Genomic DNA, 103,863 nt, shown 5'->3' on the forward strand with positions numbered 1-103,863 from the left:
GGTGGCGTGGCGAACGGCCGCGCGAATATATCCCGGCCTCCGCGACCCGCTGTCGGCGGCCACCGTTAGGGTTCTGCCAGCGGGGCGCCGACACCCGAGGGGGAGCCACGATGTCCGCCGAAGCGGCCGAACAGGCCTGGGACCGCATCGACTTCTGGCTGGGCGCCCACGCCCCGGCGACGTTCGCCATGCTCCACCCGCCGGCGCCGCGGGAGGAGATCGCCGCGGTGCAGCGGCGCATGGGCGTCACCTTCCCGCCGGACCTGGTGGCCACGCTGCGCCGGCACGACGGGGCGGACGAGGACTTCCTCCTGCCGACGCACGACGGTCTGCTGGGGACCCACGGATGCGAGGAGCGGTCCGGTTTCCTGCGCGGCATGCTGGCCGAGGTCCTCGACGAGGACGAGTTGGCGGAGAACGACGGCGCCTACTGGCACCACCGCTTCGTGCAGTTCGCCTCCTACGCCATCACCGCGGACGGCCTGACCGTGGATTGCCGCCCCGGCGCGTCCTTCGGCGCGGTCGGCCGCTTCTTCGACGGGGCCGGCACCGACTTCGGCCACGCCCCGTCGCTGGGCGCGTACCTGGGCGACGTCGCCGACAGCCTGGAGCGCGGGCTGCCCTTCCAGGGCGGCCGGACCTGGCCCGTCGTCAGCGACGGCGTCCTGGAGTGGGACGACTCCGAGCGCGCCCACCCCGAGTGGGGCGATCCCTCGGACCCGCTGCCCTCCCCCGACGACGCCTCGCTGCCGCCGCTGCCGCCGCGCGGCTCCGAGGAGCCGCTGCGCGCCGTCCACGTGCGCAAGCTGGGCGGTCTCGGCGCACTCGTGGCCACGCTCCCCCGCACGACGGTCGCCACCGCCGCGGCCCGGCAGATGCGCCGGCTCGCCGAAGAGTCCGGCCTGGCAAGGTACCCCGAGGTCGCCGCCGCCCTGGACACCCTCGACGGCGGCCGCACCGTCGGGCTCACCGGCACCGGTCCGCTCGGGCTCAGGCTGCGCCAGGTCCGCCGCGAGGCGTCCGCCCACCACGACGGCGTCCGCACACAGGCCGTCATGTGCTTCGTGCTGCTGCTCACCGACCTGCCCCACCGGGCGCTGGTGAGGACCGCCGACGTCCGCTCCCGGATCTCCCCCGGCTGGCGCGCCGCGCTCCACACCGACCTCGGCTCCCCTCCGTTGCCGCCGGAGCCGGACGCCGCCTTCTGGACGACGCTGGACAACCCGGCGATCGAAGCGGGCCGTCAGGGGGCGGGCGCATGACGACACGACGGACGGTGCTGGCCGCGGGTGCGGCGGTGCTCGCGGCCGGGTGCGGCTCGTGGCGTCCGGAGGCGGAGCGGCGCGAGGCCGCGGAGGGCCCGGTACGGACGGACACCGCCCCGCTGGAGCGGCGTTTCCCGCAGCTGGGTCGGCTCCACGGCGCCCACTGGCTGGGGTACGACCTGGTCGCGGGCAACGACGGCAGGTCGGTCCCCGGTCCTTCGGACGTACGGGTGGTCGGCGTCGCCGCCCTCACGGACGGCCGGGTCGCCGCGCTCACCGCGCACCACGACTTCCGCCCGGCGAGCCTGCCCGTGCTCCCGGGCCGGCTGGCCGGCTTCCTCCCGGCGGACGCACGGTGGCTGCGGAGCGGGTCCTTCGACGCCGAGATCACCGCGGACGCCTACAGCGGCTCGTTCCTGCTGTCGCAGGCCCTGGGCCTGGTCTGCTTCGACAGCATCAACCCGGTGGCCGCCGCCCCGTCCCCGTAGACCGGGTCGGGGCGGGGCGGCTCAGGACGTGCAGAGCGTCTGCTCCAGCACCTCGTTGACGGCCTTGGCCTGTTCCTCGGTGAGCTGGTGGCCGGCGCTGCCGAAGCGCGACTGCGCGGCGGCGACCGCGTTGCCGCCGCCGGTGATGGTGGCGCACTGCTGACGCGCGTTGGCGACGGCCTTGTCCGCGTCGGCCGCCAGGGCCGGGTCGACGGCCTTGAGCGCGGCGAGCAGCGCCGCGCGCCGGGCCCCGGTCGGCTCCTCGGGGATGCCCTCGCTGATGTCCGGCACCTTCGAACCGGACGCCGCGACGGACGGCGTGCCACCGGCGTCGGGCTTGCTGCCGGAGTCGGTGCCGGAGCTGCAGGCGGGGACCGCGAGGAGCACGGCCGCGAGGAGCACTCCGGTGCTGAGGCGTGTACGCATGCCCGCCATGGTGGCCCGCGGCACCCGCCGGCACCCCCCGGTGCACGGTTTCCGTCGCCGTGCTGTGACCTGCGGGAGGGCGGTCAGCCGCCCGTCACCTTGCGCAGCAGCCGCCGCACCCGGGACGGCGCGGGGGCGGCCTCCTGGTCGAGGGCGCGCTGGAGCTGGGCGAAGTGGTCGGCGCGGGTCTCCGAGAGGTACGGGTCCTTCAGCAGCGGCTTGGCGATCTTCCAGGCGCGCTGGTGGTCGCCCGCGTAGTGGCACACGTACGCCTTGGCCAGCTCCAGGACCTGCTTGAAGGGGACCCGTCCGGTGTGGTCGAGGTCGACCTGGTCCTGCACCGCGGTGATCAGGGCCAGCTTCTCGTCCACCGTGTGGTCGTCCTTGGCGATGCGTTCCAGCAGCTCGGCCGGGACCGGCCGGACGACCTCGAAGGCGAGGGTGGAACGGATCGGCGCACCGGCGATCTCGATGTACGGGAGCAGGGCGCCGGTGCTGTGGTGCAGCCACGGCAGGCGGGGGCTCGCGAAGTCCTGGTGCAGCACGACCGCACCGGGCTCCAGGCGCGGGAGGAAACGTTCCGCCACGCACCGGAACACCCGCGCCGTCTTGGCGATGTCGACGTGCAGGAACTCGATGGGGCTCTTGTCCTCCGGGTCGGAGGTGGTCCATATGTCGCCGGCGTGGACCTCGATGAACCCCATGAACGGGGCCAGCGCCGCCTCGAAGTCCTCCCGGAAGGAGCTGTCGCCCTCCGGCGCCTTGCCCGCCTTGAAGAACCGCTGCGTGGCGAAGGTTCCCTTGCCCACGCGGAAGAAGTCGAAGGCGTGCAGCCGGCCCTTCTGCTCGTCGAACGCGGGGTTCTCCCGCAGCCCCTTGGCGATGGCGTAGGTGGAGCCGCCGCCGCCCGAGCCCAGCTCGACGAGGGCGCCGGTGCCGTTCACGTGGTGACGCGCCACCAGGTAGAGGAACCTCTGCTCCCAGACGCTCATCTGGGCGTACGGGATCTCCTCCGGGAGTACCACGTCGTCGAACATCGAGTAGAGCCTGCCGAGGGACGCCATCGTTTCCTCACATCTCGGAGCCGGGATGCGCCGATTCCACCCCGCGTCCCACACATCCCAAAAGGACCTGCACACACTGTGCATCCCCGCGACCGAAACGATTCACCATCCGGCGGCCTCCCGTACATCCGCCGACCATCGCCTGGCATGTACGCGCGAAACGACGAAGGGCCGGACCCCGGGGGGCCCGGCCCGTGACACCGGAGGGAACGGCAGGTCAGACGTTGAAGCGGAACTCCACGACGTCGCCGTCCTGCATGACGTAGTCCTTGCCCTCCATGCGGGCCTTGCCCTTGGCGCGGGCCTCGGGGATGGAGCCGGCCTCCACCAGGTCACCGAAGGAGACGATCTCCGCCTTGATGAAGCCCTTCTGGAAGTCGGTGTGGATGACACCGGCGGCCTCGGGGGCGGTGGCGCCCTTCTTGATCGTCCAGGCGCGGGCCTCCTTGGGGCCCGCGGTCAGGTACGTCTGCAGGCCGAGGGTGTCGAAGCCGACCCGGGCGAGGGTCGCCAGGCCCGGCTCCTCCTGGCCCATGGACTGCAGCAGTTCCAGGGCCTCGTCGTCCTCGAGCTCGATGAGCTCGGACTCGATCTTGGCGTTGAGGAAGATCGCCTCGGCCGGGGCGACCAGGGCGCGCTGCTCGGCCTTGAAGGCCTCGTCGGTCAGCTCGTCCTCGTCGACGTTGAAGACGTACAGGAAGGGCTTGGTGGTCATCAGGTGCAGCTCGTGCAGCAGCCGGCCCTTCTCCGTGCCGGCGGTGATGCCGGCGGAGAACAGGGTGCGGCCGTCCTCGAGGATCTGCTGGGCCTCCTGGACGGCGGCGAGCACCGGCGCCTTCTCCTTCTGGAGGCGGACCTCCTTGGCCAGCCGCGGCACGACCTTCTCGATGGTCTGCAGGTCGGCGAGGATCAGCTCGGTGTTGATCGTCTCGATGTCGTCCTTGGGGGACACCTTGCCGTCGACGTGGACCACGTCCGGGTCGACGAAGGCCCGGATGACCTGGCAGATCGCGTCGGACTCGCGGATGTTCGCGAGGAACTTGTTGCCCAGGCCCGCGCCCTCGCTGGCGCCGCGGACGATGCCGGCGATGTCCACGAAGTCCACGGTCGCCGGGAGCTTGCGCTGCGAGGCGAAGATCTCGGCGAGCTTGTCCAGACGGGGGTCGGGGACACCGACGACGCCCACGTTGGGCTCGATCGTGGCGAACGGGTAGTTGGCCGCCAGCACGTCGTTCTTGGTCAGGGCGTTGAACAGGGTCGACTTGCCGACGTTCGGCAGGCCGACGATTCCGATCGTGAGCGACACGTGACGACTTCCCGTAGCGAGAGGTGGGTGGGATGGGCCGCCACGCCCGGGCGGGCGACCGGCGGACCGATCCACCAGTCTACGGAACGCACCGGCTCCGGGACGGGCCGCGCCCCCAGTGGCCCCCTGCGGCGGTGAAAAGTCGTGTCCTGCCCCCGTTTCCCCCCTCCTCGGCGCCTACGTTGGGTGCGTGGAGCAACACAGTGCGCGCACACCCCACAAGAACAGCGGTGCACCCACCGCCGCCTCCCCGCTGCCGCGGCCGGTCCGCCCGCAGCGTCGCCCGCAGGGCGCGACCGCCGTCCGGGGCGGTCTGCCCCGGGGGCCGCTGCTGCTACGGGTGGCGCGGCTGCGCCGGACGGAGCCCCGGCTGACCGGACTGGGCACGGGCGTCTTCATCACGCTGACCGCGCTCGCCGGCGGGGCCGCGGACTCGCTGATCACGGGCGAGCCCGGCACCCTCTTCGGGGTCGTCTTCCTGCTGGCCTGCCTCGCCGCCGGGGCGTTCGTACGGCCGTACGACCTGTCGGCGGCGCCGGTCAGCGCGCCCATCGCCTTCACCATCGCGCTGGCCGTGACGGCCGGCGGCGACGGCGGGGGCTTCACGGGCCACCTGATGGGCCTGCTGACCGGGCTCGCCACCCAGACGGGCTGGTTGTACGGGGGCACGGTCGGTGCCGCGGTGATCGCGGCCGCGCGGAAGGTGGCCTATGTGATGCGCGAACGGCGCCGCTAGGCGCCGCCCTCCACCGGCCGCCTCCCGCCGGCCGCCGCGGTCAGGAGCGGACGGCGGCCGCCGCCATGCCCGCGCCGACGATGCCCGCGTTGTTCTGCAGCGCGGCCGGCACGATCTCGGCCCTGATGCCGGTCAGGAGCGGCAGGAACCTGTCGGCCTTGCGGCTGACCCCGCCGCCGAGGATGAACAGCTCGGGCGAGAAGAGCATCTCGACGTGGGTGAGGTACTTGTGCAGGCGCTTCGCCCAGTGCTCCCAGGTGAGGCCCTCGTCGTCCTTGGCCTTGGTGGAGGCCTTCGTCTCGGCGTCGTGGCCGTGCAGTTCGAGGTGGCCCAGTTCGGTGTTGGGCAGCAGGTTGCCGTCGACGAAGACGGCGCTGCCGATGCCGGTGCCGAGGGTGAGCACGATGACCGTGCCCTTGCGGCCACGGCCTGCCCCGTACTCCATCTCGGCCATGCCCGCGGCGTCCGCGTCGTTGAGCAGGGTCACCGCGCAGCCGACCTTCTGGGACAGGAGCCCGGCGGCGTCCATGTCGATCCAGCCCTTGTCGACGTTCGCCGCCGTGCGTGTCATGCCGTGCGTGACCACTCCGGGGAAGGTGGCCCCGACGGGGCCCGTCCACCCGAAGTGGTCGACGACCTGCTTCACGCACTCCGCGACGGCGTCGGGGGTCGCGGGATGGGGAGTGAGCACTTTGAAGCGCTCCTCCGCCAAGTCACCACGCCCGAGGTCGACCGGGGCACCCTTGATGCCCGATCCGCCGATGTCCACACCGAAAACGCTCATGCCCCAACGCTACGACGTGGCACGGTCGGTCACCCCTCGGAGGTGCCGCCCCGCATCAGTTCGGCGGCCTCGGCGCGCAGGTCCCGGCGGAGCTCCTTGGGCAGCGAGAAGGTGATCGACTCCTCGGCGGCCTTGACGATCTCCACGTCCTCGAAGCCGCGGGCGGCCAGCCACTCCAGCACCTGCTCGACGAGCACCTCGGGCACGGAGGCGCCGGAGGTGACACCGACGGTGGACACGCCGTCCAGCCACGCCTCGTCGATCTCGTCGGCAAAGTCCACCAGGTACGAGGCCCGGGCCCCGGCCAGCTTGGCGACCTCGACCAGGCGCACGGAGTTGGAGGAGTTGCGCGAGCCGACGACGATGACCAGTTCGGCCTCGGCGCCCATCTGCTTCACGGCGAGCTGACGGTTCTGCGTGGCGTAGCAGATGTCGTCGCTCGGCGGCGAGATCAGCAGCGGGAACTTCTCCTTGAGCGCGTCGACGGTCTCCATCGTCTCGTCCACGGAGAGCGTGGTCTGGGATAGCCAGACGACCTTGGACGGGTCGCGGACCTCGACCTTCCCGACGTCGCCGGGGCCGTCGACCAGGGTGATGTGGTCGGGGGCCTCGCCGGAGGTGCCGATGACCTCCTCGTGGCCCTCGTGGCCGATCAGGAGGATGTCGTAGTCCTCGCCTGCGAACCGCACGGCCTCCTTGTGGACCTTGGTGACCAGCGGGCAGGTCGCGTCGATCGTGGCGAGCCGCCCCTTGGCGGCCTCCTCGTGGACGACCGGGGCGACGCCGTGGGCGGAGAACATGACGATCGACCCGGGCGGCACCTCCTCCGTCTGCTCGACGAAGATCGCGCCCTTCCGCTCCAGGGTCTGCACGACGTACTTGTTGTGGACGATCTCGTGGCGGACGTACACGGGGGCCCCGTACTGCTCCAGGGCCTTCTCGACGGCGATCACGGCACGGTCCACACCCGCGCAGTAGCCTCGCGGGGCGGCGAGCAGGACGCGGCGGGAAGTCGTAGCGGTCATGTGCCCATCGTACGGGGCCCGGACGCGGCCCCATCGCTGCCCCGGGTGGTCCGGACGGGGGTGCGGAGGCGGTGCCGGAGCGCCGCGGGGCGCACGCGCGGACGGCACGGGAGCGGGCACGGACCGGGCACGGCGCTCAGCGGCAGCCCCGCGGGCCCCGGGCGGCACGGCGGGCGGCGAGCGCCCACCCGGTCGCGAGGGCGGCGCCCGCCAGGGGAAGGCAGCTGAAACAGCCGCAGCCGGGGCCGTAGCGGCCCACGCGGAGCCCGGCGTGGACGCGCGGCGGGCGTTCGGACGGGGTCCAGCCGTACCGGCCGGGTCGGCGCATGGGAACTCCCGGGACCTGTCGGTGACGCCGGCGTCACCGACGTCAGCGGTTTACCGGGTTGCCCCCAGCCTGCGCGGCGGCCGGGCGGGGGGACAGCGGGGCGTGCCATTCGGGTCGGACGGGAGGGGCGTCACTGTCCGTGGCGGGGGCTAGTCTCGGCGTATGGCTGTGAACACGTCCGCGGAGGCGCCGATCCCTGTCGGCGAGGTGTCCCGGCTGATCGGCGGCTGGGTCGACCGGCTCGGCCCGGTGTGGGTCGAGGGGCAGATCACCCAGTTGTCACGGCGCCCGGGCGCGGGCGTGGTGTTCCTGACGCTGCGCGACCCGTCGCACGACATCTCGCTCAGCGTCACCTGCCGCCGGGCGGTCTTCGACGCCTTCGACGGGGCGGTCGGCGAGGGCGCCCGGGTCGTGGTGCACGCCAAGCCGGAGTGGTACGCGCCGCGCGGTCAGCTGTCGCTGCGCGCGGCGGAGATCCGCCCGATAGGCGTCGGCGACCTGCTGCTGCGGCTGGAGCAGCTGAAGAAGCGGCTGGCGGGCGAGGGCCTGTTCGCACGGGAGCGCAAGCGGCCGCTGCCGTTCCTGCCGCAGCTGATCGGGCTGGTCTGCGGCCGGGCGTCGGCCGCCGAGCGGGACGTGCTGGAGAACGCGCGGCTGCGCTGGCCCGCGGTCCGCTTCGAGGTGCGCAACGTGCCCGTCCAGGGCGCGTACGCGGTGCCCCAGGTGATCGAGGCGGTGCGCGGGCTGGACGCGCACCCCGAGGTCGACGTGATCATCGTGGCGCGGGGCGGCGGCAGCGTGGAGGACCTGCTGCCGTTCTCGGACGAGCGGCTGGTGCGGACGGTCGCGGAGTGCCGTACGCCCGTGGTGTCGGCGATCGGGCACGAGCCGGACACCCCGCTGCTGGACCTGGTGGCCGATCTCCGCGCCTCGACGCCGACCGACGCGGCCAAGCGGGTCGTGCCGGACGTGGGCGAGGAGCTGGCCCGGGTCGAGCAGCTGCGGCAACGGTCGCTGCGGGTGATGCGCGGGCTGCTGGACCGGGAGGAGCGGGGGCTGGCCGCGGCGGTGAGCCGGCCGTGCATGGCACGGCCCCATCTGATGGTGGACGAGCGCGCCGAGCAGGTCACGGCGCTGCTGGAGCGCTCCCGCCGCCATCTGCGGCACCGGCTGGACCGGGCGGAGGACGAGCTGGCGCACACCCGGGCCCGGGTCGTGGCGCTCTCCCCCGCCGCCACGCTGCAGCGCGGGTACGCGGTGCTGCAGCGCGAGGACGGGCAGGTCGTGCGCGCCGCGGACGAGGTGGCCGAGGAGGAGAAGCTGCGCGCCCGGGTGGCCGAGGGCGAGTTCACCGTCCGCGTCACGCGCTGACCGCCGGCGCGCCGTTCCCGGGCCGGCCGCCGCGCGCCCGGCCGCCGTGTCGGAGGGCGGCCCTAGGCTGGTGCCATGGCAGATCAGGACACGCTGGGGTACGAGCAGGCCCGCGACGAGCTCGTCGACGTCGTTCGCCGTCTGGAGGCCGGCGGCTCCACGCTCGAGGAGTCCCTCGCCCTGTGGGAACGGGGGGAGCAGCTCGCCAAGGTGTGCCGCGACTGGCTGGAGGGCGCCCGCGCCCGGCTGGACGCGGCCCTGGCGGAGGAGTCCGGCGGCGGCGCCGGGCAGGGGCCGGAGGCCGTGGAGGAGGAGTGACCGGGTGAGCGGGGTGCGGGCGGCGTGAGCCGCTTCACGTCCGAATAGTTGAAAGTTTAGTTGAAATTTCATCTATGCTGAGGGGAGTGTTCCGGCGCGCCCCTCCCCAGGGCGCGGTTCCGCATCCCCACAGAGGTACCGATGACGCTCCAGCTCGACACCGCCGCCCAGAACCTCCTCTTCCTCGAAGCGCGCACCGCCAACGCCTTCACCGACGAACCCGTGACCGACGAGCAGGTCCAGGCCGTGTACGACCTGGTCAAGTACGCCCCGACCGCCTACAACCAGCAGCCGCTGCGCGTCGTGCTGGTGCGCTCCCCCGAGGCCCGCGAGCGTCTGGTGGGCCACATGAACGAGGGCAACCGCGCGAAGACCGCCACGGCGCCGCTGGTCGCGGTCCTGGCCGCCGACAACGAGTTCCACGAGGAGCTGCCGGCCCAGTTCCCGTCCTTCCCGCAGGCCAAGGAGGTGCTCTTCGCCGAGCGCCCGGTGCGTGAGGCGTCCGCCGGCTTCAACGCCGCCCTGCAGGTCGGCTACTTCATCCTGGGCGTGCGCGCCGCGGGCCTGGCCGCCGGACCGATGACCGGCTACGACGCCGACGCCATCGACAAGGACTTCTTCCCCGACGGCGACCACTCCGTGCTGGCCGTGGTCAACATCGGCAAGCCGGGCGAGAACGCCTGGCGCGAGCGCGGCCCGCGCCTGGCGTACGACGAGGTCGTCACCACCGTCTGACGACGACCGTCACCGCCACCGGCCCTGCCGGTGGCGGTGACGTGGTTCAGGGTTCGGGGTTCAGCCCTGCCGGCCGCCCCGCTCTTCGAGCGCGGCGGCCAGTTCCGCGAGCCGGGCCATCGGGGCCGTGCCGGTGACCATCGTGGTCACCCCGCCCTCCTCGCGCACCAGCGCGTCGTACTTGTGGCCCTCGTAGCGCTGCCAGGTCTCACCGCCGACGCTGCGGGTACCCACCCGCTTCGCCTCGTGGCTCTTCAGCGCGACGAACTTCTCCGCGGCCTCGTTGCTCTGCTCGACGGCCGCGTACTCGTTCTTCGGGTCGGCGAAGCCCAGGTGCCACCGCACCGCCCCCGGGTCGGTGGACTCGTACGTCACCGAGGTCGCCCGCCAGTCCTCGCCGAGCCCCACCGGGGCCGCCACCTGGTACGGGGCGTCGCGCCGTGCCTGGTCGAGCTCGACCCGGTAGCCGACCACCTTGACGGGGTCGTGGTTCTCGTCGTGCGGGATGAAGAGCCAGATGCCCCCGGCGACGACGCCGATCGCCGCCATCGAGAGCACCATGTCCCGCAGTGTTTCCGTGCCGCGCTTCTTTGCCACGCCCCCTATGGTCCCCCATGCCCCGGACCGTCCGTCCGCCCGGGGTCGCACCCGGCGGAAATCCGCTCATGTGACAGGTGGCCTGCTCATCCTGGCGGGGTCCGGATAAGGTCGTAACACCCTCTTATCCCGGCCGTCCTCGTACAGAAAGGTGCGCTGTGATGACCGAGCAGCACGAAAACCACAACCTGCCGCCGCAACTCGAGGTGAATCCCGAGGCCCCCGACCGCAACCTCGCCCTGGAACTCGTCCGGGTCACCGAGGCCGCCGCCATGGCGGCCGGCCGCTGGGTCGGGCGCGGCGACAAGAACGGCGCGGACGGCGCCGCCGTCAAGGCCATGCGCACCCTCGTCTCCACCGTGTCGATGAACGGCGTCGTCGTCATCGGCGAGGGAGAGAAGGACGAGGCCCCGATGCTCTTCAACGGGGAGCGCATCGGCGACGGGACCGGCGCGGAGTGCGACATCGCCGTGGACCCGATCGACGGCACCACCCTGACCGCCAAGGGCATGCCCAACGCCATCGCGGTGCTCGCCGCCGCCGACCGCGGCGCGATGTACGACCCCTCGGCCGTCTTCTACATGGACAAACTGGTCACCGGCCCCGAGGCCGCCGACTACGTCGACATCACCGCCCCGCCCTCGGTCAACATCCGCCGGGTCGCCAAGGCGAAGGGCAGCGCCCCCGAGGACGTCACGGTGGTCATCCTCGACCGCCCCCGCCACGAGGGCATCGTCAAGGAGATCCGGGAGACCGGCGCGCGGATCAAGTTCATCTCCGACGGCGACGTGGCCGGTGCGATCATGGCCGTCCGCGAGGGCACCGGCGTCGACATGCTCATGGGCGTCGGCGGCACGCCCGAGGGCATCATCGCGGCCTGCGCGATCAAGTGCCTGGGCGGCACCATCCAGGGCCGGCTGTGGCCGAAGGACGAGGCGGAGAAGCAGCGCGCCCTGGACGCGGGCCACGACCTGGAGCGGATCCTGCACACGGACGACCTGGTCGAGGGCGACAACGTCTTCTTCGTCGCCACCGGCATCACCGACGGCGAGCTGCTGCGCGGAGTGCGGTACCGCGCCGAGACCGCGATCACCCAGTCGCTGGTCATGCGCTCGAAGTCCGGCACGATCCGCCAGATCGACTCCACCCACCGGCTGTCGAAGCTGCGCGCCTACAGCACCATCGACTTCGACCGCGCGCGCTGAGCCTCCGCGGCAGCCGCCGCGCACCGGCACACGAGAACCGGGACCCCGCCGTGGCGACGGGGTCCCGGCCCTTCCGTCGTTCAGCCGGCCGCGGCGATCCGCGTCCCGGGCCGCTGCAGCTCCGCCTCACGGCGGCGGCGCCGGGCCAGTACGACCCTGCGCTCCGCGGCGGTCATCCCGCCCCACACGCCGTAGGGCTCCGGCTGGAGCAGCGCGTGTTCGCGGCACTCCAGCATCACCGGGCAGCGCGCGCACACCCGCTTGGCGGCCTCCTCCCGGGACAGCCGCGCCGCGGTCGGCTCCTTCGAAGGCGCGAAGAACAGACCCGCCTCGTCACTGCGGCACGCCGCCTCCGAGTGCCATGGGCCGCCCAGGTCCCGGGGGTGACTCAGGGAGGACCTGGAGGCTGCCGGGGGCTCGATCGGTTGAAGCACGGGATACTCCTGACGACGGCTCGGCTTGGTGTCACCCTTGCCCGTCGCTGCGGTGCCGGTGCGTCTCCACGGGTCTGTCGGCGTGAGGAGGGCTGCGGCGAGCGACGTGTCCCCTTGCCCTACCCGCTGTGCGCGCGTTCATGCGCACCGTGCCCGGGCCGCCGCCCGGGCCACGCCTCCGCGGCACCGGCATCACACCCCGCCGACCCCCTTGCGCGGCACGGGAGTTGACCCGCGCCGCGGTCAGCCGTCGAGTTCTGCGGGGCCGAGCCCCTTCTTCTTGACACGCTTGCCCCGGCGCGGCTTGGCCTCGACGCCGCCCCAGAAGGCGAAGCCCTGCACCTTGATGACCGGGGCGTGCGGGTCGGGCGACTCGTACGCCTTGACGTCGGAGCCGCCCATGATGCCCACGACGCCGCCGCCGTGCAGGGTCACGTTCTCCGGGACCCTGATCTCGATGCCGCCCATGATGGCCGTGCAGTTGATGACGAGCTCGGGGCTGGTGAAGGTGGCCTCGGTGAGGTCGATGACGACGCCGCCCATGATGGCGACGGCGTTGATCTTCGAGCCGACCCGCCAGCGCCCCTTGCGCTCGGCACCGCCGAGGATGCCGATCAGGTTGGGGTTCTCCCCGGAGCCGTCCGGCACCCAGTGGTGCGCCCCGGGCGACGGGGCGGGTGCGCTCGTGGTGCGTCCCGCGGGAAGGTCGCGGACGTAGGGCTCCAGTTCGCCGACGGTCTTGGCCGCGTAGACCCCGTCGAGCCGCTCGGAGTGCTCCTCGGTGGTCAGACGGCCCTCCGCGAGGGCATCGCGAAGGATGTCGGCCACCCGGTCGCGGTCCGCGTCGGACGCACGGATATCGGCTTCGGCGACGGGGCGCACGGGGTGCTGTTCACGCTTCTGGAGCGACGACTCATCCACCCGACTACCGTACACAAACGCGATAGATCGCGACTAGGGCCGGTGAGGGTCACCTCACACATCCGGTACCCCGCGCACGTTCTACGCTTGTTGGGCTTCTATGACGCAGCGCCAGTGAGGATGTCCCTTATGCCCGAGTTTGCCTATACCGACTTGCTCCCCCTCGGTGAGGACACCACTCCGTACCGTCTGGTCACCTCCGAGGGCGTCAGCACCTTCGAGGCCGACGGCCGGACCTTCCTCAAGGTGGAGCCGGAGGCGCTGCGCAAGCTCGCCGCCGAGGCGATGCACGACATCTCCCACTACCTGCGTCCGGCGCACCTCGCCCAACTGCGCCGGATCCTTGACGACCCCGAGGCCTCCCCCAACGACCGCTTCGTCGCCCTGGACCTGCTGAAGAACGCCAACATCGCCGCGGCCGGCGTCCTGCCGATGTGCCAGGACACCGGCACCGCGATCGTGATGGGCAAGCGCGGCCAGAACGTGCTCACGCAGGGCGGCGACGAGGCGGCCCTCTCGCACGGCATCTTCGACGCCTACACCAAGCTCAACCTGCGCTACTCCCAGATGGCCCCGCTGACCATGTGGGAGGAGAAGAACACCGGCTCGAACCTGCCCGCGCAGATCGAGCTGTACGCGACCGACGGCGGCGCGTACAAGTTCCTCTTCATGGCCAAGGGCGGCGGCTCGGCCAACAAGTCCTTCCTCTACCAGGAGACCAAGGCGGTCCTGAACGAGGCCTCCATGATGAAGTTCCTGGAGGAGAAGATCCGTTCGCTCGGCACGGCCGCGTGCCCGCCGTACCACCTGGCGATCGTGGTCGGCGGCACCTCCGCGGAGTTCGCGCTGAAGACCGCGAAGTACGCCTCCGCGCACTACCTGGACGAGCTGCCGGCCGAGGGTTCGCCGACCGGCCACGGTTTCCGGGACAAGGAGCTGGAGGAGAAGGTCTTCGAGCTCACCCAGAAGATCGGCATCGGCGCGCAGTTCGGCGGCAAGTACTTCTGCCACGACGTGCGCGTGGTGCGGCTGCCCCGCCACGGCGCCTCCCTGCCGGTCGCCATCGCCGTCTCCTGCTCCGCCGACCGCCAGGCCGTCGCGAAGATCACCGCCGAGGGCGTCTTCCTGGAGCAGCTGGAGACCGACCCCGCGAAGTACCTGCCGGAGACCACCGACGAGCACCTGTCGGACGAGGACGTCGTGCGCGTCGACCTCAACCGGCCGATGGACGAGGTGCTGGCGGAGCTCTCCAAGTACCCGGTCAAGACCCGGCTGTCGCTGACCGGCCCGCTGGTCGTCGCCCGCGACATCGCGCACGCCAAGATCAAGGAGCGGCTGGACGCGGGCGAGGAGATGCCGCAGTACCTGCGCGACCACCCGGTCTACTACGCGGGCCCGGCCAAGACCCCGCAGGGCTACGCCTCCGGTTCCTTCGGCCCGACCACGGCCGGCCGCATGGACTCCTACGTCGAGCAGTTCCAGGCGGCGGGCGGCTCCAAGGTCATGCTCGCCAAGGGCAACCGCTCGAAGCAGGTCACCGACGCGTGCGCCGCGCACGGCGGCTTCTACCTGGGCTCGATCGGCGGCCCGGCGGCGCGCCTGGCCCAGGACTGCATCAAGAAGGTCGAGGTCGTCGAGTACGCCGAGCTCGGCATGGAGGCGGTCTGGAAGATCGAGGTCGAGGACTTCCCGGCCTTCATCGTCGTCGACGACAAGGGCAACGACTTCTTCACGGACCCGGCGCCCGCGCCGACGTTCACCAGCATCCCGGTGCGCCCGGGGGCGTGACCCGTCCGAGGCGGCCCGGCACCGCGTGCGCGGTGCCGGGCCGCCTGGTTCCCCGGTCCGTTCCGGCCGCCTTCCGGGCGGCCACCGGGGGGAATGAAACGTCCCGCGCCGCTGTCCTACCGAGGGGTCGGGGTTCTACTGGGAAGTACCCGGTACGCCCGACGATGTCCGCGATGGAAGGAATTCCGGCCATGCCCGAGCAGGACGCAGAGGACGAGCGCGAGTACCGCGTCGAGCACGACTCGATGGGCGAGGTGCGCGTCCCGGCCCACGCCAAGTGGCGCGCGCAGACCCAGCGCGCGGTGGAGAACTTCCCCATCAGCGGACGCGGGCTGGAGCGGTCCCACATCGAGGCGCTCGCCCGGATCAAGGCGGCCGCGGCCAAGGTCAACGCGGAGCTGGGCGTCCTGGACAAGGACGTGTCGGAGGCGATCCAGGAGGCCGCCGCGGAGGTGGCCGGGGGGCGCTGGGACGGGCACTTCCCGATCGACGTCTTCCAGACCGGTTCCGGCACCTCGTCCAACATGAACGCCAACGAGGTCATCGCGACCCTGGCGAGCGAGCGGCTCGGCCGCGACGTGCACCCCAACGACCACGTCAACGCCAGCCAGTCCTCCAACGACGTCTTCCCCTCCTCCCTGCACATCGCCGCGACCGCCGCGGTGACCGGCGACCTGGTCCCGGCGCTGGAGCACCTGGCTGCGTCGCTGGAGCGCAAGGCCGCGGAGTTCGCGGACGTCGTGAAGTCCGGCCGCACGCATCTGATGGACGCCACGCCGGTGACCCTGGGCCAGGAGTTCGGCGGCTACGCGGCGCAGGTCCGGTACGGGGTGGAGCGGCTGCGGGCCTCGCTGCCCCGGCTGGCGGAGCTGCCGCTGGGCGGCACCGCGGTCGGCACGGGGATCAACACCCCGCCCGGCTTCTCGGCGGCGGTGATCGCCGAGGTGGCGCGGACGACCGGGCTGCCGCTGACCGAGGCGCGGGACCACTTCGAGGCACAGGGCGCCCGCGACGGCGTCGTGGAGACCTCCGGACAGCTGCGCACGATCGCCGTGGGCCTGACCAAGATCGCGAACGACCTGCGCTGGATGGGCTCCGGCCCCCGCACCGGTCTCGCCGAGATCGCCCTGCCGGACCTGCAGCCCGGTTCGTCGATCATGCCGGGCAAGGTGAACCCGGTGATCCCCGAGGCGGTGCTGATGGTGGCCGCGCAGGTCATCGGCAACGACGTGACGATCACCACGGCCGGCGCCGCGGGCAACTTCGAGCTGAACGTGATGCTCCCGGTGATCGCCAGGAACGTCCTGGAGTCGGTGCGGCTGCTCGCCAACGTCTCCCGGCTGCTGGCCGACCGCACGGTGGACGGGATCACGGCGAACGTGGAGCGCGCCCGTGAGTACGCGGAGTCCTCGCCGTCGGTCGTGACCCCGCTCAACAAGTACATCGGCTACGAGGAGGCGGCCAAGGTCGCCAAGCGGTCGCTGGCCGAGCGGAAGACCATCCGCGAGGTGGTCCTGGAGTCCGGCTACGTCGAGCGCGGGCTGCTCACCCTGGAGCAGCTGGACGAGGCGCTGGACGTGCTGCGGATGACCCGGCCCTGACGGCGCGCCGTGCCGTCGTCCCGGCGCTCCCCGGTGCCCGGCGTGACGAACGCTCGGCTCAAGGGTGACGCCCCCGTAACACGGGGTCCGTAAGATCCGTTCATGACAGCGGACATCCTTCTTCCCCGTGGGGCGGGCCAGGACGGCGGCGCGGGCCACTGGGCGCCCGGCGAGCAGGTGCTGTGGCGCTACCGCGGCAACGGCAGCGACGCGGTGCACATCTGCCGTCCGGTGACCGTGGTGCGCGACGACCCGGAACTGCTGGCGGTGTGGATGGCGCCGGGCACCGAGTGCGTCAAGCCGGTCCTGGCGGACGGCTCGCCGATCCACCACGAGCCGCTGGAGACCCGCTACCTCAAGCCGCGCACGACGTGCGTCGACCGCTGGTGGGGTGCGGGCGTGCTGAAGCTGGCGCGCCCGGACGAGCCCTGGTCGGTGTGGCTGTTCTGGGAGCAGGGCTGGCGCTTCAAGAACTGGTACGTGAACCTGGAGGAGCCGCGGCACCGCTGGCCGGGCGGGGTCGACTCGGAGGACCACTTCCTCGACATCCACGTCACCCCGGACCGGGGCTGGCAGTGGCGGGACGAGGACGAGTTCGCGCAGGCCCAGGCCGCCGGCCTGATGACGGCGGTCACGGCGGAGCGGGTACGGGAGGCCGGCCGCCGGGCGGTCGAGGTGATCGACGCCTGGGGGCATCCCTTCCGGGACGGCTGGGAGCACTGGCGTCCGGATCCGGCGTGGCCGGTACCGGCCCTTCCGGTTGACTGGGATCGTCCGGCAAGGTGACCGCGTGAGCGGCTTGCCGGGGACCCCTGCCCCAATCGTAAGATCGTGGCCCATAGTGCTGCACAAAACACAGGCTCACACTAGAGTTTGACGCTATGTCACCAAGGTCATACGGGAGGCCCGGGCTGTGGGAGTCGGCGGCTACGAGGACATACAGCTGGACCGCACCGGCCAGGCCGAGGGGTTCGACGCCATAGGTGACCGCTACGACGAGGCCTTCCCGCACAAGGAGGGCCAGGTCGCCGCGGGCGAGTGGCTCCTGGCGCAGCTCCCGGCGGGCTCCCGCGTCCTGGACCTCGGCTGCGGCACGGGACTGCCGACCTGCCGTCAGCTGGTCGAGGCCGGGCACGAGGTGACGGGTGTGGACCTCTCCGCGGGGATGCTCTCGCTCGCCCGCCGGCACGTGCCCCGGGCGACCTTCCTCCAGGCCGACATCGCCGACCTGCGGACCGGCGGCCGTCACGGACCCGACGGCCCGGGGGACCCGGGCCGCTTCGACGCCGCCGTGGCCTTCTTCTCGCTGCTGATGCTGCCTCGGGCGGAGATCCCGCTGGCCCTGCGCAGCGTCCACGACCTCCTCCTCCCGGGCGGAATGTTCACCCTTTCGATGGTGGAAGCCGACGTGGACGACTTCGCGATTCCGTTCCTTGGTAACACCATCCGGGTATCGGGTTATCTACGGGATGAATTGCGCCAGGTGGTGGCCGACGCGGGATTCACGGTCCTTAAGGAGGATTCGTACGCGTACGCGCCGCACACGACCGAAGTGCCGCCGGAGGAGCAGCTCTTCCTGCACTGCCGACGACCCGCCTGACGCGGCCGCCCCGCCACGTGCCCGGCACGTGACGCACCCGACCGGATGGAACGACCAGCGTGAGCACGGAGCGCATTTCTGAGCAGGCCGCCGTCCAGGGGACGACGGCCGGACCGGCACGTCCGGGTGACACCGAACCGGTACCGGATCCGCGGGCCGGCTTCCTGCTGCCCGCGGACCCCGCGCCGGGCGGCGGGTCGGGCGCGTCCACGGCCGGGGCGCCGGCCTCCGGGCGATCCACGGACCCGTCCGCGGCGGGCGACCGCCCGCGCCGGGGCCGCCGGAGCGGCGGCGCCAAGCGCGGCGCGGCCGCCGGCGATCCCGGCGGCACGGCCATGCCGCCGGCGGAACGTCAGACCCCCTCCGATCCCCTCGTGTCGACCCCCGCCCCCGCCAAGCCCGGCCGCGGCGGCCGGCGTGCGCGCGGCGGACGCACCGCGCGGCAGTCCTCCGAGGTGCGGGACCGTCAGGCCGCCCGGGTGGTCGCCGGCGAGGGGCTCACCACCGTCCAGCACATGGCCGCCGCCCCCGCGGACGGCGCCCGCGGACGGCAGACCGTACGGCTGCGCTCCACCGACGCCCCCGGCGGCGCCCCGGGCACCGGTCCGTCCTTCGACGGCTCCGCGGGCCGGGACCGGCGGGCCGCCACCGCCATGGCCGCTCCCGTGGAGCCCGGCCGCCGGGCCACGGCGGGCGGCGGGACCCCGGGCGTCCCGGGCGTCCCCGGTCCGACGCAGCCGGAGGGCGGCGAGCCGCGCACCCGGCAGCGGACCCCCGACACGACGCTGCCCACGTCCCGGACGACGGGCCGGCAGGGCGGCCGCGGGGGCCACGCGGGCGGGCACCCCGTCGACGAGGACTCCACCGGCGGCCAGCCGCTGAAGAAGATCGGCCCGCAGAACCGCGGCCGGGCGGGGCAGGCGGAGACCGAGCGGCTGCGCTACGTCGGCGCGGCCACCCGCCGCATCGCCCGCGGCCTGGACCTGGACGAGATCGTGCTGGGTCTGTGCCGCTCCGCTGTGCCCGCCTTCGCCGACGCGATCCTGGTCTACCTGCGCGACCCGCTGCCGGTGGGCGACGAGCGCCCCTCCGGCCCGCTGGTCCTGCGGCTGCGGCGCACCGACCGGGTTCCGGACGAGAACGCCCCGGAGCCGGTGGAGGGCCTGCTCATGCCGGTCGTCCCCTCCACGGAGGGCGCGTACGGCGCTGCCGCCGAGGTCGTGACCGTCCCCATGGACGGCCCGCTGGCCGAGGTGCTGCGCGGGGTGCGCCCGGTGTTCTCCGACAACGCGCAGGCCACGGCGGCGCTCCACGAGCTGGTCGGGGGCTGCCGGCAGGCGGAGTTCGGCGAGACGTTAGACCTGCCGACCGGACGCCGGGCCATCCTGGCACCGCTGCGCGGCCGCCGCCGGGTCATCGGCGCGACCGTGCTGCTGCGCCGTCCCGAGCGGGCCCCGTTCGACCCGGACGACCTGTTGATCGCGGCCCAGCTGGCCACCCACACCGCGCTCGGCGTGGACAAGGCGGTGCTCTACGACCGCGAGGCGTCGATCGCCGACTCCCTGCAGCGCGAGATGCTGCCGGACTCCCTGCCGGAGCCCACCGGGGTCCGGCTGGCCAGCCGCTACCTGCCCGCCGCGGAGTCGGCCCGGGTCGGCGGCGACTGGTACGACGCGATCCCGCTGCCCGGCAGCCGGGTGGCGCTGGTGGTCGGCGACGTCATGGGCCACTCCATGACCTCGGCGGCGATCATGGGCCAGCTGCGGACGACCGTGCAGACCCTGGCGGGCCTGGACCTGTCGCCGCAGGAGGTGCTCTACCACCTGGACGAGCAGGCCCAGCGGCTCGGCCAGGACCGCATGGCCACCTGCATCTACGCGGTCTACGACCCGATAGCGCACCGGGTGACCATCGCCAACGCCGGCCACCCGCCGCCGGTGCTGCTGCACGCCAGCGGCCTGGCCGAGGTGCTGCGCGTGCCGCCGGGGGCGCCGATCGGCGTGGGCGGCGTGCCCTTCGAGGCGGTCGAGCTGCCCGCCCCGGCCGGGGCGACGCTGCTGCTGTACACCGACGGCCTGGTGGAGTCCCGCACGCGTGACGTGTGGGGCGGCATCGAGATGCTGCGCGAGCGGCTGCACACGGCCTCGGCGGTGCTGTGCCCGCCGCCGCTGGAACCGCTGTGCGACGAGGTCCTGGAGATCGTCGGCCCGGGCGACCGGGACGACGACATCGCGCTGCTGGCCGCCCGCTTCGACGGCATCGCCCCGCGCGACGTCGCCTACTGGTTCCTGGAGCCGCGGCCGCAGACGGCCGGCCGGGCCCGGCGGCTGGTGCGCCAGGCGCTCAGCCGCTGGAACCTGGAGCCGCTGGCCGAGGCGACCGAGCTGCTGGTCAGCGAGGTGGTCACCAATGCGGTGCGATACGCGGAGCGGCCGATCACGCTGCGGCTGCTCCGTACCGACGTGCTGCGCTGCGAGGTGGGCGACGACGCCCCGACGCTGCCGCGGATGCGCCACGCGCAGCCGCAGGACGAGGGCGGCCGCGGGCTGTACCTCGTCAACCGGATGGCGCAGCGCTGGGGAGCGACCCGGCTGAGCGCCGGGAAGGTGGTCTGGTTCGAGATGGGCATTCCGGGCAGTGCCGACCGGTAGACGCTCCGTATCGGTACACGTTCTATTTCTGGACATTGTCCAGATCCATGGCGTGAAGTCATTGCCCGGCGTGCCGAGCCGGTGATTCAGTGTTTGTGTGGTCGTTAGCGACCAGGAGCCCCCGACGGACTCTTCCGAAGATCGACGGGAGGACACACTCACATGAGCACCCCCTACACCACCAACAACGCCGGGATCCCGGTGGAGAGCGACGCGCACTCGCTCACGGTGGGCTCGGACGGCCCCATCCTCCTCCAGGACCACTACCTGATCGAGAAGATGGCGCAGTTCAACCGCGAACGGGTACCGGAGCGTGTGGTGCACGCCAAGGGCTCGGGCGCGTACGGCGTCTTCGAGGTGACGAACGACGTCAGCCAGTTCACCAAGGCCGACCTCTTCCAGCCGGGACGCCGCACGGAGATGCTGGCCCGCTTCTCGACGGTCGCCGGCGAGCTGGGCAGCCCCGACACCTGGCGCGACCCGCGCGGTTTCGCCCTGAAGTTCTACACCGAGTACGGCAACTACGACATGGTCGGCAACAACACGCCGGTCTTCTTCGTGCGCGACCCGATGAAGTTCCAGGACTTCATCCGCAGCCAGAAGCGCCGCCGCGACAGCTCGCTGCGCGACAACAACATGCAGTGGGACTTCTGGACGCTGTCCCCGGAGTCGGCGCACATGGTCACCTGGCTGATGGGCGACCGCGGCGTGCCCAAGTCGTACCGCCACATGAACGGCTACAGCTCCCACACCTACATGTGGGTCAACGGCGGCGGCGAGCGGTTCTGGGTCAAGTACCACTTCAAGACCGACCAGGGGATCGACTTCCTCACCCAGGAGGAGGCCGACCACTACGCGGGCGCCGACGGCGATCTGCACCGTCGGGACCTGTACCAGGCCATCGAACGCGGCGAGCACCCCTCGTGGACGCTCTACATGCAGATCATGCCGTTCGACGACGCGGCGGACTACCGGTTCAACCCCTTCGACCTCACCAAGGTGTGGCCGCACGGCGACTACCCGCTGGTCGAGGTCGGCCGGATGACCCTGAACAAGAACCCCGAGGACTACTTCATCCACATCGAGCAGGCCGCCTTCGAGCCCAGCAACATGGTGCCCGGCATCGGCCCCTCGCCGGACAAGATGCTCCTCGGCCGGCTCTTCTCGTACGCCGACACCCACCGCTACCGGATCGGCCCCAACTACGCCCAGCTGCCGCCGAACCGGGCCCACACCGAGGTGCGCTCGTACGCCAAGGACGGGCCGATGCGCTACGAGCCGTCGCGCACCGCCGCGCCGTACGCGCCGAACTCCTTCGGCGGGCCCGAGGCCGACATCCGGCGCTTCGGCGACCCGGCCGGCTGGGAGGTGGCGGGCAACATGGTGCACGAGCCGTACAAGCTGCACCGCGAGGACGACGACTTCGGCCAGGCCGGGACGATGATCCGCCAGGTCCTGGACGACGCCGCCCGCGACCGGCTGGTCTCCAACGTGTCGGGCCACCTGAAGAACGGGGTCAGCGCCCCCGTCCTGGCCCGCGCGGTCGAGTACTGGCGCAACATCGACAAGGAGGTCGGCGACCGCATCGCCGCCAACGTCAACGGCCTGTGAGCCGGACCTCCCCACGGCCGCAGCCCCGGTGCACGTGATGTCCGTCCGTGCCCCGGGGCTGCATCGCGTCCGGCCGGAACGGAACCGGACGGGCCCCGCGCGCATCCCATCGGCATGAGGACGGGACGGTGGGCGAGGGCGGGGGCCGTCATACCCCTGGTGACGGCGGTGGGCTGCGGGGTCCTGGGGGCGGACGGCCCCGACTGCACCGACATCGGAGCGGAGTCGGGGGTGCGGCTCGTGTTCGACACGGAGCCCGGCACGACCTACCGGCTGTGCGCCGGCGCGGTGTGCTCGCGCAGCGGAACGGGCGACGGGCAGGAGATGCTGCTCGCCCTGGACCTGCCCGGAGCGACCGGGCCGAAGCGGGTCGCGGTGCGGTTCACCGGCACCCCGCACAATGCCCCGGGGACCGCGACCAAGCCCGCTGTGGACGAGCGCATCGACGTCACGCTCAAGAAGTGGCAGCCGAACGGCCCGCACTGCGAGCCCACCGCCTATCAGGCCCATCTCGGGTACGAACCGGGAAAGGGCCTGTTCAGGAAGGGTTAGGTCATCGGCTCGTCGCTATGCACAGGGTCTATACACCGTAGGTATACGCGTCGTGTAGAGTCCTCGGTCATGAGCATCGGCCACACCCTGCTCGGACTCCTGGAGTCCGGCCCGCGCCACGGATACGACCTGAAGCGGGCATTCGACGACAAGTTCGGCCACGACCGCCCGCTGCACTACGGCCAGGTCTACTCGACGATGGCGCGCCTGCTGAAGAACGGGCTGGTCGAGGTCGACGGCATCGAGCCCGGCGGCGGCCCGGAACGCAAGCGGTACGCGATCACCGAGGCCGGGATCACCGACGTCGAGAAGTGGCTCGGGCAGCCGGAGAAGCCCGAGCCCTACCTGCAGAACACCCTCTACACCAAGGTCGTCCTCGCGCTGCTCACCGGGCGCAGCGCCGCCGATCTCCTCGACACACAGAGGTCCGAACATCTGCGGCTGATGCGGGAACTGACCGAACGCAAGCGGCACGGCGACTTCGCGGACCAGCTCATCTGCGACCACGCCCTGTTCCACCTGGAGGCGGACCTGCGGTGGCTGGAGCTCACCGCCGCCCGCCTGGACCTACTCGCGGCGGAGGTAGCCGAGTGAGCACCACGGAGAACCTGATGGAGGCCGTCGACCTGCACAAGGCGTACGGCCCGACCCCGGCCCTGGACGGCGCGGAGTTCGCGATACGTGCCGGGGAGGTGGTCGCGGTCATGGGGCCGTCCGGCTCCGGCAAGTCGACGCTGCTGCACTGTCTGGCCGGCATCGTCCGGCCGGACTCCGGCCAGGTGCTGTACCGGGGGCGGGACCTGACCGCGATGAGCGACGCCGAGCGCAGCGCGCTGCGCCGCGGGGACTTCGGCTTCGTCTTCCAGTTCGGCCAGCTCGTCCCGGAGCTGACCTGCGTGGAGAACGTGGCGCTGCCGCTGCGGCTGAACGGCACCCGGCGCAAGGAGGCCGAGGCGCGCGCCGGCGAGTGGCTGGCCCGGCTGGAGGTCGACGACCTGGCCGCAAAGCGTCCCGGCGAGATCTCCGGCGGCCAGGGCCAGCGGGTCGCGGTGGCGCGGGCGCTGGTCACCGGCCCGCGGGTGGTCTTCGCCGACGAGCCGACCGGCGCCCTGGACTCCCTCAACGGCGAGCGGGTGATGCGCATGCTGACCGACGCCGCCCGTGACACCGACGCCGCCGTCGTCCTGGTCACGCACGAGGCGCGGGTGGCCGCCTACTCCGACCGCGAGGTCGTCGTCCGCGACGGCAAGTCCCGCGACATGGAGAGGGTGGCATGAGCACCTCCGGACAGGGCGGTACCGGCGGCATGGTCGGGACCTGGGTCCGCGACCTCGCCCTCGGCCTGCGCTTCGCGGCGACCGGCGGCCGCGAGGGCTGGACCCGCACCGTCCTCACCGCGGTCGGCGTCGGCCTCGGTGTGGCGATGCTGCTGCTGGCGGCCGCCGTGCCCGCCATGATGAGCGCCCGCAACGACCGGGCGTACGAGCGGGACTACTCCTGGTTCAAGGAGCCGCCCAAGCAGACCGCCAGCACGGTGCTGTACTCCTCGGCCGACACCAACTTCCGCGACGACAACATCCGCGGTCTGCTGCTCAAGGCCGACGGTGACCGGCCGGTGCTCCCGCCGGGCGTCAAGACGATGCCCGCGCCCGGTGAGATGGTGGTCTCCCCCGCGCTGAAGAAGCTGCTCGACCAGCCCGGCGGCAAGCTGCTGCGGGAACGGCTGGACTACCGCCTCGCCGGCGTCATCGGCGACCAGGGCCTGCTCGGACCCGCCGAGCTGGCCTTCTACGCGGGCAGCGACTCCCTCGTCGCCAGGAACGCGGACGGCACCTCCGGGAACGCCACCCGCATCCCGTACTTCGGGCGCGGTGAGGTGAAGGGCGATCCTCTGGGTGGCGTGCTGACCCTGCTGGTCGTCATCATCGTCGTGGTGCTGCTGATGCCGGTGGCCGTCTTCATCGGCACCGCGGTGCGCTTCGGCGGCGAACGCCGGGACCGGCGGCTGGCCGCGCTGCGACTGGTCGGCGCGGACAGCAGGATGACCCGGCGGATCGCGGCCGGCGAGGCACTGTTCGGCTCCCTGCTCGGACTCGCCGTGGGCACGGGGATCTTCCTGGTCACCCGGCAGTTCTCGCCCGATGTGACGCTGTACGACATCAGCGCCTACCCGTCCGACATCACGCCCGGTCCCGGGCTGGCCGCACTGGTGGCGGTGGCGGTTCCGGGGGCGGCGGTCGCGGTCACCCTGCTGGCGATGCGCGGCATCGCCGTCGAGCCGCTCGGAGTGGTGCGCAAGGCCACCGCGCAGAAGCGCAGGCTGTGGTGGCGGCTGCTGATCCCGCTGGCCGGGCTCGGACTGCTGGCCCCGCTGTTCGGGAGCATCTCCCAGAACACCTCGGTCAACCCCTACCAGGTGACGGCCGGCGTGGTCCTGCTGCTGGTCGGTCTCACCGCCGTACTGCCCTGGCTGGTCGAGTCGGTCGTCGGCCGCCTCCGCGGCGGCCCGCTGCCCTGGCAGCTGGCCACCCGCCGCATCCAGCTCAACAGCAGTGCCGCCGCCCGCATGGTCAGCGGTGTCACCGTCGCCGTCGCGGGGGCGATCGCCCTCCAGTCGCTCTTCACGGGGGTCCAGAACGACTTCGTCACGGCGACCGGAGACGACCCGGAGCGCGCCCAGCTCAGCATCATGCAGACCGTCGACAGCGGGGCTGAGGCGCAGCGCGTGGAGAAGGCCTTCGCCGAGACCCCGGGCATCCGCGCGGTGCTCGGCGTCATCCAGGACGACGCCGCCCGGGGGGACATCTCGAAGCGGATGGGCGTCGACGGGAGCCAGAGCGTACCCCTGGTCCTGGGCGACTGCGTGACGCTGCGCGAACTCGCCCACGTCGGGGCCGGCTGCGCCGACGGCGACGTGTTCCTGGTGTCCGACCCCGGCGGCTACGGTGACATGAGCTTCGCCGAGCCCGGCGACACGCTCGACCTCAACACGCCGGTCACGGACAAGTACACCGGCACGCCGCGGCCGTGGCGCATCCCGGCGGACGCCCGCACGGTGCAGTCCCGCGTCTCACCGGACGGGAACCAGGAGTGGGGCGTGCTGGCCACCCCCGGTGCCCTGGACGTGGCGGCCCTGCGCACGCCCGCCGTCCGGCTCATGCTGAGGACCGACCCGGGCTCGCCGGACGCCGTCGAGCACGCCCGCAACACCGCGGCGAAGATCGACCCCACGCTCAGCGTCTTCCAGCTGACCGCCACCAGCGAGGACCGCAAGTTCGCGACGATCCGGCGCGGGCTGTTCATCGGCGCCACGGCCACCCTGGCCCTGATCGGCGCGAGCCTGCTGGTCTCCATGCTGGAGCAACTGCGCGAGCGCAGGCGGCTGCTGGCCGTCCTGGTCGCCTTCGGCACCCGGCGGTCCGTGCTCGGGCTGTCGGTCCTCTGGCAGACCGCGCTGCCGGTCGCCCTGGGACTCGTCCTCGCCGTCGTCGGGGGTGCCGGTCTCGGTGCCGCCCTGCGGACGATGGTGGGTGAGGAGCCCCGCGTCGACTGGGCGAGCGTGGGCGCCATGGCCGGCGCCGGAGCGGGAGTGGTCATCCTGGTCACGGCGCTGAGCCTGCCGCCGCTGTGGCGGATGATGCGTCCGGACGGTCTGCGCACCGAGTGACCCCGGGCGGTTCGCCCGTCAGCGGGCGAACCGTACCGGCAGCGGTGCCAGGGCACCGCGCAGCGCGGAGGCGAAGGCCTGAAACTCCTCCGCGCGCGCGGTGCCCGCGCGCATCGCCAGCGCGATCCGCCGTGACGGCGCCGGGTCGGCGAAGTACCCCGTGGCGAGGTCCGCGCTGCGTCCGGTCTCCACCGGGACCGCCGTCCGCGGCAGCAGCGTCACCCCGAGCCCGCCGGCCACCAGCTGCACCAGCGTGGACAGCCCCGCCGCGGTCGTGGTGGCGGTCGCCCCCTCGGTGCGGCCCGCCTCCCGGCAGACGTCCAGCGCCTGGTCGCGCAGGCAGTGCCCCTCCTCCAGCAACAGCAGGTCCAGCTGCCGCAGTGCCTCGCGGGGGATGTCCATCCGTCCGGCCAGCCAGTGGTCGCGCGGGGTGACCAGGACGAAGTCCTCGTCGAAGAGCGGCAGTTCGGCGACGGCGGGGACACCGAGCGGTACGGCGAGCAGCAGCAGGTCCAGCCGGCCCGCCGTGAGGCCGTCCAGCAACGAGGACGTCTGCTCCTCGTGCACCTGCAGGTCGAGCTCCGGGTACGTGTCGTGCGCCAGCCGCAGCACGGTCGGCAGCAGGTAGGGCGCCACCGTCGGGATCACCCCGAGCCGCAGCACCCCGGTGAAGGGCGCGCGCGCCGCCTCCGCCTCGTCGAGCAGGTCGCCGACCGCTCCCAGCACCGCCCGCGCCCGGACCGCGACGCGCTCCCCCGCCGAGGTCAGCAGCACCTTGCGGGTCGTGCGCTCCACGAGTACCACCCCGAGCGCCTCCTCCAGCGCGGCGACCGCCCCGGACAGCGCCGGCTGGCTCGTGCCGATCGCCGCGGCCGCGTCCCTGAAGTGCAGGTGCTCGGCGACGGCCGCGAAGGCCCGCAGCTGGGACAGGCTCGGCTGGCGCTGGCTGCCGCGCTGACTACTGATAACCGCCTCCGATCAACGACCACCAGTCTAGTTGCGTACGCGATCAATGACCGACGGGGCCGGGCGGCCGTCCGCCCCCTGTGGCCCCGGTCACTCTGCGCAGCGGCTCGCCGGAGCCTCACTCGTCGATAAGGGGTTCCGATCAATGCGACCCGCCGGGGCGATTTCACTGATCAATGGCCTCATGGCAGGGTGAGCGGGACCCATCGAGGGACCGTGCGGCCACCCCGCGCCCGGGTCCCGACCCTCCCTAGGAGTGCGCGTGCTCACCGTCGGTGACAAGTTCCCCACGTTCGAACTGACCGCCTGTGTGGACCTCGACCCCGAGAAGGCCTTCGCCCAGATCGACCACAAGTCGTACGAGGGCAAGTGGAAGGTCTACTTCGCGTGGCCGAAGGACTTCACCTTCGTCTGCCCGACGGAGATCGCGGCGTTCGGCAAGCTGAACGACGAGTTCGCCGACCGTGACGCGCAGATCCTCGGCTTCTCCGTCGACTCCGAGTTCGTGCACCACGCCTGGCGCAAGGACCACGACGACCTTCGCGACCTGCCCTTCCCGATGCTGTCGGACATCAAGCGCGAGCTGTGCACCGACCTCGGCATCCTCGGCGAGGACGGCGTCGCCCAGCGCGCCACCTTCATCGTCGACCCGAACAACGAGATCCAGTTCGTCATGGTGACCGCCGGTTCCGTGGGCCGTAACCCCAAGGAGGTCCTGCGGGTCCTCGACGCGCTGCAGACGGACGAGCTGTGCCCCTGCAACTGGAAGAAGGGCGACGAGACCCTCGACGTCGTCAAGCTGCTGGCCGGTGAGTGACCGTGGCGCTCGATGAGCTGAAGTCCGCGCTGCCGGACTACGCCAAGGACCTCAAGCTCAACCTGGGCTCCGTGATCGGCAACTCCGAGCTCACCCAGCAGCAGCTGTGGGGCACGGTGCTGGCCACCGCCATCGCCTCGCGCTCGGCCGTCGTGCTGCGCGCACTGGAGCCCGAGGCCCGCGAGAACCTCTCGCCGGAGGCGTACCAGGCCGCCAAGGCCGCCGCCGCCATCATGGCGATGAACAACGTCTACTACCGGACCCGGCACCTGCTGTCGGACCCGGAGTACGGCAACCTGCGGGCCGGTCTGCGGATGAACGTCATCGGCAACCCGGGCGTCGACAAGACCGACTTCGAGCTCTGGTCGCTGGCGGTCTCGGCGATCAACGGCTGCGGGATGTGCCTCGACTCGCACGAGCAGGTGCTGCGCAAGGCGGGCGTCGAGCGCGAGACGGTCCAGGAGGCCTTCAAGATCGCCGCCGTCGTGCAGGCGGTCGCGGCGACCCTGGACGCCGAGGCGGTCCTCGCCGGCGCGTGACGCGTGCTCCTGGGGCCCGGCCACCCTTCGGGGGGGGCCGGGCCCTTCGGCCGTCCCGCGTCAGGCCAGCCGCGTGAACTCCACCGTGACCCGGGGCGGTCCGCTGGCGGCGCCGCGGTAGACGCCCTTGTGCGGTGTGACGTCCCCGTAGTCGCGGCCGCGGCCCACCACGACGTGGGACTCGTCGGCGCGGCAGCGGTTCGTGGGGTCGTAGCCGTACCACTCCCCCGCCCAGTACTCGACCCAGGCGTGGCTCTGCCCGGCGACGGCCCGGTGCAGACCGGCCTCGCGGTCCGGGTGCAGGTAGCCCGACACGTACCGCGTGGGCAGCCCGATGCCGCGCAGCAGCCCGGCCGTCAGGTGGGCGATGTCCTGGCAGACGCCGGCGCCCTGCTCCCAGGCCTCCTGCGCGGAGGTGTGGACCGCGGTGGCGCCCGGCACGTACGCCACCCGGTCGGCGACCGACTCCGCCACCGCGACCGCCGCCTCATGGGGGTCGAGCCCCGCCACCGCGTCCCGGACGGCGCCGGTGACCTCGGGGGCGACGCAGGTCCGCGGCGTGGACGCGATGTGCTCCAGCAGCCGCGTCGCCGCGGCCCGTCCGGCGATCTCCGCCCATCCGGCCGGAGCGCGAAGCGGTGACGGCGGCGCGGTCTCGACCAGCGAGACCGCGGTGATGACCAGGTCCGCGTGCGGTTCCGTCAGGTCGAAGCAGGTGACCTGGGTGCCCCAGTAGTCCCAGTACGACCAGGTGGTGGTCGCCGGGCTGACGGTGACCCGGGCGTCGAGGGTCGTCTGGCGGGGCAGGGTGAGCGGGGTCATGCGGACCTCGTTGTGGGAGGAGACCGCCGCCTCGGAGTAGCCGACCCGGGTCTCGTGCCGGATGCGCAGTCTGCGGGCCATCGCGCTCACGCCCCTTCCTGCGCCCACGCCATGGCGCCCTGGTAGGGGAAGAACCGTTCCGCCACAGCCTCGGCCGAGGCCATGCACGCCTGCTGGAGGTCACGCAGCAGCAGCGGCAGCGCCTCCTCCAGGCTGCCGGAGTCCAGGTACTCCAGCCGGGTGCGCATGCGCCCGATGGGTCGGCGGGCCGGGTCGTGCCGGGGTCTGCCCAGCTCCGTGAGGCAGTCCTCGGCGGTGGTGAGCGCATGCAGCGCGCTGCGCGGGAAGTCCCTGTCCAGCAGCAGGAACTCCGCGACCCGCGCGGTGTCCCCGAATCCTCCGTACACCCGGGCGAAGGCCTCGTCCGCGCCGCTGGCACTGAGCAGCGTCGGCCAGTCGGGGGCGTGCGCGGCGTCCAGGACCCGCACCGCGAGCAGCCGTACGGTCATGTCGACGCGTTCGAGGCTCCGGCCGAGCACCATGAAGCGCCAGCTGTCGTCCCGGCTCATCGTGGAGTCGGTGAGCCCGGCGAAGAGGGCCGCCCTGCGGCGTACGAGGTCCAGGTAGGCGTACGGACCGGTGCGGCGCGCGGCGCGGCGCTGCTCGGCCAGGGCATGCCAGGTGGAGTTGAGGCACTGCCACATGTCGGAGGAGATCGCCTCGCGCGCGCTGCGTGCGTTCGCGCGGGCCGCGCCGAGCGCCCCCTCGATGGAGCCGGGGCTGCGCGCGTCGAAGGCGAGGGCGTCCATCACCTGGTCCATGTCGCAGGGCTGGTCGCCCGGGGCGGACAAGCCGAGGATCGCGTACAGCGATCGGCAGGCGGCGTCCTCGTCCCGCCAGGGGTCCTCCAGCAACCGGTGCAGGTAGGCGTCGAGGATGCGGGCGGTGGCGTCGGCGCGCTCGACGTAGCGGCCGGTCCAGGTCAGCGCCTCCGCGATGCGGGAGAGGATGATGTCGTTCATCGCCGTGCCTCCTGCCGGTCCGGTCGGTGCCGTCGGTGCCGTCACTGCTGCTGGGCTCCTTCCTGCTCGGACGGACCACGGCCGCCGCCGGGTCCGAGGTGGCGCGGGGCCACCGACGGCGGCACGGCCGCCGCGCCCTCCGCCTCCGCCGCGTCCTGCTCCGGCGGCCCGCCGAAGGCCTCGGCGGACCGGCGCGCCGGCGCCAGCACCCAGGTGTCCTTCGAGCCGCCGCCCTGGCTGGAGTTGACGATGAGGTTGCCCTCCCGCAGGGCGACCCGGGTGAGGCCGCCGGGCAGCACCCAGATCTCGTCCCCGTCGTTGACGGCGAAGGGCCGCAGGTCGATGTGGCGCGGGGCGACCCCGCCGTCGGCGAAGGTCGGCGAGGTCGACAGGGCGACCGGGCGCTGGGCGATCCAGCCCCGGGGGTCGGCGGCCACCGCCTTACGGGTCCGCTCCAGGGTCGCGGCGTCGGCGGCGGGCCCGATGACGATGCCGGAACCCCCCGCCCCGTCGACCGGCTTGACGACGAGCTGGTCGATCTGGTCGAGGACGGCCTCCAGCCGGCCGGGCTCGTCGGGCCGGAAGGACTCGACGTTGGGCAGGACGGGCTCCTCACCGAGGTAGTAGCGGATCAGGTCGGGGACGTAGGTGTAGAGCAGTTTGTCGTCGGCGATACCGTTGCCCACGGCGTTGGCGAGGGTGACGTTCCCGGCCGTCGCGGCGCCCAGGATGCCCGGGCAGCCGATCACCGAGTCCGGCCGGAAGTGCAGCGGGTCGAGGAAGTCGTCGTCGAGCCGGCGGTATACGACGTGGACCGGCACCTCGCCGCGGGTCGTCCGCATCCACACCCGGTTGCCGGAGCACACCAGGTCGTCCCCCTGGACCAGTTGCACCCCCATCAGCCGGGCCAGCAGTGCGTGCTCGAAGTACGCGGCGTTGCTCGGTCCCGGGGTGAGCACGACGACCTGCGGGTCGGTCACCCCCGCGGGCGCGGCGGCACGCAGCGCCGCCAGCAGCCGCTGGCCGTAGGCGTCCACCGGACGCACCGGCTGCTCCGCGAAGAGGGAGGGGAACATCCGGGTCATCGCCCGCCGGTTCTCGATGACGTAGCTGACGCCGGAGGGGACGCGCACGTTGTCCTCCAGGACCCGGAACGCGCCCTGTTCGTCCCGGACGAGGTCGATCCCGCTCACGTGCACACGCACCCCGTTCGGGGGCTCGACGCCGTGCGCCGCCCGGTGGAAGTGCGGGGACTGCAGCAGCAGCCGCCAGGGGACGACGCCGTCCTCGAAGGCGCGGGCCTGGCCGTAGGCGTCGGCGAGGTAGGCCTCCAGCGCCCTTACCCGCTGGATCACCCCGCGCTGGACCAGGTCCCACTCCAGGGCGTCGAGGACCCGCGGGACGAGGTCGAGCGGCCAGGGCCGCTCCTCCCCCGCGAAGGCGTAGGTGACCCCGCGGTCCGTGAACGAACGGGCCATCTGGTCCGCCCGGAACCTCAGCTCGGCCGCGTCCATGGGCTGCAGGGCGGCCAGTACCGGCTCATAGGCGGTCCTGACCACACCCGGCCGCTCGAACATCTCGTCCCACGCGTCGGCCAACGCGTACGCGTCAAATATGTCCGCCATGACGCGACGTTAGGCGCACTGTGTGACGCACCGGTCACGGTGCGATTTCCGGGAGCGCACACGCGCGCGGCCGCCCCGAGGGGCGGCCGCGGCACCGGGTGGTCACACCGTCAGACGGTCTCCCCCGGCGTGGCGTCGGGGAGTCCCCGCGCGCCCACCGGAGCCACCTCGGCGGCCGTCGCGCCGTGCGGTGCGGGCTCGTCGGCCATCGCCGCCTCCCGGGAGTGGGCCCGCAGGTAGCCGACCACGGTGTTGGTCACCGCGACCAGCGGTACGGCCACGACCGCCCCGCCGATCCCCGCGATGAGCGAGCCGGCGGCCACCGACAGGATCACGCCGAGCGGATGCACCCGCACCGCCCGACCCAGGATGAACGGCTGCAGGATGTGGCCCTCGATCTGCTGCACCAGCAGGACCACCACCAGCACCATCAGCGCCGTGAACGGACCTTCCGTCACCAGCGCCACCACCATCGCGATGACGCCCGAGGCGACCGCGCCGACCAGGGGGACGAACGCGGCGAGGAAGATGATGACGGCCAGCGGCACCGCCATCGGCACCCCGAGGAAGAAGATGCCGATGCCGATGAAGATGGCGTCGATCAGGGCCACTATCACCGTGCCGCGCACGTAGAGGGTGAGCGTGCGCCAGGCGCGCGGCCCCGCGCCGCCGAGCCCGTCGCGGGCGTCCACGGGGAAGAGCTTGAGGAACCAGTTCCAGATGTTCCGGCCGTCGTAGAGCAGGAAGAGCGTGCTGAACATCGCCAGGAGGATGCCGGTGAGCATCTCCACGACGACGGTGACGCCCTGCAGCCCGGCGTCGGTCAGCGCCTTGGAGTTGGTGCCGATCGCCTCCTGGAGGTTCTTGGCGATCTGGTTGATCTGGTCCTCGGTCACGTGGAACGGGCTGTTGAGCAGCCAGCGCTTCAGTTCGGTGATGCCGTCCTGGAGGCTGTTGGAGAGGTTGTCGATGTTCTCCATGACCTGCCAGACCACGAACCAGCCGACCAGGCCCATCATCACGAAGCCGCCGATGAAGACGATGGCCGTGGCGAACCCGCGCGGCACCCCCAACCGCTTCAGCCGGCCGACGAAGGGCTGCAGCAGCGCGGTGATCAGCAGCGCGGCGACGAAGGAGAGGACGACCAGCTGTATGGTGCCGATCACCCGCATCAGCACCCAGACCGTGCCGGCCAGCACCAGCAGCCGCCAGCCGAGTTCGGCCGCGACCCGCATGCTCCACGGCACCCGGGCGACCGGGTCGCCGGGGCCGGAGGTGCGCGGCGGGTACCGGCGCGCGGACTGCTCCTCCTGACGGCGGGCCTCCTCGCGGGCGCCCGCAGCCGCGGCCCGGCGCTGTTCCTCCAGCCTCCCGGCGAGCTTGGCGAGCTCCGCCGCCAGCCCGGAGCCCCATTGGCGCTTCTCCGACATCGCTTCCCCTGTCCCCCGCCCCCCGGCCTGTCCGTCCGCACCACCGTACGCGCAACGAGCCCCCGATCCCTCAAGGGGTCGGGGGCTCGTCGGCGATTTGTGGATGTACGGCCTAGTACCAGTGGTTGGCCTGCCAGAACGACCAGGCACCGCAGGGGCTGCCGTACCGGCTGTTCATGTAGTTGAGGCCCCACTTGAGCTGGGTACCGGGGTTGGTGCGCCAGTCGGCGCCCGCGGAGGCCATCTTGGAGCCGGGCAGGGCCTGGACGAGGCCGTAGGCGCCGGAAGAGGCGTTCGTCGCGGTGTAGTTCCAGCCGCTCTCACGGGTGACGATGTTGGAGAAGCACTGGTACTGCGTGGCGTCACCGATGAGCCCCTGGGCCATGGCCTGGACTTCGGCGACCGTGTACGAGGCCTTCACGACCAGCGCGGCGCGCTCCGCGGCGCGGGAGGCCTCCTTGGCCTTGCGGTCGGCCTCGGCCTTCTCCTCCGCCTTCTTCCGGGCGGAGGCGTCCTTGGCGGCCTGCTTGCGCGCTGCCTCCTCGGCGGCCTTCTTCGCGCCGGCGTCGGCGGCGTCGGACTGCGCCTGCACCTGCTGCGTGAGGGAAGCCTGCTGGACCTGCTGCCCAGCGGGTATGTCCGCGAGGACGGTGGTCGCATCGGCGGCGGCGACGGGCTGTACGACACCCTCGCTGCCGGAGGCGACACCGACGACGGCGCCCACAGTGGTGACCGCAGTGGCCGAAGCCACCGCGAATCCCCGGACCGAGATCCGGCTCACACGGTTTCCTTCCAGCGTCGCCCGCTTGGTGACCTCACGGACGCGATCGTGCCCCTTCGCACTGGCTTCCTGCTGCACCGGTCACAGAAGCACTGGCCCGGTGCGGCTCCCCCGACGGGGCGGGAGTCCGCTGATTCGGTTCGGGCGGCCCACGGCGAACGCTGTTCAGTTCTGAGGTTCCGTACGTTTGCGGGTACGGGTGTGCCGAGGGCGGGGGCCTGACAGAACCGACAGCCTGCCGTAGCCGGACGCGTCCACGCAATTCCCCGTTGCGTGTCAAAGCTCACACGCCACGTGGGCCACGGAAATTTCCGTTACGCATCCATAGCCTCCGCACACAGCGCTAGGCTGCTGCGCCCTCGCGGCGCAGCAGCCTAGCGGACCGTCCAACTCGTCTGTTACGCCCGCCCGTCCTCCAGCATCTCCGTCACGAGCGCGGCGATCGGCGAGCGCTCGGAGCGGGTCAGGGTGATGTGCGCGAACAGCGGGTGGCCCTTGAGCTTCTCGACGACGGCGACCACTCCGTCGTACCGACCCACCCTCAGGTTGTCGCGCTGGGCGACGTCATGAGTCAGGACAACCCGGGAATTCTGCCCGATACGCGACAACACGGTCAGCAGGACGTTGCGCTCCAGGGACTGCGCCTCGTCGACGATCACGAAGGCGTCGTGCAGGGAGCGGCCCCGGATGTGCGTGAGGGGCAGGACCTCCAGCATGCCGCGCGCCACGACCTCCTCGATGACCTCCTTCGACGTCACCGCGCCCAGGGTGTCGAAGACCGCCTGGGCCCACGGGCTCATCTTCTCCGCCTCGGTGCCCGGCAGGTAGCCGAGCTCCTGACCGCCCACGGCGTACAGCGGCCGGAAGACCATGACCTTCTGGTGCTGCTGACGCTCCAGCACGGCCTCCAGCCCCGCGCACAGCGCCAGCGCCGACTTGCCGGTGCCGGCCCGGCCGCCCATCGACACGATGCCGACGTCCGGGTCGAGCAGCAGGTCCAGCGCGATCCGCTGCTCGGCGCTGCGGCCGTGGATGCCGAAGGCCTCCCGGTCGCCGCGCACCAGCCGGACCCGGCCGTCGGCCGTGACCCGGCCGAGCGCCTTGCCGCGGTCCGACTGCAGCACCAGACCGGTGTGCACCGGGAGCCCGGCCGCGTCGGGCACGTCGACCGTCTCCTCCTGGAAGAGGTCGTCCACCTCCTGGGCCGAGACCTGCAGCTCGTGCATCCCCGTCCACCCGGAGGTGATCGCCAGCTCGGCCCGGTACTCCTCGGCCAGCAGGCCGACGGAGGAGGCCTTGACGCGCAGCGGCAGGTCCTTGGAGACGACGGTGACGTCGTACCCCTCGGCCTGGAGGTTCCGGGCCACCGCGAGGATCCGCGAGTCGTTGTCGCCCAGGCGGAACCCCGCGGGCAGCACGCCCGGGTCCGAGTGGTTCAGCTCGACGCGCAGGGTGCCGCCCAGCTCGCCGATCGGGATGGGTGCGTCCAGCCGCCCGTACCGGATCCGGTACTCGTCGAGCAGCCGCAACGCCTGGCGGGCGAAGTAGCCGAGCTCGGGGTGGTGGCGCTTGGCTTCCAACTCGGTCACCACCACGACCGGCAGGACCACCTCGTGCTCGTCGAAGCGGAGGAGGGCATGCGGGTCGGCAAGCAGCACGCTGGTGTCGAGTACGTAAGTGCGCCGGTCGTGCTCACGGCGATTCTTGCTGGTCACCACGTGTGGACGAACCCCCTCGGAAGAGGTCGGGGTGCGACGGCGTCGCGCGGGACAGGGCCGGGACCGACCAGGAGGGCCGGACCGCGGCCCTTCGAGTCGACGCGGTCAATGCCGTCCGAGTCAAGGGTTGACAACGGCACGTCCGTGAGCAAGGGGCCTCCCGGGCGGACGGGCCAGGTGCCGTCCGCTTCTGTCCGACATCCATGGGCCGGATGTCGGTCTGACGGGTCTATTCCCTCGAAAGTGGAGGCCTATGCGACTGCATATGACAGGTGTTGGCCCGGGCCCTACCCTTGCCGTCCCGCCGCCCGATGTTCGCGCCCCCGTCGCCGGGACGTAATCCGGCCACCGCCCCTTCGGCCGTTCGCCGCAAGCCGGGTGTGGCGCATCTCTCCCCGGCAGGGCCGTTCGGGTGACGCCGGGAGCCGGGGCCCGCGCTCAGGCCCCGTAGCGCCGGTGCCGCGCCGCGTAGTCACGCAACGCCCGCAGGAAATCCACCCTGCGGAACGCCGGCCAGAACACCTCGCAGAAGTAGTACTCCGAATGCGCGCTCTGCCAGAGCATGCTGCATCCATGCGGGGAGCCACCCCCCGCACCCCCGGGAACCGGGGCCCGCGCTCAGGCCCCGTAGCGCCAGTGCCGCGCCGCGTAGTCACGCAACGCCCGCAGGAAATCCACCGTGCGGAACGCCGGCCAGAACACCTCGCAGAAGTAGTACTCCGAATGCGCGCTCTGCCAGAGCATGCTGCATCCATGCGGGGAGCCACCCCCCGCACCCCCGGGAACCGGGGCCCGCGCTCAGGCCCCGTAGCGCCGGTGCCGCGCCGCGTAGTCACGCAACGCCCGCAGGAAATCCACCCTGCGGAACGCCGGCCAGAACACCTCGCAGAAGTAGTACTCCGAATGCGCGCTCTGCCAGAGCATGAAGCCCGACAGGCGCTGCTCGCCGGAGGTGCGGATGACGAGGTCGGGGTCGGGCTGGCCGCGGGTGTAGAGGTGCTCCGCGATGTGGTCGATGTCGAGGATCTCCGCGAGGTCCTCGATGGACGTGCCGCGGCCGGCGTGCTCGTGGAGGAGGGAGCGGACCGCGTCGGCGATCTCCTGGCGGCCGCCGTAGCCCACGGCGACGTTGACGAGTATGCCCTCGACGCCCTCCGTGGCCTGCTCGGCCTCCTTGAGGACGGACTGGGTACGGGCGGGCAGCAGGTCCTTCGCGCCGACGTGGTGGACGCGCCAGCGGCCGGTCGCGGCGAGCCCGCGGACCGCGTCCTCGATGATGCCGAGCAGCGGGACGAGTTCCTCCGCCGGGCGGTCCAGGTTGTCCGTCGAGAGCAGCCAGAGCGTGACGACCTCGACGCCGGTCTCCTCGGACCAGCCGAGGACCTCGGTGATCTTGTCCGCGCCGGCCCGGTGGCCCTGCTCGGTCGTCCGTGCGGCGGCCTTGGCCCAGCGGCGGTTGCCGTCGAGGATGACGCCGATGTGCTTGGGGCCCTGCGACAGGTCGAGCCGGCGCTCCACACGGTGGGCGTACAGGTCGGTCAACCTGAGACGTACCAGGTCGCGCAGATTCATTGGCGGGCCCCTCCTGCGGTCGTCACCCCTTCGCCACCCTACTGCGCCTCCCCTCGGGCCGCCGAACCGGGTGCGGGGCTGTGGACCACCGTCGTGATAGGACCGCTTCTGTGGATATTCGTTCTCTCTACCGCGCCGCCGACGAGCGCTACGACGCGATGGCGTACCGCCGTACCGGCCGCAGCGGCCTCAAGCTCCCCGAGATCTCCCTCGGGCTCTGGCACAACTTCGGCGACGACCGCACGCTCGACTCGCAGCGCGCCATCCTGCGCCGCGCCTTCGACCTCGGCGTCACGCACTTCGACCTGGCCAACAACTACGGCCCGCCCTACGGCTCCGCCGAGAGCAACTTCGGGACCATCCTCGCCCAGGACTTCCGGCCCTACCGCGACGAACTGGTCATCTCGACCAAGGCGGGGTACGACATGTGGCCCGGCCCGTACGGCGAGTGGGGCAGCCGGAAGTACCTGCTCTCCTCGCTGGACCAGTCCCTGGACCGGATGGGCCTGGACTACGTCGACATCTTCTACTCGCACCGCTTCGACCCCGAAACGCCGCTGGAGGAGACGATGGGCGCCCTCGCGTCCGCCGTCCAGCAGGGCAAGGCGCTCTACGTCGGCATCTCCTCCTACAGCGCGCAGCGCACCCGTGAGGCCGCCGCGCTGCTGCGCCAGATGGGCGTCCCGGCGCTGATCCACCAGCCCTCGTACTCCATGATCAACCGCTGGGTCGAGGACGACGGTCTCCTGGACGTCCTGGACGAGGAGGGCATGGGCTGCATCCCCTTCGTCCCCCTGGCCCAGGGCCTGCTGACGGACAAGTACCTCAACGGCATCCCCGAGGGTTCCCGGGCCGCCCAGGGCAAGTCCCTCGACCCCACCCTGATCACCGACGAGGTCGTACGGCGGCTGCGCGGCCTCAACGGCATCGCCGCCCGGCGCGGTCAGTCGCTGGCGCAGCTCGCGCTGAGCTGGGTGCTGCGCGACAAGCGGATCACCTCGGCGCTCATCGGGGCGTCGAGCGTCGCCCAACTGGAGGCCAACGTCGCGGCGGTGGGTGCCGCCCCGCTGACGGCCGAGGATCTCGCCGAGATCGACGAGTTCGCCCTCGAGTCGGGCGTCAACCTCTGGTCCCGCAGCAGCGACGCGTGAGGTCGGCGGGCGCCCTGGTCAGGACGGCAGCAGCGGTCCGGCCAGGGCGCCGGCCAGGATGAACGGACCGAAGGGCAGCGGCGTACGGCGCTCGGCGCGGCGGGCCGCCAGCAGCACCAGGCCCGTGACCGCGCCCAGCGCGAAGGCTGCGAAGGTGCCGGCGGCGAGCGTCCCCCACCCGTACCAGGCGAGGACCATGCCCGCGGTCGGGGCGAGCTTGACGTCGCCGAAGCCCATGCCGTCCGGGTTGACCAGGTGCAGCACGAGGTAGAACAGCCCCAGCACGGCCGCCCCCAGCAGCGCCCGGGGCCACGAGCCCTCATGGCCCGGGAACAGCGCGGCCGCCCCCAGCAGAGCCGCCGTCCCCGTGGCGGCGGGCAGCGTCAGCACGTCCGGGAGCCGCAGCACCGTCAGGTCGACGCGGGCCAGCAGCACTCCGAGCGGGACGAGCAGCAGCCACACCGTCAGTTCGGGGCGCGGCCCGGTGCCCGCCGCGACGGCCGCGCTGACCACGGCGGTCACCAGGGCGTAGCGCCATCCGGCGGCCGGCTTCCCGGCGTTGCGCACCGGCCCCCACCAGCCGCGCCGGCCGGCCGGGTAGGGCACGTCCGCCGGGCACCGGGCCCGCCAGGGCTGCTCGGGGGCGACGGACAGCCGGTACGCCGGACGCGGCAGGGCGAGCCCCACGACGGTTCCCCACACGACGGCCGCGGCGATCGGATAGACATGCATCGGGCCCGACCGTACACGGGCGCACCACGCGAAGGGACGTGAGCCGCATGGGTGACCGCCGGCGCGACGGGACCGGGCTGCTGCACCTCACCGGCGGCCACGGCACGGACGGCGCGGGGACGCCGGACGGCGCGGGGATACCGCTGGAGATCGCTGCCTCCTACCGGGCCCGCACCCGGGGGCTGCTGGGCCGAACCGGGATCAGCGGGGCGCTGCTGCTCACGCCCGCCGCGAGCGTGCACACCCTGGGCATGCGCTTCGCCATCGACGTCGCCTACCTCGACCGCCGCCTGCGGGTCCTCGCCGTCCGCACCATGCCGCCCGGCCGGATGGGCCGCCCGCGGCTGCGGGCCCGTCACGTGCTGGAGGCGGAGGCCGGCGCGATGGCGGCGTGGGGCCTGGTGCCGGGGGCGGCGGTGACGGTGGAGGCGCAGGCGTGACCCCTGCCGCGTCCCGTCCGCTGCGGGCGGCCGTGGCGGCCTTCTAGAACCCACCGCCGCCGAAGTCCGCGGAGCCGGAGAAGCCGGGGAAGCCGGGGGACTGCGCGCCGATGACGAGGAACAGGATCCCCGCGACCAGGAAGATCCCCAGGAAGACCAGCGTCAGCGCCAGTTGCCCGTACGGCACCCGGTAGCCGGCCGGGACGACCAGCGCGTGCTCGGGTGCCTCGGGGACGTAGGCGACCGTCAGGTGGTCGCCCTCGATCGTCGTGCCCGGCGCCCCCGGGTCCTCGAAGCGCACGTCGCGCCCGTCGGCGGTCCGGAACTCGAAGACGAAGTGCTGCCGCGAGTGGGTCGGGCCCTCACCCGTCGAGCCCACGGTCGTGTAGACCCGCACACAGCGCCCCTCGGCGCGGAGCCCGCCGTGCACGGCCCGCCGTATCCACAGCACGCGACGGCCCGCGCGTACCGCGACCACCAGCGGCACGAGCGTGATCAGTACGGCCATCACAACAAAGAGCACCGGTATCGCGGCTTCCATCGACATCCCCCGTCGTCGCGCCGGGGGCGACCGCCCCCGTTGTCGTACGGAGACACCCGGCGCGCCCGGTCGGTTCCCGCCGGGGTGGGTGCCGAAACTCACCCAACCGGGCGCAGGGAAGGAAGCGTTGGCGGTGCCGCACCGGCACTACGCTCCCGTCATGGGCCACACCGTGCTCGCCACCCCGCTGGGCGACGTCGCCCTGCACCGCCTCGGCACCCCGGCCACCGGCACCCCGCGCACGCCCGTGCTGCTGCTGCACGCCAACCCCGGCGACAGCCGGGACTACGGAGCCGTCGCGGCCGGACTCGCCGCGGAACGCGAGGTCTTCGCCCTCGACTGGCCCGGCTACGGCCGCTCCACCGCCGCCGCCCCGCACTCCGTCACCCCCGATGGACTCGCGGACGTGGCCGAGCGCGCCCTCGACGCCATCGCGCGGGGCGGCGCGCCGCGCGTCTACGTCGTCGGCAACAGCGTGGGCGGCTGGGCCGCCGTACGGCTGGCCGAGCGCCGCCCGGCGCAGGTGGCCGGGCTCGTCCTGGTCGACCCGGCCGGTTTCACCCGGCTCACCCCGGTGACCCGCTGGTTCTGCCGAGCCGTGATGGGACGTCCGTCCAGCGCCGCGCGCCTCATCGCCCCGCTGGCCCGTGCCTACCTGGGCCGGCTCCGTACGAGCAGCGCCCGCGCGACGTACGAACGCGCCCGTGGCGTCCGTGCCGACGCCGGCCGGCTCGCGGTGCACTGCGCCCTGTGGCGCGCCTTCGCCGCGCCCGGATTCGGGCTGAGCGGCGTCCTGCCGGGGATCGTCCCGCCCGTCCTGCTGCTCTGGGGCCGCCGCGATCCGCTGCTCCCCGTGCTCACCGACGGTCGCCGGGCCCGCCGTTCGCTGCCGCCCGGCGCCACGTTCGCGACCCTGCCCACGGCGCACGAGGCGTACAACGAGCGGCCGGACCTGTTCCTGGCGTGCGTGCGGCCGTTCCTGACGGAGTGAGACGCGGGGGAAAGAAGACGGGCCGGTCCGCAGGGGGGGAGAGCGGACCGGCCCGAGGGGGGGATTCCAAGGTACCGCGCCGGAACCGCTCTCCAGGTCCAAGGTCATGAGGGAGATGTGAAGGTTCCCTCGAAGAAGTGGCTCGATCGCCGGGCGATTAGACCGAATGGCCGTGAATGCGGCGACTCGTCCGCCCACGCCACATCCGCACCGCATACGCTCCGTCACGGAAAGCACCGGACCTTTGGCCCGGAATTTAAGGGCTCTGTCGCCGCGCCTTACCCACGTGGGTGAGCCGTTCGGTTGACCGGCGGCCCGCGACGCTACGACGGACGGAACGTGATCTCCACGCGGCGGTTCTGCTTGCGGCCCGTCTCGGTGGAGTTGTCGGCGATGGGGTAGTCCTCGCTGTACCCGCGCACCTGGAACGAGTGGACGGAGTTGCCGAGCGAACCGAGCTCCTCCGCCAGGATCTTGTAGACGGCGTCGGCCCGCTTCTTGGACAGCACCTTGCCGTGCTCGTACGAGCCCAGGTCGTCCGTGAAGCCGAACACACGGATCGGCTGGGTGACGTCCTTGGCATCGATGTCGGACGCGATGGCCTTGATCCGAGCGGTGGCCGTCGCGTTCAGCTTGGCGCTGTCCCTGCCGAACAGGACGTCCGCCTGAAGGGCGTAGGTGACCGAGGAGTTCGACTCCTCGTGCCGCTCCTCGCCGTCGTCGGCCGAGGCGTCCTCGGAGGACGACGCGTCCGACACGGAGACGATGTCCAGCACCTTGGGCGGTGCCAGCGTCGCCCCCTCGGGCAGTTGCAGGTCCGGGTCGGCCGCGTCCACCTTCGTGGGCGCGGACGGGGTGGGCTGCGCCGTCGGGTCGTCGTCCGCCCGCGCGCTCGCGGCGGTGAGCGGAGTGAGCACGAGCGCGAGGCCGAGCACGGCCGCGACACCGGGACGGGGATGCGGACGGGGACGGGGCACGGCTCACCCCTCCGCGATCGTGATCTTGGCCGGGGGCATCGTCGGCAGCTGGAACTCCACCTCGGTGGTGCCTTCCGGCGGCGCCGGGAATTGCGCGAAGAGGGGCCGGGTCTCGCCCGGCTTGATCAGGGTGAGGCCCATCGTGCACAGGCACTTGCCCTCGGTGTCCCGGAGCACGTAGTAGCGCTTCTTGCCGACCGAATCGACCAAGACGGCACCGGCGACGGAGGGGCCGGAGCGTTGTACCGCGGTCTCCGGACCCGTCCAGTACGTGGCATTGAACGGCGAGTCCCCGTTGTTGGTGAGCGAGCCCTTGACGGTGACGAATCCACCCGAGTCCCGAGTTGCTTCGTTCAGGGTGACCGTGACGCCTTTCTCACCCTTCATCTGGGCCAGGATTTGGGTCGGCTCGTCCGAAGGCGCGGCGCTCGACTTGTCCGAACCGCCTGGCGCGCTCGTCTTCGCGGACGGCGTGGCCGCCGTCTTGTCGTCGCCGTCACCGCCGCCGCACCCTGACAGTGCCGCGGCGAGGACCACGGCGACGATTGCGGCCAGGCCCTGCTTCTGGATGTGCATCGGTCCCCCGTTCCTCACTCGCTGAGATGGACGGAGTAGAACTCCGCCAGGTTCAGATCGAAATCGTCGGCCGCCGGGTCCACCGTGAGCCGATCACCGTCGCAGGCGAACGTGATCGTGTCGCCGTCCTTGTCATCGACGCTGCAGCGGCTCTCGACGATCGCGGTCGCTGTGGCGCGCGCGTGCATCGATTCGGTGCCGGGAACGACGGACTTGCCAACGGTGCCGGAAGTATGGAGGGCCACCGTGGCACCACCCGGCCCGCCCACGTCGCACTCGTCGACGACTGCTTTGTTCTGCCCCGCGTAATCCGCGGCCGCACCACAGGCGCCCTCGGCGGTCATCCCGTCCAGGGCCAGCAGGTCCGCCAGGCGTTCCAGGTCTCCCGCTTCCAGTGCGTCGAGGAACGCCTCCCTGATGCTGTCGCGAACCTCCCGCGCGGCCGCGAGGGCCGAGGCGTCGGCCGCGGTCTGCGCAGTGTTCCTCACCGAAGAGGCCTGCCCGACGGCGAAGAACGCGAACGCCAGGAAGAACAGCGCACCCACCGCCACGATGTAAATACCGACGGTCTGTCCCGCGTCACCGTCGGTTCGTCCGCTCAGCCTGCGCCGACGATGTCCGCGATCTTTTCGAGAATCCCGTTGAGCACGGCCTGGCCGATGCTCGTCGTCCCGGCCAGCACACCGATGATGACCGCGATCACCACCGCGATGCCCAGGTACTCGAACGACGTCTGCCCCGAGTCGTCGCGGACGCGCATGCGCGTGCGCAGCGCGGTCAGTCGTTTCACAACCCACCTGCTCATCTTCCGTGCCCCAAACCGTAGTCACGTGACGTGCGCCGGCCGCGCCCCTTGCGTCGGCCGGGGTCTGGCTATCGTCGCGGGCGGCTGCGGTGCCGGTGAGGTCCACGGCGCACCGCCTCCCATCGGGTCAACCCGCCGCGATCCGTGCCTGATTGCAGGTGCAAATGTGGTTGCGGCTGCAAATGTACACCGCGACCGTGGGCTCCGCACCCAATATGGCGGCTCCGGTCACTACCCACCACCCGAACCGAACATGCGTTCACAACCCTGTCACCCCCATCACCCCAGCAGGTCACCGAAGTTGATGCGCGACCCGAGGATCGTGCCCGTCATCAGCAGGATCATCGTCGCGGGGACGAGGAGCGTGGTGATCACACCCGTCGCGCGCGGCACGGTGCGGGCCGCGCGGCGGCGGGCGTTCTGGGCCTCGGTGCGCCGCATGTCCGTGGCGATCTGGAGCAGCGTGCGGGCGATGGGCGCGCCCAGTTCCTCGCCCTGCTGCAGGGCCGTGACGAACTGCCCGACCTGCTCGCTGCCGTTGCGCCTGCGCAGCTGGTCGAAGGCGTCACGGCGGCTGACGCCGACGTCCATCTGGCGCAGGGCGATCCGGATCTCGTCGCTCCAGGGGCCCTTGTAGACGGAGGCGACGCGTTCGAGGGCCTGGCGGAAGCCGAGGCCGGCGCTCACCACCACCGCGAGGACGTCGAGGAAGTCCGGGAGCGTGCGCTCGATCTCGTCGCGGCGCCTGCGGATGGCGAGCCGGATGCCGAGGTCGGTCCAGCCCAGGCCGTAGGCGACCATCAGGAGGGCGGCGAACCAGTGGCCCGCCCGCAGGAGCACCAGGGCCGCGAGGCCGCCGAGGGCGCCGTAGACGGCGCGGCGGGCGGCGTAGCGGTCGACGGTGAGGCCGTAGGGGTGGCCCGCGTGGTCGATGCGGGTGCGGATCCGGTTGACCCGGACGGGGCCCATGAGGCGCAGCACCAGGGGCGCCCAGCGCATCCCGAGGCGGTCGACGGCGTTGCCGACCTTGGTGGTGCGGGTCCGGCCCACCTCCAGAGCCAGTTGGAGGTCGCTGGGCAGCTTGACCTCGGAACGGTAGAGGCCGATGCCGTAGCAGACGCCCACCACTCCCAGGGCGGCGACGGCGGCCAGCACGACGGTGATCACAGGTCCCCCGCCCCCCTCACACGTCGATCCGCGACATGCGGCGGATGAGCGCGAAGCCGACGACGTACAGGCCGAGCGCCACGAGCACGGCGATCCGTCCGGCCCCGGAGCCGGTCATCGCGCTCAGCGAGCCCGGCATGATCCGGTCGAGCAGCAGCAGCGAGCCGACGCCGATGACCGGAACGGCGTACGCGGTGACCGTGACCTGCGACATCTGGGTACGGATCTCGCGCCGGGTCTCCTTGCGCTCCTCCAGGGTCACCGTCAGGTTCCGCAGCGACTCCACCACCGAGCCGCCGGCCCGGGCCGACAGGACGAGCGTGGAGACCAGCACCACCAGTTCCCGGCTGGGCAGCCGCTCCTGCAGTTCGGCCATGGCGTCCTCGATGGAGTGCCCGAGCGTCATGGCGTCGGCGACCTTCCGCAGTTCCTCACCCGCCGGGGCCTCCAGTTCCTCCGCCGCCATGCCGACGGCGGTCCGCAGGGCGAGCCCGGCCTGCGTGGCGTTGGCCAGGACACGGGCGAGTTCGGGCAGCTGGGCGATGAAGCGCTCGGTGCGCACCCGTCGTCGCCAGCCGAGGAAGGAGCTGACCGCCCAGGCCGCCAGGAGCGCGGCGATCGGTCCGAAGAAGGGGGCCAGCACGATGTCGGCGACCAGCCAGGCGCCGCCGACGACCGCGAGGGCGGCCGCGGTGAACTGCCCGGGCGTCAGGTCGGTGCCGGTGGCGGCGAGCCGCGCGGCCAGCCGGCGGCCCCAGGCGGTGCGCCGGACCCGCAGGTCCAGCCCGGCGAAGGGCACGGCGCGCCGTTCCGCGGCCGGGACGTCGGCCAGCCGGTCCACGAGCGCGGCGCGGTCGGCGCGCCCGCCGCTCCAGGCGTGCAGGCCCCAGACGCCCAGCACCAGCGCGAGGCCGGTCACCCCGAGCACGGCCAGGGCCATCGTTGGCGTGTTCACTTCGCCTCCCTGCTCGACAGCTCCAGCTCGGTCTCGCCGACCCCGAAGGCCGCCGGCACGGACTCGCCCGCCAGGTGGAAGCGTTCGGCCAGTTGACGCGGTACGGGCTGATGGTGGAACCAGCCCCGCACGATCCGGTCGGGCCCCATCGGCTCGGCGCGGAAACGGGTCGCGGTGGTCAGCCGGAAGGTGTCGCGTCCCCGTGAGGACAGCACGGCGATCTCGGCGATCCGGCGGGTGCCGTCGACGTCGCGGCGCAGCTGGACGATGACGTCGACGGCGCTGTTGATCTGGTCGCGGAGCGCCTCGAAGGGGATCTTCACCTCCGACATCGAGGCCAGCGTCTGCAGCCTGAGCACCGCGTCCTCGGCCGAGTTGGCGTGCACCGTGGCCAGCGAACCGTCGTGGCCGGTGGACATGGCCTGCAGCATGTCGAGGGTCTCGCCGCCGCGGACCTCACCGACGATGATCCGGTCGGGGCGCATGCGCAGCGAGTTCCGCACGAGGTCGCGGATGGTGATCCGGCCCTGGCCCTCGACGTTGGGCGGCCGGCTCTCCAGGCGTACGACGTGCTCCTGCTGGAGCTGGAGTTCGGCGGCGTCCTCGACGGTGATGATCCGCTCGCCGTCCGGGATGAGCCCGGACAGCGAGTTGAGCAGGGTGGTCTTGCCCGAGCCGGTGCCGCCGCTGACGATGATGTTGAACTTGGCCCGCACGAGGGCGGAGAGCAGCATCAGCATGTGCTCGTCGAGGGTGCCGAGGCCGATCAGCTCGTGCAGGGCGTACGCGCGGGGGAAGCGGCGGATGGTGAGGACCGGGCCGGTCAGCGACAGCGGCGGGATGATGACGTTGACGCGCTCGCCGGAGGGCAGCCGGGCGTCCACCATCGGATTCGACTCGTCCACCCGGCGGTTGACGGTCGACACGATCCGCTCGATGGTCTGCAGGAGTTGCTCGGGGCTGCTGAACCGGGCGGCGACGGGCTCCACCCGGCCGGCCCGCTCGATGTAGATGCGGTCCGGGCCGTTGACCATGATCTCGGTGATGGAGGCGTCCTCCAGCAGCGGTTCGAGGATGCCCAGGCCCAGGGCCTCGTCCACGACCCGGCGGATGATGCCGGTGCGCTCCTTGGTGGAGAGCACCGGTCCCTCGCGGCTGATGATGTGGCCGAGGACGCGTTCCAGGCGCACCCGGCGCTCGGCGGCGGCGAGCGCCGACATCTCGGCGAGGTCGATCTCCTGGAGGAGCTTGGCCCGGTAGACGGCGACGAGGTGGCCCTCCTGCGTCTGCGGGGCGGTGTCCTCGTTCGCGGCGATACGGTCGCGCAGGCTCATTCGTCGGCCCCCTCGTCGTCCTCCCTGGGCATCGTGGCGGTCCGGGTGACGGAGCCCGGGCTGAGGCCCGGGAGCACCGACGGGATCTCCACGGTCGCCGTCGCCTGCACGGAGTCCCCCGTGTCGCCGGTGGTGCTGACCTGCGTACCGTCCTGCAGCCAGGAGCTCACCGCCTCCGTGCCCGCGACGGGGCCGCTCACGGGAGGGTCGTGCAGCGCGGCCATGCGCGCGGCGGCGCGGGCGGCCGTGCCGGCCTGGGCCGCGGTGTAGGCGGCGAGGCCCAGCTGCACGCCCGCGAGGGCGATCAGCAGCAGGATCGGCAGCATCCCCAGGAACTCCAGGGAGGCGCTGCCCCGGTCGCGCCGGCGGCGGGTCCGGGCCGTCACGGTGTGCCCGCCTCTTCGTCGACGGCCGAGGCGTGGCCGTGGACGGTCAGCGGGAAGTCGATCGCGCCCGGGAAGAGGACCGGGACCCGCAGGCCCACCGTGACCCCGACCATGCCGTCGGTGTGCGTGGTGCCGAAGTCCTCGATCTGCCACGCGCCGGGCAGGTCGTCGGCCGCTGCCGCCTGGGCGTCCTTCCCCACCGCCGCCGCGCGGGCGGCCTGGTCGGCGGCGTGGCCGGCGAGGGTGAAGGTGTACCCGGTCAGCACCGCCTGCCAGACCAGGACGAGCACCAGCAGGATCAGCGGTGTCATGCCCAGCGTCTCCAGGGTGACCTGGCCCTGTTCGGCGCGGCCGCGGCGGCTCCTGCGGGGCGGCACCGCGTGCCCGGGCCCGCAGACGCCGATCTCCGCCGCGAGCGTCCACACGCCCTGCTTGACGGTGGAGCGGTTGTCGAGGTCCTGGAGCCGTCCGGCGTCCACGACCGCCTGCAGTTCCCGGAAGGCGGCGGGGACCACGGCGGAGGCGATGCGGGTGCCGGTGATGCGGGCGATCAGCGAGGGCTGGATCTCGCTGCCCCGGGTGTACCGGTTGACGGTGGCGACGACGTCCTGGGGCTTGCGGATCTGCAGCCGGTCCCACATGCGCACCATGCGCTTGGCGGCGCGCACGGCGACCACGTCGGGCGTGGTCACCAGCAGGGCGGTGTCCGCGGTCTCGACGGCGACCGCGTTGGCGCCGGTCATCTGGGTGCCGCAGTCGACGACCACGACCTCGTACCGCTGCCGGAGGGCGTGCAGCACGTGCCGGGCGGCACGGTCGGTGACCTCCTCGCCGCGTTCGCCCTCGCCGGGGGCGAGCAGCAGCGCGGGCCCGGACTCGTGGACGTACATGGCGTCCTGCAGTACGCGGGTGGTCACGTCGGCGATGTCCGCGAGGTCGGCGACGGAGCGGCGGAACTGGACGTCGAGGTAGGAGGCGATGTCGCCGCCCTGGAGGTCGAGGTCGACCAGGGCGGTGGACTTGCCGGCGGCCTGCGCGGCGAGGGCGAGCTGGACGGCGACGACGGTGGTGCCGACCCCGCCCTTGGCTCCGGCCACGGCGACCAGCCTGCCCCCGGGGACGGCGGGCAGCGCGGGCTGCTGGGGGCTGAGGTGGCGCCGTACGCCGGCCGCCCAGGCGGCCGCCGCCTCGACGCGGGCGCCGAGTTCGTCGTACGACAGGGGCACCCCGGCGACACCGCGCGCGCCGGCGTCCATGGCGCCGGACAGGACGGCCGGGCTCGGGTCGGCGGTGAGCAGGATGACGCCGACCGCGGGGAAGCGCAGCGCGATCTCGCGGATGACCTCGAGGGCGGGCACCGGGGTGATGCGGTCGTGGACGACGACGACCTCGGGCAGTTCGTCGACCCCGGTCCCGGCGGCGCGGGCGAGGACGTCCAGCAGTGTGGTGGAGTCCGGCAGCGCGGGCCCTGGTTCGGCTCCGGGCAGCTGGTGGAGGACCCCGGTCAGGGCGCGGGCGGTGTCGGGGTCGGGGGTGCCCGACAGGATGCGGACGCCGGTCACGAGGCGGCTCCGTCACCGGCGAGGGTGTAGGTGCGGTCCCGTTCGGAGGGGGCGGTCGCGTCCCCCGGGGCGACGAGGGCGAGGCGTACGTGCCGGGCGAAGGACTCGGCGAAGGCGACCCGCTGGGCGTCGGCGGCGCCGAGGGCGAAGGTGATGGGGACTCCCTGGCTGCTGACCCGGCGGTTGTCGCCGCCGGTGTCGAAGGCCTTGATCTGGCCGACGTCGATGACCCGGGCGCCCGCGACGATGATCTTCGAGACCTCGGGGTCGGTGTCCCTGCGCGGGGCGAAGGTGGCGAAGATGTTGACCCTCGCCCCTGGGGTGATCTTCCCGGCGACGCCGGTCTCCGCGTCGATCATGATCGCGATCTCCATCTGCCCGGCCCGCAGCGCGGGCCGCTCGGCGACCATGTCCGTCTGCAGCAGGGAGCCGCGGTGCAGGGGGACGGCGGCTATCTTGCCGTCGAGCTGGCCGACGTCGCGGACGGCGGTGACGGGCAGCCAGCGCTCGGGCATCCGGACCTCCCGCAGTTGGGCGCGGCCGACCGCCTCGTACGCGGGCACGTCCGCGGCCAGCCGGTACGCGGTCACCTTCGGCCCGACCTGGGAGCGGGCGTCCCCGATGACGGTGACGACACCGGCGAAGGCGGCGAGCGCGCACAGCGCGGAGACCACGAGGAGGACGACGCCGCGACGCTGACGTGAGTTCATAGAGGTGGGGCCCTATCGCTCAAGTGCCGACTGCTGGTGGGGGGAGACCTGGGGGGTGGGCGACGCCCTGGGCGCCAGGGAGGGCGCGCGGGGTCCCGAGTGCACGACCTGGCGCGGCCGCTCCGGGGGCCGGATGCGCTGCTGCCCGTCCACCGTGGCCGAGCAGAACAGGCAGCGGTCGCCGATGACCGCCAGGCCGCACCAGCCGCAGGTGTCCCGGCGGACCGAGGTGACCAGTTGGTAGAGCACGCCGACGTCGGCGATGTAGGCGGTGAACTCGACCAGCCTGCCGGTCCCCCACCAGCGCGCGGAATCCGCCGGCAGCGGCACCTCCCGTACGTGCTGGCTCCGCCAGGAGCGGGCCAGCGGCCCGGTGACCCAGCCGGCGTCGATGCCGTGGCCGTGCGCGACGGCGAGCTGGGTGAGGAACGCGGGCCCGGCCGGCACGGCGTCGGGGCGCGCCTCGGACAGGTGCGGTTCGGGGTGGGCGAGGACGGCGAAGTGGCGCCCGGGCACCAGGGACTTCAGGTGGGCGCCGACGGGCACGTCCACCCGGTCGAGCCGGGACACCGAACCGAGCAGGGCGCCGGAGTGGAGGTAGTGCGACAGCAGCCGGGCGGCCCCGGCGAGCACACCGGGCCCGAGGTCGGTGGCGGCGAGCTGGCGCAGTTGCTCGGCCAGGAGCAGGGCGGCCAGCGGTGGCAGGTCGACCGGGACGATCGCCACCCGGTCCGCCTCCAAGGCCGCGCGCACGGTGTGGACGCGGCGGCGCAAGGGGTCGGTGGGCTCAACCGGGACGAGCACGACGAGGTGGCCGTGGGCCTCCAGGGCGGCGGCGGTGCGCGTCACGTGCTGCTCCAGCGGGAGCGCGAGGTCGTCCGCCGTGACCGCTATGACGCTCGACACCCACGACCTCCCGGAACTCCCGCCCAGTCCCTGCCCGGAGAGCTTATCCCTGCGTAGCCGGAGCAGTGCGGAAAGTCGCCGAACAGTTGATGAAGTCGGTGGTACCCGCGGGACGACGGTCTACGCACGACGGCAAGGGTATTGACCCCCGCATTGGTCTGGACCAAACTGCGTCCACACAAGAGTGGCCACTCGCGTAACCGCCCAACTCCTCGCCCCCAGGAGGCAGTAGTGGAACACGCACGCCCGCGGAGCACCGCCCTCAGAGCCGCGGCGGCCGTCGGCGCCGCCGCCCTCGCGGTGGCGGGACTCGTCGCCACGTCCGGCAGCGCGAACGCCGCCGACACCAACATCGTGACCAACGGCGGGTTCGAGAGCGGCCTGTCCGGATGGTCCTGCACCGCCTCCAGCGGCGCGGCCGTCGGCTCGCCCGTGCACGGCGGTACCAAGGCGCTCCAGGGCACGCCCTCCTCCTCGGACAACTCCCGCTGCTCCCAGACCATCAGCGTCCGGCCCAACTCCACGTACACGCTCAGCGCGTTCGTCCAGGGCAGCTACGTCTACCTCGGCGCCACCGGCACCGGGATGACGGAGGCCTCGGTCTGGACCCCGTCCGCGTCCTCGTACCAGCAGCTGTCCACCAGCTTCACCACGGGCGCGAGCACCACCTCGGTCACCGTCTACCTGCACGGCTGGTACGCGCAGCCCGCGTACCTGGCGGACGACGTGAGCCTGCTGGGCGCGCCCGGCACGGGGACGCCGACCCCGACCCCCACGCCGACCGACCCGACGCCCACCCCCACGCCCACACCGACGCCCACACCGACGCCGACGCCCACCGGCGGCGGCTCGCTGCCCAAGCACGTGCTCACCGGCTACTGGCAGAACTTCAACAACGGCGCGACCGTCCAGACCATCGCCCAGGTCCCGAGCCAGTACGACATCATCGCGGTGTCGTTCGCCGACGCCACGACCACGCCCGGCGCGGTCTCCTTCACCCTCGACCCGGCGCTGAACTACCCGGTCAGCCAGTTCAAGACCGACATCGCGGCGAAGAAGGCGGCCGGCAAGAAGGTCATCGTCTCCGTCGGCGGCCAGAACGGCACGATCAGCGTCACCGACTCCGCCTCGGCGAACAACTTCGCGAACAGCGTCTTCTCGCTGATGCAGACGTACGGGTTCGACGGCGTCGACATCGACCTGGAGAACGGGATCAACGCGACCTACATGACGCAGGCGCTGCGCTCCCTGTCGGCCAAGGCCGGCTCCGGGCTGGTCATCACGATGGCCCCGCAGACCATCGACATGCAGTCGACGTCCTTCGGCTACTTCCAGACCGCCCTGAACATCAGGGACATCCTGACCGTCGTCAACACCCAGTACTACAACAGCGGTTCCATGAACGGCTGCGACGGCAAGGTGTACTCGCAGGGCACGGTCGACTTCATCACCGCCCTGGCCTGCATCCAGCTGCAGAGCGGTCTGGCCCCCTCGCAGGTGGGTCTCGGCCTGCCGGCGTCGACCCGGGCGGCGGGCAGCGGCTACGTCTCGCCGACCGTGGTGAACAACGCCCTGGACTGCCTGACCAAGGGCACCAACTGCGGTTCCTTCAAGCCCTCCACCACCTGGCCGGGGCTGCGCGGCGCGATGACCTGGTCCACCAACTGGGACGCGACCAACGGCAACGCCTTCTCGGGCACCGTCGGCCCGCACGTGCACGGGCTGCCGTAACCGGCGGGACCGTCACCGACGCACCGCGCCCCCGGGAGAGGTCCCGTCCCCCGGGGGCGCGGTGTCACGTCGGACCACCGGGCCCACCGCGCCGGCGACGCCGCCCGGTCAGTCCAGGACGGCGAGGGCGTCGATCTCGACGAGCAGTCCGGCGGGCAGGCCGACGTAGACCGTCGTACGGGCGGCGGGGGCGCCCTTCAGGCCCGCGAAGAACTCGTCGAAGAGGGCGTTGAACTCGGGGAAGTGCGCGGTGTCGGTGAGGTAGACCCGGATCATGACGACGTCCTCCCAGGACGAGCCGCCCCCCTCCAGCACCGCCTGCACGTTGGCGAGGGTCTGCAGGGTCTGCTCCCGCAGCCCCGGGCCCACGGGCGCGGGCGCCTGACCCGGCACGGCGGGGCCGAAGCCGACCTGACCGGCGACCTGCAGGACGTTGCCCTTGCGGACACCGTGGGAGAACCTGGCCGGCGGGGTGGTGTGGCCGGCCGGGGTGATCGCGGTCTTCTCGCTCATCTGGTTCCTTCGCTCGGTCTTCCGGAGTACTCGCGGCTGATCGCCTCCGCGGTGCGCCGGACCTGCGGGCGCAGCTTCAGCAGTTCCTCCGCGCTGACGACCACATTGGGGGCGGAGAGGGAGCAGGCGGCCATGACGCGCCCGTCGGCGCCGCGGATCGGCGCGGCCACGCAGTTGATGGACTCCTCGTGGCCGCCCAGGTCGCTCGCCCAGCCCTGCTCGCGGACCCGGGCGAGTTCGGCGAGGTAGGCGGCGGCGTCGGTGGTGGAACGCGCGGTGTAGCGCGGGTACTCCAGGCCCTGCGCGACCGCGCGCCGCTCCGCCTCGGGAAGGTCGGCCAGGAGCACCTTCGCCACGGCGGCCACGGTGATGGCGACGGGCTTGCCGATCCGCGAGTACATGCGGACCGGGTAGCGGCTCTCCACCTTGTCGATGTAGACGACCTCGCCCTCCTCGTACACCGCGAGGTGGACGGTGTGCCCGGTCAGTTCCCCCAGGGCGGCGAGGTGGGGGTGGGCGATGCCGCGGACGTCCAGGTTCTCCATCGCCTCCTGGGCGAGGGCGAACAGCCGGGCGCCGAGGCGGTAGCGCTGGTCGTCCTGGCGGTAGACCATGCCGTGCTCGTGCAGGGTGCGCAGCAGCCGCAGTGCGGTGGACTTGTGCACGTCCAGGCGGGTGGCGACCTGTTCGAGGTTGGCGGGCCCCTCCGCGAGCAGGGGCAGGATGCGCAGCGCGCGGTCCACGGTCTGGCTCATGCGCGCAGTCTCCCCCATGCCCCGTCACCGAGGGTGGCGAGGGAGTCGCCCCGTACCCCGATCACCGCGGCGGCCAGGGCGTGGCCCCGGGCGAGCCGCTCCCGCAGCGGGAGCGTGCGCAGCGTCGCCGACAGGAACCCCGCGGCGAAGGCGTCACCGGCCCCGACGAGGTCGACGACGGGCGTGTCCGGCGCGGGCACGAAGACCCCGTCGGCGCCGCCCTCGTACGCGGTGGCACCGTGCGCGCCCTGCTTGACGACGAGAACGGCGGGACCGGGCAGGGCCTCGCGCACGGCGTCGGCGTCCGGCAGGCCCCAGGCGGCCTCGGCCTCGTCCTCGCCGACCAGGACGAGGTCGCAGCGGGCGGCGAGCCGGGCCAGCCGTACCGGGTCGGCAGAACGCCACAGGGCGGGGCGGTGGTTGACGTCGAAGGAGACCAGCGGGCGGCCCGGAGCGGGGACGGTGAGCTCGTGGACGAGGTCCGCGCACCCCTCGGAGAGCGCGGGCGTGATGCCGGACAGGTGCAGGACCCGGCCGGCCCAGGCCTCGTGGCGGGCCACGTTGTCCGGGCCCATGGCGGAGGCTGCGGAACCCGCCCGGTAGTAGGCGACCTCGCCGTCGCCGGTGCGGAAGTAGACCCCGGTGGGGCGGTCCCGGTCGCGGCGCACCCCCGAGACGTCCACGCCGGCCGCTGCGATCGTCGCCACCAGGTGGTCCCCGAACGGGTCGGTGCCCACCCGGCTGATCCAGCGCACGGCATGGCCGAGACGGGCCAGCGCGCAGGCCACGTTGGACTCCGCGCCACCCGTCCCACGGTCGAAGGCGGCCGCGTCGGCGAGGCGCTGCCCGGGCACGGAGGGGACGAAGGTGACCATGGACTCGCCCACGCACACGACGTCCAGGGCCACGCCCACGGTCCCGGTCACTTCCGCTCCTCTCCGCGCACCGTTGACCCGGTGCTGGCCGGGATGTTAGACAGCGGGAAACACGGTACGCAACGGTCGTTGCACATATTGCAACGGCGGTGGACGGAGGCGGGATGGACCAGGTCACGGGCATCGACGAGCTGCACCGGGAGCGGGTGGACCACCGCTTCAAGGGACTGCCGCCGGACGCCGACGGCCTGACCGTCGGCGAACTCGCCGCCGAGCGCCGCACCGTCTTCGACGGCGGCTTCACGACCCCGCTGCTCACGCTCTCCGAGCCCGCCCTGGAGCACAACCTCGCCCAGCTCGCCGACTGGACCGGCAAGCACGGCCTCGCCTTCGCGCCGCACGGCAAGACCTCCATGGCCCCGCAGCTCTTCGCCCGCCAGCTCGCCCACGGCGCGTGGGGCATCACCGCCGCCACCCCGCACCAGGTGCGGGTCTACCGGGCGTTCGGCGTGCGGCGCGTCTTCCTCGCCAACGAGCTCGTCGACGCGGCCGCGCTGCGCTGGCTGTCCCGCGAGCTCGCGGGCGACCCGGAGTTCCGCTTCGTCTGCTACGTGGACTCCGTGCGCGGGGTGGAGCTGATGGACGCGGCCCTGACGGCGGTCGTGGACGTCGTCGTCGAGCTCGGCGCGGAGGGAGGCCGCACCGGCGTGCGCGGCCCGGAGGAGGCGGCGCGCGTCGCCGACGCGGTCGCCGCGGCGCGGCACCTGCGGCTCGTCGGCGTCGCGGGCTACGAGGCGCCGGCGGCGGACCCGCGTGCGTGGCTGGTCGAACTCGTGCAGCTGGCAAAGAAATTCGACGCGGCGGGGCGTTTCGCCGGCGTCGAGGAGATCGTGGTGAGCGCGGGCGGCAGCGAGTGGTTCGACGCCGTGGCGGACGCGTTCGGCACGCTCGGGGACCTGTCCCTGCCGGTGCTCGGGCTCCTGCGGTCCGGGGCGTACGTCACGCACGACGACGCCCACTACCGCGATCTGACGCCGTTCCACGACCGCATCCCCGCGGAGGGGTCGCTCGAGCCCGCCTTCCGCCTCTGGACGCAGGTGCTCTCCCGGCCCGAGCCCGGCCTCGCCCTCCTCAACGCGGGCAAGCGCGACGCGCCGTACGACCTCGACCTCCCGGTGCCGCAGCTCGTGCGCCGCGCCGACGGTTCCGCCGTCCCGGCGGCCGGGCTCACGGTCACGAAGCTCGCCGACCAGCACGCGTTCGTGGACGTCGCCCCCGGGGCGCGGGACCTGGCGGTCGGCGACTGGGTGGGGCTGGGGGTGTCGCATCCGTGCACGGCGTTCGACAAGTGGCAGCTCATCCCTGTCGTGGACGCGGGTGGGGTCGTCACGGATTTCGTCCGCACGTTCTTCTGACGCCCCGGTTGTTTGTGTGCGGGTTGCTGCGGCGGGCATCCCCCGCCCACCCTCCCGATTGCCCGGCGCGGTCAGTGACCGCGCCGGGCAATCGGGAGGGCGGCGGGGAAACCGCCAACCCCGACCACAACGGTGCCGCAGACGAAGAACACGCACAAAGGAGACGCACGGATGGAGTTGGCGATTCGCGGCGCGACCGTCGTGGACGGGTCCGGGGGGACCCCGGCGTACCGGGCGGACGTGCGCGTCGTGGACGGCCGCGTCACCGAGATCGGGACGGTGCGCGGCGCACGCCGCACGCTGGACGCCCGCGGGCTCGTGCTCGCCCCCGGGTTCATCGACATGCACGCGCACAGCGACCTGGCCCTGCTCACGGACCCCGCGCACGAGGCGAAGGCGGCGCAGGGCGTGACCCTGGAGGTGCTGGGCCAGGACGGGTTGTCGTACGCCCCCGTGGACGACCGCACCCTGGCCGGGTTGCGCCGCCAGCTCGCGGGGTGGAACGGCGACCCCGAGGACCTGGAGTACGACTGGCGCAGCGTCGGCGAGTACCTGGACCGCCTGGACCGGGGCATCGCCGTGAACGCCGCGTACCTGGTCCCGCAGGGCACCGTGCGAATGCTGGCCGTCGGGTGGGAGGACCGTCCGGCGACCGCGGCGGAGCTGGACCGGATGAAGGAACTGGTCGCCGAGGGGCTGGCGCAGGGGGCCGTGGGGATGTCGTCCGGGCTGACGTACACCCCGGGGATGTACGCCTCGGACGCCGAACTGACCGAACTGTGCCGGGTCGTGGCCGCCCACGGCGGCTACTACTGCCCGCACCAGCGCAGTTACGGTGCCGGTGCGCTCGAGGCCTACGCCGAGATGATCGCCGTGACCCGGGAGGCGGGCTGCGCCCTGCACCTGGCGCACGCCACGATGAACTTCGGCGTGAACGCGGGCCGTGCGCCGGAACTGCTCGCGCTGCTGGACGAGGCGCTCGCCGCGGGGGCGGACATCACCCTGGACACGTATCCCTACCTGCCGGGCTGCACGACGCTCGCGGCGACCCTGCCGAGCTGGGCGACGGAGGGTGGTCCTGAGGCGACCCTCGCCCGGCTCCGGGACGACGCGCAGGCGGAACGCATCCGGCACGCGATGGAGGTGGAGGGGTCGGACGGCTGCCACGGCGTGCCCGTGGAGTGGCGGACGCTGGAGGTCTCCGGGGTGCGCGAGCCCGCCCTGGCGGGCCATGTGGGGCGCCGCCTGCCGGACTTCGCGACGGCGCGCCGGCTGCTGCTGGAGGACCGCCTGGGCACGACGGTCCTCCAGCACGTGGGCCACGAGGAGAACGTCCGGGCGATCATGCGCCACCGCGTCCACACCGGCGGCAGCGACGGCCTGCTCGTCGGCGACAAACCGCATCCCCGCGCGTACGGCACCTTCCCGCACTACCTCGGCCACTACGTGCGCGAGCTCGGCGTGCTCGGCCTGGAGGAGTGCGTCGCGCACCTCACCGGACGCCCCGCGGCCCGGCTGGGGTTGCCGGACCGCGGCCTGGTCCGCGAGGGCCACCGTGCGGACCTGGTGCTGTTCGACCCGGGGACGGTCGCCGCGGGCGCGACGTACGAGGCGCCGCGCACGCTGCCCACTGGCATCCCGTACGTGCTCGTCGACGGGCGGTTCGTCATCGAGGACGGCCGCCGTACGGACGTCCTGGCGGGACGCTCGGTGCGGAGTCGGGCTGCCGCAGGACGTGGTCGATGAGGTCGCGCAGCGCGGCAGGTTCGCAGACGAGGCCGAGGGCGCCGGCCCGGCGGGCGCGCTCCTCGCGCTCCGGGGCGACCCAGCCCGCGTAGAAGAGCGCAGGGCCGGTGTAGCCGCCGGTGCCGCGCAGGTGCTCGAGGTCGGTGAAACCCGCCTCCGGGTCGCCGTGGCGTTCGATGTCGGAGATCAGCAGGTCCGGGACGGCGAGCGGCAACCGCTCCTCCGCACCGGCACGGTCCTCGACGACCTCGACCTCGGCTCCCTTGTGCCGCAGGGCCCGGACCTCGGTGGCAACGGTCCCGGGGTTGTCGTCGATCCACAGCACGCGCAGCCCGGTGTACGGGCCGTCCTCCGGGGCCCGGGGAGGCTCGGGTGCGGCCTGCGAGACGGCCTGGTCCAGGTCGACCGTCGTGATCACGGCCGCCAGTGGGGAGCGTCGCAGGCGGTGGATGAGGTCGGCGGCCTCGGGCATGCGGACGAGGTCGTCGACGAGGGAGGTGAACGCGCGGTCCGCGACCAGCGCGGGGAAGGACGGGGGCAGCTGCCGTTCCAGTTCGGCCAGGGCCCGGGCGCGCTCCTCCGGTCCGGGGTCGGCAGCGAGCGGCACCTCGTGCTCGGTGAGGAGGCGGCGCACCAGTGCGTCGCCCTGGCCGGTGGGGACCGCGGGCGAGCGCAGCAGGCGCCGCACCGCCCGGTAGTCCAGGAACTCCTGGATCGCGTCGTTGCCGCGTCCGCCGACCAGCACGCCGTGGAAGTCGCCGTACAGGTACTGCAGCAGGAGCATGCGGAGCATGACCTCGGGGCCGAAGTCCTGCCAGACGGGGTTGAGTCCGGCCTCCAGGACGAAACCGTTGAGCAGCCTCTTGACGCGGCGTGGATTGCCCCCGGTGCGTTCGGCGAGCAGATTGACGTGGGTGTCGTCGAGGAGCGCACCGATGCCGGCCCGTTCGGCGCATCCGCGCACGTATCCCTCGATGTCCTCGGGGGGCGGTACGCGGTAGTTGGTCTGGAAGACCTTCTCCATGAAGGCGGAGCCCGCCGGGGACAGGTCGCCGAGCAGGCCGCCCGGGGACAGCGCGGAGCGGTCGCAGCCGATGACGAAGGCCACCCCGGGCACGTCGAGGTAGACCTTGACGGCCTCGCAGACGGCGAGCACGGTCTCCTCGGCGCAGCGGTCGAGGTCGTCGATGAAGACGACGAGCAGCCTGCGCGGCGCGTGCTCGCCGGTGTCGGCCCACTGCGTCGCCAGGTCCCGCAGGGCGTCGCGCATCTCGTTGCGGGCCTGGGCGTTGACGGAGAGGCTGCGCCACAGCTCGTCGACCAGGCCCGCCGCACCGAGCGGTCCGGCGAGCAGCGTGGCCGCGGCGCGCAGGGTCCGCAGCAGGGCACGGTGCTCGGTCGCGCGGTGCAGGGCACGGCGCAGCAGCCGGCGGTCGAACTGCGTCAGGACGGACTTGATCAGACCTTCCAGGGCGTCGGCACCGCGTGAGGTCCAGGCGTTGTACCAGACGGTGTGGACGTCGGCGGTGCCCCGGAGCTCGGCGTCGAGCAGGCGCATCAGGCTGCTCTTGCCCGTCCCCCAGCCGGCGTCGACGGCGAGGGTGAACGGGGTGGATCCGCGCGAGTCGAGGAGCAGCCGGGCGAGTTGCCGCGCGGCGCGCCCCGCGCCGAGGAGGTCGTCGTCGGCACTGGCGACAGGTTCGTCGTTGAGTAACGAGAACATGCGGCGAGAGTAGCGGCACGTCACCATTCGGCGCATACGTGGCCAAGAACACGGGGCGGTCCCCGGTACGTGCCCGTAAGCTCACGGACATGCAGGTGATCCAGTCCACGAAGCTCTCCAACGTCTGCTACGACATCCGCGGCCCGGTGCTGGAGGAGGCCATGCGGCTGGAGGCGGCGGGTCATCGCATCCTGAAGCTGAACACCGGCAATCCCGCCGCCTTCGGTTTCGAGTGCCCCCCGGAGATCCTCGAGGACATGCTGCGCAGCCTCGGCGGCGCGCACGGCTACGGCGACTCCAAGGGCATCCTGCCGGCGCGGCGGGCGGTCATGCAGCACTACCAGACCAAGGGCGTCGAGCTGGACGTCGAGGACATCTACCTCGGCAACGGCGTCTCCGAGCTGATCCAGATGTCGATGCAGGCGCTGCTGGATGACGGCGACGAGGTGCTGATCCCGGCGCCCGACTACCCGCTGTGGACGGCCGCGGTCTCCCTGTCGGGCGGCACCCCGGTGCACTACCGGTGCGACGAGCAGGCGGACTGGTTCCCCGACCTCGCCGACATCGAGCGCAAGATCACCGACCGCACCAAGGCGCTGGTGATCATCAACCCGAACAACCCGACGGGCGCGGTCTACGACGACGAGCTGCTGCGGCAGCTCACCGACATCGCCCGCCGCCACAACCTGATCGTCTGCTCGGACGAGATCTACGACAAGATCCTCTACGACGGGGTGACCCACACCCCGACCGCGGTGGTCGCCCCCGACCTGCTGACGCTGACCTTCAACGGCCTGTCGAAGGCCTACCGGGTGGCCGGCTACCGCAGCGGCTGGCTCGCGGTGTGCGGCCCGAAGGAGCACGCGACCAGCTACCTCGAGGGCCTGACCATCCTGGCGAACATGCGCCTGTGCGCGAACGTCCCGGCCCAGCACGCGGTGGCCACCGCCCTCGGCGGCCGCCAGTCGATCAAGGACCTGGTGCTGCCGGGCGGCCGGCTGGCCGAGCAGCGGGACGTGGCGTACGACCTGCTGACCCAGATCCCCGGGGTCACCTGCGTGCGGCCGAAGGGGGCGCTGTACGCGTTCCCGCGGCTCGACCCGAAGGTCTACAAGGTCAAGGACGACCAGCAAATGGTGCTGGACCTGCTGCGGGCCGAGCGGATCCTGGTGGTGCAGGGCACCGGCTTCAACTGGCCGGAGCCGGACCACTTCCGCCTGGTCACGCTGCCGGCGAAGGAGGACCTGGCGGACGCGGTGGGCCGGATCGCGCGCTTCCTGGACGGCTACGGGCAGCCGTAGCCCGGGCCAATACCTCGAAAAGCTCCCTCCTTGGACTGAGTCCAAGGTAGGATGTACTCCTGATTGCAGGAGGAGTGCACCCATGTACGAACCGATCCGCACCAAATCGGTCCATACGACGGCGGCGCCCACCTCTCCGCGACGCAGTCGTGACGAGGAGCTGGACCTCCAGCTCGCCGGACACCTCGCCGCCCTGCTCACCGTCACCGACGAGCTGCGGGCGCTGGAGTGCAGCCCGGACCTCGACCGTGCCGCGGAGCAGCTCGCCGAGGCCGTGGCGGGCCTGCACCACGGGCGTCCGCCGCTGCGGCTCTCCCCGGCTCCGGCCGGACGGGGGCGGGCGGAAGCGGCCCGTGTGGCGGCCCTGCACCGGAGGGCCCGCGCGCTCGCCGGCCGGGCCCTGGTGGTCGCCGAGTCACGCCAGAACGCGGAGGCCGCGGCGCTCGCCGAGCGCCAGATCGCGGTCCACACCGCAGCCGCCTAGGAACCGCCCGAGGGCCGGGACCGGAGTTCGTGCCTCCGGTCCCGGCCCTCGGTGTGAGGGTCGGCGCGGCCCGCCCGTGGGGCGATGGTCAGGGTCGGGGATCCCACGACCGGGCCATGCCCACCGCCGGGCCGCCCGCCCGCGCCGCACGCACGGGGAGGGTCGGGCCGCCCGGATTCCGGTGGGCCCTAGTCCAGACGCTTGACCAGGGCCCGGTACTCGTCCCACAGCTCCTTCGGCGTGTGGTCGCCGAAGGTCTCCAGGTGGGACGGGATGAGGGAGGCCTCGTGCCGCCAGGTGTCGACGTCGACCGAGAGCAGCAGGTCGAGGTCCGCCTGGGAGATGTCCAGACCGCTGGTGTCGAGGGAGCCCTCGGCCGGCAGGACTCCGATCGGGGTCTCGACGCCCTCGGCCTGGCCGTTGAGGCGCTCGACGATCCACTTCAGCACGCGGCTGTTCTCGCCGAAGCCCGGCCACACGAACCGGCCGTCCGCGTCCTTGCGGAACCAGTTCACGTAGTAGATCTTCGGGAGCTTGCCGGCCTCGTGCTTCTGGCCGAGCTTGACCCAGTGGCCGAAGTAGTCGCCCATGTTGTAACCGCAGAACGGGAGCATCGCGAACGGGTCGCGGCGCAGCTCGCCGACCTTGCCCTCGGCGGCGGCGGTCTTCTCGGAGGCGACGTTGGCACCGAGGAAGACACCGTGCTGCCAGTCGAAGGACTCGGTGACCAGCGGTACGGCCGAGGCACGGCGGCCGCCGAAGAGGATCGCCGAGATCGGCACTCCCTTGGGGTCCTCCCACTCGGGCGCGATGGTCGGGCACTGGCTGGCCGGGACGGTGAAGCGGGCGTTGGGGTGGGCGGCCGGGGTCCCGGACTCCGGCGTCCAGGAGTTGCCCTTCCAGTCCGTGAGGTGGGCCGGGAGCTCCTCGGTCATGCCCTCCCACCAGACGTCGTTGTCGTCGGTGAGGGCGACGTTGGTGAAGACCGAGTTGCCCCACAGGGTCTTCATCGCGTTGGCGTTGGTGTGCTCGCCGGTGCCCGGCGCGACGCCGAAGAAGCCCGCCTCGGGGTTGATCGCGTAGAGGCGGCCGTCCTCGCCGAAGCGCATCCAGGCGATGTCGTCGCCGATGGTCTCCACGGTCCAGCCGGGGATGGTCGGCTCCAGCATGGCGAGGTTGGTCTTGCCGCAGGCGCTCGGGAAAGCGGCGGCCACGTACTTGGCCTCGCCCCGCGGCGGCGTGAGCTTGAGGACGAGCATGTGCTCGGCCAGCCAGCCCTCGTCCCGTGCCATGACCGAGGCTATGCGCAGGGCGTAGCACTTCTTGCCGAGCAGGGCGTTGCCGCCGTAGCCGGAGCCGTAGGACCAGATCTCACGGCTCTCGGGGAAGTGCGAGATGTACTTGGTGGAGTTGCACGGCCACGGGACGTCCTCCTGGCCGGGCTCCAGCGGGGCGCCGACGGAGTGCACGGCCTTGACGAAGAAGCCGTCCTCGCCGAGCTCGTCCAGCACGTCCTGGCCCATGCGCGTCATGGTCCGCATGGCGGTGGCGACGTACGCGGAGTCGGTGATCTCCACGCCGATCGCGGACAGCTCCGACCCGAGCGGGCCCATGCAGAACGGGACGACGTACATGGTGCGGCCGCGCATGGCGCCGCGGAAGAGACCCTGCCCCCCTGTGAAGATCTCCCGCATCTCGGCGGGGGCCTTCCAGTGGTTGGTCGGGCCGGCGTCCTGCTCCCGCTCGGAGCAGATGAAGGTGCGGTCCTCCACACGAGCGACGTCGGTCGGGTCGGAGGCGGCGTAGTACGAGTTGGGGCGCTTGATCGGGTCGAGCTTCTTGAAGGTGCCCTTCGAGACGAGCTCGTCCGCGAGGCGCTGGTACTCCTCCTCGGAGCCGTCGCACCACACGATCTCGTCCGGCTGGGTCAGCTCGGCGATCTCGCCGACCCATGCGATCAGGTCCTGGTGATTGGTGGGAGCCGCATTGACGCGCGCCACGATCGCTCCGTTCCGCCCGGTGTGCACTCACCTGGCGTCAGATTCCGAGGGTGTGTTGTCGGCCCCTTGGGGGCTGCGACCCGGATGCTGCTGTCGTGGGATGCTCATCCGGTGCCGTCCGCACTCATATGAGTATCAGGACAGGAAACGCGATCTGTCCAGGGCGCGTGGGGTGAGCATCGCCACTCCCAACGTCCGGCGACACCCCCGTACTACGGATCGGTAACCTACGCAACCGTAGGTAGCATTGCTTTCATGAGCTCCGTGGACGAGACTCCCGTTGTGCCCGCCGCCCTTGAAGAACTCGCATCCGCTGCCGCCCCCTTGAAGCCCAAGCTGAGGGGGTGGCTCCATGCCGGGATGTTCCCCGCAGCCCTTGTCGCCGGGGTCGCCCTGACCGCCTTCGCCGAGAGCACCCGCGGGCGGTTCGCCTGCGCCGTCTTCACGCTCACCGCCTGCGCGCTGTTCGGCGTGAGCGCGCTCTACCACCGCGGCGACTGGGGCCCCCGGGCCTCGGCGGTGCTGCGCCGGCTGGACCACGCGAACATCTTCCTGATCATCGCGGGGACCTACACGCCCTTCACGCTCCTGCTGCTGCCGGACGGCAAGCAGGAGGTCCTGCTCTGGCTCGTCTGGGCCGGGGCCCTGGCGGGCATCGCGTTCCGGGTCTTCTGGGTGGGCGCGCCCCGCTGGCTCTACACGCCCTGCTACATCGCGCTCGGCTGGGCGGCGGTCTTCTTCCTGCCCGACTTCATGCGGAAGGGCGGCATCGCGGTGCTCGTCCTGATCGTCGTGGGCGGCCTGCTGTACAGCGTCGGAGCGGTGATCTACGGAACGAAGCGGCCCAACCCCTCGCCCCGCTTCTTCGGCTTCCACGAGGTCTTCCACTCGTTCACGCTGGCCGCGTTCATCGTGCACTACGTCGGCATCTCGCTGGTGGCCTACAACCACGCCTAGGCCCCGCGCCCGCCGAACGCCGAGGCCCCGACGCGAACGCCCCCCACCCGCCTGCGGGTGGGGGGCGTCCGGCATCCCGGGGCTGCCGTCAGACCCTGCGGCGCCAGCGGTCGGGGATCCAGCGGGTCAGCAGGCGGTTGGCGGGCTCCTCGACGAAACGGTGGAGGGCCCAGGACATCGCGAACACGACGACGGCCATGCCGATCATGCTGAAGAGCGCCGAGTTCTCGTCCGGGATCCTGCCCCACCTGTAGGTCGAGAACCGGCTCACCGCGTGGTGCAGGAGGTAGAAGCTGTACGACCACATGCCCAGCGAGATCAGCAGCGGGTTGTGGAGCACGCTGCGGTGCCCCGCGATGTCCCGCTGGACGAACGCGACCATGATCAGGACGGCGAGCACGGCGATGACCGGGCGCAGCGTGTAGTCCAGCTGCGCGTCGTACCCGCTCGACAGGTGCGCACGCAGTTGCACGTAGGCGTAGACGTAGGCGAGCAGCAGCGCCACGGGCACGAAGGGCCGCAACGGGATCCGCCACCCGCGGCGGATCAGCAGGGCCATCGTCATGCCCAGCAGGAACTCGGGCAGGTACACCACCGGGTGCCGCATGATCCAGCGCGCCATGGGCCCGTCCAGCGTCGCGGAGGCCCACCAGTCCACCGCCCACATGCCGACCAGGCCGGCGACGGTCACGGCGACCAGCAGGGGCGTGCGCAGCCGGACGACGACGCGGGCGAGCAGCGGGAACAGGGCGTAGAAGAGGACCTCGACGCCCAGGGTCCAGGTCACCGGATTGCCGGGCAGCGTGGGCGTGGCGTGCGGGAACCAGTTCTGGACGAAGAAGAGCGAGGCGATGACGTACTTCCAGTCGATGGGCACGTGTGCCTTGACGTAGAAGACGTAGACGGCCGGCACGGCGGCGACCAGGGCCGCCGGCCAGATGCGCGCCACACGCCGCCAGTAGAACGCGACCGGATGCTCCTGCGGCTTGAACACCCAGGTCAGCAGGAAGCCCGAGAGGACGAAGAAGAAGGTCACGCCGTGGGCGCCCATCTCCGAGTACGGGAAGATCGCGGGGGCACGTCCGTAGCCCGTCGCGCCGCCCAGCCCCGTGAAGTGGTGCGCGAACACGGCGAAGGCGGCGAAGAACCGCAGACTCGTCAGCGAGTCGAGCCGTGACGGAAGTACGGATGCGCGCGGCGCGGACGACGTGGGTTTCGCTTCCCGGTCGCTCCGGGAGGCATCTACGACTGGCACTTGATCTTCTCTGATTCTTCCGAAGGACACCCTGGCGTCACCGGGCACAAGGGTCGCATTTTCCTATCACCCCGGCGGGCCGTGTCAAGGCGACGCCGGGCTTCCGCACGTCTGGGGGTGACAGTTACTCTTTTTTGAGAGTCACTGTCATTTGATGGTGGCTTTCGGATGCTGCCCCGTCACCCGGTCAGCAGGAACCCCGTGCCCGCAGGAGGAGACCCCATGGCGACGACGGCCGATCCACGGCGCTGGTGGGCCCTGGGGGCCCTGGTGGCGAGCATGCTCGTGCTCGGCTTCGACATGACGATCCTCAACGTCGCACTGCCGACCATGGCCGCGGAGCTGGGTGCGGACACCGGCGACCAGCAGTGGATCGTCGACGGCTACACGGTGGTCTTCGCCGCCGCCATGCTCCCCGGGGGCCTGCTGGGCGACCGCTGGGGACGGCGGCGGATGCTCGTCGCCGGGCTCGGGATCTTCCTCGCCGGTTCGGTGCTCGGCGCCCTGGTGGACAGTCCGGGACCGGTCGTCGCCGCCCGCACCGTGATGGGCCTGGGCGCGGCACTCGTCATGCCGCTGGCCCTGTCCGTCCTGCCCTCGCTGTTCGGGCCCGAGGAGCGCTCCAGGGCGGTCGGCGCGGTCACCGCCGCCATGGCGCTGGGGTTGCCGCTCGGGCCGATCATCGGCGGCACCCTGCTCGACCACTTCTGGTGGGGCTCGGTCTTCGTGGTCAACGTCCCGCTCGTCGTCCTCGGCATCGCCGCCTGCCTGTTCCTGCTGCCCGAGACCAGCGACCCCGCTACGCCCCGCGTCGACCCGCCCAGCACCGTCCTCGCGGTGGCCGGGCTCGGCGCGCTGGTCTTCGGCATCATCGAGGGACCGCGCCGGGGATGGGGCGACCCGCTGGTGCTGCTGACGCTGTCCTCGTCCGTCGCGCTGCTGACCGGGCTGGTGCTCCGCGGACGCCGGCTGGAGCGGCCCATGCTCGACCTCGGTCTGCTGCGGCAGCGGGGCTTCCTGTGGAACGCGGTCGCCGCGACGCTGGTGACCTTCATCCTCACCGGTCTGCTCTTCGTCCTGCCGCAGTACCTGCAGGCCGTGCTCGGCAACGACGCCCTCGGCTCCGGCCTACGGCTGCTGCCGATGATGGGCGGCCTGCTCGTCGCCGCCCGGGGCAGCGCTCCGCTGGCCGCGCGGTTCGGGCCGCGGCCGGTCGTCACGGCGGGGCTGCTCCTGCTCACCGTGGCCGCGGCGCTCGGCAGCCGCACGGACGTCCACGACGGCTACGGGGCGACCGCGCTGTGGCTGTCCGTCACCGGTTTCGCCTTCGGCTTCGCGATGATCCCCGCCATGGACGCGGCGCTGGGCGCGCTGCCCGGCGACCGCGCGGGCAGCGGCTCCGGACTGCTGATGACCCTGCGGCAGACCGGCGGCGCCATCGGTGTCGCCCTCCTGGGCAGCCTGCTGGCGGGCGCCTACACCGACCGTCTCGCCACCACGGGCCTGCCCGCGGCGGCGGCCGACGCCGCCTCGGGTTCCGTGGGGGCCGCGCACGCGGTCGCGGCCGCCCTCGGCGACCCGGCGCTCGCCGCCTCGGCAGACGCGGCGTACGTGCACGGGATGGACCTCGCCCTGCTGGCCTGCGCCGCCGCCTCGCTCGTGGCGGCCGTGCTGACCGCGCTCCTCCTCCCCGACGCCCGCACCGGCCGGGAGGTGCCCGGCACCGCGCGGATGGCCCCGCCCGCCGTCGATGCACGACAATGACGAGCGTGACCGTACCGACCAGACCGAGCCTGCGCGAACGCAAGAAGATCCGGACCCGGCGGGCCATCCGCCGCGCGGCCCACCGGCTCTTCGAGGCGCAGGGGTACGACGGCACCACCGTCGAGCAGATCGCGGCCACGGCCGAGGTCTCGGCCAGCACGGTCTTCCGGTACTTCCCCACCAAGGAGGACATCGTCCTCTCCGACGAGTACGACCCCGTCATGGTGGCCGAACTGCGCGCCCGCCCGGCGCAGGAGCCCATCGTCGCCTCGCTGCGGCACGCCCTGCTGGGGCCGCTGCGCGAGATGCTCGCCGACGAGGGCGAGTTCGAGGAGATGCGGCAGCGGCTGCGACTGGTGCGCTCGGTGCCCGCCATCCGCGCCCGCATGGGCGAGAACATCCAGGAGTCCAGCCGCCTGCTGGCCTCCGTCACCGCCGAGCGCCTCGGGCGCCCCGCGGACGACTTCGAGATCCGGGTCGTCGTCGCGGCGCTGATCGGGGCCTGGTCCGAGGCCGTCTTCCACTGGCTCGACTCGGACGGCACCGCCGACCTCGCCGCCGTCCTCGACCGCTCGCTGGACCTCCTCGCGGCCAACCTCTGCCGCTGACGATCGGGATGCCGCTCAACGACGGTCCGCACAAGGCCGGTTCACCGACCGACCCCTGCGCGCGAGGGAGGTGCCGGCGGACGCCGCGCGGCCGCACGACGCGGCGCGCCTCAGCGGGCGCCCAGTTGCTCCGCCAGGGCCTGCGGGTCCGCGGTCGGCGCCGCGCACACGAAGTGCCGGCAGACGTAGGCCGCGGGGCGGCCGTCGAGCAGCGGGCGGTCGGCCAGGAGGGCGTACTCGTCCGTGGCGGGCTCCCCCACCGCGACCACCGCGCCCGGGGCGGTGCCCAGCAGCGCGGTGCGGTGCAGCGCCGCCGTGCCGGCGTCGCCCGCGGGGCCGACCACGGCGACCTCGCGCGGGCCGTCGAGCGCCGCCTCGGCGACCGCCAGCCCCCAGCCGATGAACCGCGGCACCCGTCCGGCGAGGGCGCCCACGACGCCCAGCGCCCGTTCGGCGGCCTCGCGGTGGCGGGACGAGCCGGTGTACGCGGCGTACGACAGCAGCGCGCCGGCCGCGGCCGTCCAGCCCGAGGGGGCGGCGTTGTCGGTCGGGTCCTGCGGGCGGCGGATCAGCGTCTCGGCGTCGTCGGCGGTGTCGTAGAGCGTGCCGTCCTCCCCGGTGAAGTGCCGCAGCACGGAGTCGAGCAGGAGCCCGGCGAGGTCCAGCCACACGCCCTCGCCGGTCACCGCGGCGAGCGCGAGGAAGCCCTCCGCGACGTCGGCGTAGTCCTCCAGCACGCCGGCGTTGCCGCCCACCGTGCCGTCCCGCGAGGTCCGGGCGAGCCGGCCGCGGGCGTCCATGTGGACCCGCACCAGCAGGTCCGCGGCCTCGACGGCGGCCGCGACCAGGTCCGGGCGCTCGAAGTACGCGCCGGTCTCGGCGAGCGCGGCGACCGCCAGCCCGTTCCAGGCGGCGACGACCTTGTCGTCGCGGCCGGGGCGGGGCCGTCCCTCCCGCGCGGTGAACAGCCGCCGGCGCACCGATGCGATCCGCCCGGCGTCCACGAAGCCGCCGTCGGCGGGGAGTTGGAGCACGGACGCGCCCTCCTCGAAGGTGCCGTCCTCCGTGACGCCGAAGTACTCGGCGGCCAGCGCCGCGTCCTCCTTGCCGAGGACCTCCTCCAGCTCCGCCGGCGTCCAGACGTAGAACGCGCCCTCGCCGTGGCCGCCGCCCGGCTTGTCGCTGTCCGCGTCGAGCGCGGAGGCGAACCCGCCCTCGTGGGTGCGCAGCTCCCGGACGAGGAAGTCCGCGGTCTCCAGGGCGACCCGGCGGGCGAGGTCGGAGCCGGTGGCGCGCCACAGGTGGGCGTAGAGCCGGCAGAGCAGGGCGTTGTCGTAGAGCATCTTCTCGAAGTGCGGCACGACCCACTTGCGGTCCACGGAGTAGCGCGCGAAGCCGCCGCCGAGCTGGTCGTAGATGCCGCCGCGGGCCATCGCCTCACAGGTGTCCCGCGCCATCTGCAGGGCGCCCTCGGAGCCGGTGCGGGCGTGGTGCCGCAGCAGGAACTCCAGGGCCATCGACGGCGGGAACTTCGGCGCGCCGCCGAACCCGCCGTACGAGGGGTCGTAGTCCCGGGTGAGCCCCAGCAGTGCCGCCGCGAGCTGCTCCTCCTCAGGGGCGGCCGTCCCGCCGAGGGTCAGCGAACGTCCGCCCAGGTCCTTCACGATGCTCGCCGCGACCGCCCCGACCTCCTCGCGCCGCTCGCGCCAGGCGGCCTCCACTCCCTCCAGCACCTGCCGGAACGAGGGCATGCCGTGCCGCGGGGCGGGCGGGAAGTAGGTGCCGAAGTAGAACGGCTCGCCCCCGGGCGTCAGGAAGACCGTCATCGGCCAGCCGCCCTGCCCGGTCGCCGCCTGCACGGCCTCCATGTAGACGGCGTCGACGTCGGGACGTTCCTCGCGGTCGACCTTCACCGGCACGAAGTGCTCGTTGAGGTACGCGGCGGTCGCCTCGTCCTCGAACGACTCCCTGGCCATGACGTGGCACCAGTGGCAGCTGCTGTACCCCACGCTGAGCAGCACCGGCACCCCGCGGTCCCGGGCCTCCGCGAAGGCCCCCTCGCCCCACGGCCACCAGTGCACCGGGTTGTCGGCGTGCTGCAGCAGGTACGGGGACGTGGAACCGCTCAGTCGATTGACCATGCCCCCAGCCTCACACATCGCGCCGCCCGGCGTCCCGTCCCCGCGCGGCGAGCCCGGTTGCCCGCGGCAACGGACGTTGTCCGCAGCCGTTCGTGCTGATGGAATCGACCGGCGGACGGTGCTGTGAGAGGGGCCGACATGCTGGAGACGGTGGGTCTCACGGCCGCCGAGGCCGAGGTGTACCGGCTGCTGCTCGTCACCGAGTCGGCGTCCGCGGAGGAGATCTGCGGACGTACCGACCTCGGCCCCCCGGCGGTAGGGCGGCTGCTGCTCGCGCTGGAGGCCAAGGGACTGGCGTACGCGCTGGAGGAGAGCCCCGGCGCGTACGCGGTCATCCCGCCGGAGGTCGCCCTGGTACCCCGGCTGCAGCGCCACGCGGAGGCACTGGAGCAGGACCGGGCGGTCGTGCTCGGGCTGGTGGAGACCTACCGCCGCAGCGCGCGCTCCTGGGGAGCGGGGGAGGCGATCGAGGTCATCAGCGGCGCGGCGGCGCTGCGGCAGCGTCTGCGGCAGCTCCAGGACGGCGTCCGCCACGAGATGCTGTGGTTCTGCAAGGCCCGCCACGTGGCGATGCCCGCGGGGAGCAACCGCGAGGAGTACGACGCGCTGGGCCGGGGCGTGCTGTACCGGGTCCTGTACGAGCAGGCCTACTTCGACGACCCCGGTGCGGTGGACAACGTCGTCAAGGGGGTGCGCGCCGGCGAGGTCGCCCGGGCGGTGCCCAGGCTGCCCCTGCGGATGGCGGTGGCCGACCGGTCGCTGGCCGTCCTGCCGCTGTCCTCCGCCGGTACGCCGGCCGGTCCGCGGGAGCTCAAGACGGCGCTGGTGCGCGAGAGCAGCCTGCTGGAGGCGCTGATCGACCTGTTCCAGCACTACTGGGAGGTCGGCGCGCCGCTGCGGGTGACCGAGGAGGGGCAGATCGGCGGTGCGGGCCCGGAGGATCCGGCGGCGCCGGTCGCGGAGGACCGGCACCTGCTCTCCCTGATGGTCGCCGGCATGACCGACGAGGCGATCGCCGGGCAGTTGCGCGTGAGCAAGCGCACCGTCCAGCGGCGCATCCAGGGGCTGATGAGCCTCGCGGGCGTCGCCACCCGCATGCAACTGGGCTGGCACGCGGCCCGCCGCAACTGGCTCTGAGCCGACGGCGGTACGGGGCCCGCCGGACGGATCCGGCGGGCCCTGCCGTGCCGTTCGGCGGCTACTTGAGCAGGTAGGCCTTGATCACGGTCTGCTTGAAGGAGTTGCCCGCCGCGTCCTTGACGTAGGTGCGGAGGCTGACCGAACCGCCCGAGGAGCGGCGCGGGTGGTCCACGGTCACGGTGCGCTTCGTCCCGGAGCCCTTGACCTTGGCGGTGTGCCAGGTCCTGCCCTCGTCGTAGGAGACCTCGACGGTGAAGGTGCGGACGGGCGACTCGGCGGCACCGACCGGACGCTGGACCAGGGCCGGGATGTCGAAGCGGCGTCCGGCCTCGGCCCGGTTCCACTCGTCCAGCCGGGGCGACATGAGCACGGCCATCATCGGCAGTGCCTGCCGGGTCGCCGTCGTCTGCGACCGGAACCGCCACTCGGACTTCAGGCGCGTGGAGATGGTGCTGGGGACGAGGTCGCGCTCCTGCTCGAACGTCGCGACGTAGTCGGCGGGGGTGACGTCGGCCGGCACCGTGGCGAACCCGCGGTTGGTCGAGACGACTTCACCGTTGCGTCGCAGCTCCCACTCGGGCCGGCTGCTGGACGTCGTCCCGGCCACCACGTCGAGGTTCCCGTTGGCGGCGTCCTGGATCGCGAACGTCATGGCGTCGCCCTCGCGGGAGGTGATCATCACCTCGGGCGAGAAGCCCGAGCCCTGGACGCCCTGGTTCCAGCGCTCCTCGAAGCTTCCGGCCTTGTAGCTGTGCAGGCGGCTGAGGAAGCTCTGCCCGTGGGCGTCCGGCCTGGTGAAGAAGTTCTGCTCGAAGACGCTCTGCCAGCGCAGGTCCTCGGACGGCGAGAAGTAGTCCACCCGCCGGTTCGGGAGCGGGAGTCCGTCCATCCCGTGGACCCAGCGGAGCTTGCCCAGGGTCAGCCACACACTGCGGTACGCGGTGGTGTCCGGCGCGGTGGCGGCGAGGGTGCTGTTCACCGTGGCCAGCTGCGACGTACGGGGGCGGTAGCCGGGATCGGCCGGGATCGCCCCGCGCACCGGCCGGGTGAGGTAGTAGACCGAGGAGGGGTTCCCGTCGGCGCCCGCGGGATCGACCCAGATGGTGCTGACCAGGTAGGTGAACGCCGAGTCCTTGGACGTCGCCGTCGGGACGGCGTACACGTTCGTGATGCGGTCGCCGCCGATCGCGTCGTTCACGGGGACGGAGAACAGGTTGCCGTCCAGGGCGATGGTGCCGACCTCGGCGTACGTGATGCGGGCCGAGCGGCTCGGGGCCGAGACCGTGACGGGCTTGGCCCTCCGGGCGTCGATGGCGACGTCCCGGTCGGCGCTCATCACGACCTCCGGCGCGCCCACCACGGTGGCCTCGGTGTACTCCGCGTCGAAGAGGAAGCCGTTCACGGAGTAGGTCCTGCCGTCGCGCGGCACCCTCAGCTCGGTGCCGGACGTGCCGTGCAGCTCCACCTCGCGGACCTCGCCGTCGGCCGCGGTGACGAGCAGGTAGGCGTGGGCGGGGGCCTTGCCCGCGCGGTCCTTCACGGTGAGGCGGAGGCTGTGCGAGGGCTGCTCGACGTCCATGCCGACCGGGACGCGCACCGAGACGGCCCGGTCGGCGGTGGCCGCGATGACCACGCCGCTGTACGCCGCGTACGTCGTGGCGGTCTCCGGGGTGGCGGTGACGGTGACGTCGGCGGTGCCGTGGGCGGGCACGGTGACCTGGTCGGCGCCGAGCCGGAACAGGCCCTGCGGCGCGGGCGTGCCCGCGTCGTGGGAGACGTTGAGCGACAGGCCGAGGGTGACCGGCGCGCTGCCCGGGTTGCGGTAGGTGATCGTCTTCTTCACCGGCGGCCGCGGGCCGTCGGTCCAGCGGATCTGCCCGAAGTCCACTGCGGTGGTCCCGGCGGTGACCTGCTGGCCGACCGCGCGGGCGACGTCGACCCGGCCCGCGCCCTGGAAGTAGGCGCCGCGCTCCTTGCCGGCCGCCGTCGACTGCATCAGCTGGCGCTTGACCTGCTCGGGCGTCCAGTCGGGGTGCTGCTGGAAGAGGATGGCGGCGGCACCGGCGACGTGCGGGGTCGCCATCGAGGTGCCGTCCATCGCGGTGTAGCCGTCCTCGGCGGTCGTTCCGCCCGCGCGGGCGGCGACGACGCCGACGCCGGGGGCGACGAGGTCGGGCTTGAGGCCGAAGTCGCCCACCCGCGGGCCGATCGAGCTGAAGTGGGCGAGCTCGTCGTCGAGGTCGGTGGCGCCGACGGCGAGCGCGCGGTCGGCGGAGGCGGGGGAACCGACCTTGCCGGGACCGCTGTTGCCGGCCGCGGCCACGACCAGGACACCGTGGTCACGGGTGACGCTCTCGACCATGGCCTCGAGGGCGTCGGTCTCCGGGGTGTCGGTGTCGCCCAGGCTGAGGCTGATCACCTTGGCGCCGCGCTCGGCGGCCCAGGCCATGCCTTCGAGGACGTCGGAGTCGTCGCAGGAGCCGCCCGCGTTGCAGACCTTGCCCGACAGGATCCGCGCACCGGGCGCGACACCCTTGAACCGGCCGTCGGAGGCCGCGCCGGAACCGGCGACGGTCGAGGTGACGTGGGTGCCGTGGCCGTTCAGGTCGTCGGTGCCGGCCTCGGTGGTGAAGTTGGCGGACTCCTCGATGAGGCCCCCCAGGTCCGGGTGGTTCGGATCGTACCCGGTGTCGAGCACCGCGACCTTGACGCCGTCGCCCCGGTAACCCTTCGCCCAGGCCTGGGGTGCCCCGATGTGCGGCACCGTCCGGTCGAGCTGGACCTTGGAGCGGCCGTCGAGCCAGACCCGGCGGATGCCCGCGCCGAAGGACGTGGCGCCCGCCTCGGCGGGGGCGATGTCCTTCCAGAACTCCGCGGCACCCGCACGGTCCTGGCCGAGGGTCACGAAGGAGGTCCCGGCGATGGTGCGGACCCCGTCGGCACCGGCCGCGGTGAGGCGGCGTCCGGCGGTGCCCGCGTCACCCGCGTACTCGACGATGAGCGGCAGCCTCGACCGCTCGGCGTACTTCCCCCTGGCCAGGGCCGAGACGTTGAACAGCGCCTTGTCGAGGCGGTCCGCCGCGAGCAGGGGCAGCGCGTCGGCGGGTATGACCGACCAGTCGCCGCCGTTCTGGCGCTTGACGAAGGTGATGTGCTCCCGGCCCGCGGCCGGTTGGACCGAGACGCTCTGCCCGCCCGAGGGGGCCGTCTCCAGCGTGACGCGGTCGCCGGTGATCAGGGTGACCTGGTGCCGGGAGGATCCGGTGGACCCGGCCGCCTCGCCCTGCACGGCCGCGTCGGCCCGCTCGGTGCCCTGGGCGGCGCCGGGGGTGGCGGTCAGACCCGCCAGCAGCGCGGCGAGGGCAGCGGCCGCCACATACTGCGGCCGAGGGGTTCCGGCCCTCGGCCGCCACCTGTAGTTCATCTGTCTCATGGGGCGACAGCGTGGCCCCGCCACCGGCGGCGGTCAGCACTTTCATCTGTCGGTCAGAGGACAAGTCACCTTTGCGCCATGACGCATGAGCGGCAAAGACGCCCAAAAGGCGTTCCTGCCGCCGCCCGGGGCGGGCCGTCCGGGCACGTCCGGGCGTGTCCGCCCGCGCACGCGGTGTCGCGATGTGACGTGTTCGGCAGGACACTTGGGGACGGGCGGCTACCGAGGGGGCCATGGGTGACGAAGCAGACGCCGCGACGGCAGACGCAACTGAGCACGTCCGACCGGGCCGAGGTGCTACGGCTGCTGGAACGCGCCGTCGCCGGTGAGCCGCAGGGCGGGCGCTCCGGCGAGGCGGAGGAGGCGCTGCGGCAGGCCCGGGCGGCGGTCGACGAGATAGCGGCCGCGGCGCCGGACGAGTACGGGGTGTACACCGCCGCGCTGGCGGCGGAACGCTCGGGCCGCCGGTCGTCGCTGGTCACCCCCGCGCTGGTGACCGCGGTCGCCGCCGTCGCGGCATGCGTGGCGGACCTCGGCTGGGGCACGCCGACCTCCACCGCGCTGGGCGTCGGCGGCGTGGTGGCGGTCACCGGCGCTGCGGTGACGGCCGCGCTGGCGACGGGCGGTGGCGGCACCCGGCCGCAGGACCTGCGGCAGGTCTGGCTGGAGGCCGTGGAACAGCGCGGTGTACGTCCGTTCCTGGAACGCAGGCGCGCCGCGCCGGCCCCCGCGAAGGTGCCGGCGCAGCGCCGCACCGACCGCAGCGCCGCCGCGCGGGGGCGCAGCGTCCTGGAGCAGTCCTTCGCCCAGCTTCCCGCCACCGAGGGGCCGTTCACCGGCCGCCGGGACCCGCTGCGGCAGATCGCCCAGTGGGTGCACCAGGCGCGGGTCTCCCCGGCCTCGGAGCCCGTCGTGGTCGTCCTGCACGGCCAGGCCGGTTCCGGGCGCACCACGCTCGCCGTGCGCGCCGCCCAGCAGCTCAAGGACCAGTTCCGCGGCGCCTGCGTCGTCGACCTGCGCGGCGCCGCGCCCGGGGAGCGGCCGCTGCCCGTACGGGACGCACTGCTGCACCTGCTCAACCGGCTCGGGGCGCCCCGCGAACAACTCCTGTTCCGCGAGCGCACCTCCCAGGAGCAGCATCTGCGGCGCCTGACGGACCAGTACCAGAAGCACCTCACCGACGTGCCGGTCGTCATCGTCCTCGACGACGCCGCCGGACCCGAGCAGATCCGCGCCCTGGTCCCGGAGCGCTCCGACAGCCTCGTCCTGGTCACGTCGGCCGAACCGCTCTCCCTCGACGTACCGGCGGCCCGCGTCTACGCCCTGCCGGTCGACCCGCTCGGGGCTGAGGCGTCACGGGAGCTGCTGACCGGCCTGTCGTCCGGCGCCCTCACGACGGCGGACGGCGCCGGTGCCGCCGATGCCGTACGGCGGCTGTGCGGCGGGCTGCCGCTGGCGCTGCGCATCGCGGGCAGTTCGCTGCCCGACCGGGGCGCGGAGCGGCTGGCCGCCGACCTGGCGGCGTACGGCCCGGTGGGCCCGGTCGACCGGGCGCTGGCGCTGCGTTACCACGACCAGCCCGAGCCGGCCCGCCGGCTGCTGCGGCGGCTGGCGCTCGCCGGGCGGACGAGCCTCGGCGCGGCGGCCGCCGCGGCCCTGCTGGGGGCGGAGGAGCAGGAGGCGGCCCGGCGGCTGGGCGAACTGGCCTCGGCCGGTCTCATCGAGCACGTGCGCGGCAGCCGCTACCGGCTGCACGACCTCGTACGGCGCTTCGCGCACGCGCGCCTGCTGGACGAGGAGGACCCGGCCGAGCGGGCGGCCGCCCAGGAGCGCCTGATCCGCAGCTACGCCGAGCTGGCGGACGCGGTCATCCGGCTCGTCGACGGCCGGACCTCGACCCGCGCCGACCGTTTCGGGCCGCAGGGCTTCCCCTCCCTGGACCAGGCGCTGCGCTGGCTGGACGAGGAGTCGAGCTTCATCACCGCGGCGCTGCGGCACTCCGACGGCGTCGACCAGCGGGTGGTGCAGCACCTGCTCGGCGCGCTGTGCGACTACTGCCTGCTCCGCGGCGACCTGTACCGGCTGGGCGAGATCAGCGAACTGGCCCAGGCGCACCAGCGGGAGGCCGACCAGTCGGTGCTGGTCCGCTCGGTGCAGTGGCGCACCGGCATCGCCGCGCGGCAGCTCGGCGAGCTGGACAAGGCCCGCTCCACGCTGTCGTCGGTGGTCGACCTGTACTTCGAGGCGCAGCACCCGGCGGGCGCCGCCCGCGCCCTGTGCAGCCTGGGCATCACGCTGCACCAGCAGGGCGGCCTGCGCGAGGCGGAGGCCAAGTTGCGGGAGGCCCTGGAACTGCAGGCCGGCGACGAGCTGCGGGCCGACCGGGCCTGGACGCAGCACGCGCTGGCCGCGGTGCTGCGCGACGCCGGCCGGCTGGCGGAGGCGCACGGGCTGCTGGCCGAGTCGCTGGCGCTGCACCGGGAGAGCGAGAGCGTGCACGGCGAGGCCTGGGCCCACCTGCAGCTGGGGCAGTTGCTGCTGCGGCTCGGCGAGGCCGGGCGCGGCGAGACCGAGCTGCGTACCGCGGGCGAGTGCTACGCCGCGACCCGCGACCCCCGTGGTGAGGCCTGGACCGTCACCCAGCTCGGCCGCGCCCGCCTGCTGCGCGGGGACGCCGGCGCCGCCCAGCACCTGCTGGGCGACGCCCTGGCCCGCCACCGCGCGAACGAGGACGCCCGCGGCGAGGCATGGTCGCTGTACTACCTCGGCCAGGCGCTGGAGGAGGGCGGTGAACTGGACGCGGCCCTGCGGGCCCTGGAGCGCTCCCGCACCATGTTCAGCCGGATGCGGGACGTCTACGGGCTGGCCTGCGCCCGCCACCACTCCGGCCGGGTCACCCGTGACCAGCGGGCGGCGCTCACCGGCAACCTGCGCAACAGCGGTTTCGCCCGCCAGCTCCTGCAGGACGCCCGCGCCGACTTCCACCGCGTGGGGGTGCCGCACGGCGAGGGCTGGTCCTGTGTGGAGCTCGCCGTCGTCGACGCCGGCAACGGGCGGGTCCCTGCGGCCCTGGAGCTGGTGCGGGAGGCGGAGCGGCTCTTCGCCGGCCTGGACGACAGGCGCGGCCTGGCGTGGGCGCGCTTCCTGCAGTGCACGCTGCTGCCGCTGCTCTCGCGCGAGGGCGCCGCCGAGGCCCGCGGGCGGCTCGCCCGGCTGACGGACGACCCGTACGAGGGCCGCGACCTGGACCTGCAGGAGTACGCGGAGGCCTACGCCCTGCTGCTGGAGCGCGGCGTTGAGCCGGGCACGCCGTGGGAGGCCTGGCGGCTGGGCATGGTGCCGTCGCGGGGCGCCCGCATGGTGATGGCCGTGCCGGTGGACCGGGCGGTGGAGGGCTGAGGGCCCGGCCCAGCGTGTCACCCGCTCCGGGACGTCCCACGGGCGACAATCGCGACGGGGACCGACCGCGAGAGGACGAACCATGGACCGGCTGCCCGCTGCGCTCCAGCCCATCCGCGACCGGGAGCAGGCGCTGCCGCGCGAGGCCAGCATCTACCACGAGAGTCCGGTGCGGCACACGATCACCTTCGCCTGGCAGGCGCCGGAGGGCGTCGACGACGGCCTCGCCGTGATCGTCTCCAGCGGGGCGCTCCCCGTACCGGCCGTCGGCGGGCACGTCGCCGTGCACGACCACGACGTGCGGGTGGTCGCGGTGCGGACCTCGTACACCCGCTCCGACGACGAGGGCGTCCCGCTGCTCTTCACACGGGTCACCGTCGCCGCGCCGGAGTGAGCGAGCCGCGACACCCCCTCCCGTGCCGGGAGGGGGTGTCCGGCGTGCCTCAGCCCTTGCTGCCGGGGCCCTCGGCGCCGGAGGCGGCGGAGGCGGCCGAGGCCTTGACCGGCTCCGCGGGCTGCCCGGCCTGCTCCGGCTGCTCCTCGAAGTCGATCTTCTTGAACTGCTTGTTCATGTTCTTCATCAGCCACCACAGGGAGAGGCCGATGAGGGCGAAGATGACGAAGCCGAGGAGGCCGGGCGTCACCTTGTTCTCGTCCAGGTCCTTGACGGCGAGGGGGACGAGCTGGGCTGCGGCCGTGCCGAATGTCGCGTTCACGCGCTCAATTCTCCCGGATGCCCGCGAAGAGGTCGTCCTCGGGGAGGGAGGTGTCCACCCGGGACTTCGCGAGCTCGTAGTCCTCGGTGGGCCAGATCTCCTTCTGGAGCTCCATCGGGACGTGGAACCAGGCGCCGTCGGGGTCGATCTGGGTGGCGTGGGCGAGCAGCGCCTTGTCCCGGATCTCGAAGAAGTCCGCGCACGGCACGTGCGTGGTGATGTTGCGTTCCGGCCGGTCGGCGGTCTGCCAGCGCTCCAGCCACTCCCCGTACGGGGACTCCAGGCCGCGGGCGAGCAGGGCCTCGTGCAGGGCGACGGTGCGCTGCCGGTTGAAGCCCTGGTTGTAGTAGAGCTTCAGCGGCGTCCACGGCTCGCCGGCCTCGGGGTAGCGCTCGGGGTCGCCCGCGGCGTCGAAGGCGACCATCGAGATCTTGTGGGTCATGATGTGGTCGGGGTGCGGGTAGCCGCCGTTCTCGTCGTACGTGGTGATCACGTGCGGCCGGAACTCGCGGATGAGCTTCACCAGGGTGCCCGCGGCCTCGTCCACGTCCTGGAGGGCGAAGCAGCCCTCGGGCAGCGGGGGCAGCGGATCGCCCTCGGGGAGCCCGGAGTCGACGTAGCCGAGCCAGGACTGCTGGACGCCGAGGATCTCGCGCGCCTCGTCCATCTCCTTGGCGCGGACCTCGTGGATGTGCTCCTCGATGTACGTGTCGCCCTGCAGTTTGGGGTTGAGCACGGAACCGCGCTCGCCACCGGTGCAGGTGGCGACCAGGACGTCGACGCCCTCGGAGACGTACCTGGCCATGGTGGCCGCGCCCTTGCTGGACTCGTCGTCGGGGTGTGCGTGCACGGCCATCAGTCGCAGCTGCTCGGTCAAGGTCGGATCCTCAGTCATGGGTCGTAAGTAGCGGCTTCTATAGTGACCGAAGCGAGGGGCTGTTTGATTCCAAGGCGGGATTCCCCGGGCCCCGGGAGGACTGAACGATGAGCGCGGTGCGCGACGGACTGCCCCAGGGACGGTACGGGCGGGAGGCCGAGGCCGACGCGCGTGCGGACCGCAGGCTGCGGCTCGTCGGCTCGGTGCTCGGTGTGGTGCTGCTGCTGTTCGTCGGCTGGATCGGCTGGGACAAGCTCACCGGCACCGAGGTCAGCGCCGAACTGATCAAGTTCCAGGTCGTCTCCGACCAGGAGGTCCAGGTCCACATCGAGGTGCGCAAGGACACAGGGGTCACGGCGGTGTGCACCCTGCGTTCGCTCGCCGAGGACCACGGCGAAGTCGGCCGCAAGGACGTTCGCCTCAATCAGCACACGGGTCGCATCGACACCGTCGTCACCATTCGCACCACCAGTCGCGGCACTACCGCGGAACTGGTCGGCTGCGAGCCCGCCCGATGATCCGACCTGCCCGGTCATTCGCCCCCTGACCTGCGTTTATCGCTTCTTGATGATTTCCCTCTCGCCGATTGTCGGGGGGAATTGTTACGCTCGTGGTTTCGCCCTCCCGCGAAGACGCATCTTTTTGGGTAGGGCGTTCATTTGTAAGCAAGCGAGTTCGAGTACGACGAGGAGCACCTGTGACCCAGACCAGCGAGAACGTCACCTGGCTGACCCAGGAGGCGTACGACCAGCTCAAGGCAGAGCTGGAGCACCTGTCGGGTCCCGCACGCACCGAGATCGTCGCCAAGATCGAGGAAGCCCGTCAGGAAGGCGATCTCAAGGAGAACGCCGGTTACCACGCGGCGCGTGAGGACCAGGGCAAGCTGGAGCTCCGGATCCGCCAGCTGACGCAGCTCCTGCAACACGCCAAGGTGGGCGAGGCACCGGCGGACAACGGCGTGGTCGCGCCCGGCATGGTCGTGACGATCGCCTTCGACGGCGACCCCGACGACACCCTGACGTTCCTGCTCGGCTCGCGTGAGTACGTCTCCTCCGACCTGGAGACCTACTCGCCGCAGTCGCCGCTCGGCTCGGGCGTGAACGGCAAGAAGATCGGCGAGGACGCGACGTACGAGCTCCCGAACGGCAAGAAGGCCTCGGTGAGGATCATCGAGGCCAAGCCGCACAGCGGCTGACGCCGCCCCCCATACGCGGACGAGCCCCCGGCCGGAAGGCCGGGGGCTCGTCGTGTGCCGCGGGCGTGCGCCCGCGGGCCGGGGTCAGGCGGTCGCCGAGCGGTACTTGCGCACCGCGAGGGTGCGGAAGACCAGGATGATGACGATCGACCACAGCACCGAGGCGAGCACCGGGTGCTGCATCGGCCAGACGTCCGGGGTCTGGTAGTTCGGCGGCAGGTTGCCGAACAGCTCCCGGCAGGCCAGCACGGTGGCGCTGAACGGGTTCCACTCGGCGATGTGCCGCAGCCAGGGGGTCATCTGGTTGGAGTCCACGAAGGCGTTCGAGATGAACGTCAGCGGGAACAGCCAGATCAGACCGCCGGAGGTGGCCGCCTCCGGGGTACGGACGGACAGGCCGATCAGGGCGCCGATCCAGGAGAAGGCGTAACCGAGCAGGAGCAGCAGGCCGAACGCCGCGAGCGCCTTGGGCAGGCCCTCGTGGACGCGCCAGCCGACGAGCACGGCCACGATGGCGAGCACCACGACGGTCAGGGCGGTCTGCACCAGGTCCGCCAGGGTGCGGCCGGTGAGCACCGCGCCGCGGGCCATGGGCAGCGACCGGAAGCGGTCGATGAGGCCCTTGTGCATGTCGTCCGCGATGCCCGCGCCGGCGCCCGCGGTGGCGAAGGTCACGGTCTGGGCGAAGATGCCGGCCATCAGGAACTCGCGGTAGAGCGCGGGGCTGGTGGAGCCGCCGACGTTCATGGAGCCGCCGAAGACGTAGCTGAACAGCACCACGAACATGATCGGCTGCACGAGACCGAAGATCACGACCTCGGGGATGCGCAGCATGCGGATCAGGTTGCGCCGGGCGACCACCAGCGAGTCGCGGACGGACTGCACGATCGGGTTGGAGGTGCGCGGCGCGCTGGTGGGGACCGCGTCGGTCACCGTGGTCACTGGGACTCCTCTTCCTTCTCCTCGGCGGCGTGGCCGGTGAGGGACATGAACACGTCGTCGAGCGTGGGCCGGCGCAGACCGATGTCGTCGATCTCGATGCCGCGGGTGTCGAGCTCACGGATGACCTCGGCGAGCAGCTTGGCGCCCCCCGTGACCGGCACGGTGATCCGCCGGGTGTGGTTGTCCACGGCGGTCTCGCCCTTGCCGAAGCCGTTCAGCACCTCGGTGGCGGTCACCAGGTGCTCGCGGTCGTGGACGACGACCTCGACGCGCTCGCCGCCGGTCCGCGCCTTGAGCTCGTCGGAGGTGCCGCGGGCGATGACCTTGCCGTGGTCGATCACGCAGATGTCGTGGGCGAGGTGGTCGGCCTCCTCCAGGTACTGCGTGGTGAGCAGCAGCGTGGTGCCGCCGGCGACCAGGTCCTGGATGACCTCCCACAGCGCGAGGCGGTTGCGGGGGTCGAGGCCGGTGGTCGGCTCGTCCATGAACATCACCGGCGGCCTGACGACCAGCGCGGCCGCCAGGTCGAGCCGGCGCCGCATGCCGCCGGAGTAGGTCTTGGCCGTACGGTCGGCCGCCTCGGCGAGGTTGAAGCGCTCGAGCAGCTCCGCCGCACGGGCCTTCGCGTCCCGGGCGCTCATCTGGTAGAGCTGGCCGACCATCTGCAGGTTCTCGCGGCCGGTGAGGTACTCGTCGACCGCCGCGAACTGACCGGACAGGCCGATCTGCCGGCGCACCTCGTTGGGGTGCTTCAGCACGTCTATGCCGGCCACGACGGCCTTGCCGCTGTCGGGCTGCAGCAGGGTGGTCAGGACGCGTACGGCGGTCGTCTTCCCGGCCCCGTTGGGGCCGAGGAGGCCCAGGACGGTCCCCTCAGGGACGTCGAGGTCCACTCCGTCCAGTGCCCGTACGTCACCGAAGGTCTTCACCAGACCTTCGGCATGGATGGCGCCTGGCATGCGATGTCTCCGATTCGGGGCTTGGGGTGCATGGGGACTGTGCGGGCACGCGGCCGCACGGCAGCGCACCACGATGTGTCGCGAGCATCCCAGACGCGATATATCGCGTCAAGCGGATTTATCCGTGCTCCGCCCGCACGCGCCGTCCCGCGCCCACGACACCCTGACTCCACCATGCCGTACACCACTGACAATCCGGAGCGAACGGCCTCAGAGCAGCACGTACCCGGCCGTCCGCAGGGCCGCCGCCACGGCGGCCCGGTGCTCGGGGCCGCGGGTCTCCAGCTGCAGCTCGACCTCCGCCTCGGTCAGCCCCAACCGAGGATCCGTGCGCACGTGCGCGATGTCCAGCACGTTTGCGTCACTCGCCGAAAGGATCTCCAGCAGCGCCGCCAGCGCTCCCGGCCGGTCCGTGAGCCGCAGCCGGAAGGACATGTAGCGCCCGGCGGCCGCCATGCCGTGCCGCAGGGTGCGCTCCATCAGCAGCGGGTCGACGTTGCCGCCGGACAGCACGGCGACGACCGGCCCGTCGAAGGCCTCCGGCCGCGACAGCAGGGCCGCCACCGGACTCGCCCCGGCCGGCTCGACCACCAGCTTCGCCCGCTCCAGGCACAGCAGCAGCGCGCTGGACAGCTCGTCCTCGGTGACCGTGCACACCTCGTCCACCAGGTCCCGGACGATGGCGAACGGCACCTCCCCCGGGCAGCCCACCTTGATCCCGTCCGCCATGGTCGCCACCGCGTCCAGCGCCACCGGCCGCCCCGCCGCCAGCGAGGGCGGATAGGCGGCCGCGCCCGCCGCCTGCACGCCGACGACCCGCACCTCGGGACGCACCGCCTTCACCGCCACCGCCACGCCGGCCGCGAGCCCGCCGCCGCCCATCCCCACGACGATCGTGCGCACCTCCGGGCACTGGTCGAGGATCTCCAGGCCCACCGTGCCCTGCCCGGCGACGATGTCCGGGTGGTCGAAGGGATGGATGAAGACCGCGCCCGTCTCCTGCGCGTACTCCTGGGCGGCGCGCAGCGTCTCGTCCACCACGAGCCCGTGCAACCGCACCTCCGCCCCGTAGTCGCGGGTCGCCGCGACCTTCGGCAGCGGGGCGCCGGACGGCATGAAGACGGTGGAGCGCACCCCGAGCAGCGACGCGGCCAGTGCCACGCCCTGCGCGTGGTTGCCGGCGCTCGCCGCGACCACGCCCGCCGCGCGCTCCTCCGGCCGCAGACCCGCGATCCTCACGTAGGCGCCGCGCACCTTGAAGGAGCCCGTGCGCTGCAGGTTCTCGCACTTCAGGTGCACCGGGGCGGCCACCAGACGGGACAGGTACCGGCTGCCCTCCATGGGGGTCACGCGGGCCACACCCGACAGCATCTTGTGCGCGCCGCGCACATCGTCGATGGTGACCGGAGACGGCCGTGCGGCCACCACCGCGCGACTGGTGCGACGTGCCGGACGTGCGGGGCTTTCCATGGTCCCCAGTCTTGCAGCAGCGGCCACCGCCCGGACGGACCGAGCAGTTTTCCGCGGCGGGGTCCCGGGGTGACGCTCTCCGCGTACTCTTCTCCCAACCTTCGCAGGACCGACAGAACGCGAGCTTCCGGCCATGCCCATTCCCCCCTCGGAGATCACGACCGACCTCCTGGAGCGCCTGCAGCACGAGGTGGCGCTCTTCGCCCGCCGCGCGGAACAGACGCGCCTCGGTGGCGTCGGCAAGGCCCGCAACTCCATGGACCGGGCCGCGTACCTGCTGCTCCACCGCCTCGACAACGAAGGCCCGATGGGCGTGAAGGCGCTCGCGGAGGGCATGGGCATCGACTCCTCCACCGTCACGCGCCAGGTCGCCCCGCTCGTGGACAGCGGACTGGTCAAGCGCACCTCCCACCCCGAGGACGGGCGGGCGGTCGTGCTCGCCCTCTCCCCCCGCGGACGTTCCCGCCTGGAGGAGGTCCGCAGCTCGCGGCAGCAGCTCATGGCGGTCGTGACGGAGGACTGGACGCCGCAGGAGCGCGAGTCCTTCACCGACCTCCTCGGCCGGTTCAACGGCGCGCTCGCGCAGTACCACTCCTCCGTCACGCAAGGAGACGAGCAGAACTCTTGACCTGAGGACGCCGTCTGCCGTCCCATGTCGCTGTGGGAGAGCGCCGGGAGGCAGCGGAGCGCCTGCGCGAGGCCGAGTTCGAGGCGTTCGCGGCGGGCGCGGCAGGGCGGTTGCTGCACGTCGCCGTCCTGCTCACGGGGGACCGGGCGGAAGGGACCGAACTGCTGTGCGCCGCCCTGTCGCGCAGCTACGCCGACTGGTTCCGGATGCGCGGCGAGGACCCGTACGCCTGCACCCGCGCCGAGATCGTCCGCCGCTTCGCCCACCGCCCCTGGTGGCGCCGCCCGCGCGGCGGGGTGCTCGGGCCGCTCGACGTGCGGGAGCGGCTGGTGATCGTGCTGCGGCTGTACGAGGGCATCGCCGAGGAACAGGCCGCCGCGCAGCTCGGCATGCCGTCGGAACGGGTGCGGGCGATCACCCTGCGGGCCACCGCGGCGTTGCGCAGCCGGCCCGCCCCCGGCGGGGCGGCGCCCCGGGTGCGGGAGGTCGCGTCGTGAGCCCGTACGACCGCAAGCAGGACGAGGTCCGCCGGCTGCTCGACGGGCCTCACCCCGCGGTGCCGGTGGACCTCGCCCCGCGCGCCGCCGAGCGCGGCCGCCGCGTCCTGGCCCGCCGCCGCGTGCTGCACGCCGTCCTGTGGACGCTGCTCGTCGTGGCGGTCGTCGTCGCGCTCGTCCTCGCGGTGCTGTGGTGGCCGGCGGCGGAGCCGCTCGACACGACGCCCGGCGACTGGTGACCGGCTCCGCCGGATGGCCGGGGGCGCCCCGTGCGGCCGGTTGTTGTGTGCGGGTTGTTTGCGCCTGCGGCGGGCATCCCCCGCCCTCCCGCCCTCCCCCGGCCGAAGGCTGGGGGAGGGCGGGAGGGCGGGGGAGAAACCCCAACCGCAACCACAACGGCGCCGCACCCGGCAACGGGGCGCTACGCGCCCAGGGCCTGGCGGAGGTCTTCCAGGAGGTCGTCGACGGACTCGATGCCCACCGAGAGCCGCACCAGGTCCGCCGGGACCTCCAGCGCGGAGCCCGCGACCGAGGCGTGCGTCATCCGGCCCGGGTGCTCGATGAGGGACTCGACGCCGCCCAGGGACTCGCCCAGCGTGAACAGCCGCGCCCGGTTGCACACCTCGACGGCCGCCTCCTCGCCGCCCGCGACGCGGAAGGACACCATCCCGCCGAACCGCTTCATCTGCTTGGCCGCGACGTCGTGCCCCGCGTGCTCGGGCAGCCCGGGGTAGAAGACCTGGGTGACCTTCGGGTGCAGCGAGAGCAGTTCCGCGACCCGGGCCGCGTTCTCGCTGTGCCGGTCCATGCGCACCGCGAGCGTCTTGATGCCCCGCATCACCAGCCACGCGTCGAAGGGGCCGGCCACGGCGCCCATCGCGTTCTGGTGGTAGGCCAGTTCCTCGCCGAGCCCCGCGTCGGCCGCGACCAGGGCGCCGCCGACCACGTCCGAGTGCCCGCCCATGTACTTGGTGGTGGAGTGCACGACCACGTCGGCGCCGAGCGCCAGCGGCTGCTGCAGGTAGGGGCTGGCGAAGGTGTTGTCGACGACGAGCCGGGCGTCCGCGCCGCGCGCGATGTCCGCCAGCGCCGCGATGTCGGTGATCCCGAGCAGCGGGTTGCTGGGCGTCTCCACCCAGATCACCTTGGTCTCGGGCCTGAGCGCGGCCCGGACCGCCGCCGGGTCGGAGGTGTCGGCGACCGACCACTGCACGCCCCAGCGCTCGACGACCTTGGCGAAGAGCCGGAAGGTGCCGCCGTACGCGTCGTTGGGGATGACCACGTGGTCGCCGGGCTTCAGGACCGTGCGCAGCAGGCAGTCCTCGGCGGCCAGGCCGGACGCGAACGCCAGGCCGCGGCGGCCGCCTTCGAGCGCCGCGAGGTTCTCCTCCAGCGCGGTGCGCGTGGGGTTGGCGGACCGGCTGTACTCGTAGCCGCCGCGCAGGCCCCCGACCCCGTCCTGCTTGTACGTGGAGACCTGGTAGATCGGCGTGACCACGGCCCCGGTCTGGGCGTCGGCCGGCTGACCCGCGTGGATCGCGAGGGTCTCGAAGTTCTGGTGCTGCTGCTCGCTCATACCGCCGAGCGTAGTGCGAGCCGCGGGCCGGGACGTGCCGGCCGGGCCCGCGTAGGCTTGCTCATCATGGAATTCCTGTGGGTGCTGTACGGCGTTCTGCTGATCTCGGCGATCGTGCTGGTGCCCCGCATGCTGCGCGGCCGCGGCGTGCGGGCCGTGGCCGCGGTCGATCCCGCCCGGTACGGCTTCGTGCCCCGGGAGGAGATCGACATCCGGCTGCCGGGTCCGGACGACGAGCTGACGCAGGCGCTGACCGTGACCCAGCGCACCCAGGACTGGCGCGCGGTCGCCGCCCTCCTCAAGGGCACCCCGGCCGCGGGCGAGCTGCGCTGGCAGCGGGTCCAGACCCTGGCCGGCGCCGCGGCGGTCGAGCTGACGCAGACCCCCGGCACGGGCGCGGCGTGGCTGCGCACCTGGCGGGTCGAGGACCCGAAGGACGCCGGCGGGGCGGCCGTCCACGCGGCGTTCCTGGTGCAGCGGGCCCGGCGTGAGCCGGCCGGGTCCCCGGACGTGCCGATGATCCTGGAGGAGGCCCGCACGGTCGCCGACGAGGCCGCGCTGCTCGCGCCGGGGGACCCCGTCCCGTACGTCGTCGCGCTCGCCGCGGACGCGGACTTCGCCACGGTCTGGGAGAAGGTCGCCTCCCGCGCCCCGCACCACATGGGCGCCCACCTGGCCGCCCTCGCCCGCCTCCCGGAGGACGCCGCACGCGACTTCGCCGAGCGGGCCGCCTCCTCCGCGCCCGAGGGCAGCCTGCTGCCGGCCCTGCCGCTCTTCGAGGTCTTCGCGCACCTGCCGGACGTCATCCTCGTCCGCAGCTTCTACGAGAGCGACGTCGTCTCCCGTGCCATCGGCGGCGCGCTCTACGCCACCGAGCACGCCTCCCCCTCCGACCCGGTGCTGCCCGTGGTGCGGCACCTGCTGGCGGCCTTCCTGCTGCGCGCGAAGCGCTTCCACGAGGCGGTCGAGCAGTTCCGCGCCATCGACGGCTACGCGGGCGCGGCCCCCTGGGCCTACGAGGCCGACCCTGCCGCGGCGTACGCCGCCGGCCGGGCGCAGGCGCTCGCGGGGCTGGAGTGGAACTCCGAGCGCGGGCGCACCCGTTGACGCCGCGCCTGCCCTCCCGTGAGGAGGCGATACCGGGCCGTCCCGCCCCGCTCCACACGGTGCCCGACCGCCACACCGTGCTCGGCAGGCCCCTCCCCGGCCCCTACCCGGCCGACCTGGAGGTCGCCGACTTCGCGCTGGGCTGCTTCTGGGGCGCCGAGCGCGTCTTCTGGCGGACGCCCGGCGTGTGGACGACGCTCGTCGGCTACGCGGGCGGGTACACGGAGAACCCGACGTACGAGGAGGTCTGCAGCGGCCTCACCGGCCACGCCGAGGTCGTGCGGGTCGTCTTCGACCCGGCGCTGATCTCGTACGGGGAGCTGCTGAAGGTGTTCTGGGAGGCCCACGACCCCACCCAGGGCCACCGCCAGGGCAACGACGTCGGCACCCAGTACCGCTCCGCGGTGTACACCCACTCCCCCGGGCAGCTCGCGACGGCCCTCGCCTCCCGCGAGGCCTACCAGTCCGCCCTGCGCGCCAAGGGGCACGGCACCATCACCACGGCGGTCGTCCCCGCGGGCCCCTTCCACGCCGCCGAGCCGTACCACCAGCAGTACCTGGACAAGAACCCCGGCGGCTACTGCGGCATCGAGGGGACGGGGGTCTCCTGCCCGGTCGGCATCGCGAAGGCCGGTGGCTGAGCCCCTCCCGCCGGTCCCGGCCGGGAAATTCGATTGCCTGCGCTCTGCCGGTACGCGCTAATACGGCGCATGGCCGATATCCAGGGCACGTACGACGACCTGTTCACCGCGGTGCCGGGCGCGCTCGCCGGATTGCTGGACGACGGGGACGCGGGGGGCTCCGTCGCGGTCTTCGTCGACGGCGAGCCGGTGGTGGACGTCTGGGGCGGGTTCGCCGACGCGGACCGCACGGTCCCGTGGCAGCGGGACACGATCACCAACGTCTGGTCCGTCACCAAGACGATGACGGCACTGTGCGCGCTGGTCCTGGCCGACCGCGGCGCGCTCGATCCGGACGCGCCGGTCGCCCGCTACTGGCCGGAGTTCGCCGCGGCGGGCAAGGAGAAGGTGCTGGTCCGGCACCTGCTCGCGCACACCGCGGGCCTGCCCGACTGGGACGGGCCGATCGACGGGCTCTACGACTGGCCGTCCGCCACCGCGCGTCTGGCGGCGCTGGCCCCGCAGTGGGAACCGGGCAGCGCGGCCGGGTACCACTCGCTCACCCAGGGGTACCTCGTGGGCGAGGTCGTACGCCGGGTCACCGGCCGGAGCGTGGGCGGCTTCTTCGCACAGGAGGTGGCCGGACCGCTGGGCGCCGACTTCCACATCGGACTGCCCGCCGAGCACGACCCCCGAGTGGCGCCCGCCGTCCCGCCGCCGTCCCGGGACGAGGACTACGCCGCGAGCGCGCCCGGCGGCGGCGCGTCGCCCGGCTCCGGCACCGCCGTGCGGCTCCGTGACGGGAACGGCGTGGCGTGGCGTCGCGCGCAGATCCCGGCGGCGAGCGGCTTCGGCAACGCCCGCTCGGTCGCCCTCGTGCAGTCGGTGCTGGCCTGCGGCGGAACGGTGCGCGGGGTGCGGCTGCTGTCGCCGGCGGGCTGCGACCGTGCGCGGGAGGAGCAGTTCAGCGGAGAGGACCGCCGCCTGGGCATGCCGGTCCGCTGGGGGCTGGGCTACGGGCTGTTCGGCAACAGCTTCGGGTGGGGCGGTTGGGGCGGCTCGCTCGTGATGATCGACCCCGAGGCCCGTATGACGGTGGCGTACGTGCCCAACCAGATGCGCGAACCCGCGGACGACACCCGCGGCATGGAACTCGTCATGGCCGCCTACGACGGGGTCCAGGGGCTGCGGGCCTGAGCGCCCGCCCCGCCGTCGTCAGGCGGACGGCGCCGGGCCGCTGCTCGCGCGCACGGTGAGTTCGGGGCCGAGGAGGCGGACCTCCTCCGTCGGGCTGCCGCCCAGCTTGGCGATGACGAGTTCGACCGCGTGCCGGCCCATCTGCTGCGCGGGGATGGCGACCGAGGTGAGCTGGGGGGCGGCCTGCGTGGCCACCTGGTCGGGGCAGACGGCGACGACGGAGACGTCCTCGGGCACGGCGCGGCCCTGCTGGCGCAGGAGCGCGAGGAGGGGGGCGATGGCGGACTCGTTCTGGACGACGAGCGCGGTGGTGTCCGGCCGTTCCTCGAAGATGCGGGAGAGGGTGCCCGCGGTGGACTCGTAACTGCCCTCGCAGGGGCGGTGGATGAGCCGGAGCCCGCGTGCGGCGGCGCGGGAGCGCAGGCCCTGCAGGGTGCGCTCGGCGAAGCCCGTGTGGCGCCGGTAGACCGCCGCGGCCTCGCCGACGACGGCGACGGAGCGGTGGCCGAGGTCGGCGAGGTGGTCGGCGCAGAGCGCGCCGGTGGCGGCGAAGTCGAGGTCGACGCAGGTGAGTCCGGCGGTGTCGGCGGGCAGGCCGATGAGCACGCCGGGCCGGTTCCCGGCGCGCAGCAGCGGGATGCGCTCGTCCTCCAGCTCGACGTCCATGAGGATCATCGCGTCCGCGAGTCCGCTGGCCGCGACCCGCCGGACCGCGGTGGGGCCCTCCTCGCCGGTGAGCAGGAGTACGTCGTGGCCGTGCTGACGGGCCGTCGTGGCGACGGCTATCGCGATCTCCATCATGACGGGGACGTACATGTCCGTACGGAGCGGCACCATCAGGGCGATGATGTTCGAGCGGCTGCTGGCCAGCGCCCGCGCGCCCGCGTGCGGGTGGTAGCCGAGTTCCTGGATGCTCCGCTCGACCCGCCGGCGCGTGCCCTCGGAGATCGACCGCTTGCCGCTCAGGACGTACGAGACGGTGCTGGCGGAGACCCCGGCGTGGCGGGCTACCTCAGCGAGTGTGGCCATGTCGTTCTCCGTCCCCCCAGGAAGTGTCGAAACCTTTCGAAGCGCTTCGACTCAGACGCTACCGGTGACCCCACATCCCTGTCCAGACACGTGTCGAAGCGCTTCGACAACATGGGTGACCGGATCCGGCAATCCGTTCACGAAGTGACTCTTGAGATGTCCGCGACAGACGGTACATACTGCGTCGGCAAGGCGGGGGCTTCGCCGGGGGGAACGCCGTGGGGGAACATCGCGTGCGCGCGCCCGGGGACGAGCGCTCCCGCGTGTCATGACGCAGACACAAGGGGATACGTTGCACCGACGATGGAAGAAGGCGCGCGCGGCAGCGCTCGCCACGGGGGTCGCGGCGGCACTGACCGCCGGCGCCGTCACACCGGCCTCGGCGGCCGGGCCGGCGGCCACGGGGCCGGCCGGCTCCGCGTCCGCCACGGCGGTCAAGGACCGCGTGTGGATCACGCTGATCACCGGCGACCGGGTCGCCGTGGACTCGCAGGGCAGGCCCGTCGCCCTGAAACGCGCCAAGGGGCGCGAGGACGTACCGGTGCAGATACGCCGGCAGCACGGGCACGTCTACGTCGTCCCGCAGGACGCGGTGCAGCTGATCGCGAAGGGCCGGGTCGACCGCCGGCTCTTCGACGTGACCACGCTGAGCCGGGCCGAGTACCGCAGGGCGGCCCAGCGCCGCGGCCTCGGACTGATCGTCACCTACCGGGGCAACCGCCCCGAGGCGCGGGCCGAACTGCACCGGGCCGAGGGCGCCGAGGTGACCCACACCTTCGCGGCGCTCGGCGGCGAGTCCGTCACCGCGCCCGAGGGCGCCGCGGCCGGCGTCTGGACGGCGCTGACCGACGACGCGCCGGGCTCCCCGTACGCCACCGCCGAGTCCGGCCTGCGCACGGTCTGGCTGAACGCGATCCAGAAGGCCGCGGCCGAACCGAGCTGGAACACCCGGCAGATCCACGCGCCGGAGGCCTGGGACGCGGGATACGACGGAACCGGCGTCACGATCGCGGTGCTGGACACCGGCGTCGACAAGAGCCACCCGGACCTGACCAGCCGGGTCGTCGCCGAGAGGAACTTCTCCACCGCCGACAACCTGCTCGACCACTTCGGCCACGGCACCCACGTCGCCTCCATCGCCGCCGGCACCGGCGAGAAGTCGGCCGGTGCCTACAAAGGCGTGGCGTCGGGCGCGCGGATCATCAGCGGCAAGGTGCTGGACGACGACGGCTTCGGGGACGACGCCGGGATCATCGCGGGCCTGGAGTGGGCCGCCGCCTCCGGGGCCAAGGTGGCCAACCTGAGCCTCGGCGGGGGCGACACCCCGGGGGTCGACCCGATCGAGGAGACGGTCAACCGCCTGTCCGCGGACACCGGCACGCTGTTCGTCATCGCCGCGGGCAACGAGGGCGACGGCGCCTCGACCGTCGGCTCCCCCGGCAGCGCGGACGCCGCGCTGACCGTCGGCGCGGTCGACGAGGACTCCAAGCTCGCCGGCTTCTCCTCGCGCGGCCCGCGCGTGGGCGACGGCGCGGTCAAGCCCGACGTCACTGCCCCCGGCGTGGACATCACCGCGGCCGCGGCCAAGGGCAGCGTCATCGACACCGACCCCGAGGTCCCGCACACCGCGGACGGGAACTACCTGACCATCTCCGGTACTTCGATGGCCACCCCGCACGTGGCGGGCGCCGCGGCGATCCTCGCCCAGGAGCACCCGGACTGGACGGGCCGGCAGATCAAGGCCGCGCTCACCGGCTCCACGACGGACGGCGGCTACACCGCCTTCCAGCAGGGTTCCGGCCAGATCGACCTGGCCCGGGCGATCCACCAGGAGGTGGTCGCCGACCCGGTCTCGCTGGGCTTCGGCGTCGCCCGGTGGCCGCACACCGACGACGTGAAGCAGTCCAGGACGATCACCTACCGCAACTCCGGTGACCTTGACGTCACCTTGGACCTGTCGGTCACCGGCAAGGACCCCGAAGGCACCGCGGCGCCGGCCGGGTTCTTCACCCTCGACAAGCAGCAGGTGACCGTGCCGGCCGGCGGCACCGCGGAGGCGACGCTGACCGCCGACACCACCCTCGGCACCGCCGACGGCGCCTACAGCGCGGCCGTGGTGGCGGGCGACGGCACGCGGTCGGTGCGCACCGCCGCGGGCGTGGTGCGCGAGGCCGAGTCGTACGACCTGCGGATCACCAACCTGGACCGCGACGGACGGCCGGCGGCGGCCTACGACACGCTCGTCGTCGGACTGGACGGCGACGCGTTCGAGGAGGTCACCAACGACAGCGGCAGCACGGCGCTGCGCCTGCCCAAGGGCAGCTACGCCGTGGACAGCCTCATCGTGAAGCTCGCGGCCGACGGCCGGACGTTCAAGAGCGCGAACTGGGTGAGCCGCCCGCGGGTCGAGCTCAGCAGGGACACCGAGGTGACGCTCGACGCGAGCAAGGCCAAGCCGTTCGCGTTCACGCTGCCGGACCGGGCCGCACGGCAGTCGGACCTGATGGTCGGCTACAACCTGAACCACGGCGCCGCCGGCACCGGCCTCAGCTTCAACACCGGCACGCTGCGGGACTTCCGCACCGCGCACTCCGGTCCCGCGCTGACCGCCGCCGAGTACCAGGCGACCGTCGCCGGCCTGTTCGAGCACGGCTCGAAGGTCTACACGGTGGCGTACGGCCGCACGAAGTCGTTCTACACGGGCTACACCAAGACCGTGCGGAGCACCGACCTGGCGAAGATCACCACCACCGGCGGCTCCTCGCTCAAGCGCAAGCTCGGCGCGGTCTTCACCACCCCGTTCGTGAACGCGGCCATGGTGACGCCGAGCGGCTTCCTCACCGGGCTGCCGTTCACCAGGACCGTGTACGTCAACGGCTCCGGCGTCACCTGGGCGCAGGACTTCCTGCAGACCGACTCCTCCGGCGAGGTCCCCGAGGGCTACTACGAGGCCCCGGCCCGGTCCTTCACCAAGGGCAGGAGCTACGGCCGCAGCTTCAACGTCGGCGTCTTCGGGCCGAAGCTGGACAAGTACTCCGGCATCGTGCGCTCCGGTGACGAGATCTGGGGCACCGTCGGCCTGTTCACCGACGGCCAGGGCCACAGCGGCTTCGCGTCGTACGACAAGGCCACCACGACCCTCTACCGCAACGGGACGAAGGTCGGGAGCCACGACGGCGCGCTCGACGACGGCGCCTCCTTCACCGTCGACGGCGGCAAGGCCCGCTACCGGCTGAAAACCTCGGTGACCCGCGCCACGACCGCGGCGGTCAGCACCCGCGTCACCGCGTCCTGGACGTTCTCCTCCCAGCACGTCGGCGGCGACGTCCCGGCCACGCTGCCGGTCTCCGTGGTGCGCTTCACCCCGTCCCTGTCCGCCACGAGCACCTCCAAGGCGAAGGCCACGGTCAAGGTGCCGGTGACGGTCCAGGGCGCGGCCGCGGGCCGCACCCTGAAGTCGCTGAAGGTGTACGTCTCCACCGACGGCGGGGCGCACTGGTCGAAGCTGACGGTCAGGGGCGGCAAGGTGACGCTGAAGAACCCCAAGGCGGGCAAGGGCGTCTCCTTCAAGGCCCTGGTCAGCGACAAGAAGGGCAACACCCTGTCCCAGGTGATCTACAACGCGTACCTCGCGAAGTAGCACGGACGGACGGGTATCGGGCGGCCCGCCCGGAACGAGGTCTCCGTTCCGGGCGGGTCGCCCGCCTGCGCACGCTGCCGGCCGCCGCTCGGTGCGACCGACCGGCTCCCCACGCCCCGGACGGGCGGGATAGGAAGCGGACCATGAATGCCACGCTCGGTGCGGTGATCACCGCCGTCGTCGGAGTGCTCGGCACCCTGTTCGCGCCCGTGCTCGCCCAGCGGGGCACCGACCGGCGCCGCCTGGCGGAGGCCGCCGAGGCGGAACGGCTGCGCCGGTTCGAGGAACGGCGGGCGGCGTACACGGCGGTGAACCGGGCCTCGCGGCAGTTCCACACGCTGCTGAAGGACGCCCTGCACCGGATCAGGGACGGCGTCTACTCCGCCGAGGAGCGGGACCAGGTCGAGGAGTCCCGCCGGGAGTACCGGGACCGGTACGCCGAGGCGCAGATGATCGTCCCGGAGCGCGTCCTGGAGGCTTCGCGGGACGTCAACCGCGTCCTGGCGGCGGCGGACGCCGCGGCCAAGCGGCTCGACCGCGGCCTCGCCCGGGACGGCGAGAGCCCGCAGGGCGCGCTGGAGGACCTGAAGGACGCCGAACCGCTGCTGCGGACGCTGCAGCGGTTGATGCGCGAGGACCTGGGCGTCACGGACTGAGACACCGCTCGGCCCCCGGCGACGCGCCGGGGGCCGGGGGTGGGGACCGGGGTGGGTACGGGGGCCGGGGTGCGGCGGTCTCAGGCCGCCGGGGTCCGCTCGGTGACGGTGACCCGGCCCTTCTTGATGGTGGCGACCCGGGTGGCGCGCCGGGCGATGGCGGAGTCGTGGGTGACCATGACGAAGGTCAGCCCGTACTCCTTCCACAGCCCCTCCAGCAGGGCGAGGATCTCGTCGCGGGTGTCCTCGTCGAGGGCTCCGGTCGGCTCGTCCGCGAGCAGCACCTTGGGGCGCTTCACCAGCGCCCGGGCGATCGCCACACGCTGCTGCTGACCACCCGACAACTCGCCCGGCAGGTGGTGCAGACGGTCGCCGAGGCCGACGGAGGCGAGGGCCTCGGCGGCGCGGGCACGGCGTTCGGAGGCCTTGACGCCCATCGGGACGAGGGCGGTCTCGACGTTCTCCTGGGCGGTCAGGGTCGGGATCAGGTTGAAGCTCTGGAAGATGATGCCGATGTTCTGCGACCTGACCTTGGTCAGCCGGGCCTCGCTCAGCCGGGCCAGGTCGGTGCCGTCCAGCTCCACCGAGCCCTCCGTCGGGCGGTCGAGGCCCCCGAGCATCTGCAGCAGCGTCGACTTGCCGCCGCCGGTCGGGCCCTGGATGACGAGCTGGTCGCCGTCCTCGATCACGAGGTCGACGCCGCGCAGCGCGTGCACGGTGTCCTTGCCGCGCGAGTAGCGCTTGGTCACGCCGCTCAGCTTGTACATGAGGTGACTCCTGAAGTCCTGAAGGGGAAGGGCGGGGGCCGCGCCACGCCGGGGGGAACGTGCGGTACGCGGCCCCCGGTCTCGTGGGGCGGGTGCGGCTACTCGACGCGGCGCAGGGCGTCGGCCGGGCGCAGCCGCGAGGCCCGCCAGCCACCGAAGGTCCCGGCGATCAGACCGCCCGCGACCGCCAGGACCACCGCGAGGACGATGGTGTTGACGCTGACCGGTGCCTGGAGGGCGATCTCGACGGCGTCACCGGCCGCGCGCCGGGCGGGACCGCCGAAGCCACCGGGACCGCCCGCTCCGCCGCCACCGACGGTGGCGTCCAGCGTGGGGCTGATCGTGGTGATGAGGTACGCGCAGCCGAGGCCCAGGGCGATGCCGAGGGCGCCGCCGATGAGGCCGTTGACGATCGCCTCGCCCATGACCTGGCGGGTCACCCGGCCGCTCTTCCAGCCCAGCGCCTTGAGCGTGCCGAACTCGCGCACCCGGCGGGAGACCGCGGAGGAGGTCAGCAGCCCCGCGACGAGGAAGGCGGCGATCAGGACGGCGACGGAGAGCCACGTGCCGACGTTGGACGCCAGGTTCGAGGCCGTGGACAGCGAACCGGAGACGGTCGAGGCCAGGTCGGCGGAGGTGGTGACCGTCGTGCCGGAGACGTTCTTCTGGATCGCGGACTTGACGGAGTCGATCTTCTGGGAGTCGGCGGCCTGGACGTAGATCGTGGTGACCTTGTCCTTGGCGTCCGCGAGCGTCTGCGCCTGCTTGAGCGGGATGTAGACGTTGGCGGAGGAGGAGCCGCTGTCGGCCGTCGCGATGCCGATGATCTCGAACTTGGTGCCGGAGATCGTGAGCGTCTTGCCGACGGTCAGCTTCTTCTGCTTCGCGTACGCGCTGTCGAGCACGGCGACCTTGGCGTCGTCCTGCGCGCTGGTGAAGTTCTTCCCCGAGGTGATCTTCGACGAGGTCAGCGGCCCGAGGGCGGGGTGCGCGACGTCCGTGCCGAAGACGGTGAAGTTGTTGATGTCGAAGTTGGCTCCGCCGCCGCGCACCGTGCCCTGCGGCTGGCCGCTGCCGCCGCCCCGCTGCCGGTTGCCGCCGCCCGGGGCCTGCTGGAACTCACCGCGCTGGAACTGGCCGTTGACCTTGATGACGACCAGGCTGAGCCCGCCGACCGCGTCCTTGACCCCGCTCTGCTCGGAGACCTGGTCGACGACCGAGGACTTCAGCGACTGGAAGCCCTGCACCATGACGCGGTCGCTGCTCTGCTCCTTGTCGTCGCCGCGCGCGTCGAACTGGAAGCGCGGTCGCTGCGCGGAGGCCGAGTCGGGGTCGGCGGCCTTGGTGACGGTCATGTCGGTGCCCAGGCCGTACAACGACTCCAGCACCTTGCCCTGGGCCTGCGTCATGCCGGCCGACACCGAGTTGACGGTGATCACCAGGGCGATGCCCAGTGCGAGGCCCATCGCGATGACGAGCGCCGCCTTTCTGCGGCGTCGGAGTTCGCGCCGGAGGTACGTGAAGAACATGCCATTCCTCGCCGAGTCAGGAAAACGGGAAGCGGGAGGGAGGCGGTGCCTGTCTCTCCACTGCGGCGACGGTAGGAACCAGCGGTGATGAGAGCCTGAGCGGTGGATGAGAGCCGTATGAGAAACCCTCGCGCCGGGGCGGTGCGGCCACTGCAGTACCTTGCCCTGGACCCCCGCACGCCCGTCGGGCCGGGCCGGTGGCGGATTCGCGGAAGGCCGGGGCGGGGGCGCGGGCCGGATGAGAAGGTCGGCGCCCGGCCGGGACCGTCCCGGCGGGGAGACCGGCGGGGGCACGAGTGACCGCACGACGTGGGGAGACGCGGATATGACGGACGGAACACCGTGGGGCGGCGGCGGTTGGGGCCCCGGTCACGGGACCGGCGGCGGCACGGGAGGCGGCGGCTTCGGACCGCCGCCCCCGCCGGCGCCGCCGTACCCGCCGCAACCGCAGGCCCACCACGGAGCACCCTGGTACCCGCCGCACAACGGCTACCCCGCACCGCCGCCCCGGCGGCGCGGCCCGCTGCTGGCCGTGGCGGGACTGGCCACCGCGGCCCTGGTCGCCGGCCTCCTCATATGGGCTCCCTGGAGCGGTTCCGGCGACGGCAAGGGCCCGGCGGCGACCGCGCGCAAGGACCCGGCGGCGGAGGCCGAGCGCATGCTGCGCGAGGCGGCGGACACCATGGGCGAGGCCCAGGTCGTCTCCTACCGGGGCGACTTCGCCCTCGACAGCGGGACGAGCACCCCGTTCGACCTGCAGACCACGCCCGGCGGCTGGGGCCGTGGCTCGCTGCAGGACGAGGGCGCCACCGTGCGGCTGCTCACCACCGACGACCACCGCCTGACCAAGGCCGACAGGGCGTACTGGAAGGACCGCGGCTACGCGGGCGACCTCCTCGACCGGATCGACGACCGCTGGCTGGACTCCTCCGCCGACCTGCCCGAGATCGACGACCTGACGACCCCCCTGGACCCGGCCAACGTCTCGGCGCTGCTCCGTGACGCCGCCGACCGCGGCCGCCCGGACGCCATCTCCTCCTCCACGGTCGCCGGACGCCCCGTCAAGGTGCTGACCACGACCGGCGGCCGCTTCTGGATCACCGACTCCGCCCCCCGCACCCTGCTGCGCCTGGCCGCGGGCGACTCCCCCGCCGCCTCGGGGCCGCTGCCCCTGCCCGACGGCCTGGACACCACGGTGGCCGTGCTCACCGGCGCCGACCGCGAGACCTTCACGACCGCCTACGACCGGGACCTCGCCGCCCTGAAGTCGGCCGTCGACCCGGCGGTCAGCTTCAGCACCACGGGCAAGGCCCGCTTCTCCCCCTGCGGCAACACCAGTTGCACCGCCCGCTTCACCCTCCAGAACTCCCTGTACGACGCCCTGGACGACCCCGAGACCACCGACGACCCCGTGTACGCGGAGATCAGCATCGCCATCACCCTCGACGGCCGCAAGGTGAAGACCTGCGTCTTCCACAAGAAGATGAAGCCCTCCGGCACCGTGTCGCTCACCTGCACCGCCACCTACAGCGCCGCGACCACCAAGGACCACACCGTCCGCGGGCTTCCCGACGCCTGGGCGCGCGCGGTGCCGGACGACGAACTCTCCCGGCTGCGCGCGGACTTCGCCAAGGGCGTCGTGGACGGTCAGGCGGCCTGAGCCGCCCGGCGGGGCAGCGCCGCGCGGCCGCCGTCGAGGGTGACGTGCAGGCCCCCGGACGTGACGTCGACCGAGGTCGCCCGCAGGGCGAGGGGGTAGCGCGCCCGCGGGGCCCGGTCGGCCAGCCGCCGCTCGATCCGGTCGACGACCGCCGGCGCGGCGGCCCGGCCCAGGAGCTCCGCGCCGGTCACGGTGACCGCCACCCGGCCGTCACGGAGCATCGGACGGACCGTCACCCGGCCGAATCGGCCGCCGAGTTCGAGCCGCAGCGTGCCCGCGACCGGGTCCGGCACGACGGCCGTGACCGGCAGACCGCCCTCCGTACCGCCGCTCCCTGAGCGTGCGCGCAGCGACCCGGCGGGAACGCGGACGTCGGCATGGGACGACGCCACGGTCGGTGCGCCGCCAAAGCGGAGGCCGTCCAGGCGTACGCGCACCGAGGCGCCGTGCAGCCGCCCCACGGTGACGTCGTCGCCGGCGACCTCGACGCGGTCCAGGCGCCGGTGCGCGAGCGCGGCCAGCGCCGGCCCACCGCCGGTGTCGACCGCCACCCGGTCCGGGGCGACGCCGAGGGCGCGGCCCGCCGCGGCCGCGACGCGGTGGTGGACGACGCCCCGCGCGACCAGCTCACCGGCCCCGCCGGTCAGGGCCGTCAGCGCGACGGACGCCACCAGCACGGTCCTGACCCGGCGCCACCGCATGGCCGTCACCGCGTCTTCCCGGCGGCCTCGGCGCCGGCGGGCGCGGGAACGTCCTGCGCGGCACGGGCGCCGCCCTCCGGGTCCAGGCGCGGCAGCAGCCGGTCCAGCCAGGACGGGATCCACCAGTTGGCCCGGCCGAACAGGTACATCGTCGCGGGGACGAGGAGCAGCCGGACGATCGTGGCGTCGACGCCGACGCTCACCCCGAGCCCAGCGCCAGCATCTTGACGACCACGTTCGCCGACAGGAGGAAGGCGAGGAAGACGCTGGTCATGACGATCGCGGCGCAGGAGATGACCCGGGCGGTGGCGGCCAGCCCGTGCGCCACGCTCCCGTGGTCGTCGCCGGTGGCCAGCCAGGACTCGCGGATCCGGGAGAGCAGGAAGGCTGCCGGTGATTCCGGCGGCCGAGCAGCCCCAGCAGCGCGGGGGTGAGGGTAAGTGAGGCCACGGCCGCGACCGCGACGGTGACGCCCGCGGCGGCACCGAGGGTGCCGATGAAGACGACCCCCGAGGCGTACAGGCCCGCCAGGGCCATCGCCACCGTCACGGCCGCCACGATCACGGCCCGGCCGCTGGTGGCGAGGGTGCGTCCGGCGGCCTCCGCGGGGTCGTCGACGGTGTGCAGCAGCCCACGGTGGCGCGTGGTCAGGAAGAGCGCGTAGTCCAGGCCCACGCCGAGGCCCATCATCGTGGCCAGCGTGGGGGCGGCGGCGCCGAAGGACCAGGCCGCCGCGAGCAGCCCCAGCAGGGCCGTCCCGGCGCCCAGCCCGAGGACCGCGGTGAGCAGCGGCAGTCCCGCCGCCGCGAGGCTGCCGAAGCCCAGCAGCAGCACGGCGACCGCGGTGGCCAGGCCGATCGCCTCCGAGGCCCGGTCCGCCGCCTTGGGCCGCGCCAACTGGCCCAGCGGACCGCCGTACTCCACGGTGACGCCGTCGGCGCGCAGCGCCGAGACCGCCGCGTCGACCTCGGCGACGTAGGAACGGTCGAAGGTCGCGGGGTTGGTGTCGAAGCGGACGCCGACGTAGCCGATGGCGCCGTCGGAGGAGACCGCGCCCGGGGTGGTCAGCGGGCCGGCGGCGGACAGGACGTGCGGCAGGTCCGCCACGTGGGCGACCGCCGAGGCCACGGCGTCCCGGTGGTCCGCCAGCCCGCCGTGCCGTGCCCGCAGCACGATCTGCGAGGCGGTGCCCCGGGTGCCGGGCGCGCCATGGGCGTCGAGGAGGTCCGCGCCGGTCTGGGCGGAGGTGCCGGGCAGCGCGAAGTCGTCCTGGTACGCACCGCCCCAGGCCCGGTCGGCGGCGACCGCGGCCAGCAGCACCAGCAGCCATGCGGCGATCACCCGCCACGGGTGCCGGGCGCAGCCGCGTCCGGCCCGGTGCAGCAGACCGGGTCCGGCGGTGCGGGGCGGGCGGGTCCTGCGCAGCAGCAAGGCGACGGCGACGAGCGCGACGACGCCCGCCGCCAGGGTGGCGCCGAGCAGTGCGGGCTCCGCGCCGGCATGTGGGAATGCCACGACCTGTTCCTCCCTCCGCCCGGCCGGTCCGCCGGGCACCGCCCGCATCGTGGCGGACGGACGCAAGGACGGCGTTGGCGGAATGTTCGGGGAGTGTCAGGATCCCCGCCGCCCGCGGGGCCGCGGGGATCCGGGTGGCTAGCATCGGGGCCATGGCGGAAGAACGAGGCCTCGTCCTGGTCGTCGAGGACGAACGGCACATCGCCGACCTGCAGCGGCTGTACCTGACCCGGGAGGGCTTCGGCGTCCACGTGGAGACCGACGGGCCCTCCGGGCTCGCCGCGGCACGCCGGCTGCGGCCCGTGGCGATCGTGCTCGACATCGGACTGCCCCGGCTCGACGGCACGGCGTTCTGCCGTGCGCTGCGCGACGAGGGCGACTGGACGCCGGTCCTCCTGGTCACGGCACGCGACGAGGAGGCCGACCGGATCCTGGGCCTGGAACTGGGCGCGGACGACTACGTCACCAAGCCCTTCTCGCCCCGCGAACTCGTCGCCCGCGTCAAGACCGTCCTGCGCCGGGTGGACGGCCCGCCCCGCGGCGGACGCCCGCGCACCCTGGGCCCGGTGGCGCTGGACCCGGTGCGCCGGACCGTCCACAAGGACGGTGAGCCGCTCACCCTGACCACGACGGAGTTCAACCTCCTGGCGTGCCTGATGGGCCACCCCGGCCAGGTCTTCACACGAGACCAGCTGCTCGCCCACGTCTGGGGCGCCCCGGACTACCGCGAGGGCCGTGTGGTCGACGTCTACGTCTCCCAGCTGCGCTCCAAACTCGGCGACCCCTCCCTGATCCGTACGATCCGCGGCGTCGGCTACAGCGCCGCCCCACCCCGCTCGGCCCCGGCATGACCCCTCGCGGTTCGCTCGCCGGGAACCTCGTGCTGCTCACCACCGCCGTGGCGGCCGTCGCGATGCTGCTGGCCGGGCTGGCGTCGTGGCACACGATCCGCACGACCGCCGAGGCGCAGGAGCGCGACCGGCTCGCACGGCAGGCCGACGTGCTCAGCCGTACCCCGGCGCTGTCGTCCCTGCTGCTCGAACGCGAGCAGCGGCTGGCCGGGTCGAACGGCGTCGAGCTCGCGGTGGTCGCGCCGGACGGTACGACGGCCGGGCCGGCGGCGCCCGCCGTCACCACGGCCGTGCTCGCGGCGCTGCGCGGCGGGGACCCGGCGTCGGCGACGGCCGCCCTCGGCGGGCGTGCCGTGCTGGTGGAGGGCCATCCGTCCGCGGGCGGCGGCGCGGTGGTGCTCACCAAGCCCTTCACCGCGGTCGACGACGCCGCCGCCCGCATCCGCGGCGCCCTCGCACTGCCCCTGGCCGCCGGTCTGGCCGGGGCGGGGGCAGCCGGTGCCCTGCTGGCCCGGCGCCTGGCCCGTCCCCTGACCGCGGCGGCCCGCACCGCCCACCGCCTCGCCGCCGGCGAGCGCGGGCTCGCCCTGCCGGACGACGGCCCGGCCGAGGTCGCCGAACTGTCCGCCGCGCTCACCGCCCTCGACGCCGCCCTCGCCCGCAGCGAGAACCGGCAGCGCGCGTTCCTGCTCTCGGTGTCGCACGAGATCCGCACCCCGCTGACCGCCGTACGCGGTTACGCCGAGGCCCCTCGCCGACGGGGTGATCGGCCCCGACGGCCTCCCCGCCACCGGCCGCACCCTGCTCGCCGAGACCGGCCGTCTCGACCGCTTCGTCCACGACCTGCTGGACCTCGCCCGCCTGGAGGCCGACGACTTCCGGCTCGACGCCGCGCCGACCGACCTCGACGCCCTCGTCGAGGACGCCGGCGCCGTCTGGGCCGACCGCTGCGCCCGCCACGACGTGCGTTTCCGCCTCGAACGCCCGGGCCGCCCGCTGCTCGCCGACACCGATCCCTTCCGGGTCCGCCAACTCCTCGACGGCCTGGCCGAGAACGCGCTGCGTGTCACCCCTGCCGGCCGCCCGCTCGTGCTGGCGCTGCGCGCCGAGGGCGGCGGCGAGGGCAGCGAGGCCGTGTTCGAGGTCCGCGACGGCGGCCCGGGACTGACCGAGGACGACCTCACCGTCGTCTTCCAGCGCGCCGCCCTCGCCACCCGCTACCGCGGCGTCCGCCCCGTCGGCACCGGCCTCGGGCTCGCCATCGCCCACCGCCTCACCACGGTGCTGGGCGGCACCATCTCCGCCGCGTGCACCTCCCCCGAGGGCTGTGCCTGCTTCACGGTGCGGTTGCCGACGCGCACGTGAGCGCGTGGGTGCGGCGCCGTAGTGGTTGCAGTGCGTTGTCGTGTGCGGGTGGGGTGGGGGGGGGGGGGGGCGCCCCCCCCCCCCCCCCCCCCCCCCCCCCCCCCCCCCCCCCCCCCCCCCCCCCCCGT

Annotated in this window: 99 protein-coding genes and 1 pseudogene; 46 read left to right on the forward strand and 54 right to left on the reverse strand. The window is 72.9% G+C overall.

Features of this window, described 5'->3' with window-relative positions; translation table 11 throughout:
- Positions 1-110 precede the first annotated feature (110 nt).
- Both ACFYYN_RS04965 and ACFYYN_RS04970 read left to right on the forward strand, forming a co-directional pair.
- Positions 111-1,262: an SMI1/KNR4 family protein gene (locus tag ACFYYN_RS04965; RefSeq protein WP_500544691.1), complete on the forward strand. Its 1,152-nt coding sequence runs from the start codon at positions 111-113 to the stop codon at positions 1,260-1,262.
- A complete protein-coding gene (locus ACFYYN_RS04970) occupies positions 1,259-1,753 on the forward strand; it encodes a hypothetical protein (RefSeq protein ID WP_500544692.1) in 495 nt (164 codons plus the stop codon). Before ACFYYN_RS04965 ends, ACFYYN_RS04970 begins: the two co-directional genes overlap by 4 nt.
- A 21-nt stretch (positions 1,754-1,774) precedes the next feature.
- On the opposite strand, the gene ACFYYN_RS04975 is transcribed toward ACFYYN_RS04970, so the two are convergent.
- From ACFYYN_RS04975 to ychF, 3 genes are all read right to left on the reverse strand, one after another.
- A complete protein-coding gene (locus ACFYYN_RS04975; RefSeq protein WP_500544693.1) occupies positions 1,775-2,179 on the reverse strand; it encodes a hypothetical protein in 405 nt (134 codons plus the stop codon).
- A gap of 83 nt (positions 2,180-2,262) precedes the next feature.
- Positions 2,263-3,243 (reverse strand): class I SAM-dependent methyltransferase, encoded by a 981-nt coding sequence (locus tag ACFYYN_RS04980; RefSeq protein WP_500332252.1) that lies wholly within the window; start codon positions 3,241-3,243, stop codon positions 2,263-2,265.
- 217 nt (positions 3,244-3,460) lie between these two features.
- A complete protein-coding gene (gene ychF / locus ACFYYN_RS04985) occupies positions 3,461-4,549 on the reverse strand; it encodes a redox-regulated ATPase YchF (RefSeq protein ID WP_500544694.1) in 1,089 nt (362 codons plus the stop codon).
- A gap of 190 nt (positions 4,550-4,739) precedes the next feature.
- Between ychF and ACFYYN_RS04990 the strand changes: the two genes are divergently transcribed.
- The gene (locus tag ACFYYN_RS04990) at positions 4,740-5,285 is read left to right on the forward strand and encodes a DUF6542 domain-containing protein (protein ID WP_500332251.1); all 546 of its coding nucleotides are present in this window, start codon (positions 4,740-4,742) and stop codon (positions 5,283-5,285) included.
- Positions 5,286-5,325: 40 nt separating this feature from the next.
- Here ACFYYN_RS04990 and ppgK read toward each other — a convergent pair whose 3' ends face one another.
- From ppgK to ACFYYN_RS05005, 3 genes are all read right to left on the reverse strand, one after another.
- Entirely contained in the window at positions 5,326-6,069 is a 744-nt protein-coding gene (gene ppgK / locus ACFYYN_RS04995; protein WP_500332250.1) for a polyphosphate--glucose phosphotransferase, read from the reverse strand.
- 29 nt (positions 6,070-6,098) lie between these two features.
- On the reverse strand, positions 6,099-7,094 hold the full coding sequence (locus ACFYYN_RS05000) for a 4-hydroxy-3-methylbut-2-enyl diphosphate reductase (protein WP_500366696.1): 996 nt from the start codon (positions 7,092-7,094) through the stop codon (positions 6,099-6,101).
- A gap of 136 nt (positions 7,095-7,230) precedes the next feature.
- The gene (locus tag ACFYYN_RS05005) at positions 7,231-7,422 is read right to left on the reverse strand and encodes a hypothetical protein (protein ID WP_500332249.1); all 192 of its coding nucleotides are present in this window, start codon (positions 7,420-7,422) and stop codon (positions 7,231-7,233) included.
- A 162-nt stretch (positions 7,423-7,584) separates the two neighbouring features.
- On the opposite strand from ACFYYN_RS05005, the gene xseA reads away from it, so the two are divergent.
- From xseA to ACFYYN_RS05020, 3 genes are all read left to right on the forward strand, one after another.
- Positions 7,585-8,793: an exodeoxyribonuclease VII large subunit gene (gene xseA / locus ACFYYN_RS05010; protein WP_500332248.1), complete on the forward strand. Its 1,209-nt coding sequence runs from the start codon at positions 7,585-7,587 to the stop codon at positions 8,791-8,793.
- 75 nt (positions 8,794-8,868) lie between these two features.
- Positions 8,869-9,111 (forward strand): exodeoxyribonuclease VII small subunit, encoded by a 243-nt coding sequence (locus ACFYYN_RS05015; protein WP_500332247.1) that lies wholly within the window; start codon positions 8,869-8,871, stop codon positions 9,109-9,111.
- A gap of 141 nt (positions 9,112-9,252) precedes the next feature.
- On the forward strand, positions 9,253-9,846 hold the full coding sequence (locus ACFYYN_RS05020; RefSeq protein WP_500332246.1) for a malonic semialdehyde reductase: 594 nt from the start codon (positions 9,253-9,255) through the stop codon (positions 9,844-9,846).
- Positions 9,847-9,906: 60 nt separating this feature from the next.
- Here the strand turns inward: ACFYYN_RS05020 and ACFYYN_RS05025 are convergent, their stop codons facing one another.
- Positions 9,907-10,443 carry a DUF4245 domain-containing protein gene (locus ACFYYN_RS05025; protein ID WP_500544695.1) on the reverse strand — a complete coding sequence of 179 codons (537 nt, stop codon included), beginning with the start codon at positions 10,441-10,443 and terminating at the stop codon, positions 9,907-9,909.
- Positions 10,444-10,604: 161 nt separating this feature from the next.
- On the opposite strand from ACFYYN_RS05025, the gene glpX reads away from it, so the two are divergent.
- On the forward strand, positions 10,605-11,648 hold the full coding sequence (gene glpX / locus ACFYYN_RS05030; RefSeq protein WP_500332244.1) for a class II fructose-bisphosphatase: 1,044 nt from the start codon (positions 10,605-10,607) through the stop codon (positions 11,646-11,648).
- A gap of 80 nt (positions 11,649-11,728) precedes the next feature.
- Here glpX and ACFYYN_RS05035 read toward each other — a convergent pair whose 3' ends face one another.
- On the reverse strand, positions 11,729-12,082 hold the full coding sequence (locus tag ACFYYN_RS05035) for a WhiB family transcriptional regulator (protein WP_018561404.1): 354 nt from the start codon (positions 12,080-12,082) through the stop codon (positions 11,729-11,731).
- A 243-nt stretch (positions 12,083-12,325) separates the two neighbouring features.
- Positions 12,326-13,003, reverse strand: a complete 678-nt coding sequence (locus ACFYYN_RS05040; RefSeq protein WP_499513719.1) for a DUF1707 SHOCT-like domain-containing protein — start codon at positions 13,001-13,003, stop codon at positions 12,326-12,328.
- 129 nt (positions 13,004-13,132) lie between these two features.
- Between ACFYYN_RS05040 and ACFYYN_RS05045 the strand changes: the two genes are divergently transcribed.
- The 10 genes from ACFYYN_RS05045 to ACFYYN_RS05090 all read left to right on the forward strand — a co-directional run bounded on the left by ACFYYN_RS05045 (position 13,133) and on the right by ACFYYN_RS05090 (position 26,473).
- Positions 13,133-14,791, forward strand: a complete 1,659-nt coding sequence (locus ACFYYN_RS05045; protein WP_500332242.1) for a fumarate hydratase — start codon at positions 13,133-13,135, stop codon at positions 14,789-14,791.
- A 191-nt stretch (positions 14,792-14,982) separates the two neighbouring features.
- Positions 14,983-16,392, forward strand: coding sequence for a class II fumarate hydratase (locus ACFYYN_RS05050; protein ID WP_500332241.1), 1,410 nt, complete (start codon positions 14,983-14,985; stop codon positions 16,390-16,392).
- A gap of 102 nt (positions 16,393-16,494) precedes the next feature.
- Positions 16,495-17,178, forward strand: a complete 684-nt coding sequence (gene fomD, locus ACFYYN_RS05055) for a cytidylyl-2-hydroxypropylphosphonate hydrolase (protein WP_500544697.1) — start codon at positions 16,495-16,497, stop codon at positions 17,176-17,178.
- A gap of 127 nt (positions 17,179-17,305) precedes the next feature.
- Positions 17,306-17,992: a class I SAM-dependent DNA methyltransferase gene (locus ACFYYN_RS05060; protein ID WP_500332239.1), complete on the forward strand. Its 687-nt coding sequence runs from the start codon at positions 17,306-17,308 to the stop codon at positions 17,990-17,992.
- Positions 17,993-18,507: 515 nt separating this feature from the next.
- Entirely contained in the window at positions 18,508-20,643 is a 2,136-nt protein-coding gene (locus ACFYYN_RS05065) for an ATP-binding SpoIIE family protein phosphatase (protein WP_500544855.1), read from the forward strand.
- 162 nt (positions 20,644-20,805) lie between these two features.
- Positions 20,806-22,254 carry a catalase gene (locus ACFYYN_RS05070; protein WP_500326823.1) on the forward strand — a complete coding sequence of 483 codons (1,449 nt, stop codon included), beginning with the start codon at positions 20,806-20,808 and terminating at the stop codon, positions 22,252-22,254.
- Between the two features lie 114 nt (positions 22,255-22,368).
- The gene (locus ACFYYN_RS05075) at positions 22,369-22,806 is read left to right on the forward strand and encodes a hypothetical protein (RefSeq protein WP_500544698.1); all 438 of its coding nucleotides are present in this window, start codon (positions 22,369-22,371) and stop codon (positions 22,804-22,806) included.
- Between the two features lie 69 nt (positions 22,807-22,875).
- Complete coding sequence (locus ACFYYN_RS05080) at positions 22,876-23,400, forward strand: PadR family transcriptional regulator (protein ID WP_500326821.1); 525 nt, start codon at positions 22,876-22,878, stop codon at positions 23,398-23,400.
- Between the two features lie 17 nt (positions 23,401-23,417).
- Entirely contained in the window at positions 23,418-24,083 is a 666-nt protein-coding gene (locus ACFYYN_RS05085; protein ID WP_500544856.1) for an ABC transporter ATP-binding protein, read from the forward strand.
- Complete coding sequence (locus ACFYYN_RS05090) at positions 24,080-26,473, forward strand: FtsX-like permease family protein (RefSeq protein WP_500544699.1); 2,394 nt, start codon at positions 24,080-24,082, stop codon at positions 26,471-26,473. The genes ACFYYN_RS05085 and ACFYYN_RS05090 overlap by 4 nt, the downstream gene beginning before the upstream one ends.
- 18 nt (positions 26,474-26,491) lie before the next feature.
- Here the strand turns inward: ACFYYN_RS05090 and ACFYYN_RS05095 are convergent, their stop codons facing one another.
- On the reverse strand, positions 26,492-27,439 hold the full coding sequence (locus tag ACFYYN_RS05095; RefSeq protein WP_500439699.1) for a hydrogen peroxide-inducible genes activator: 948 nt from the start codon (positions 27,437-27,439) through the stop codon (positions 26,492-26,494).
- Between the two features lie 262 nt (positions 27,440-27,701).
- Here ACFYYN_RS05095 and ACFYYN_RS05100 point away from each other — a divergent pair, with 262 nt between their 5' ends.
- On the forward strand, positions 27,702-28,256 hold the full coding sequence (locus tag ACFYYN_RS05100; protein WP_361809491.1) for a peroxiredoxin: 555 nt from the start codon (positions 27,702-27,704) through the stop codon (positions 28,254-28,256).
- Positions 28,257-28,258: 2 nt separating this feature from the next.
- A complete protein-coding gene (locus ACFYYN_RS05105) occupies positions 28,259-28,795 on the forward strand; it encodes an alkyl hydroperoxide reductase (RefSeq protein ID WP_500544700.1) in 537 nt (178 codons plus the stop codon).
- Positions 28,796-28,855: 60 nt separating this feature from the next.
- Here ACFYYN_RS05105 and ACFYYN_RS05110 read toward each other — a convergent pair whose 3' ends face one another.
- The 9 genes and pseudogenes from ACFYYN_RS05110 to ACFYYN_RS05150 form a co-directional block, all read right to left on the reverse strand.
- Entirely contained in the window at positions 28,856-29,698 is an 843-nt protein-coding gene (locus ACFYYN_RS05110) for a transglutaminase family protein (protein WP_500544858.1), read from the reverse strand.
- Positions 29,699-29,703: 5 nt separating this feature from the next.
- Positions 29,704-30,639 carry an alpha-E domain-containing protein gene (locus ACFYYN_RS05115; RefSeq protein ID WP_500544702.1) on the reverse strand — a complete coding sequence of 312 codons (936 nt, stop codon included), beginning with the start codon at positions 30,637-30,639 and terminating at the stop codon, positions 29,704-29,706.
- Positions 30,640-30,680: 41 nt separating this feature from the next.
- Positions 30,681-32,264, reverse strand: coding sequence for a circularly permuted type 2 ATP-grasp protein (locus ACFYYN_RS05120; protein WP_500544703.1), 1,584 nt, complete (start codon positions 32,262-32,264; stop codon positions 30,681-30,683).
- 110 nt (positions 32,265-32,374) lie between these two features.
- On the reverse strand, positions 32,375-33,694 hold the full coding sequence (locus ACFYYN_RS05125) for an AI-2E family transporter (protein WP_500544704.1): 1,320 nt from the start codon (positions 33,692-33,694) through the stop codon (positions 32,375-32,377).
- Between the two features lie 112 nt (positions 33,695-33,806).
- On the reverse strand, positions 33,807-34,475 hold the full coding sequence (locus ACFYYN_RS05130; protein ID WP_500544705.1) for an aggregation-promoting factor C-terminal-like domain-containing protein: 669 nt from the start codon (positions 34,473-34,475) through the stop codon (positions 33,807-33,809).
- Between the two features lie 398 nt (positions 34,476-34,873).
- Positions 34,874-36,193 (reverse strand): PhoH family protein, encoded by a 1,320-nt coding sequence (gene phoH2, locus ACFYYN_RS05135; RefSeq protein WP_499513705.1) that lies wholly within the window; start codon positions 36,191-36,193, stop codon positions 34,874-34,876.
- 438 nt (positions 36,194-36,631) lie between these two features.
- A pseudogene (locus ACFYYN_RS05140) lies at positions 36,632-36,757 on the reverse strand (undecaprenyl diphosphate synthase family protein); the annotation flags it as partial.
- A gap of 54 nt (positions 36,758-36,811) precedes the next feature.
- Positions 36,812-36,937 (reverse strand): undecaprenyl diphosphate synthase family protein, encoded by a 126-nt coding sequence (locus tag ACFYYN_RS05145; RefSeq protein ID WP_500544707.1) that lies wholly within the window; start codon positions 36,935-36,937, stop codon positions 36,812-36,814.
- A gap of 54 nt (positions 36,938-36,991) precedes the next feature.
- Entirely contained in the window at positions 36,992-37,765 is a 774-nt protein-coding gene (locus ACFYYN_RS05150) for an undecaprenyl diphosphate synthase family protein (RefSeq protein ID WP_499513703.1), read from the reverse strand.
- Positions 37,766-37,875: 110 nt separating this feature from the next.
- Between ACFYYN_RS05150 and mgrA the strand changes: the two genes are divergently transcribed.
- Positions 37,876-38,916: an L-glyceraldehyde 3-phosphate reductase gene (gene mgrA / locus ACFYYN_RS05155; protein WP_500544708.1), complete on the forward strand. Its 1,041-nt coding sequence runs from the start codon at positions 37,876-37,878 to the stop codon at positions 38,914-38,916.
- Between the two features lie 18 nt (positions 38,917-38,934).
- On the opposite strand, the gene ACFYYN_RS05160 is transcribed toward mgrA, so the two are convergent.
- On the reverse strand, positions 38,935-39,648 hold the full coding sequence (locus ACFYYN_RS05160; RefSeq protein WP_500544709.1) for a prepilin peptidase: 714 nt from the start codon (positions 39,646-39,648) through the stop codon (positions 38,935-38,937).
- A 47-nt stretch (positions 39,649-39,695) separates the two neighbouring features.
- Between ACFYYN_RS05160 and ACFYYN_RS05165 the strand changes: the two genes are divergently transcribed.
- Positions 39,696-40,088, forward strand: coding sequence for a DUF192 domain-containing protein (locus ACFYYN_RS05165; protein ID WP_500544710.1), 393 nt, complete (start codon positions 39,696-39,698; stop codon positions 40,086-40,088).
- Between the two features lie 43 nt (positions 40,089-40,131).
- Here the strand turns inward: ACFYYN_RS05165 and ACFYYN_RS05170 are convergent, their stop codons facing one another.
- The gene (locus tag ACFYYN_RS05170) at positions 40,132-40,629 is read right to left on the reverse strand and encodes a DUF3592 domain-containing protein (RefSeq protein WP_500544711.1); all 498 of its coding nucleotides are present in this window, start codon (positions 40,627-40,629) and stop codon (positions 40,132-40,134) included.
- A gap of 160 nt (positions 40,630-40,789) precedes the next feature.
- On the opposite strand from ACFYYN_RS05170, the gene ACFYYN_RS05175 reads away from it, so the two are divergent.
- Positions 40,790-41,620 carry an alpha/beta fold hydrolase gene (locus ACFYYN_RS05175; RefSeq protein ID WP_500544713.1) on the forward strand — a complete coding sequence of 277 codons (831 nt, stop codon included), beginning with the start codon at positions 40,790-40,792 and terminating at the stop codon, positions 41,618-41,620.
- 323 nt (positions 41,621-41,943) lie between these two features.
- Here ACFYYN_RS05175 and ACFYYN_RS05180 read toward each other — a convergent pair whose 3' ends face one another.
- The 11 genes from ACFYYN_RS05180 to ACFYYN_RS05230 all read right to left on the reverse strand — a co-directional run bounded on the left by ACFYYN_RS05180 (position 41,944) and on the right by ACFYYN_RS05230 (position 50,998).
- The gene (locus ACFYYN_RS05180; protein ID WP_500544714.1) at positions 41,944-42,597 is read right to left on the reverse strand and encodes an OmpA family protein; all 654 of its coding nucleotides are present in this window, start codon (positions 42,595-42,597) and stop codon (positions 41,944-41,946) included.
- A gap of 3 nt (positions 42,598-42,600) precedes the next feature.
- Positions 42,601-43,173, reverse strand: a complete 573-nt coding sequence (locus tag ACFYYN_RS05185) for a hypothetical protein (protein WP_500544715.1) — start codon at positions 43,171-43,173, stop codon at positions 42,601-42,603.
- Positions 43,174-43,187: 14 nt separating this feature from the next.
- On the reverse strand, positions 43,188-43,775 hold the full coding sequence (locus tag ACFYYN_RS05190) for a pilus assembly protein TadG-related protein (RefSeq protein WP_500544859.1): 588 nt from the start codon (positions 43,773-43,775) through the stop codon (positions 43,188-43,190).
- Entirely contained in the window at positions 43,772-43,978 is a 207-nt protein-coding gene (locus ACFYYN_RS05195; RefSeq protein ID WP_500544716.1) for a hypothetical protein, read from the reverse strand. The genes ACFYYN_RS05190 and ACFYYN_RS05195 overlap by 4 nt, the downstream gene beginning before the upstream one ends.
- Positions 43,979-44,257: 279 nt before the next feature.
- Positions 44,258-45,142, reverse strand: a complete 885-nt coding sequence (locus ACFYYN_RS05200; protein WP_500544860.1) for a DUF5936 domain-containing protein — start codon at positions 45,140-45,142, stop codon at positions 44,258-44,260.
- 19 nt (positions 45,143-45,161) lie between these two features.
- Positions 45,162-46,100: a type II secretion system F family protein gene (locus tag ACFYYN_RS05205; RefSeq protein ID WP_499513694.1), complete on the reverse strand. Its 939-nt coding sequence runs from the start codon at positions 46,098-46,100 to the stop codon at positions 45,162-45,164.
- A complete protein-coding gene (locus ACFYYN_RS05210) occupies positions 46,097-47,434 on the reverse strand; it encodes a TadA family conjugal transfer-associated ATPase (RefSeq protein ID WP_500366749.1) in 1,338 nt (445 codons plus the stop codon). The genes ACFYYN_RS05205 and ACFYYN_RS05210 overlap by 4 nt, the downstream gene beginning before the upstream one ends.
- On the reverse strand, positions 47,431-47,820 hold the full coding sequence (locus ACFYYN_RS05215) for a TadE/TadG family type IV pilus assembly protein (RefSeq protein ID WP_499513692.1): 390 nt from the start codon (positions 47,818-47,820) through the stop codon (positions 47,431-47,433). Before ACFYYN_RS05215 ends, ACFYYN_RS05210 begins: the two co-directional genes overlap by 4 nt.
- Entirely contained in the window at positions 47,817-49,382 is a 1,566-nt protein-coding gene (locus tag ACFYYN_RS05220) for a CpaE/TadZ family protein (RefSeq protein WP_500544717.1), read from the reverse strand. The genes ACFYYN_RS05215 and ACFYYN_RS05220 overlap by 4 nt, the downstream gene beginning before the upstream one ends.
- Entirely contained in the window at positions 49,379-50,092 is a 714-nt protein-coding gene (gene cpaB / locus ACFYYN_RS05225) for a Flp pilus assembly protein CpaB (protein WP_500326788.1), read from the reverse strand. The genes ACFYYN_RS05220 and cpaB overlap by 4 nt, the downstream gene beginning before the upstream one ends.
- 12 nt (positions 50,093-50,104) lie before the next feature.
- Complete coding sequence (locus ACFYYN_RS05230) at positions 50,105-50,998, reverse strand: hypothetical protein (RefSeq protein ID WP_500544718.1); 894 nt, start codon at positions 50,996-50,998, stop codon at positions 50,105-50,107.
- A gap of 231 nt (positions 50,999-51,229) precedes the next feature.
- On the opposite strand from ACFYYN_RS05230, the gene ACFYYN_RS05235 reads away from it, so the two are divergent.
- Entirely contained in the window at positions 51,230-52,729 is a 1,500-nt protein-coding gene (locus tag ACFYYN_RS05235) for a chitinase (protein ID WP_500544719.1), read from the forward strand.
- A 108-nt stretch (positions 52,730-52,837) separates the two neighbouring features.
- Here the strand turns inward: ACFYYN_RS05235 and ACFYYN_RS05240 are convergent, their stop codons facing one another.
- Genes ACFYYN_RS05240 through ACFYYN_RS05250 form a run of 3 tightly spaced genes read right to left on the reverse strand, consistent with a single transcriptional unit; the run spans position 52,838 to position 54,923 of the window.
- A complete protein-coding gene (locus ACFYYN_RS05240; protein WP_500544720.1) occupies positions 52,838-53,242 on the reverse strand; it encodes a RidA family protein in 405 nt (134 codons plus the stop codon).
- A complete protein-coding gene (locus ACFYYN_RS05245) occupies positions 53,239-53,997 on the reverse strand; it encodes an IclR family transcriptional regulator (RefSeq protein WP_500544721.1) in 759 nt (252 codons plus the stop codon). Before ACFYYN_RS05245 ends, ACFYYN_RS05240 begins: the two co-directional genes overlap by 4 nt.
- Positions 53,994-54,923 carry a sugar kinase gene (locus ACFYYN_RS05250; RefSeq protein WP_500544722.1) on the reverse strand — a complete coding sequence of 310 codons (930 nt, stop codon included), beginning with the start codon at positions 54,921-54,923 and terminating at the stop codon, positions 53,994-53,996. The genes ACFYYN_RS05245 and ACFYYN_RS05250 overlap by 4 nt, the downstream gene beginning before the upstream one ends.
- 113 nt (positions 54,924-55,036) lie before the next feature.
- Here ACFYYN_RS05250 and ACFYYN_RS05255 point away from each other — a divergent pair, with 113 nt between their 5' ends.
- Positions 55,037-56,287 (forward strand): alanine racemase, encoded by a 1,251-nt coding sequence (locus tag ACFYYN_RS05255; protein ID WP_500544723.1) that lies wholly within the window; start codon positions 55,037-55,039, stop codon positions 56,285-56,287.
- A gap of 171 nt (positions 56,288-56,458) precedes the next feature.
- On the forward strand, positions 56,459-58,033 hold the full coding sequence (locus ACFYYN_RS05260; RefSeq protein ID WP_500544724.1) for an N-acyl-D-amino-acid deacylase family protein: 1,575 nt from the start codon (positions 56,459-56,461) through the stop codon (positions 58,031-58,033).
- On the opposite strand, the gene ACFYYN_RS05265 is transcribed toward ACFYYN_RS05260, so the two are convergent.
- Positions 57,954-59,756, reverse strand: a complete 1,803-nt coding sequence (locus tag ACFYYN_RS05265) for a P-loop NTPase fold protein (RefSeq protein ID WP_500544725.1) — start codon at positions 59,754-59,756, stop codon at positions 57,954-57,956. The genes ACFYYN_RS05260 and ACFYYN_RS05265 overlap by 80 nt on opposite strands.
- Before the next feature lie 89 nt (positions 59,757-59,845).
- Here ACFYYN_RS05265 and ACFYYN_RS05270 point away from each other — a divergent pair, with 89 nt between their 5' ends.
- Positions 59,846-61,057, forward strand: coding sequence for a pyridoxal phosphate-dependent aminotransferase (locus ACFYYN_RS05270; RefSeq protein WP_500326773.1), 1,212 nt, complete (start codon positions 59,846-59,848; stop codon positions 61,055-61,057).
- 82 nt (positions 61,058-61,139) lie between these two features.
- Positions 61,140-61,541 carry an SCO4983 family protein gene (locus ACFYYN_RS05275; RefSeq protein WP_500326771.1) on the forward strand — a complete coding sequence of 134 codons (402 nt, stop codon included), beginning with the start codon at positions 61,140-61,142 and terminating at the stop codon, positions 61,539-61,541.
- 188 nt (positions 61,542-61,729) lie between these two features.
- Here ACFYYN_RS05275 and ACFYYN_RS05280 read toward each other — a convergent pair whose 3' ends face one another.
- Complete coding sequence (locus ACFYYN_RS05280; RefSeq protein WP_500326769.1) at positions 61,730-63,541, reverse strand: phosphoenolpyruvate carboxykinase (GTP); 1,812 nt, start codon at positions 63,539-63,541, stop codon at positions 61,730-61,732.
- 255 nt (positions 63,542-63,796) lie between these two features.
- Between ACFYYN_RS05280 and trhA the strand changes: the two genes are divergently transcribed.
- Positions 63,797-64,498, forward strand: a complete 702-nt coding sequence (gene trhA, locus ACFYYN_RS05285) for a PAQR family membrane homeostasis protein TrhA (RefSeq protein ID WP_500544726.1) — start codon at positions 63,797-63,799, stop codon at positions 64,496-64,498.
- A gap of 88 nt (positions 64,499-64,586) precedes the next feature.
- Here the strand turns inward: trhA and ACFYYN_RS05290 are convergent, their stop codons facing one another.
- Entirely contained in the window at positions 64,587-65,753 is a 1,167-nt protein-coding gene (locus ACFYYN_RS05290; protein ID WP_500326767.1) for an acyltransferase family protein, read from the reverse strand.
- Positions 65,754-65,975: 222 nt separating this feature from the next.
- Here ACFYYN_RS05290 and ACFYYN_RS05295 point away from each other — a divergent pair, with 222 nt between their 5' ends.
- Together ACFYYN_RS05295 and ACFYYN_RS05300 are read left to right on the forward strand one after the other, a co-directional pair.
- Positions 65,976-67,517 (forward strand): MFS transporter, encoded by a 1,542-nt coding sequence (locus ACFYYN_RS05295; RefSeq protein ID WP_500544728.1) that lies wholly within the window; start codon positions 65,976-65,978, stop codon positions 67,515-67,517.
- On the forward strand, positions 67,514-68,125 hold the full coding sequence (locus tag ACFYYN_RS05300) for an acyl-CoA-like ligand-binding transcription factor (protein ID WP_500544729.1): 612 nt from the start codon (positions 67,514-67,516) through the stop codon (positions 68,123-68,125). Before ACFYYN_RS05295 ends, ACFYYN_RS05300 begins: the two co-directional genes overlap by 4 nt.
- A 110-nt stretch (positions 68,126-68,235) precedes the next feature.
- Here ACFYYN_RS05300 and ACFYYN_RS05305 read toward each other — a convergent pair whose 3' ends face one another.
- Positions 68,236-70,266 carry a thioredoxin domain-containing protein gene (locus tag ACFYYN_RS05305; protein ID WP_500544730.1) on the reverse strand — a complete coding sequence of 677 codons (2,031 nt, stop codon included), beginning with the start codon at positions 70,264-70,266 and terminating at the stop codon, positions 68,236-68,238.
- A 138-nt stretch (positions 70,267-70,404) separates the two neighbouring features.
- Between ACFYYN_RS05305 and ACFYYN_RS05310 the strand changes: the two genes are divergently transcribed.
- Positions 70,405-71,403 carry a helix-turn-helix domain-containing protein gene (locus ACFYYN_RS05310; RefSeq protein ID WP_499513674.1) on the forward strand — a complete coding sequence of 333 codons (999 nt, stop codon included), beginning with the start codon at positions 70,405-70,407 and terminating at the stop codon, positions 71,401-71,403.
- Positions 71,404-71,464: 61 nt separating this feature from the next.
- Here the strand turns inward: ACFYYN_RS05310 and ACFYYN_RS05315 are convergent, their stop codons facing one another.
- Positions 71,465-74,782, reverse strand: a complete 3,318-nt coding sequence (locus ACFYYN_RS05315; RefSeq protein WP_500544731.1) for a S8 family serine peptidase — start codon at positions 74,780-74,782, stop codon at positions 71,465-71,467.
- A gap of 327 nt (positions 74,783-75,109) precedes the next feature.
- Here ACFYYN_RS05315 and ACFYYN_RS05320 point away from each other — a divergent pair, with 327 nt between their 5' ends.
- A complete protein-coding gene (locus ACFYYN_RS05320; RefSeq protein WP_500544861.1) occupies positions 75,110-78,238 on the forward strand; it encodes an AAA family ATPase in 3,129 nt (1,042 codons plus the stop codon).
- Between the two features lie 82 nt (positions 78,239-78,320).
- On the forward strand, positions 78,321-78,632 hold the full coding sequence (locus tag ACFYYN_RS05325; RefSeq protein ID WP_500544732.1) for a hypothetical protein: 312 nt from the start codon (positions 78,321-78,323) through the stop codon (positions 78,630-78,632).
- Between the two features lie 49 nt (positions 78,633-78,681).
- Here the strand turns inward: ACFYYN_RS05325 and ACFYYN_RS05330 are convergent, their stop codons facing one another.
- Together ACFYYN_RS05330 and mca are read right to left on the reverse strand one after the other, a co-directional pair.
- Positions 78,682-78,954, reverse strand: a complete 273-nt coding sequence (locus tag ACFYYN_RS05330; protein WP_500544733.1) for a hypothetical protein — start codon at positions 78,952-78,954, stop codon at positions 78,682-78,684.
- Positions 78,955-78,958: 4 nt separating this feature from the next.
- The gene (gene mca / locus ACFYYN_RS05335; RefSeq protein WP_500326843.1) at positions 78,959-79,831 is read right to left on the reverse strand and encodes a mycothiol conjugate amidase Mca; all 873 of its coding nucleotides are present in this window, start codon (positions 79,829-79,831) and stop codon (positions 78,959-78,961) included.
- A 107-nt stretch (positions 79,832-79,938) separates the two neighbouring features.
- Between mca and ACFYYN_RS05340 the strand changes: the two genes are divergently transcribed.
- Both ACFYYN_RS05340 and greA read left to right on the forward strand, forming a co-directional pair.
- Positions 79,939-80,349: a DUF4307 domain-containing protein gene (locus ACFYYN_RS05340; protein WP_500326749.1), complete on the forward strand. Its 411-nt coding sequence runs from the start codon at positions 79,939-79,941 to the stop codon at positions 80,347-80,349.
- Positions 80,350-80,528: 179 nt separating this feature from the next.
- The gene (gene greA, locus ACFYYN_RS05345; protein WP_499513667.1) at positions 80,529-81,026 is read left to right on the forward strand and encodes a transcription elongation factor GreA; all 498 of its coding nucleotides are present in this window, start codon (positions 80,529-80,531) and stop codon (positions 81,024-81,026) included.
- 84 nt (positions 81,027-81,110) lie between these two features.
- On the opposite strand, the gene ACFYYN_RS05350 is transcribed toward greA, so the two are convergent.
- The 3 genes from ACFYYN_RS05350 to ilvA form a co-directional block, all read right to left on the reverse strand.
- Entirely contained in the window at positions 81,111-81,968 is an 858-nt protein-coding gene (locus tag ACFYYN_RS05350) for an ABC transporter permease (RefSeq protein WP_500326747.1), read from the reverse strand.
- Positions 81,965-82,927, reverse strand: a complete 963-nt coding sequence (locus ACFYYN_RS05355; RefSeq protein ID WP_499513665.1) for a DrrA family ABC transporter ATP-binding protein — start codon at positions 82,925-82,927, stop codon at positions 81,965-81,967. Before ACFYYN_RS05355 ends, ACFYYN_RS05350 begins: the two co-directional genes overlap by 4 nt.
- A 210-nt stretch (positions 82,928-83,137) precedes the next feature.
- Positions 83,138-84,298: a threonine ammonia-lyase gene (gene ilvA, locus ACFYYN_RS05360; protein WP_500544862.1), complete on the reverse strand. Its 1,161-nt coding sequence runs from the start codon at positions 84,296-84,298 to the stop codon at positions 83,138-83,140.
- A gap of 232 nt (positions 84,299-84,530) precedes the next feature.
- Here ilvA and ACFYYN_RS05365 point away from each other — a divergent pair, with 232 nt between their 5' ends.
- The 3 genes from ACFYYN_RS05365 to ACFYYN_RS05375 are packed head-to-tail and all read left to right on the forward strand — an operon-like array spanning position 84,531 to position 85,761.
- Positions 84,531-85,025: a MarR family winged helix-turn-helix transcriptional regulator gene (locus tag ACFYYN_RS05365; RefSeq protein ID WP_500326745.1), complete on the forward strand. Its 495-nt coding sequence runs from the start codon at positions 84,531-84,533 to the stop codon at positions 85,023-85,025.
- 32 nt (positions 85,026-85,057) lie between these two features.
- The gene (locus ACFYYN_RS05370; RefSeq protein WP_500544734.1) at positions 85,058-85,522 is read left to right on the forward strand and encodes a sigma factor-like helix-turn-helix DNA-binding protein; all 465 of its coding nucleotides are present in this window, start codon (positions 85,058-85,060) and stop codon (positions 85,520-85,522) included.
- Positions 85,519-85,761 carry a hypothetical protein gene (locus ACFYYN_RS05375; protein ID WP_500544735.1) on the forward strand — a complete coding sequence of 81 codons (243 nt, stop codon included), beginning with the start codon at positions 85,519-85,521 and terminating at the stop codon, positions 85,759-85,761. Before ACFYYN_RS05370 ends, ACFYYN_RS05375 begins: the two co-directional genes overlap by 4 nt.
- A 182-nt stretch (positions 85,762-85,943) precedes the next feature.
- Here ACFYYN_RS05375 and ACFYYN_RS05380 read toward each other — a convergent pair whose 3' ends face one another.
- Entirely contained in the window at positions 85,944-87,098 is a 1,155-nt protein-coding gene (locus tag ACFYYN_RS05380) for a cystathionine gamma-synthase (protein WP_450388435.1), read from the reverse strand.
- A 66-nt stretch (positions 87,099-87,164) separates the two neighbouring features.
- On the opposite strand from ACFYYN_RS05380, the gene ACFYYN_RS05385 reads away from it, so the two are divergent.
- The 3 genes from ACFYYN_RS05385 to ACFYYN_RS05395 all read left to right on the forward strand — a co-directional run bounded on the left by ACFYYN_RS05385 (position 87,165) and on the right by ACFYYN_RS05395 (position 90,022).
- A complete protein-coding gene (locus ACFYYN_RS05385; protein WP_500544736.1) occupies positions 87,165-88,205 on the forward strand; it encodes a hypothetical protein in 1,041 nt (346 codons plus the stop codon).
- Positions 88,175-88,846, forward strand: a complete 672-nt coding sequence (gene msrA / locus ACFYYN_RS05390; protein ID WP_500544737.1) for a peptide-methionine (S)-S-oxide reductase MsrA — start codon at positions 88,175-88,177, stop codon at positions 88,844-88,846. Before ACFYYN_RS05385 ends, msrA begins: the two co-directional genes overlap by 31 nt.
- 69 nt (positions 88,847-88,915) lie before the next feature.
- Complete coding sequence (locus ACFYYN_RS05395; RefSeq protein ID WP_500544738.1) at positions 88,916-90,022, forward strand: serine hydrolase domain-containing protein; 1,107 nt, start codon at positions 88,916-88,918, stop codon at positions 90,020-90,022.
- Between the two features lie 18 nt (positions 90,023-90,040).
- Here ACFYYN_RS05395 and ACFYYN_RS05400 read toward each other — a convergent pair whose 3' ends face one another.
- Positions 90,041-91,051 carry a LacI family DNA-binding transcriptional regulator gene (locus ACFYYN_RS05400; protein ID WP_499513658.1) on the reverse strand — a complete coding sequence of 337 codons (1,011 nt, stop codon included), beginning with the start codon at positions 91,049-91,051 and terminating at the stop codon, positions 90,041-90,043.
- A 292-nt stretch (positions 91,052-91,343) separates the two neighbouring features.
- On the opposite strand from ACFYYN_RS05400, the gene ACFYYN_RS05405 reads away from it, so the two are divergent.
- Positions 91,344-94,691, forward strand: coding sequence for a S8 family peptidase (locus ACFYYN_RS05405; RefSeq protein ID WP_500544740.1), 3,348 nt, complete (start codon positions 91,344-91,346; stop codon positions 94,689-94,691).
- A gap of 143 nt (positions 94,692-94,834) precedes the next feature.
- A complete protein-coding gene (locus tag ACFYYN_RS05410) occupies positions 94,835-95,347 on the forward strand; it encodes a hypothetical protein (RefSeq protein WP_500544741.1) in 513 nt (170 codons plus the stop codon).
- A gap of 80 nt (positions 95,348-95,427) precedes the next feature.
- On the opposite strand, the gene ACFYYN_RS05415 is transcribed toward ACFYYN_RS05410, so the two are convergent.
- A complete protein-coding gene (locus ACFYYN_RS05415) occupies positions 95,428-96,114 on the reverse strand; it encodes an ABC transporter ATP-binding protein (RefSeq protein ID WP_500544742.1) in 687 nt (228 codons plus the stop codon).
- A 98-nt stretch (positions 96,115-96,212) separates the two neighbouring features.
- Positions 96,213-97,643, reverse strand: coding sequence for an ABC transporter permease (locus tag ACFYYN_RS05420; RefSeq protein WP_500544743.1), 1,431 nt, complete (start codon positions 97,641-97,643; stop codon positions 96,213-96,215).
- Positions 97,644-97,968: 325 nt separating this feature from the next.
- Here ACFYYN_RS05420 and ACFYYN_RS05425 point away from each other — a divergent pair, with 325 nt between their 5' ends.
- On the forward strand, positions 97,969-99,303 hold the full coding sequence (locus ACFYYN_RS05425) for a hypothetical protein (RefSeq protein ID WP_500544744.1): 1,335 nt from the start codon (positions 97,969-97,971) through the stop codon (positions 99,301-99,303).
- Here the strand turns inward: ACFYYN_RS05425 and ACFYYN_RS05430 are convergent.
- The 4 genes from ACFYYN_RS05430 to ACFYYN_RS05445 are packed head-to-tail and all read right to left on the reverse strand — an operon-like array spanning position 99,291 to position 101,519.
- Positions 99,291-100,004, reverse strand: a complete 714-nt coding sequence (locus tag ACFYYN_RS05430; protein WP_500544863.1) for an LmeA family phospholipid-binding protein — start codon at positions 100,002-100,004, stop codon at positions 99,291-99,293. The genes ACFYYN_RS05425 and ACFYYN_RS05430 overlap by 13 nt on opposite strands.
- Positions 100,005-100,009: 5 nt before the next feature.
- Positions 100,010-100,207: a hypothetical protein gene (locus tag ACFYYN_RS05435; protein WP_500544745.1), complete on the reverse strand. Its 198-nt coding sequence runs from the start codon at positions 100,205-100,207 to the stop codon at positions 100,010-100,012.
- Complete coding sequence (locus tag ACFYYN_RS05440) at positions 100,204-100,332, reverse strand: hypothetical protein (protein WP_500544746.1); 129 nt, start codon at positions 100,330-100,332, stop codon at positions 100,204-100,206. Before ACFYYN_RS05440 ends, ACFYYN_RS05435 begins: the two co-directional genes overlap by 4 nt.
- Complete coding sequence (locus ACFYYN_RS05445; protein WP_500544747.1) at positions 100,275-101,519, reverse strand: MMPL family transporter; 1,245 nt, start codon at positions 101,517-101,519, stop codon at positions 100,275-100,277. Before ACFYYN_RS05445 ends, ACFYYN_RS05440 begins: the two co-directional genes overlap by 58 nt.
- Positions 101,520-101,671: 152 nt before the next feature.
- On the opposite strand from ACFYYN_RS05445, the gene ACFYYN_RS05450 reads away from it, so the two are divergent.
- Complete coding sequence (locus tag ACFYYN_RS05450; RefSeq protein ID WP_500544748.1) at positions 101,672-102,370, forward strand: response regulator transcription factor; 699 nt, start codon at positions 101,672-101,674, stop codon at positions 102,368-102,370.
- On the opposite strand, the gene ACFYYN_RS05455 is transcribed toward ACFYYN_RS05450, so the two are convergent.
- Positions 102,334-103,074 (reverse strand): hypothetical protein, encoded by a 741-nt coding sequence (locus ACFYYN_RS05455; RefSeq protein ID WP_500544749.1) that lies wholly within the window; start codon positions 103,072-103,074, stop codon positions 102,334-102,336. The genes ACFYYN_RS05450 and ACFYYN_RS05455 overlap by 37 nt on opposite strands.
- Positions 103,075-103,132: 58 nt before the next feature.
- On the opposite strand from ACFYYN_RS05455, the gene ACFYYN_RS05460 reads away from it, so the two are divergent.
- Positions 103,133-103,735 carry a sensor histidine kinase gene (locus ACFYYN_RS05460; protein WP_500544750.1) on the forward strand — a complete coding sequence of 201 codons (603 nt, stop codon included), beginning with the start codon at positions 103,133-103,135 and terminating at the stop codon, positions 103,733-103,735.
- The last annotated feature ends 128 nt before the right edge of the window (positions 103,736-103,863 follow it).

Source organism: Streptomyces sp. NPDC001902 (assembly GCF_042891295.1).
Classification (GTDB): domain Bacteria; phylum Actinomycetota; class Actinomycetes; order Streptomycetales; family Streptomycetaceae; genus Actinacidiphila.

Coding starts and splice junctions, on each gene's coding strand:
- ACFYYN_RS05175 (WP_500544713.1), top strand. CDS start 40,790: ATGGGCCACACCGTGCTCGCCACCCCGCTGGGCGACGTCGCCCTGCAC.
- ACFYYN_RS05090 (WP_500544699.1), top strand. CDS start 24,080: ATGAGCACCTCCGGACAGGGCGGTACCGGCGGCATGGTCGGGACCTGG.
- ACFYYN_RS04970 (WP_500544692.1), top strand. CDS start 1,259: ATGACGACACGACGGACGGTGCTGGCCGCGGGTGCGGCGGTGCTCGCG.
- ACFYYN_RS05115 (WP_500544702.1), bottom strand. CDS start 30,639: ATGAACGACATCATCCTCTCCCGCATCGCGGAGGCGCTGACCTGGACC.
- ACFYYN_RS05340 (WP_500326749.1), top strand. CDS start 79,939: ATGAGCGCGGTGCGCGACGGACTGCCCCAGGGACGGTACGGGCGGGAG.
- ACFYYN_RS05240 (WP_500544720.1), bottom strand. CDS start 53,242: ATGAGCGAGAAGACCGCGATCACCCCGGCCGGCCACACCACCCCGCCG.
- ACFYYN_RS05170 (WP_500544711.1), bottom strand. CDS start 40,629: ATGGAAGCCGCGATACCGGTGCTCTTTGTTGTGATGGCCGTACTGATC.
- ACFYYN_RS05265 (WP_500544725.1), bottom strand. CDS start 59,756: ATGTTCTCGTTACTCAACGACGAACCTGTCGCCAGTGCCGACGACGAC.
- ACFYYN_RS05300 (WP_500544729.1), top strand. CDS start 67,514: ATGACGAGCGTGACCGTACCGACCAGACCGAGCCTGCGCGAACGCAAG.
- ACFYYN_RS05255 (WP_500544723.1), top strand. CDS start 55,037: ATGGACCAGGTCACGGGCATCGACGAGCTGCACCGGGAGCGGGTGGAC.
- ACFYYN_RS05085 (WP_500544856.1), top strand. CDS start 23,418: ATGGAGGCCGTCGACCTGCACAAGGCGTACGGCCCGACCCCGGCCCTG.
- ACFYYN_RS05145 (WP_500544707.1), bottom strand. CDS start 36,937: ATGCTCTGGCAGAGCGCGCATTCGGAGTACTACTTCTGCGAGGTGTTC.
- ACFYYN_RS05420 (WP_500544743.1), bottom strand. CDS start 97,643: ATGTTCTTCACGTACCTCCGGCGCGAACTCCGACGCCGCAGAAAGGCG.
- ACFYYN_RS05365 (WP_500326745.1), top strand. CDS start 84,531: ATGCCCATTCCCCCCTCGGAGATCACGACCGACCTCCTGGAGCGCCTG.
- cpaB (WP_500326788.1), bottom strand. CDS start 50,092: ATGAACTCACGTCAGCGTCGCGGCGTCGTCCTCCTCGTGGTCTCCGCG.
- ACFYYN_RS05400 (WP_499513658.1), bottom strand. CDS start 91,051: ATGGCCACACTCGCTGAGGTAGCCCGCCACGCCGGGGTCTCCGCCAGC.
- ACFYYN_RS05380 (WP_450388435.1), bottom strand. CDS start 87,098: ATGAGCGAGCAGCAGCACCAGAACTTCGAGACCCTCGCGATCCACGCG.
- ACFYYN_RS05295 (WP_500544728.1), top strand. CDS start 65,976: ATGGCGACGACGGCCGATCCACGGCGCTGGTGGGCCCTGGGGGCCCTG.
- ACFYYN_RS05430 (WP_500544863.1), bottom strand. CDS start 100,004: ATGCGGTGGCGCCGGGTCAGGACCGTGCTGGTGGCGTCCGTCGCGCTG.
- ACFYYN_RS05125 (WP_500544704.1), bottom strand. CDS start 33,694: ATGTCGGAGAAGCGCCAATGGGGCTCCGGGCTGGCGGCGGAGCTCGCC.
- fomD (WP_500544697.1), top strand. CDS start 16,495: ATGACAGCGGACATCCTTCTTCCCCGTGGGGCGGGCCAGGACGGCGGC.
- ACFYYN_RS05020 (WP_500332246.1), top strand. CDS start 9,253: ATGACGCTCCAGCTCGACACCGCCGCCCAGAACCTCCTCTTCCTCGAA.
- ACFYYN_RS05160 (WP_500544709.1), bottom strand. CDS start 39,648: ATGCATGTCTATCCGATCGCCGCGGCCGTCGTGTGGGGAACCGTCGTG.
- glpX (WP_500332244.1), top strand. CDS start 10,605: ATGACCGAGCAGCACGAAAACCACAACCTGCCGCCGCAACTCGAGGTG.
- ACFYYN_RS05270 (WP_500326773.1), top strand. CDS start 59,846: ATGCAGGTGATCCAGTCCACGAAGCTCTCCAACGTCTGCTACGACATC.
- ACFYYN_RS05165 (WP_500544710.1), top strand. CDS start 39,696: ATGGGTGACCGCCGGCGCGACGGGACCGGGCTGCTGCACCTCACCGGC.
- ACFYYN_RS04975 (WP_500544693.1), bottom strand. CDS start 2,179: ATGCGTACACGCCTCAGCACCGGAGTGCTCCTCGCGGCCGTGCTCCTC.
- ACFYYN_RS05150 (WP_499513703.1), bottom strand. CDS start 37,765: ATGAATCTGCGCGACCTGGTACGTCTCAGGTTGACCGACCTGTACGCC.
- ACFYYN_RS05080 (WP_500326821.1), top strand. CDS start 22,876: ATGAGCATCGGCCACACCCTGCTCGGACTCCTGGAGTCCGGCCCGCGC.
- ppgK (WP_500332250.1), bottom strand. CDS start 6,069: ATGAGCGTTTTCGGTGTGGACATCGGCGGATCGGGCATCAAGGGTGCC.
- ACFYYN_RS05070 (WP_500326823.1), top strand. CDS start 20,806: ATGAGCACCCCCTACACCACCAACAACGCCGGGATCCCGGTGGAGAGC.
- ACFYYN_RS05245 (WP_500544721.1), bottom strand. CDS start 53,997: ATGAGCCAGACCGTGGACCGCGCGCTGCGCATCCTGCCCCTGCTCGCG.
- ACFYYN_RS05210 (WP_500366749.1), bottom strand. CDS start 47,434: ATGAGCCTGCGCGACCGTATCGCCGCGAACGAGGACACCGCCCCGCAG.
- ACFYYN_RS05310 (WP_499513674.1), top strand. CDS start 70,405: ATGCTGGAGACGGTGGGTCTCACGGCCGCCGAGGCCGAGGTGTACCGG.
- ACFYYN_RS05385 (WP_500544736.1), top strand. CDS start 87,165: ATGGAATTCCTGTGGGTGCTGTACGGCGTTCTGCTGATCTCGGCGATC.
- trhA (WP_500544726.1), top strand. CDS start 63,797: ATGAGCTCCGTGGACGAGACTCCCGTTGTGCCCGCCGCCCTTGAAGAA.
- ACFYYN_RS05050 (WP_500332241.1), top strand. CDS start 14,983: ATGCCCGAGCAGGACGCAGAGGACGAGCGCGAGTACCGCGTCGAGCAC.
- ACFYYN_RS05425 (WP_500544744.1), top strand. CDS start 97,969: ATGACGGACGGAACACCGTGGGGCGGCGGCGGTTGGGGCCCCGGTCAC.
- ACFYYN_RS05260 (WP_500544724.1), top strand. CDS start 56,459: ATGGAGTTGGCGATTCGCGGCGCGACCGTCGTGGACGGGTCCGGGGGG.
- ACFYYN_RS05005 (WP_500332249.1), bottom strand. CDS start 7,422: ATGCGCCGACCCGGCCGGTACGGCTGGACCCCGTCCGAACGCCCGCCG.
- ACFYYN_RS05015 (WP_500332247.1), top strand. CDS start 8,869: ATGGCAGATCAGGACACGCTGGGGTACGAGCAGGCCCGCGACGAGCTC.
- ilvA (WP_500544862.1), bottom strand. CDS start 84,298: ATGCTGTCGGGTGTGGCCCGCGTGACCCCCATGGAGGGCAGCCGGTAC.
- ACFYYN_RS05185 (WP_500544715.1), bottom strand. CDS start 43,173: ATGCACATCCAGAAGCAGGGCCTGGCCGCAATCGTCGCCGTGGTCCTC.
- ACFYYN_RS05045 (WP_500332242.1), top strand. CDS start 13,133: ATGCCCGAGTTTGCCTATACCGACTTGCTCCCCCTCGGTGAGGACACC.
- ACFYYN_RS05000 (WP_500366696.1), bottom strand. CDS start 7,094: ATGACCGCTACGACTTCCCGCCGCGTCCTGCTCGCCGCCCCGCGAGGC.
- ACFYYN_RS05415 (WP_500544742.1), bottom strand. CDS start 96,114: ATGTACAAGCTGAGCGGCGTGACCAAGCGCTACTCGCGCGGCAAGGAC.
- ACFYYN_RS05075 (WP_500544698.1), top strand. CDS start 22,369: ATGAGGACGGGACGGTGGGCGAGGGCGGGGGCCGTCATACCCCTGGTG.
- ACFYYN_RS05305 (WP_500544730.1), bottom strand. CDS start 70,266: ATGGTCAATCGACTGAGCGGTTCCACGTCCCCGTACCTGCTGCAGCAC.
- ACFYYN_RS05275 (WP_500326771.1), top strand. CDS start 61,140: ATGTACGAACCGATCCGCACCAAATCGGTCCATACGACGGCGGCGCCC.
- ACFYYN_RS05355 (WP_499513665.1), bottom strand. CDS start 82,927: ATGCCAGGCGCCATCCATGCCGAAGGTCTGGTGAAGACCTTCGGTGAC.
- ACFYYN_RS05325 (WP_500544732.1), top strand. CDS start 78,321: ATGGACCGGCTGCCCGCTGCGCTCCAGCCCATCCGCGACCGGGAGCAG.
- ACFYYN_RS05110 (WP_500544858.1), bottom strand. CDS start 29,698: ATGGCCCGCAGACTGCGCATCCGGCACGAGACCCGGGTCGGCTACTCC.
- ACFYYN_RS05450 (WP_500544748.1), top strand. CDS start 101,672: ATGGCGGAAGAACGAGGCCTCGTCCTGGTCGTCGAGGACGAACGGCAC.
- ACFYYN_RS04965 (WP_500544691.1), top strand. CDS start 111: ATGTCCGCCGAAGCGGCCGAACAGGCCTGGGACCGCATCGACTTCTGG.
- ACFYYN_RS05410 (WP_500544741.1), top strand. CDS start 94,835: ATGAATGCCACGCTCGGTGCGGTGATCACCGCCGTCGTCGGAGTGCTC.
- ACFYYN_RS05195 (WP_500544716.1), bottom strand. CDS start 43,978: ATGAGCAGGTGGGTTGTGAAACGACTGACCGCGCTGCGCACGCGCATG.
- ACFYYN_RS05395 (WP_500544738.1), top strand. CDS start 88,916: ATGGCCGATATCCAGGGCACGTACGACGACCTGTTCACCGCGGTGCCG.
- ACFYYN_RS04980 (WP_500332252.1), bottom strand. CDS start 3,243: ATGGCGTCCCTCGGCAGGCTCTACTCGATGTTCGACGACGTGGTACTC.
- xseA (WP_500332248.1), top strand. CDS start 7,585: ATGGCTGTGAACACGTCCGCGGAGGCGCCGATCCCTGTCGGCGAGGTG.
- ACFYYN_RS05120 (WP_500544703.1), bottom strand. CDS start 32,264: ATGGCGGACATATTTGACGCGTACGCGTTGGCCGACGCGTGGGACGAG.
- ACFYYN_RS05065 (WP_500544855.1), top strand. CDS start 18,508: ATGGCCGCCGCCCCCGCGGACGGCGCCCGCGGACGGCAGACCGTACGG.